Annotated in this window: 107 protein-coding genes and 1 riboswitch (2 of these 108 running past the window's edge); of the genes, 53 read left to right on the top strand and 54 right to left on the bottom strand. The window is 57.0% G+C overall.

What is annotated here, in order from left to right:
• On the bottom strand, positions 1–1,774 hold the 5' portion of the coding sequence (gene malP, locus KGA69_RS07995) for a maltodextrin phosphorylase (RefSeq protein ID WP_045394834.1). It extends 617 nt beyond the left edge of the window; the window shows 1,774 of its 2,391 coding nt (coding positions 1–1,774); it begins with the start codon at positions 1,772–1,774; its stop codon lies off the left edge, out of view.
• 621 nt (positions 1,775–2,395) lie between these two features.
• Here malP and malT point away from each other — a divergent pair.
• Positions 2,396–5,101: an HTH-type transcriptional regulator MalT gene (gene malT, locus KGA69_RS07990; protein ID WP_045394833.1), complete on the top strand. Its 2,706-nt coding sequence runs from the start codon at positions 2,396–2,398 to the stop codon at positions 5,099–5,101.
• Positions 5,102–5,107: 6 nt separating this feature from the next.
• Here the strand turns inward: malT and KGA69_RS07985 are convergent, their stop codons facing one another.
• From KGA69_RS07985 to glpE, 3 genes are read right to left on the bottom strand one after another with little or no spacing between them, the layout of a single operon-like run.
• The gene (locus KGA69_RS07985; RefSeq protein WP_015369351.1) at positions 5,108–5,866 is read right to left on the bottom strand and encodes a DeoR/GlpR family transcriptional regulator; all 759 of its coding nucleotides are present in this window, start codon (positions 5,864–5,866) and stop codon (positions 5,108–5,110) included.
• Between the two features lie 19 nt (positions 5,867–5,885).
• Entirely contained in the window at positions 5,886–6,716 is an 831-nt protein-coding gene (gene glpG, locus KGA69_RS07980; RefSeq protein ID WP_015703685.1) for a rhomboid family intramembrane serine protease GlpG, read from the bottom strand.
• A 52-nt stretch (positions 6,717–6,768) separates the two neighbouring features.
• Positions 6,769–7,098, bottom strand: coding sequence for a thiosulfate sulfurtransferase GlpE (gene glpE, locus KGA69_RS07975; RefSeq protein WP_015369349.1), 330 nt, complete (start codon positions 7,096–7,098; stop codon positions 6,769–6,771).
• A gap of 206 nt (positions 7,099–7,304) precedes the next feature.
• Between glpE and glpD the strand changes: the two genes are divergently transcribed.
• On the top strand, positions 7,305–8,813 hold the full coding sequence (gene glpD / locus KGA69_RS07970) for a glycerol-3-phosphate dehydrogenase (RefSeq protein WP_213292976.1): 1,509 nt from the start codon (positions 7,305–7,307) through the stop codon (positions 8,811–8,813).
• A 344-nt stretch (positions 8,814–9,157) separates the two neighbouring features.
• Here the strand turns inward: glpD and KGA69_RS07965 are convergent, their stop codons facing one another.
• The 13 genes from KGA69_RS07965 to KGA69_RS07905 form a co-directional block, all read right to left on the bottom strand.
• Positions 9,158–9,457, bottom strand: a complete 300-nt coding sequence (locus KGA69_RS07965; RefSeq protein WP_045394831.1) for a helix-turn-helix domain-containing protein — start codon at positions 9,455–9,457, stop codon at positions 9,158–9,160.
• Entirely contained in the window at positions 9,457–9,804 is a 348-nt protein-coding gene (locus KGA69_RS07960) for a type II toxin-antitoxin system RelE/ParE family toxin (protein ID WP_213292974.1), read from the bottom strand. The genes KGA69_RS07965 and KGA69_RS07960 overlap by 1 nt, the downstream gene beginning before the upstream one ends.
• A 217-nt stretch (positions 9,805–10,021) precedes the next feature.
• Positions 10,022–12,469 carry a glycogen phosphorylase gene (gene glgP, locus KGA69_RS07955; protein WP_047047942.1) on the bottom strand — a complete coding sequence of 816 codons (2,448 nt, stop codon included), beginning with the start codon at positions 12,467–12,469 and terminating at the stop codon, positions 10,022–10,024.
• A gap of 17 nt (positions 12,470–12,486) precedes the next feature.
• Positions 12,487–13,920, bottom strand: a complete 1,434-nt coding sequence (gene glgA / locus KGA69_RS07950) for a glycogen synthase GlgA (RefSeq protein WP_045394829.1) — start codon at positions 13,918–13,920, stop codon at positions 12,487–12,489.
• Entirely contained in the window at positions 13,920–15,215 is a 1,296-nt protein-coding gene (glgC, locus tag KGA69_RS07945; RefSeq protein ID WP_015703688.1) for a glucose-1-phosphate adenylyltransferase, read from the bottom strand. Before glgC ends, glgA begins: the two co-directional genes overlap by 1 nt.
• 68 nt (positions 15,216–15,283) lie before the next feature.
• On the bottom strand, positions 15,284–17,260 hold the full coding sequence (gene glgX / locus KGA69_RS07940) for a glycogen debranching protein GlgX (protein ID WP_213292972.1): 1,977 nt from the start codon (positions 17,258–17,260) through the stop codon (positions 15,284–15,286).
• Positions 17,260–19,443 carry a 1,4-alpha-glucan branching enzyme gene (glgB, locus tag KGA69_RS07935; protein WP_032706494.1) on the bottom strand — a complete coding sequence of 728 codons (2,184 nt, stop codon included), beginning with the start codon at positions 19,441–19,443 and terminating at the stop codon, positions 17,260–17,262. Before glgB ends, glgX begins: the two co-directional genes overlap by 1 nt.
• A 237-nt stretch (positions 19,444–19,680) precedes the next feature.
• A complete protein-coding gene (gene asd, locus KGA69_RS07930; RefSeq protein WP_015369342.1) occupies positions 19,681–20,787 on the bottom strand; it encodes an aspartate-semialdehyde dehydrogenase in 1,107 nt (368 codons plus the stop codon).
• A gap of 474 nt (positions 20,788–21,261) precedes the next feature.
• Positions 21,262–22,602: a gluconate transporter gene (gene gntU, locus KGA69_RS07925; protein WP_015369340.1), complete on the bottom strand. Its 1,341-nt coding sequence runs from the start codon at positions 22,600–22,602 to the stop codon at positions 21,262–21,264.
• On the bottom strand, positions 22,602–23,132 hold the full coding sequence (gene gntK / locus KGA69_RS07920) for a gluconokinase (protein ID WP_015369339.1): 531 nt from the start codon (positions 23,130–23,132) through the stop codon (positions 22,602–22,604). Before gntK ends, gntU begins: the two co-directional genes overlap by 1 nt.
• A gap of 193 nt (positions 23,133–23,325) precedes the next feature.
• Complete coding sequence (gntR, locus tag KGA69_RS07915; RefSeq protein WP_015369338.1) at positions 23,326–24,321, bottom strand: gluconate operon transcriptional repressor GntR; 996 nt, start codon at positions 24,319–24,321, stop codon at positions 23,326–23,328.
• A 294-nt stretch (positions 24,322–24,615) separates the two neighbouring features.
• Entirely contained in the window at positions 24,616–25,311 is a 696-nt protein-coding gene (locus tag KGA69_RS07910; protein WP_045394827.1) for a pirin family protein, read from the bottom strand.
• 121 nt (positions 25,312–25,432) lie between these two features.
• Complete coding sequence (locus KGA69_RS07905; protein WP_045394887.1) at positions 25,433–26,470, bottom strand: oxidoreductase; 1,038 nt, start codon at positions 26,468–26,470, stop codon at positions 25,433–25,435.
• 265 nt (positions 26,471–26,735) lie between these two features.
• Here KGA69_RS07905 and KGA69_RS07900 point away from each other — a divergent pair, with 265 nt between their 5' ends.
• Together KGA69_RS07900 and yhhY are read left to right on the top strand one after the other, a co-directional pair.
• Positions 26,736–27,383 (top strand): bactofilin family protein, encoded by a 648-nt coding sequence (locus KGA69_RS07900; RefSeq protein WP_045394826.1) that lies wholly within the window; start codon positions 26,736–26,738, stop codon positions 27,381–27,383.
• A 228-nt stretch (positions 27,384–27,611) separates the two neighbouring features.
• Positions 27,612–28,100, top strand: a complete 489-nt coding sequence (gene yhhY, locus KGA69_RS07895) for an N-acetyltransferase (RefSeq protein WP_045394825.1) — start codon at positions 27,612–27,614, stop codon at positions 28,098–28,100.
• A gap of 86 nt (positions 28,101–28,186) precedes the next feature.
• Here yhhY and ggt read toward each other — a convergent pair whose 3' ends face one another.
• On the bottom strand, positions 28,187–29,932 hold the full coding sequence (gene ggt / locus KGA69_RS07890) for a gamma-glutamyltransferase (RefSeq protein WP_032713162.1): 1,746 nt from the start codon (positions 29,930–29,932) through the stop codon (positions 28,187–28,189).
• Between the two features lie 124 nt (positions 29,933–30,056).
• Between ggt and KGA69_RS07885 the strand changes: the two genes are divergently transcribed.
• Positions 30,057–30,377 carry a DUF2756 family protein gene (locus KGA69_RS07885; RefSeq protein WP_045375783.1) on the top strand — a complete coding sequence of 107 codons (321 nt, stop codon included), beginning with the start codon at positions 30,057–30,059 and terminating at the stop codon, positions 30,375–30,377.
• A gap of 23 nt (positions 30,378–30,400) precedes the next feature.
• On the opposite strand, the gene ugpQ is transcribed toward KGA69_RS07885, so the two are convergent.
• The 10 genes from ugpQ to livK form a co-directional block, all read right to left on the bottom strand.
• Complete coding sequence (ugpQ, locus tag KGA69_RS07880; protein WP_020077771.1) at positions 30,401–31,141, bottom strand: glycerophosphodiester phosphodiesterase; 741 nt, start codon at positions 31,139–31,141, stop codon at positions 30,401–30,403.
• On the bottom strand, positions 31,138–32,208 hold the full coding sequence (locus tag KGA69_RS07875) for a sn-glycerol-3-phosphate import ATP-binding protein UgpC (RefSeq protein ID WP_032709316.1): 1,071 nt from the start codon (positions 32,206–32,208) through the stop codon (positions 31,138–31,140). The genes ugpQ and KGA69_RS07875 overlap by 4 nt, the downstream gene beginning before the upstream one ends.
• A gap of 1 nt (position 32,209) precedes the next feature.
• Positions 32,210–33,055: a sn-glycerol-3-phosphate ABC transporter permease UgpE gene (gene ugpE, locus KGA69_RS07870; protein WP_015369329.1), complete on the bottom strand. Its 846-nt coding sequence runs from the start codon at positions 33,053–33,055 to the stop codon at positions 32,210–32,212.
• Complete coding sequence (ugpA, locus tag KGA69_RS07865; RefSeq protein ID WP_015369328.1) at positions 33,052–33,939, bottom strand: sn-glycerol-3-phosphate ABC transporter permease UgpA; 888 nt, start codon at positions 33,937–33,939, stop codon at positions 33,052–33,054. The genes ugpE and ugpA overlap by 4 nt, the downstream gene beginning before the upstream one ends.
• Positions 33,940–34,045: 106 nt before the next feature.
• A complete protein-coding gene (gene ugpB, locus KGA69_RS07860; RefSeq protein ID WP_045394824.1) occupies positions 34,046–35,362 on the bottom strand; it encodes a sn-glycerol-3-phosphate ABC transporter substrate-binding protein UgpB in 1,317 nt (438 codons plus the stop codon).
• 271 nt (positions 35,363–35,633) lie between these two features.
• On the bottom strand, positions 35,634–36,347 hold the full coding sequence (gene livF / locus KGA69_RS07855) for a high-affinity branched-chain amino acid ABC transporter ATP-binding protein LivF (protein ID WP_086538103.1): 714 nt from the start codon (positions 36,345–36,347) through the stop codon (positions 35,634–35,636).
• A gap of 17 nt (positions 36,348–36,364) precedes the next feature.
• Entirely contained in the window at positions 36,365–37,132 is a 768-nt protein-coding gene (gene livG, locus KGA69_RS07850) for a high-affinity branched-chain amino acid ABC transporter ATP-binding protein LivG (RefSeq protein WP_213292970.1), read from the bottom strand.
• A complete protein-coding gene (gene livM / locus KGA69_RS07845; protein ID WP_049061451.1) occupies positions 37,129–38,406 on the bottom strand; it encodes a branched chain amino acid ABC transporter permease LivM in 1,278 nt (425 codons plus the stop codon). Before livM ends, livG begins: the two co-directional genes overlap by 4 nt.
• Complete coding sequence (gene livH / locus KGA69_RS07840; protein ID WP_015369323.1) at positions 38,403–39,329, bottom strand: high-affinity branched-chain amino acid ABC transporter permease LivH; 927 nt, start codon at positions 39,327–39,329, stop codon at positions 38,403–38,405. The genes livM and livH overlap by 4 nt, the downstream gene beginning before the upstream one ends.
• 53 nt (positions 39,330–39,382) lie before the next feature.
• Entirely contained in the window at positions 39,383–40,492 is a 1,110-nt protein-coding gene (gene livK, locus KGA69_RS07835; RefSeq protein ID WP_045394819.1) for a high-affinity branched-chain amino acid ABC transporter substrate-binding protein LivK, read from the bottom strand.
• Positions 40,493–40,914: 422 nt separating this feature from the next.
• On the opposite strand from livK, the gene panM reads away from it, so the two are divergent.
• Positions 40,915–41,298: an aspartate 1-decarboxylase autocleavage activator PanM gene (gene panM / locus KGA69_RS07830; RefSeq protein WP_213292968.1), complete on the top strand. Its 384-nt coding sequence runs from the start codon at positions 40,915–40,917 to the stop codon at positions 41,296–41,298.
• A gap of 395 nt (positions 41,299–41,693) precedes the next feature.
• Here panM and livJ read toward each other — a convergent pair whose 3' ends face one another.
• The 5 genes from livJ to ftsY form a co-directional block, all read right to left on the bottom strand.
• Complete coding sequence (gene livJ, locus KGA69_RS07825; RefSeq protein ID WP_015369319.1) at positions 41,694–42,797, bottom strand: branched chain amino acid ABC transporter substrate-binding protein LivJ; 1,104 nt, start codon at positions 42,795–42,797, stop codon at positions 41,694–41,696.
• A 324-nt stretch (positions 42,798–43,121) separates the two neighbouring features.
• A complete protein-coding gene (gene rpoH / locus KGA69_RS07820; protein ID WP_002920815.1) occupies positions 43,122–43,976 on the bottom strand; it encodes an RNA polymerase sigma factor RpoH in 855 nt (284 codons plus the stop codon).
• A gap of 255 nt (positions 43,977–44,231) precedes the next feature.
• Positions 44,232–45,287, bottom strand: a complete 1,056-nt coding sequence (ftsX, locus tag KGA69_RS07815; protein ID WP_015369318.1) for a permease-like cell division protein FtsX — start codon at positions 45,285–45,287, stop codon at positions 44,232–44,234.
• Positions 45,280–45,948 (bottom strand): cell division ATP-binding protein FtsE, encoded by a 669-nt coding sequence (gene ftsE, locus KGA69_RS07810; RefSeq protein ID WP_015369317.1) that lies wholly within the window; start codon positions 45,946–45,948, stop codon positions 45,280–45,282. Before ftsE ends, ftsX begins: the two co-directional genes overlap by 8 nt.
• A 2-nt stretch (positions 45,949–45,950) precedes the next feature.
• Positions 45,951–47,501 (bottom strand): signal recognition particle-docking protein FtsY, encoded by a 1,551-nt coding sequence (ftsY, locus tag KGA69_RS07805; protein WP_049060312.1) that lies wholly within the window; start codon positions 47,499–47,501, stop codon positions 45,951–45,953.
• 193 nt (positions 47,502–47,694) lie between these two features.
• Here ftsY and rsmD point away from each other — a divergent pair, with 193 nt between their 5' ends.
• Both rsmD and KGA69_RS07795 read left to right on the top strand, forming a co-directional pair.
• Positions 47,695–48,291, top strand: a complete 597-nt coding sequence (gene rsmD, locus KGA69_RS07800) for a 16S rRNA (guanine(966)-N(2))-methyltransferase (RefSeq protein WP_015703709.1) — start codon at positions 47,695–47,697, stop codon at positions 48,289–48,291.
• The gene (locus KGA69_RS07795) at positions 48,281–48,559 is read left to right on the top strand and encodes a DUF1145 family protein (RefSeq protein WP_015369314.1); all 279 of its coding nucleotides are present in this window, start codon (positions 48,281–48,283) and stop codon (positions 48,557–48,559) included. The genes rsmD and KGA69_RS07795 overlap by 11 nt, the downstream gene beginning before the upstream one ends.
• A gap of 15 nt (positions 48,560–48,574) precedes the next feature.
• On the opposite strand, the gene KGA69_RS07790 is transcribed toward KGA69_RS07795, so the two are convergent.
• On the bottom strand, positions 48,575–48,934 hold the full coding sequence (locus KGA69_RS07790) for a DUF2500 domain-containing protein (protein ID WP_020077761.1): 360 nt from the start codon (positions 48,932–48,934) through the stop codon (positions 48,575–48,577).
• 141 nt (positions 48,935–49,075) lie between these two features.
• Here KGA69_RS07790 and KGA69_RS07785 point away from each other — a divergent pair, with 141 nt between their 5' ends.
• On the top strand, positions 49,076–49,702 hold the full coding sequence (locus KGA69_RS07785) for a lysoplasmalogenase (protein ID WP_015369312.1): 627 nt from the start codon (positions 49,076–49,078) through the stop codon (positions 49,700–49,702).
• Positions 49,703–49,780: 78 nt separating this feature from the next.
• Positions 49,781–51,988 (top strand): Zn(II)/Cd(II)/Pb(II) translocating P-type ATPase ZntA, encoded by a 2,208-nt coding sequence (gene zntA, locus KGA69_RS07780; RefSeq protein WP_213292966.1) that lies wholly within the window; start codon positions 49,781–49,783, stop codon positions 51,986–51,988.
• 806 nt (positions 51,989–52,794) lie between these two features.
• Here zntA and tusA read toward each other — a convergent pair.
• Positions 52,795–53,040 carry a sulfurtransferase TusA gene (gene tusA, locus KGA69_RS07775; protein WP_015703711.1) on the bottom strand — a complete coding sequence of 82 codons (246 nt, stop codon included), beginning with the start codon at positions 53,038–53,040 and terminating at the stop codon, positions 52,795–52,797.
• A 207-nt stretch (positions 53,041–53,247) separates the two neighbouring features.
• Between tusA and KGA69_RS07770 the strand changes: the two genes are divergently transcribed.
• Both KGA69_RS07770 and KGA69_RS07765 read left to right on the top strand, forming a co-directional pair.
• Entirely contained in the window at positions 53,248–53,913 is a 666-nt protein-coding gene (locus KGA69_RS07770; protein ID WP_045375765.1) for a 7-cyano-7-deazaguanine/7-aminomethyl-7-deazaguanine transporter, read from the top strand.
• Between the two features lie 73 nt (positions 53,914–53,986).
• Positions 53,987–54,544 carry a DcrB family lipoprotein gene (locus KGA69_RS07765; protein WP_045397026.1) on the top strand — a complete coding sequence of 186 codons (558 nt, stop codon included), beginning with the start codon at positions 53,987–53,989 and terminating at the stop codon, positions 54,542–54,544.
• A gap of 2 nt (positions 54,545–54,546) precedes the next feature.
• Here KGA69_RS07765 and KGA69_RS07760 read toward each other — a convergent pair whose 3' ends face one another.
• The gene (locus tag KGA69_RS07760) at positions 54,547–55,767 is read right to left on the bottom strand and encodes an MFS transporter (protein WP_213292965.1); all 1,221 of its coding nucleotides are present in this window, start codon (positions 55,765–55,767) and stop codon (positions 54,547–54,549) included.
• A 383-nt stretch (positions 55,768–56,150) separates the two neighbouring features.
• On the opposite strand from KGA69_RS07760, the gene KGA69_RS07755 reads away from it, so the two are divergent.
• The 19 genes from KGA69_RS07755 to acpT all read left to right on the top strand — a co-directional run bounded on the left by KGA69_RS07755 (position 56,151) and on the right by acpT (position 71,765).
• Complete coding sequence (locus KGA69_RS07755) at positions 56,151–56,546, top strand: lipoprotein (RefSeq protein ID WP_045397034.1); 396 nt, start codon at positions 56,151–56,153, stop codon at positions 56,544–56,546.
• A gap of 62 nt (positions 56,547–56,608) precedes the next feature.
• Entirely contained in the window at positions 56,609–57,670 is a 1,062-nt protein-coding gene (locus KGA69_RS07750; protein ID WP_045397037.1) for a methyltransferase, read from the top strand.
• Between the two features lie 20 nt (positions 57,671–57,690).
• Positions 57,691–58,413 carry a beta-ketoacyl synthase chain length factor gene (locus KGA69_RS07745; RefSeq protein ID WP_045397042.1) on the top strand — a complete coding sequence of 241 codons (723 nt, stop codon included), beginning with the start codon at positions 57,691–57,693 and terminating at the stop codon, positions 58,411–58,413.
• The gene (locus KGA69_RS07740) at positions 58,410–59,225 is read left to right on the top strand and encodes a lysophospholipid acyltransferase family protein (RefSeq protein WP_411710448.1); all 816 of its coding nucleotides are present in this window, start codon (positions 58,410–58,412) and stop codon (positions 59,223–59,225) included. The genes KGA69_RS07745 and KGA69_RS07740 overlap by 4 nt, the downstream gene beginning before the upstream one ends.
• The gene (locus KGA69_RS07735; protein ID WP_045397051.1) at positions 59,206–59,463 is read left to right on the top strand and encodes a phosphopantetheine-binding protein; all 258 of its coding nucleotides are present in this window, start codon (positions 59,206–59,208) and stop codon (positions 59,461–59,463) included. Before KGA69_RS07740 ends, KGA69_RS07735 begins: the two co-directional genes overlap by 20 nt.
• A gap of 11 nt (positions 59,464–59,474) precedes the next feature.
• Entirely contained in the window at positions 59,475–59,726 is a 252-nt protein-coding gene (locus tag KGA69_RS07730; RefSeq protein ID WP_047047899.1) for an acyl carrier protein, read from the top strand.
• Between the two features lie 6 nt (positions 59,727–59,732).
• The gene (locus tag KGA69_RS07725; protein WP_045397056.1) at positions 59,733–60,314 is read left to right on the top strand and encodes a COG4648 family protein; all 582 of its coding nucleotides are present in this window, start codon (positions 59,733–59,735) and stop codon (positions 60,312–60,314) included.
• A complete protein-coding gene (locus KGA69_RS07720; protein WP_213292961.1) occupies positions 60,311–61,660 on the top strand; it encodes a class I adenylate-forming enzyme family protein in 1,350 nt (449 codons plus the stop codon). Before KGA69_RS07725 ends, KGA69_RS07720 begins: the two co-directional genes overlap by 4 nt.
• Positions 61,647–62,000, top strand: a complete 354-nt coding sequence (locus tag KGA69_RS07715; protein WP_045397064.1) for an ApeI family dehydratase — start codon at positions 61,647–61,649, stop codon at positions 61,998–62,000. Before KGA69_RS07720 ends, KGA69_RS07715 begins: the two co-directional genes overlap by 14 nt.
• Positions 61,991–63,682: a glycosyltransferase family 2 protein gene (locus tag KGA69_RS07710; protein ID WP_213292959.1), complete on the top strand. Its 1,692-nt coding sequence runs from the start codon at positions 61,991–61,993 to the stop codon at positions 63,680–63,682. The genes KGA69_RS07715 and KGA69_RS07710 overlap by 10 nt, the downstream gene beginning before the upstream one ends.
• Before the next feature lie 3 nt (positions 63,683–63,685).
• Positions 63,686–64,108 (top strand): acyl-CoA thioesterase, encoded by a 423-nt coding sequence (locus KGA69_RS07705; RefSeq protein ID WP_047047887.1) that lies wholly within the window; start codon positions 63,686–63,688, stop codon positions 64,106–64,108.
• Complete coding sequence (locus KGA69_RS07700; RefSeq protein WP_045397076.1) at positions 64,105–64,710, top strand: outer membrane lipoprotein carrier protein LolA; 606 nt, start codon at positions 64,105–64,107, stop codon at positions 64,708–64,710. The genes KGA69_RS07705 and KGA69_RS07700 overlap by 4 nt, the downstream gene beginning before the upstream one ends.
• Positions 64,679–66,997, top strand: a complete 2,319-nt coding sequence (locus KGA69_RS07695) for an MMPL family transporter (protein WP_213292957.1) — start codon at positions 64,679–64,681, stop codon at positions 66,995–66,997. The genes KGA69_RS07700 and KGA69_RS07695 overlap by 32 nt, the downstream gene beginning before the upstream one ends.
• On the top strand, positions 66,994–67,578 hold the full coding sequence (locus tag KGA69_RS07690) for a DUF3261 domain-containing protein (protein WP_045397082.1): 585 nt from the start codon (positions 66,994–66,996) through the stop codon (positions 67,576–67,578). Before KGA69_RS07695 ends, KGA69_RS07690 begins: the two co-directional genes overlap by 4 nt.
• Before the next feature lies 1 nt (position 67,579).
• Complete coding sequence (locus KGA69_RS07685) at positions 67,580–68,746, top strand: beta-ketoacyl-[acyl-carrier-protein] synthase family protein (protein WP_045397085.1); 1,167 nt, start codon at positions 67,580–67,582, stop codon at positions 68,744–68,746.
• Positions 68,746–69,222 (top strand): hotdog family protein, encoded by a 477-nt coding sequence (locus tag KGA69_RS07680; protein WP_045397087.1) that lies wholly within the window; start codon positions 68,746–68,748, stop codon positions 69,220–69,222. Before KGA69_RS07685 ends, KGA69_RS07680 begins: the two co-directional genes overlap by 1 nt.
• Positions 69,219–69,950, top strand: a complete 732-nt coding sequence (locus KGA69_RS07675; RefSeq protein ID WP_045397090.1) for a 3-ketoacyl-ACP reductase FabG2 — start codon at positions 69,219–69,221, stop codon at positions 69,948–69,950. The genes KGA69_RS07680 and KGA69_RS07675 overlap by 4 nt, the downstream gene beginning before the upstream one ends.
• Complete coding sequence (locus KGA69_RS07670) at positions 69,947–71,176, top strand: beta-ketoacyl-ACP synthase (protein ID WP_045397092.1); 1,230 nt, start codon at positions 69,947–69,949, stop codon at positions 71,174–71,176. The genes KGA69_RS07675 and KGA69_RS07670 overlap by 4 nt, the downstream gene beginning before the upstream one ends.
• Position 71,177: 1 nt before the next feature.
• Positions 71,178–71,765, top strand: coding sequence for a 4'-phosphopantetheinyl transferase AcpT (acpT, locus tag KGA69_RS07665; RefSeq protein WP_045397096.1), 588 nt, complete (start codon positions 71,178–71,180; stop codon positions 71,763–71,765).
• Here acpT and arnF read toward each other — a convergent pair.
• The 8 genes from arnF to KGA69_RS07625 all read right to left on the bottom strand — a co-directional run bounded on the left by arnF (position 71,749) and on the right by KGA69_RS07625 (position 80,024).
• On the bottom strand, positions 71,749–72,132 hold the full coding sequence (arnF, locus tag KGA69_RS07660; protein ID WP_045397099.1) for a 4-amino-4-deoxy-L-arabinose-phosphoundecaprenol flippase subunit ArnF: 384 nt from the start codon (positions 72,130–72,132) through the stop codon (positions 71,749–71,751). The genes acpT and arnF overlap by 17 nt on opposite strands.
• The gene (gene arnE, locus KGA69_RS07655) at positions 72,132–72,470 is read right to left on the bottom strand and encodes a 4-amino-4-deoxy-L-arabinose-phosphoundecaprenol flippase subunit ArnE (protein WP_045397101.1); all 339 of its coding nucleotides are present in this window, start codon (positions 72,468–72,470) and stop codon (positions 72,132–72,134) included. Before arnE ends, arnF begins: the two co-directional genes overlap by 1 nt.
• Positions 72,467–74,122: a lipid IV(A) 4-amino-4-deoxy-L-arabinosyltransferase gene (gene arnT / locus KGA69_RS07650; protein ID WP_045397104.1), complete on the bottom strand. Its 1,656-nt coding sequence runs from the start codon at positions 74,120–74,122 to the stop codon at positions 72,467–72,469. The genes arnE and arnT overlap by 4 nt, the downstream gene beginning before the upstream one ends.
• The gene (arnD, locus tag KGA69_RS07645) at positions 74,119–75,021 is read right to left on the bottom strand and encodes a 4-deoxy-4-formamido-L-arabinose-phosphoundecaprenol deformylase (protein ID WP_045397107.1); all 903 of its coding nucleotides are present in this window, start codon (positions 75,019–75,021) and stop codon (positions 74,119–74,121) included. The genes arnT and arnD overlap by 4 nt, the downstream gene beginning before the upstream one ends.
• Complete coding sequence (gene arnA, locus KGA69_RS07640) at positions 75,018–77,003, bottom strand: bifunctional UDP-4-amino-4-deoxy-L-arabinose formyltransferase/UDP-glucuronic acid oxidase ArnA (RefSeq protein WP_045397111.1); 1,986 nt, start codon at positions 77,001–77,003, stop codon at positions 75,018–75,020. Before arnA ends, arnD begins: the two co-directional genes overlap by 4 nt.
• On the bottom strand, positions 77,000–77,983 hold the full coding sequence (gene arnC / locus KGA69_RS07635; protein WP_045397114.1) for an undecaprenyl-phosphate 4-deoxy-4-formamido-L-arabinose transferase: 984 nt from the start codon (positions 77,981–77,983) through the stop codon (positions 77,000–77,002). The genes arnA and arnC overlap by 4 nt, the downstream gene beginning before the upstream one ends.
• Position 77,984: 1 nt before the next feature.
• The gene (arnB, locus tag KGA69_RS07630) at positions 77,985–79,124 is read right to left on the bottom strand and encodes a UDP-4-amino-4-deoxy-L-arabinose aminotransferase (protein ID WP_045397116.1); all 1,140 of its coding nucleotides are present in this window, start codon (positions 79,122–79,124) and stop codon (positions 77,985–77,987) included.
• Positions 79,125–79,517: 393 nt separating this feature from the next.
• On the bottom strand, positions 79,518–80,024 hold the full coding sequence (locus KGA69_RS07625) for a phenolic acid decarboxylase (RefSeq protein ID WP_026612202.1): 507 nt from the start codon (positions 80,022–80,024) through the stop codon (positions 79,518–79,520).
• Positions 80,025–80,121: 97 nt separating this feature from the next.
• On the opposite strand from KGA69_RS07625, the gene KGA69_RS07620 reads away from it, so the two are divergent.
• From KGA69_RS07620 to nikR, 7 genes are all read left to right on the top strand, one after another.
• Positions 80,122–80,982, top strand: a complete 861-nt coding sequence (locus KGA69_RS07620) for a LysR family transcriptional regulator (protein ID WP_049059225.1) — start codon at positions 80,122–80,124, stop codon at positions 80,980–80,982.
• A gap of 117 nt (positions 80,983–81,099) precedes the next feature.
• A complete protein-coding gene (gene nikA, locus KGA69_RS07615) occupies positions 81,100–82,668 on the top strand; it encodes a nickel ABC transporter substrate-binding protein (RefSeq protein WP_213292955.1) in 1,569 nt (522 codons plus the stop codon).
• Positions 82,668–83,612, top strand: coding sequence for a nickel ABC transporter permease subunit NikB (nikB, locus tag KGA69_RS07610; RefSeq protein ID WP_213293133.1), 945 nt, complete (start codon positions 82,668–82,670; stop codon positions 83,610–83,612). Before nikA ends, nikB begins: the two co-directional genes overlap by 1 nt.
• Positions 83,609–84,442, top strand: coding sequence for a nickel ABC transporter permease subunit NikC (gene nikC, locus KGA69_RS07605; RefSeq protein ID WP_213292953.1), 834 nt, complete (start codon positions 83,609–83,611; stop codon positions 84,440–84,442). Before nikB ends, nikC begins: the two co-directional genes overlap by 4 nt.
• Entirely contained in the window at positions 84,442–85,206 is a 765-nt protein-coding gene (gene nikD / locus KGA69_RS07600) for a nickel import ATP-binding protein NikD (RefSeq protein ID WP_045397129.1), read from the top strand. Before nikC ends, nikD begins: the two co-directional genes overlap by 1 nt.
• Positions 85,203–85,994 carry a nickel import ATP-binding protein NikE gene (gene nikE / locus KGA69_RS07595; protein WP_213292951.1) on the top strand — a complete coding sequence of 264 codons (792 nt, stop codon included), beginning with the start codon at positions 85,203–85,205 and terminating at the stop codon, positions 85,992–85,994. The genes nikD and nikE overlap by 4 nt, the downstream gene beginning before the upstream one ends.
• Positions 85,982–86,383: a nickel-responsive transcriptional regulator NikR gene (nikR, locus tag KGA69_RS07590; protein ID WP_049059221.1), complete on the top strand. Its 402-nt coding sequence runs from the start codon at positions 85,982–85,984 to the stop codon at positions 86,381–86,383. The genes nikE and nikR overlap by 13 nt, the downstream gene beginning before the upstream one ends.
• A 27-nt stretch (positions 86,384–86,410) precedes the next feature.
• On the opposite strand, the gene KGA69_RS07585 is transcribed toward nikR, so the two are convergent.
• On the bottom strand, positions 86,411–86,770 hold the full coding sequence (locus KGA69_RS07585) for a type II toxin-antitoxin system HicB family antitoxin (protein ID WP_015703740.1): 360 nt from the start codon (positions 86,768–86,770) through the stop codon (positions 86,411–86,413).
• A gap of 168 nt (positions 86,771–86,938) precedes the next feature.
• Positions 86,939–87,120, top strand: a riboswitch (M-box (ykoK) riboswitch).
• 56 nt (positions 87,121–87,176) lie between these two features.
• Here KGA69_RS07585 and KGA69_RS07580 point away from each other — a divergent pair.
• Positions 87,177–88,190, top strand: coding sequence for a magnesium transporter (locus KGA69_RS07580; protein ID WP_045397141.1), 1,014 nt, complete (start codon positions 87,177–87,179; stop codon positions 88,188–88,190).
• A gap of 39 nt (positions 88,191–88,229) precedes the next feature.
• Here KGA69_RS07580 and KGA69_RS07575 read toward each other — a convergent pair whose 3' ends face one another.
• Positions 88,230–89,423 carry a BaiN/RdsA family NAD(P)/FAD-dependent oxidoreductase gene (locus tag KGA69_RS07575; RefSeq protein ID WP_047047843.1) on the bottom strand — a complete coding sequence of 398 codons (1,194 nt, stop codon included), beginning with the start codon at positions 89,421–89,423 and terminating at the stop codon, positions 88,230–88,232.
• Between the two features lie 230 nt (positions 89,424–89,653).
• Here KGA69_RS07575 and pitA point away from each other — a divergent pair, with 230 nt between their 5' ends.
• Complete coding sequence (pitA, locus tag KGA69_RS07570; protein ID WP_045397146.1) at positions 89,654–91,150, top strand: inorganic phosphate transporter PitA; 1,497 nt, start codon at positions 89,654–89,656, stop codon at positions 91,148–91,150.
• A gap of 66 nt (positions 91,151–91,216) precedes the next feature.
• Here the strand turns inward: pitA and uspB are convergent, their stop codons facing one another.
• Positions 91,217–91,552, bottom strand: a complete 336-nt coding sequence (gene uspB / locus KGA69_RS07565; protein WP_015703743.1) for a universal stress protein UspB — start codon at positions 91,550–91,552, stop codon at positions 91,217–91,219.
• 384 nt (positions 91,553–91,936) lie between these two features.
• On the opposite strand from uspB, the gene uspA reads away from it, so the two are divergent.
• From uspA to KGA69_RS07550, 3 genes are all read left to right on the top strand, one after another.
• The gene (gene uspA / locus KGA69_RS07560) at positions 91,937–92,374 is read left to right on the top strand and encodes a universal stress protein UspA (RefSeq protein WP_004145166.1); all 438 of its coding nucleotides are present in this window, start codon (positions 91,937–91,939) and stop codon (positions 92,372–92,374) included.
• Positions 92,375–92,665: 291 nt separating this feature from the next.
• Positions 92,666–94,114: a dipeptide/tripeptide permease DtpB gene (dtpB, locus tag KGA69_RS07555; RefSeq protein WP_239517927.1), complete on the top strand. Its 1,449-nt coding sequence runs from the start codon at positions 92,666–92,668 to the stop codon at positions 94,112–94,114.
• Between the two features lie 282 nt (positions 94,115–94,396).
• Positions 94,397–94,780: a hypothetical protein gene (locus tag KGA69_RS07550; RefSeq protein WP_045397151.1), complete on the top strand. Its 384-nt coding sequence runs from the start codon at positions 94,397–94,399 to the stop codon at positions 94,778–94,780.
• Between the two features lie 545 nt (positions 94,781–95,325).
• Here KGA69_RS07550 and rsmJ read toward each other — a convergent pair.
• Together rsmJ and prlC are read right to left on the bottom strand one after the other, a co-directional pair.
• Positions 95,326–96,078 (bottom strand): 16S rRNA (guanine(1516)-N(2))-methyltransferase RsmJ, encoded by a 753-nt coding sequence (gene rsmJ, locus KGA69_RS07545; protein WP_045397154.1) that lies wholly within the window; start codon positions 96,076–96,078, stop codon positions 95,326–95,328.
• A gap of 7 nt (positions 96,079–96,085) precedes the next feature.
• On the bottom strand, positions 96,086–98,128 hold the full coding sequence (gene prlC / locus KGA69_RS07540) for an oligopeptidase A (RefSeq protein ID WP_045397157.1): 2,043 nt from the start codon (positions 98,126–98,128) through the stop codon (positions 96,086–96,088).
• Positions 98,129–98,304: 176 nt separating this feature from the next.
• Between prlC and KGA69_RS07535 the strand changes: the two genes are divergently transcribed.
• Both KGA69_RS07535 and gorA read left to right on the top strand, forming a co-directional pair.
• Positions 98,305–99,147: a 23S rRNA (adenine(2030)-N(6))-methyltransferase RlmJ gene (locus KGA69_RS07535; protein WP_015703746.1), complete on the top strand. Its 843-nt coding sequence runs from the start codon at positions 98,305–98,307 to the stop codon at positions 99,145–99,147.
• 72 nt (positions 99,148–99,219) lie between these two features.
• A complete protein-coding gene (gene gorA / locus KGA69_RS07530) occupies positions 99,220–100,572 on the top strand; it encodes a glutathione-disulfide reductase (RefSeq protein ID WP_047040394.1) in 1,353 nt (450 codons plus the stop codon).
• 32 nt (positions 100,573–100,604) lie between these two features.
• On the opposite strand, the gene KGA69_RS07525 is transcribed toward gorA, so the two are convergent.
• Together KGA69_RS07525 and KGA69_RS07520 are read right to left on the bottom strand one after the other, a co-directional pair.
• Positions 100,605–101,699, bottom strand: coding sequence for a serine hydrolase domain-containing protein (locus KGA69_RS07525; protein WP_047047836.1), 1,095 nt, complete (start codon positions 101,697–101,699; stop codon positions 100,605–100,607).
• Positions 101,700–101,892: 193 nt separating this feature from the next.
• Positions 101,893–102,516, bottom strand: a complete 624-nt coding sequence (locus tag KGA69_RS07520) for a glutathione S-transferase family protein (protein ID WP_045397164.1) — start codon at positions 102,514–102,516, stop codon at positions 101,893–101,895.
• Between the two features lie 99 nt (positions 102,517–102,615).
• Between KGA69_RS07520 and KGA69_RS07515 the strand changes: the two genes are divergently transcribed.
• The 4 genes from KGA69_RS07515 to KGA69_RS07500 all read left to right on the top strand — a co-directional run bounded on the left by KGA69_RS07515 (position 102,616) and on the right by KGA69_RS07500 (position 106,782).
• Entirely contained in the window at positions 102,616–103,764 is a 1,149-nt protein-coding gene (locus KGA69_RS07515) for an iron-containing alcohol dehydrogenase (RefSeq protein WP_213292949.1), read from the top strand.
• Positions 103,765–104,034: 270 nt separating this feature from the next.
• A complete protein-coding gene (locus KGA69_RS07510) occupies positions 104,035–105,693 on the top strand; it encodes an alpha,alpha-trehalase (protein WP_047078846.1) in 1,659 nt (552 codons plus the stop codon).
• A gap of 63 nt (positions 105,694–105,756) precedes the next feature.
• Entirely contained in the window at positions 105,757–106,284 is a 528-nt protein-coding gene (locus KGA69_RS07505) for a GNAT family N-acetyltransferase (RefSeq protein ID WP_213292947.1), read from the top strand.
• A 75-nt stretch (positions 106,285–106,359) separates the two neighbouring features.
• Positions 106,360–106,782, top strand: coding sequence for a glycoside hydrolase family protein (locus KGA69_RS07500; protein WP_213292945.1), 423 nt, complete (start codon positions 106,360–106,362; stop codon positions 106,780–106,782).
• On the opposite strand, the gene KGA69_RS07495 is transcribed toward KGA69_RS07500, so the two are convergent.
• Both KGA69_RS07495 and KGA69_RS07490 read right to left on the bottom strand, forming a co-directional pair.
• The gene (locus KGA69_RS07495) at positions 106,779–107,387 is read right to left on the bottom strand and encodes a helix-turn-helix transcriptional regulator (RefSeq protein ID WP_015703753.1); all 609 of its coding nucleotides are present in this window, start codon (positions 107,385–107,387) and stop codon (positions 106,779–106,781) included. The genes KGA69_RS07500 and KGA69_RS07495 overlap by 4 nt on opposite strands.
• A 359-nt stretch (positions 107,388–107,746) precedes the next feature.
• Positions 107,747–108,505: an SDR family NAD(P)-dependent oxidoreductase gene (locus KGA69_RS07490; protein ID WP_213292944.1), complete on the bottom strand. Its 759-nt coding sequence runs from the start codon at positions 108,503–108,505 to the stop codon at positions 107,747–107,749.
• A gap of 118 nt (positions 108,506–108,623) precedes the next feature.
• Here KGA69_RS07490 and KGA69_RS07485 point away from each other — a divergent pair, with 118 nt between their 5' ends.
• The 3 genes from KGA69_RS07485 to KGA69_RS07475 all read left to right on the top strand — a co-directional run bounded on the left by KGA69_RS07485 (position 108,624) and on the right by KGA69_RS07475 (position 112,256).
• Entirely contained in the window at positions 108,624–109,523 is a 900-nt protein-coding gene (locus KGA69_RS07485; protein ID WP_045413427.1) for a LysR family transcriptional regulator, read from the top strand.
• 107 nt (positions 109,524–109,630) lie between these two features.
• The gene (gene yhjD / locus KGA69_RS07480; protein ID WP_045397187.1) at positions 109,631–110,662 is read left to right on the top strand and encodes an inner membrane protein YhjD; all 1,032 of its coding nucleotides are present in this window, start codon (positions 109,631–109,633) and stop codon (positions 110,660–110,662) included.
• Between the two features lie 271 nt (positions 110,663–110,933).
• A complete protein-coding gene (locus KGA69_RS07475; protein WP_045397190.1) occupies positions 110,934–112,256 on the top strand; it encodes an MFS transporter in 1,323 nt (440 codons plus the stop codon).
• 49 nt (positions 112,257–112,305) lie between these two features.
• Here the strand turns inward: KGA69_RS07475 and KGA69_RS07470 are convergent, their stop codons facing one another.
• The gene (locus tag KGA69_RS07470) at positions 112,306–114,357 is read right to left on the bottom strand and encodes an AsmA family protein (protein ID WP_213292942.1); all 2,052 of its coding nucleotides are present in this window, start codon (positions 114,355–114,357) and stop codon (positions 112,306–112,308) included.
• Between the two features lie 194 nt (positions 114,358–114,551).
• On the opposite strand from KGA69_RS07470, the gene KGA69_RS07465 reads away from it, so the two are divergent.
• A protein-coding gene (locus KGA69_RS07465) for a 2-dehydro-3-deoxygluconokinase (RefSeq protein ID WP_045397203.1) crosses the window boundary here: on the top strand, positions 114,552–115,108 show its 5' portion. It continues 373 nt past the right edge of the window; only the first 557 of its 930 coding nucleotides appear in the window; the start codon lies at positions 114,552–114,554; its stop codon lies off the right edge, out of view.

Genomic DNA, 115,108 nt, shown 5'->3' with positions numbered 1-115,108 from the left:
CCTTGTTGATCGCCAGAATAATATTCTTCGCCAGGTAGTAGCCCGGCGCGGCTTTGGCGCCAAACAGGAAGACGCGCGGTACGCGGTCGGCCTGCGGGTTTTCGCGGATCTCTTTATACTGCGCCAGAATATTCAGCAGGTTGAGGTGCTGGCGTTTGTACTCGTGCAGACGCTTAATCTGGATATCGAAAATCGCCTGCGGGTTGATGTCGATACCGGTACGCCGCTTCACGAACTCAGCGAGACGCACTTTATTCGCCTGCTTAATGTCGCGATAAACCTGACGGAATTTGGCATCGTCGGCGTACTTCTCCAGCTTGATCAGCTGGTCGAGATCGTTGGCCCACTCTTTCTTCAGCGTCTTATCGAGCAGGGCAGCGAGCGCCGGATTACACTGTTTAATCCAGCGACGCGGCGTAATGCCGTTGGTCACGTTATGGAATTTGTTCGGCCACAGCTGGTGATATTCCGGGAACAGATCCTTCACCACCAGATCGGAGTGCAGCGCCGCGACGCCGTTGACCGCAAAGCCGCTCACCACGCACATGTTGGCCATGCGAACCTGTTTATCATGGACCACCGCCAGCTTCGCCCACACCTGCTTATCGCCCGGCCAGGTTTTCTCCACCAGCAGTTTAAATCTGTCGTTAATCTCTTTGATTATCTGCATATGACGCGGCAGCAGCGCCTTCACCAGCTTCTCATCCCAGCACTCCAGCGCTTCCGGCATCAGGGTATGGTTGGTGTAAGCGAAGGTTTTGCTGGTGATGGCCCACGCATCGTCCCAGCTCATCTGGTGCTCATCAATCAGCACGCGCAGCAGTTCCGGGATGGCGATGGTCGGGTGGGTGTCGTTCAACTGGATCACTTCATAATCCGCCAGCTGATGCAGCTTGCGGCCAGCCAGATGGTGGCGACGCAGAATGTCCGCCACCGAGCAGGCGCACTGGAAGTACTGCTGCATCAGGCGCAGTTTTTTCCCCGCCAGGTGGTTGTCATTCGGATACAGCACCTTGGTCAATTTTTCGGCGTCGATACCCTGTTGCTCCGCGCGCAGGAAATCGCCGTCGTTGAATTTGGTCAGGTTGAACGGATGGGCATGTTTCGCCTGCCACAGGCGCAGCGGTTGCGCGACGTTATTGCGATAGCCAAGCACCGGTAAATCCCAGGCTTCGCCGGTAATCACGAAAGCCGGTTGCCATTCGCCGCTTTTGCTGACTTTACCGCCGATGCCCACCTGCACATCCAGCGCTTCGTTGTGGCGGAACCACGGATAGCTGCCGCGTCCCCAGTCATCCGGCGCTTCCATCTGCTGGCCGTCAGCGAAGGATTGACGGAACAGACCGTATTGGTAGTTCAGGCCGTAACCGGTCGCCGACTGGCCAACGGTGGCCATAGAATCCAGGAAGCAGGCCGCCAGACGGCCCAGGCCGCCGTTGCCCAGCGCCGGATCGGTCTCTTCTTCCAGCAGGTCGGTCAGCTGAATGTCATACGCCTTCAGCGTCTCGCTCACTCCTTCATACCAGCCCAGGTTGAGCAGGTTATTACCGGTCAGGCGACCGATCAGGAACTCCATCGAAATGTAGTTAACGTGGCGCTGTCCTTTAACGGCTTCCGCCGCCGGTTGCGCCGCCAAAAGCTCCGCCAGCGCGCCGCTGACCGCGCGCCACCACTGGCGTTGAGTCATCTCTGCGGCTGACGATAAACCGAAACGCTGCCACTGACGCGTCAGTGCAGCCTGAAACTGAGCCTGGTTAAAAGAAGTCTGTGACATAAGAAATCCTGGTCCTTTACTAAAACGTTAGCCTTAGTGTGCCGACCTCCTGATGCCGCTGCCTCCTCCCGAGGGGGATTAGACAGGGAGGAGTAGCGGGGATGAGCGAAAATTGTGATCGCGGCCACTTTAACGTTAGCTCGTCGTCGGGAATTCGCCGCCTTATTGCGCGTGTAGAACAATAATTTCGCCAGCGCGACGAACGGCAAATTTGTTACAGCGCAATTCATATCGCCAGGCAAAATTCGCTCGTACCATTATCGTGAAATAAAAAACAAACAACTGACAGAATAAAAAGATGCCATGACAAAAATACGTGAAATAGATTAACCCTAAGAATCCACTGACGATAATTTAATAAAAACAATCAACTACGAAAAACACTGTGTAAAGTAATTTCGTCCCGGACGAAACCGTCGTAAACCGAGGCATGGCGCGTACTGGTACCGGTTTAAAGCTAATTAAAAACCGAAGCGAGAAATTGTGACCGAGAGCAAATTCAAGAGCATCAATTTTGGACATAACTTGCAATAACTTTCATTATCGCCGACCTTAGGAGTCATTAATTACGAAGCGCAAAAAAAATCCCCATCCCTTTCTTGCACAGCGAAAAAGTGAACTATGTTGATTCCGTCAAAATTAAGTCGTCCATCCCGTCTTGAACACACTGTGGTTCGCGAACGGTTGCTGGCGAAACTTTCCGGCGCGAACAATTATCGTCTCGCGTTGGTGACCAGCCCGGCAGGTTACGGCAAAACCACGCTCGTTTCGCAGTGGGCTTCGGGTAAGCATGACCTTGGCTGGTTTTCGCTCGATGAAGGCGATAATCAACAAGAGCGCTTCGCCAGCTATCTGATTGCGGCGATTCAACAGGCGACAGGCGGCCACTGCGCCGCCAGCGAAGCCATGGTGCAAAAGCGCCAGTACGCCAGCCTGCCGTCGCTGTTTGCGCAGCTGTTTATTGAGCTTGCCGACTGGCAGCGTCCGCTGTACCTGGTCATTGATGATTATCACCTGATTACCAATCCGGTGATCCACGACGCCATGCGCTTCTTCTTGCGCCATCAGCCAGAGACCATGACGCTGGTAGTGCTGTCGCGCAACCTGCCGCAGTTGGGGATCGCCAATCTGCGGGTGCGCGAGCAGTTACTGGAAATCGGCAGCCAACAGCTGGCTTTTACTCATCAGGAGGCGAAACAGTTCTTTGACTGCCGCCTCGCCTCCCCCATTGAAGCCGATGACAGCAGTCGCCTGTGCGATGACGTCGCCGGCTGGGCCACCGCCCTGCAGCTCATCGCCCTCTCCGCCCGGCAGAAAAACACCTCAGCCCAGCACTCCGCCCGTCGTCTCGCCGGGATTAACGCCAGCCACCTTTCCGACTATCTGGTCGATGAAGTGCTGGATAACGTCGATGCCCGTACCCGCAGCTTCTTGTTAAAAAGCTCGCTGCTGCGCTCGATGAATGACGCGCTTATCGTCCGCGTCACCGGCGAAGAGAACGGCCAGATGCAGCTGGAAGAGATCGAACGTCAGGGGCTGTTCCTGCACCGAATGGATGACTCCGGCGAGTGGTTCCGCTATCACCCGCTATTCGGCAACTTCCTGCGCCAGCGCTGTCAGTGGGAAATGGCCACCGAGCTACCGGAAATTCACCGCGCCGCCGCCGAAGCGTGGATGGCGCAGGGATTCCCCACCGAAGCCATCCATCATGCGCTTGCCGCTGGCGATGCCGCCATGCTGCGCGATATTTTGCTCAACCACGCCTGGGGCATGTTCAACCACAGCGAGCTGGGTCTGCTGGAACAATCGCTGGCGGCGCTGCCGTGGTCGAACCTGCTGGAAAACCCACGGCTGATCCTGCTGCAGGCCTGGCTGATGCAGAGCCAGCATCGCTATAGCGAAGTGAATACCCTGCTGGCACGCGCCGAGCAGGAGATGGATGTCGAAATGGACACCGCGATGCACGGCGATTTCAACGCCCTGCGCGCGCAGGTCGCTATCAACGCCGGCGATCAGGACGAAGCCGAACGTCTGGCAATGGTGGCGCTGGATGAACTGCCGCTGGCGAGCTATTACAGCCGCATCGTCGCCACTTCCGTTCACGGCGAAGTACTGCACTGCAAAGGCCACCTGAGTAAATCGCTGGCGGTGATGCAGCAAACAGAACAGATGGCTCGCCGTCATGACGTCTGGCACTACGCCCTGTGGAGCATGATCCAGCAGAGCGAGATTCTGTTTGCCCAGGGCTTCCTGCAGGCGGCATGGGAGATTCAGGATAAAGCTTTCCAGCTTATCCGCGATCAGCATCTTGAACAGCTGCCGATGCATGAATTCCTGTTGCGCATCCGCGCGCAGCTGCTGTGGGCATGGGCGCGTCTTGATGAAGCAGAAGAGAGCGCCCGCAGCGGCATCGCGGTGCTGGCAAACTACCAGCCGCAACAGCAGCTGCAGTGCCTGGCGCTGATGGTGCAGTGCTCGCTGGCGCGCGGCGATCTCGATAACGCCCGCAGCTTATTAAACCGACTGGAGAATCTGCTGGGCAACGGCCACTATCACAGCGACTGGGTTTCCAACGCCGACAAAGTACGGGTGATCTACTGGCAGATGACCGGCGATAAAACCGCAGCGGCCAACTGGCTGCGCCAGACGCCGAAACCTGAATTCGCTAATAACCACTTCCTGCAAAGCCAGTGGCGCAACATTGCCCGCGCGCAGATCCTGCTCGGTGATTTTGATTCCGCCGAAATGGTGCTGGAAGAGTTAAATGAAAACGCCCGCTCGCTGCGGCTGATGAGCGATATCAACCGTAACCTGCTGCTGTTGAACCAGCTGTACTGGCAGGCGGATCGCAAGGGTGAGGCGCAAAAAGTGTTAATGGAAGCCTTAACCCTCGCTAACCGCACCGGCTTTATTAACCACTTCGTGATTGAAGGGGAAGCCATGGCCCAGCAGCTGCGCCAGCTGATTCAACTGAATACGCTGCCGGAGCTTGAGCAGCACCGCGCGCAGCGCATCCTGCGCGATATTAACCAGCATCATCGGCATAAATTCGCCCACTTTGACGAGAGCTTCGTCGAACGGCTGTTAAACCACCCGGAAGTGCCGGAGCTTATCCGCACCAGCCCGCTGACCCAGCGCGAGTGGCAGGTGTTAGGGTTAATCTATTCCGGTTACAGCAACGAGCAGATCGCCGGCGAACTGGATGTCGCGGCCACCACGATTAAAACGCATATTCGCAATCTGTATCAGAAACTGGGCGTCGCGCACCGCCAGGATGCCGTTCAGCATGCCCAGCGGTTGCTCAAAATGATGGGATACGGCGTATAACGCCGTTTAGCACAGCTCCAACTGCAGGTTGTTGTCTTTAATCACCTTCAGCACGCCTGCGGGCGGCATGATATCGGTATAAACCGCATCGACCATACTAATGCTGCCCATGTTCACCATCGCATTACGCCCAAACTTCGAGTGATCCACCACCAGCATCACGTGGCGCGAGTTTTCGATAATCGCCCGCTTGGTGCGCACTTCATGGTAATCAAACTCCAGCAGCGAACCGTCGCTATCAATACCGCTAATACCGAGAATGCCGAAGTCGAGGCGGAACTGGGAGATAAAATCGAGCGTCGCTTCGCCGATGATCCCGCCGTCGCGGCTGCGTAGCTCGCCGCCGGCAAGGATAATGCGAAAATCATCTTTCACCATCAGCGTATTTGCGACGTTGAGATTGTTGGTCACAATCCGCAGGTCATTATGGTCGAGCAACGCGTGGGCCACCGCTTCCGGCGTTGTGCCGATATCGATAAACAGGGTTGCGCCGTCGGGGATTTCGCTCGCCACTTTCCGCGCGATACGCTCTTTTTCCGCCGTCTGGGTCGCTTTCCTGTCGTGCCACGAGGTGTTGACCGAGCTGGAAGGCATCGCCGCGCCGCCGTGGTGGCGCAGGATCATTTTTTGTTCCGCTAAATCATTCAGGTCGCGACGAATAGTCTGCGGGCTGACGGCAAACTGCTCCACCAGTTCTTCGGTACTGACGTATCCCTGTTTTTTTACCAGCTCGATAATCGCGTCATGACGTTGTGTTTGTTTCATGAAATATCCCTGGGAATCTCTACGTTCGTTTTCGCACATTTAGCGTATCGACAAACGCCATCGCCAGCCCGACTGCCAGGCCCGCCACGTGCGCGCCATTGGCGATCGACATGCCGAAAACATCAAACCATCCTGCCACTAACCACACTAAAGAGAAGAGGATCAGACCACGCTGCAGATAAATACCGCTCTGCGGGTCGCGCTCGCCGCGCAGCCAGACATAGCCCATTAATGCATAGACTACCCCCGACAAACCGCCGAACCACGGGCCGCTAACCTGATGCTGGACGAATCCGCTCAGCAGAGCGCTGATAATGGTAATCACCACCAGCTTACCGCTACCGATGCGCTTCTCCACCGCACCGCCGAGGTACCACCACCATAGCAGGTTAAACAGAATATGCATCAGCGAGAAGTGCATGAAAGCGTGGGTAAGATAGCGCCAGGCTTCGAATTTCAGCGAAGGATCGTAAGGCCAGGCAAGCCAGATCATCATCGTCTGATCGCCCAGAACGTTTTGCAGTATGAAGACCAGGATACAGGCCAGCAAAATCGCCCACGTAAACGGCCCGGCGTTGTTACGCAGGGTAGCTAAAAACGGGAAGCGTTGATAATGCAATCCGCTATTGGTATGCCCCGATTGCCAGCTGGCGGCGAGATAGCGCGGGTCGGCCGGGTTTTCGAGAAAACGGGCCAGCTCGGCCTGCACCCGCGCGGCCTGGCTTTCATCTGCCAGCCAGACATCGCTCTGCGTGTGCTGTTGGATAGTCAGGATGACCCCCTGCGTCGCCATATAGTCGACAAACGCCTGGGCCACGCGCGGGTTGGCAAAAGAGGTAATCATTAACATACAGCGGATCGCTTATTCCACACAAAGGGGGCTAGTATATACCGTACCGCGCTTATAGCGAGCCGTGCGCGACTTCCGCCGGGAAATGACGATGCCAGGCGTCAAAACCGCCATCGACGCTGTAGACGTTCTCGAAGCCCTGCTGCAGCAGATACTGCGCGGCGCCTTTACTGCTGTTGCCGTGGTAGCACATCACCATCACCGGCGTCTCAAAATCGTTATCGCGCATAAAAGCGCCCAGGGTATCGTTGGTCAGATGAAACGCGCCCGGCGTGTGCCCCATGGCATAGCTTTGCGGGTCACGGATATCGACCAGCACCGCCTTCTGCTGATGCAGTTTCTGATGCGCTTCTTCTACATTGATACATTCAAATTGTTCCATGATTCTCTTCTCTATTGCACTTCATGACGGGCGGTGACCGACCCTGATTTTACCCGCTAGTGTACCGTCAGGCGGTAAATAAACGCCAATATGTTACATGCATCACTCTGAAATGTTTTTTTGATGTTACCAAAAGCGCGTTTGTTTGCTATAGTGAGCGATATCGAACATTTATGAGCTTAAACGAAAGCGAACGAGGTGCGAGCGTGGAAATCAAAGATCTGATTGTGATAGGCGGAGGCATCAACGGTGCCGGTATCGCGGCAGACGCCGCCGGGCGCGGTTTATCCGTGCTGATGCTGGAAGCGAGAGACCTTGCCTGCGCCACCTCAAGCGCCAGCTCGAAACTGATTCACGGCGGCCTGCGCTATCTGGAACACTACGAATTCCGCCTGGTCAGCGAAGCGCTGGCGGAGCGCGAGGTGTTATTAAAAATGGCACCGCATTTGGCCTTTCCGATGCGCTTCCGCTTACCGCATCGCCCGCATCTGCGCCCGGCGTGGATGATTCGTATCGGTCTGTTTTTATACGATCACCTCGGCAAACGCACCAGCCTGCCGGGCTCGACCGGTTTGCGCTTTGGCGCGGAATCGGTACTTAAGCCGGAAATCGTGCGCGGTTTCGAATATTCCGACTGCTGGGTCGACGATGCGCGTCTGGTTCTTGCCAACGCCCAGATGGTGGTACGTAAAGGCGGCGAAGTTCGCACCCGCACCCGCGCTATCTCGGCAAAACGCGAAAACGGCCTGTGGGTGGTGGAAGCGGAAGATATCGATAGCGGCGAAATATTCACCTGGCACGCGCGCGGTCTGGTTAACGCTACCGGCCCGTGGGTGAAACATTTCTTCGACGAAGGCATGCATCTGCGCTCGCCGTATGGCATTCGCCTGATCAAAGGCAGCCATATCGTGGTGCCGCGCGTGCACACCCAGAAGCAGGCCTATATCCTGCAAAACGAAGATAAACGTATCGTGTTTGTTATCCCGTGGATGGATGAGTTCTCGATTATCGGCACCACCGACGTCGAGTACAACGGCGATCCGAAAGAGGTGGCGATCGATGATAAAGAGATCAACTACCTGCTGAACGTCTACAACGCGCACTTTAAAAAGACGCTGTCGCGCGACGATATCGTCTGGACTTACTCCGGCGTGCGTCCGCTGTGCGACGATGAATCCGACTCACCGCAGGCGATTACCCGCGACTATACGCTCGATATTCACGATGAGAACGGTCAGGCGCCGCTGCTGTCGGTATTCGGCGGCAAGCTCACCACCTACCGTAAACTGGCGGAACATGCGCTGGAAAAACTGACGCCGTATTATCAGGGGATTGGCCCGGCGTGGACCAAAACCGCCGTTCTGCCCGGCGGCGATATCGGCGGCGACCGCGACGACTATGCGGCGAAACTGCGCCGTCGCTTCGCGTTTATCAGCGAATCAATGGCCCGCCACTACGCCCGCACCTACGGCAGCAACAGCGAGTGGATCCTTGGCGAAGCGACTTCGCTTGCCGATCTGGGAGAAGATTTTGGCCACGAGTTTTATGAAGCCGAGCTGAAGTACCTGGTCGAACACGAGTGGGTTCGCAGCCTGGATGACGCTATCTGGCGCCGTACCAAACAGGGGATGTGGCTGAATGCCGAGCAGCAGGCGCGTATCAGCGAGTGGCTGGCGCAACATACGGGAAAGTCTGAACTGTCGTTAGCGTCCTGACATACCCCGGGCGGCGGCTGACGCCTGGCCCGGGCTACATCACAGCGCAAATCTGTAGCCCCGCGAGCGGGGCAATAACCGCGGGTAAAGCGCCGCTTTTGCGCCGGATAGCGGCTGCGCCTTATCCGGCCTACGGACAGTGCCAAGGTGAGCTTAAGATCTCTATCTTGTACCCATGGCCACTAAAACCACCGGTGTTGGTGGCCTCAAAATCGCTGAGACGTTCCCGGAAGACTGGGAGCGCAATGTGCTCTGAATTAACACAAAACACACGTTTTCCCGAACCAAAACAGTTGCCAACCGATAACCGTATCTACGGCTTGCGCCTGACCCGGGTTACCGATTCACAAATTAAACGAGACTTTTTTTCCAGTCGGCAACGTGACATTTATACTTAGTTCCCCACCCAAGGCCGCAATGTAGCGCTTTAGGGTAGAAAGCCTCGGGTCGTTATCAGCCTGTTCCATTTTAGCAATCGTTGGCTGCTTAACCCCCATAGCCGCAGCCATCTCCGTTTGTGAAATTTGTAACTCTTCGCGAAGCAAGTTTAAAGCGACAGACTGGCGTATCTCTGCCGCTTTCGCTGCAATACGCTGCTGGCTTTCAGGACTCTGTTTCGCCATGAGTTCTTTTAGCGTGCCCATTATCGCTCCTTAGTCAGGTGCTGGCTGAATTCTCTATCAGCCAGGGTAATCATCTCTTTGTAAAAACGTTTCTCATTCATGCCATCCTTATTGCCCGCACATATAACGATAGCTTTCCGAAGAGGATCAAAAGCAAAAAAGGCGCGGACTGGGAGCCCATGATGCTGAACCCGAAGTTCTTTCATATTCTGAAACTTTGAACCTTTTACCGTATCAACATACGGACGCCCAAGCTGCGGACCAAACTCAGACAGGATGAGCATCGTGGCCAACATATCCTCTTTTAAAGCTCTGCTTTGTAATTCGAACCAGGTATCAAACGTATCCGTCGTTTCTACATCCCACATAGACGATCCCTCATAGCCTAAAGGCTATCATCAACATTATAGCTATTAGGCTATGAACGTAAACTATTTGAGCATTTATCGTACTGCTGACAAATTCACGTCAATAGTATATTCCCGCAATAGCCTGAATCCCTCCCGGCACTTTTCCGAATAAAACGTTCGCTACACAAACAGAAACGGGGCCAGTTTTGGCCCCGTTTTGCTGATGCTTAACCGATTACAAACGAACCGGGTCGATATGCCAGATATGTTTGGCGTACTCCTGGATCGTGCGGTCGGATGAGAAATAGCCCATGTTGGCGATGTTCATCATCGCTTTATTGGCCCACTCCTCCGGATGGCGGTATAGCTCGTCCACCTTATCCTGGCAATCAACGTAGCTGCGGTAGTCCGCCAGTACCTGATAGTGGTCGCCGAAGTTGATCAGTGAATCCAGCAGGTCGCGGTAGCGGCCAGGCTCCGACGGGCTGAACAGGCCGGTGCCAATCTGCGTCAACGCCTGATGCAGCTCCTCATCCTGCTCATAGTAGTCGCGCGGTTTATAGCCGTTACTGCGCAGGGCTTCCACCTGTTCCGCGGTATTACCGAAGATAAAGATATTGTCCTCGCCGACGTGCTCCAGCATCTCGACGTTAGCGCCATCCAGCGTACCAATGGTCAGTGCGCCGTTGAGCGCAAACTTCATATTACTGGTACCGGACGCTTCCGTTCCCGCCAGCGAGATCTGCTCGGAGAGATCCGCCGCCGGGATAATCAGCTGCGCCAGGCTCACGCTGTAGTTGGGGATAAACACCACTTTCAGCTTATCGCCAATCTGCGGATCGTTGTTCACCACCGCCGCCACATCGTTGATCAGATGAATAATATGCTTCGCCATATAGTAGGCCGACGCGGCCTTACCGGCGAAGATATTCACTCGCGGCACCCACTCCGCCTGAGGATCGGCTTTGATCCGGTTGTAGCGGGTGATGACGTGCAGGATATTCATCAGCTGGCGTTTATATTCGTGGATGCGTTTGATCTGCACATCAAACAGCGCCTTAGGATTGACCACCACGTTCAACTGCTGGGCGATATAGTTCGCCAGCCGCTGCTTATTCTCAAGCTTGGCGCGGCGCACCGCCTGGTTCACCGTCGGGTAATCAATATGCTGTAGCAGATCGCTCAACTGGCTTAAGTCGGTGCGCCAGGTGTGGCCGATATTCTCATCCAGCACCTGCGACAGCGGCGGGTTTGCCAACGCCAGCCAGCGCCGCGGCGTAACGCCGTTGGTGACGTTGGTAAAGCGCATCGGGAAAATCTTCGCAAACTCGGCAAACAGCGACTCGACCATTAAGCGCGAATGCAGCTCGGATACGCCGTTGACTTTATGGCTGACCACGACCGCCAGCCATGCCATACGCACCCGACGCCCATTCGATTCATCAATGATGGAGGTACGGCTGAGCAGCGCGGTATCGTTGGGATACTGCTCCTGCAGCGTCTTGAGGAAGTAATCGTTAATCTCGAAGATAATCTGCAGATGGCGCGGCAGGATTTTCCCCAGCATATCGACCGGCCAGGTCTCCAGCGCTTCGCTCATCAACGTATGGTTGGTATAGGAGAAGACCTGGCAGGTCACCTCGAAGGCTTCATCCCAGCTAAATTTGTGCTCATCGATCAGCAAACGCATCAGCTCAGGAATCGACAACACCGGGTGGGTATCATTGAGGTGAATGGCGATTTTCGCCGCCAGATTGTCGTAGGTGCGGTGCAGCTGGTAGTGGCGGCTGAGGATATCCTGTACCGTCGCCGAGACCAGGAAATACTCCTGACGCAGGCGCAGCTCGCGCCCGGAATAGGTGGAATCGTCCGGATAAAGTACCCGCGAAACGTTCTCGGAGTGGTTCTTATCTTCCACCGCCGCGAAGTAGTCGCCCTGGTTGAATTTACCGAGGTTGATTTCGCTACTGGCCTGCGCGCTCCACAACCGCAGGGTGTTGGTGGCATCGGTATCGAAACCGGGGATAATCTGATCGTAGGCTTCGGCGATAATCTCTTCGGTCTCTATCCAGCGGGTATTTTTTCCTTCCTGCTGCACGCGGCCGCCGAAACGCACTTTATAGCGCGTATTGTGCCGTTCGAACTCCCACGGGTTGCCGTACTCCAGCCAGTAATCCGGCGACTCTTTCTGTCGTCCGTCGACGATGTTCTGCTTGAACATCCCATAGTCGTAGCGGATTCCGTAGCCGCGGCCCGGCAGACCCAGCGTCGCCAGCGAATCGAGGAAGCAGGCGGCCAGGCGCCCTAAACCGCCGTTGCCTAAACCGGGGTCGTTTTCTTCATCAATAAGCTCTTCCAGATCGAGCCCCATATCGGCCAGCGCATTATTCACATCTTCATAAATCCCTAACGACAACAGCGCGTTAGAGAGGGTGCGGCCGATCAAAAACTCCATCGACAGATAGTAAACCTGCCGCACTTCCTGCGACAGCTGGGCGCGGTTTGAACGCAGCCAGCGCTCGACCATGCGGTCGCGAACGGCGAACAGGGTGGCGTTCAGCCATTCGTGTTTGTTGGCGATCGCCGGATCTTTGCCGATGATAAACATCAGCTTATACGCGATAGAATGCTTTAACGCCTCAACGCTCAGCGTGGGTGATGCATAACTAAAGGGTGCATTCATAGCCATAGCTCCTGTGGTTACATCAAGCGTTGATAGAGTTCACGATAGGATTTCGCCGCCACCTGCCAGCTAAAGTCCATATTCATCGCCTGACGCTGAACGTAGCGCCACAGCGATGGCCGCGACCACAACACAAAGGTGCGCCGGATGGCCCGCAGCAACGACACCGCGTTACTGTCCTCAAAGACAAAGCCGCTGGCGACGCCGTCGGCGAGGTTTTCCAGCGAACAGTCGGCCACGGTATCGGCGAGACCGCCGGTGCGGCGCACCAGCGGCAGAGTGCCGTATTTCAGGCCATACAGCTGAGTCAGACCGCACGGTTCAAAGCGGCTGGGAACCAGAATCACATCGGCGCCGCCCATGATGCGGTGCGAAAACGCCTCGTGATAGCCAATCTGCACGCCGACCTGGCCCGGATGTTCGGCGGCGGCGGCGAGGAAGCCCTCCTGCAGGACCGGATCGCCGGCGCCCAACAGCGCCAGTTGCCCGCCCTGCTCCAGCAGGCCCGGCAGTGCCTCCAGCACCAGATCCAGCCCTTTTTGGCTGGTCAGGCGGCTCACCACGGCGAACAGCGGCGCTTTGTCATCCACCTTCAGCCCCATGGCGATTTGCAGCTGCCGTTTATTCTCGGCTTTCTCCTCCAGGCAGTCGCGGTCATAGCGCGCCGCCAGCAGCAGATCGCTTTGCGGATTCCAGATACCATCATCGACGCCGTTAAGGATGCCGGACAAGCGGCCCTCGTGCTGGCGCTGGCGCAGCAGCCCTTCCATGCCGTAGGCATATTGCGGTTCGGTGATTTCCCGCGCGTAGGTTGGGCTCACCGCCGTGATATGGTCGGCATAATACAGCCCGGCTTTGAGGAACGAGATCTGACCGTTAAATTCGAGGCCGTGCATGTTATAGAACGACCACGGCAGCTCTATCTCATTCATATGCCAGGAGTAAAACATCCCCTGGTAGGCGAGATTGTGCACCGTAAACACCGATTTCGCCGGACGCCCACGCGCCGCCAGGTAGGCCGGCGTCAGGCCCGCATGCCAGTCATGGGCGTGTACCACCTCCGGGCGCCAGAATGGATCCAGCCCGCAGGCCATTTCGCTACCTACCCAGCCAAGCAGCGCAAAGCGCAGCACGTTATCGGTATAGGCGTTCATGTTGGCGTCGTGATACGGGCTCCCCGGGCGATCGTAGAGATGCGGAGCGTCGATCAGATAGATACCGACGCCGTTAAAATGGCCGAACAGCAGGGTGATGCGCCCGGCAAAGGTATCCCGACGGGTGACGACCTGCGCGTCGGTAATCCCGCGGCGGATATCCGGATACCCCGGCAGCAGCACGCGGGTATCCACGCCGTCTGCGATCTGCGCCGCAGGCAGCGCGCCGATAACGTCAGCCAGACCGCCGGTTTTTAACAACGGGAACATCTCTGAACATACGTGTAAAACCTGCATTATCGCTCCTGTTTGTGCCCCAGTTTCCGCAGCATGTCGCGCGTAACCAGCACGATCCCTTCTTCTGAACGATAGAAGCGGCTGGCATCTTCTTCCGCATTCTCCCCAATGACCATCCCTTCCGGGATGACGCAGGCGCGATCTATCACGCAGCGGCGCAGGCGGCACGAGCGCCCGACCCAGACATCCGGCAATAAGACTGCCGAATCAATGTTACAAAACGAATTCACCCGCACCCGCGGGAACAGCACCGACTGCACCACCACCGAGCCCGAGATAATGCAGCCGCCGGAAACCAGCGAGTTCAGCGTCATGCCGTGACTGCCGGAGCGGTCCTGCACGAACTTCGCCGGCGGCAGCGATTCCATATGGGTACGGATAGGCCAGTGCTGGTCGTACATATCCAGCTCCGGCGTCACCGAGGCCAGGTCGAGGTTGGCCTTCCAGTAGGCCTCCAGCGTCCCGACATCGCGCCAGTACGGCTCGGCTTGCGGGTCGGACTGCACGCAGGAGAGCGGGAAAGGATGTGCATAAGCCATGCCAGCTTCGGTAATTTTCGGGATGATATCTTTGCCGAAGTCGTGGCTGGAGTTTTCGTCGAGATCGTCGGCGGCCAGCAGTTCATAAAGGTAATCCGCATCAAAGACATAGATGCCCATACTGGCAAGCGAGCGGGTAGCGTCGTTCGGCATCGCCGGCGGGTTGGCCGGTTTCTCGACGAACTCGATGATCTTCTCGCTTTCGTCGACCGCCATCACGCCAAAGGCGGATGCTTCTTCGATGGGCACCGGCATACAGGCGACGGTGCAGCGCGCGCCTTTTTCGACATGGTCGATCAGCATGCGCGAGTAGTCTTGTTTGTAGATGTGGTCGCCGGCGAGGATCACCACATATTCGGCTTTATAGCGACGAATAATGTCGAGGTTCTGAGTCACCGCATCGGCCGTACCGCGATACCAGTTTTCACCGTGTACCCGCTGCTGCGCCGGCAGCAGATCGACAAACTCATTCATCTCTTCGCTGAAGAAAGACCAGCCGCGCTGGATATGCTGCACCAGGGTGTGCGACTGATACTGGGTAATCACGCCGATGCGGCGAATACCTGAGTTAAGACAGTTAGATAACGCGAAGTCGATAATACGGAACTTACCGCCAAAGTGGACGGCAGGCTTCGCGCGCTTAATGGTTAAATCCTTAAGCCGGGTACCACGCCCGCCAGCAAGGATCAGCGCCACCGATTTGAGAGGAAGTTGACGCGCCAGCATCAACGGATCGTTCTTTTCAAGCCCAACCATGATTAACTCCTTTTGATTCCCCTGCTTCACGGCCCATTCATCATGAACGCGCCGAAAACCCCCAGGGACTATGACCTTTGAAATACGCAAACTCCGTGCGCGGGCCCATGCCAGACAGCCATGATGACCGGATTATCCTCTCCGGCGAATGGAGGAACGGCGCGCCATTCCCCCGCGGGTAAAACCATATCCGCCACCTCAGCGGTGGCATTCAGCGCGATCAGCCAGCGATCGGATAACAGGATTTGCAGCCGCGCGGCGCCATGCTGCCACTCGTCGGCGTTTAACGGTTCTCCGCACTGATTGAGCCAGCTCACATTGCCGTCATGCTCCTGCCACCACTGATTACGGGTTAACGCCGGAATGCGCCGACGCAGGTGGATAAGCGCGGCGACAAACGCGGTTAACCCGTGATTTGCCCGCCGCCAGTCCAGCCAGGTCAAAGCATTGTCCTGACAGTACGCATTATTGTTGCCGTGCTGGCTATGGCCATGCTCATCGCCCGCCAGCAGCATCGGCGTTCCTTGCGACAGCAGCAGCGTGGTCAAGAGCGCATGTACGCTATCGCGCCGCCGCTCAATCACGGCAAGATTGGCTTCTAATCCCTCTATACCATGATTGTTGCTGTAGTTATTGTTAGTCCCATCGCGATTCTCTTCGCCGTTCGCCTGATTGTGTTTCTGATTGAAACAAACACAATCACGTAGGGTGAATCCATCATGCGCCGTGATCAGATTGATCGTCGCCGCAGGCCGTTTGCCATCGCGGGCAAAGAGATCGCTGGAGGCGGCGAAGCGCTGGGCGAAGTCACCCAACGATACGTTTTGTTGCAGCCAGAAACGGCGCGCGGTATCGCGAAAATGGTCGTTCCATTCGGCAAACAGCGGCGGGAAGTTCCCCACCTGATAACCGCCCTGGCCAATATCCCAGGGTTCGGCAATCAGCTTGATCGCCGACAATACCGGGTCGCGGCGAATGGCCTCAAACAGCGGCGCGTCCTGACGAAATTCCGGCGTGCGCCCCATCACCGACGCCAGATCGAAGCGAAAGCCGTCAACGTGGCACTCATCAACCCAAAAGCGCAGGCACTGCAGGGCATACTCCACCACGCCGGGATGACTGAGGTTGAGCGTGTTACCGCAGCCGGTCCAGTTGTGATAATCGCCGTCGTCCCTGATCCAATAATAGCTGCGGTTATCGATACCGCGCAGGGAGATGGTCGGCCCTTCAAGATCGATTTCCGCGCTATGGTTCAGCACGATATCGAGGATCACCTCGATGCCCGCCGCGTGCAGCGCTTTCACCGCATCGCGGAACTCATCGAGCGCCCGCTGCGGCTGGCTGGCGTAGCGCGGCTCCAGCGCAAACAGCGCCAGCGGGTTATAGCCCCAGTAGTTGCTCAGCCCCATCCGCTGCAGGCGAGGTTCGCTGGCGAACTGCGCTACCGGCATTAGCTCCAGCGCGGTAATACCCAGGCGGCGGAAATAGTCGATCATCAGCGGGTGGCCCAGCGCCTGATAGGTGCCGCGGATGGCCTCCGGCAGCTCCGGATGCAGACAGGTCAACCCTTTGACGTGGGCTTCATAAATGACCGTTTCGCCCCACGGCGTGCGCGGCGGTTTATCGCCGAGCCAGTCGTAATGCAGATCGACTACCTGCGACTTTGGCGCAATGGCTGCGCTATCGCGGGCATCCGGTTCATGCATCCCGCCATGTAAACGCTCGTCGTCCAGCAGTTCGCCCGCCACCTGATGCGCGCAGGGGTCGAGCAGCAGCTTGGCCGGATTGAAGCGATGCCCCTGCGCCGGATCCCACGGCCCGTGCACCCGATAACCGTAGCGTAGCCCCGGACGCGCATCGGCCAGCCAGCCGTGCCAGATGTCGCCGCTGCGCGCCGGTAGGTCGTAGCGCCGCTCGTTGCCCTGCTGGTCGAACACGCAGAGTTCCACCCGCTCAGCGTGGGCGGAAAACAGGGTGAAGTTCACCCCTTTGCCGTCATAGCTGGCGCCCAAAGGCGTCGGTTTTCCCGCGGCAAGCGTCGTCATCAGGCCTCCCGTACCAGCCAGATGGTCGCCAGCGGCGGCAGGGTAATCGACAACGAATGCTGACGACCGTGACTGGCGACGGACTCGCTCTCAACCACTCCGCCATTTCCGGCGTTACTACCGTGATAATGCATCGAGTCGGTATTCAGCTCCTCGCGCCAGCGTCCCGGCTGGTTGATGCCGAAACGGTAGTTGTGCCGCGGCACCGGCGTGAAGTTGCTGGCGACGATAATCTCATTGCCGGCTTTATCGCGGCGCACAAAGATAAATACCGAACGCTCATGATCGTCGACCACCAGCCATTCGAAGCCGTAGGGATCGAAATCAAGTTCATGCAACGCTTTATGGTGGCGGTAGGTATGGTTCAGGTCGCGCACCAGCCGCTGGACGCCGTGGTGCCAGTTGTCGCCGCCCTCCAGCAGATGCCAGTCGAGACTGGCGTCGTGGTTCCACTCGCGGCCCTGGGCGAATTCATTGCCCATAAACAGCAGCTTTTTGCCCGGGAAGGCGAACAGCCAGCCGTAATAGGCGCGCAGGTTGGCAAAGCGCTGCCATGCGTCGCCCGGCATGCGGTCGAGAATCGATTTTTTGCCGTGCACCACTTCATCGTGGGAGAGCGGCAGCACGAAGTTCTCGGTGTAGTTGTAGAGCATGCCGAAGGTCATTTTGTCGTGATGGTAGCGACGATGGACTGGATCGAGTTTCATATAATCCAGCGTGTCGTGCATCCAGCCGAGATTCCATTTGAACCAGAAGCCGAGGCCGCCGTCGGCGGGCGGACGCGTCACGCCGGCAAAATCGGTGGACTCTTCCGCCATCGTTACCGCCCCTGGCGTCTGCTCGCCGAGAATACGGTTGGTGTTACGCAGAAACTCGATCGCTTCGAGATTTTCCCGCCCGCCGTATTCGTTGGGGATCCACTCGCCCGCTTTACGGCTATAGTCGCGGTAGATCATCGACGCTACCGCGTCGACGCGCAGCGCGTCAATGCCGAAGCGCTCGATCCAGTACAGCGCGTTACCTACCAGGTAATTGCTGACTTCGCGGCGGCCGTAGTTATAGATAAGCGTATTCCAGTCCTGGTGGTAACCTTCGCGCGGATCGCTGTGTTCATACAGCGAGGTGCCGTCAAATGAGGCCAGCGCAAAGTCATCCGCCGGGAAATGACCCGGAACCCAATCGAGGATCACGTTAAGGCCCGCGGCGTGGGCGGCATCGATGAAATAGCGGAAATCTTCACGGGTACCGAAGCGGCGTGTCGGCGCATAGAGGCCGGTCGGCTGGTAGCCCCAGCTGCCGTCGAACGGGTGTTCGTTCACCGGCAGCAGTTCGAGATGGGTGAAGCCCATCCATTTTGCGTAAGGCACCAGTTGGTCCGCCAGTTCGCGGTAGCTTAGCCAGAAGTTATTGTCGGTATGGCGGCGCCAGGACCCGAGGTGCACTTCATAGATAGAGATCGGCGCATCAAACTGGTTCGCGGCTTTGCGCGCCGCCGGCTGCTCGACTTTGGGCGGCAAATCGCAGATAAGCGACGCGCTTTCCGGGCGCATCTGCGACTCGAAGGCGTAAGGATCGGCTTTGACCCGTAGATTGCCATGAGCATCGATCAGCTCGAATTTATACAGCTGGCCATTAAGCGCGCCGGGAATGAAGAGTTCCCAGATACCGGACTCTTTGCGCAGGCGCATCGGATGGCGTCGGCCATCCCAGTAGTTAAATTGCCCCACCACCGAGACCCGGCGGGCGTTTGGCGCCCAAACCGAAAAGCGCGTACCGGTGACGCCATCCATGGTGTCGGCGTGCGCGCCCAGAGTTTCGTAAGGGCGCAGGTGCGTCCCCTCGGACAACAGCCAGGCATCAACATCCTGCAGCAGCGGGCCGAAACGGTAAGGGTCGTCAATCAGGTTTTGCTGTCCGTGCCAGGTGACGGCCAGCTGGTAGCGAAAAGCGTTTTTACGCCGCGGCAGGAGGCCGCTAAAGAATCCGCGCGAGTCGAGGCATTCGAGTTTGCCGACTTTACGCCCGGTTTTCGGTTCAATAACCCACACTTCGGTGGCATCTGGTAATAATGCGCGAACTTCCAGCCCCGCCTCGGTGCGGTGCATGCCAAGCACGGAAAAGGGATCCGCGAAATGACCTGCAATAAGCGCATTAATCACGTCTCTATCGATTCGATTCGACATGCTTTCATCCTGTTGTAAGTGTCGCCCTTTCCTGTACCCGGCGACTTTTTTGACCTGAACGGCGCAGCACCAACGTGCATCCTCCTGCTCCGTCCCACCTTCAGGTAAGGAACTCCTTACTTAAAGCATAGCCAAGGCTGCGTTACCTCCGTGGGGAAAAATCCAACATCCGCGTTTACTCCTTGTATTACGCAAAAAAAAGGGGTGTATCCACACCCCTTATCGTTTGTCCTGCGTTTACGCCAGCTGTCGTAGCATGCGGCGCAACGGTTCGGCGGCGCCCCACAGCAGCTGGTCGCCGACGGTAAAGGCCGACAGGTACTCAGGACCCATGTTCAGTTTACGCAGGCGCCCTACCGGGGTGGTCAGGGTGCCGGTCACCGCGGCTGGGGTCAGCTCGCGCATGGTGATGTCGCGATCGTTTGGCACCACTTTGGCCCACGGGTTATGCGCGGCCAGCAGTTCCTCAACGGTCGGGATAGAAACATCTTTCTTCAGCTTGATGGTAAACGCCTGGCTGTGGCAGCGCAGCGCGCCGACGCGCACGCACAGACCATCGACCGGGATCGGCGACGCGGTGGCGAGAATTTTGTTCGTCTCCGCCTGGCCTTTCCACTCTTCGCGGCTCTGGCCGTTATCAAGCTGTTTGTCGATCCATGGGATCAGGCTGCCCGCTAGCGGCACGCCAAAGTTATCGACCGGCAGATCGCCGCTGCGGGTCAGCGACGTCACTTTGCGCTCGATATCGAGAATCGCGGACGCCGGGTTCGCCAGCTCGCTCGCCACGTGGCCATGCAGTTGGCCCATCTGGCTCAGCAGTTCGCGCATATGGCGCGCGCCGCCGCCGGAAGCCGCCTGGTAGGTCGCCACGCTGACCCACTCCACCAGGTCATGGGCAAACAGGCCGCCGAGGGACATCAGCATCAGGCTCACCGTACAGTTACCGCCGACGAAGGTTTTAATGCCGTTATTCAGGCCAGCGGTAATCACATCCTGGTTAACCGGGTCGAGAATAATGATCGCATCGTCTTTCATGCGCAGCGAAGACGCCGCGTCAATCCAGTACCCCTGCCAGCCGCTTTCGCGCAGCTTCGGGTAAATCTCGTTGGTGTAATCGCCGCCCTGGCAGGTAACAATAATGTCCAGCGCCTTCAGCGCTTCGAGATCGAATGCATCCTGAAGCGTACCCCCGGTACTGCCGCCGAATGACGGCGCGGGCTGACCCAGCTGAGAGGTGGAGAAGAAAACAGGGCGAATGGCGTCGAAATCACGCTCTTCCACCATGCGTTGCATGAGAACAGAGCCGACCATTCCACGCCAACCGATAAAACCAACATTTTTCATAACGTATTCCTGCGAGGTGTGTGCTGTTAGTGCCAGGCCAGTTTCCAACTGGGATGTCCTTCACATTACAAAATGCAGCTAAAGTCGCAAGTGAAATTAATCAATGATTGCGCGCCAATCAGAAAAGCAACTTATCCCGCACTCCGCCTACCGTCGCTGGTAGTCATAAAAAGCGTAAAGATTATCGGGCAAATAACCCGCGTAATGGAATATTTTCCGTCGCTATTTTATTGATCCTGATTATGGATTCAGCGCGAAAAATATCGCTTTCACGCTTGCGAAAAAAAACGGACAAAGCCTTGCGCCGCAAGGCCTGACGAGCAATACGATCATTGTCGTAGAGCTGATATTTACGGCAAAAGGAAGTGGAAAAGAGGGGAAAAAAACGTGTTACCGAAGAGAATCCAGGGTAAGCGGTATTACCCTGGTTTTTCCCCCGGATACCGTGGTGGTGTCCGGGGAAATTATTTTTACTTAGCTCAGCAGCTGGAAAGCAATCATCCCGACAATGGCGCCGGTGGTGCCAAGGATGGTTTCCATCATCGTCCAGGTTTTCAGCGTCTGCGCTTCGCTGGCGCCGGTGAACTTACCGAACAGCCAGAAGCCGGCATCGTTGACGTGACTTACCACAATCGAACCACCCGCGATACAGATGGAGAGAGCCGCCATTTGCGCGCCGCTGTAGTTCAGTTGCTCAATGACCGGCATCACCAGGCCGACCGCCGTCAGGCACGCCACGGTCGCGGAGCCCTGAATAATACGCACGGCAGCCGCCAGCACGAAGCAGGTAATCGCAATCGGCAGACCCAGGCCAGTCAGCGCTTCGCCGAGCGCCGGGCCGACGCCGGAGTCCACCAGCACCTGCTTGAAGACGCCGCCTGCGCCAATCACCAGCAGAATAATCCCCGCCGGCTGCAGCGCCGCGCCGCAGATCTCCATCACGCGATCTTTCGCCATCCCCTGACGTACCGCCAGGCCGTAAATCGCTACCAGGCAGGCAACCAGAATCGCGGTGAATGGGTGGCCGATAAACTCGAACCATTCATAGGCGGTGGATCCCACCGGCACAAAGCGCGCGGCGATGGTTTTCAGGCCGACCAGCACCAGCGGCAGCAGGATCAGCGAGAGGCTAAAGCCGAAGGACGGCATTTTACCTTCGCCGAGATGCGGTTCGCTGATATCGTCAGGAATATGCAGCTCAACGTAGCGGCTGATGAAGTTGCCCCATAGCGGACCGGCGATAATCATCCCCGGAATAGCGGCGCAGAGGCCAATCAGGATCATCCAGCCGAAATCGGCGTGCATCTGCGAAGCCAGCAGCATCGGCGCAGGCCCCGGCAGCAGGAATGCCGCGGCGGCGGCTACGCCGGCGAACAGCGGGATCACCAGCTTCACAAGGTTAGTGCCGGTATGGCGCGCCATGGAAAACGCGACGCTAATCAGCAGCACGATCGCCACTTCAAAGAACAACGGCAGCGCGCAGATAAGACCGGCAAGACCAATCGCATAGTGCGCGCGGTTATGGCCGAAGGACTTCAGCATTTTCACCGCAATCTGGTCGACCGCGCCGGTTTCATGCAAAATTTTACCGAACATCGCGCCCAGCGCGACGACTATCGCCAGGAAGCCCAGCGTGCCGCCCATCCCTTTTTCCATCGTCGCCGCGATTTTATCCAGCGGCATACCGGAAAAGAGACCTGCGCCAATAGAAACCACCATCAAAGCCACGAAGGCGTGCATACGCGCCTTCATGACTAAAAACAGCAGCAGCAATACCGAGCCGACTGCTGTTAAAACAAGCGTTAAAGTACTCACTAGTTACTGCCTTTGTTAATCACCTCAATGGTGCTGGCGACCACGCCTTCCAGTGACTGGTCGATATCGACGATAAGCACATCGCTTTCGTCAGCGCCTGGTTCCTGCAGTGTTTCAAACTGCGTCACCAACATTTGGGTTTTGAAGAAGTGCCCTTTACGCGCCTTCAGACGGCTTTCAATCACATCGAAGTCGCCTTTCAGGTAGATAAAGGAGAGGTTCGGGTTGCCTTTGCGCAGAATGTCGCGGTAGCTTTTTTTCAGCGCCGAGCAGACGATCAGCGAAACTTTGTTGGTACGCTGCATGGCAAATGCCGCGTCATTCAACGCCTGCAGCCACGGGGTGCGGTCATCGTCGTTCAGCGGCTCGCCGGAAGCCATCTTGGTGATGTTGCTGCGCGGATGCAGAAAATCGCCATCGAGAAACGCGGCTTTCAGTTGATGCGCCACTTCGCTGGCGACGGCGGATTTACCACTGCCGGAAACGCCCATCAGGACATAGACGTGGTGATCATGGTTAGTCGTGCTCAAAGCGTCCTCCCACTGGACTGGTACGCCGCGCCGGGGCTGACTGATACAGCGCGAAAGCGGCGTACTGGTTAATGATTACGGGCGAGTGTTACGGGTAACTGTTATCGGTAACATTGTCATGCCGGACCCTGGGAGAAGCAATAACCATTCGTGCCAGATGTGAATATGTGTGATCTACTTCAAACTTGTCGGTTTAAATAGATCCACCCGGTGACAATGTGAAACCTAAATCTAACATCTTAGGGGTAATCGTCTCACCACGGATGCGCGCCAGCAGACGCTCGGCGCCGATGCGGCCCATGCGCTCGCGCGGGGTCAGTACGCTGGCGAGACGCGGCTCCATCACCTGACCGATATCGTGACCGTGGAAACCGGCTATCGCCATGTCGTCCGGGATTTTCAGCCCCAGACGCTGGCACTCGAACGCCGCGCCGACCGCGAGGTCATCGTTGGTACAGAAGATACCGTCGAGCTGCGGATATTCGCGGCGCGCCTGACGCATCAGCTCAATCCCCGACGAGTAAGAAGAAGATTGCTCCACCATCACGCTGTAGGGCGTCATGCCGGCATCGAGCATCGCCTGCTCGTACCCCTTCTGTTTGATGATAGTACGTTCATCAAGACGCGCGCCGAGATAAGCAACGTGGCGGTGGCCGCGGGCGATAATCGCCGCCGTCATCTGCCGCGCCGCTTCGAAGTTATCGAAACCGACGGCAATGTCGAGGCACGGCGACTGGCTGTCCATCAGCTCAACCACCGGGATCCCGGCCACTTCAATCATTTTCAACGTGCGCGGCGTGTGGGTACGTTCGGTGAGGATCAGGCCGTCAATATTCCAGGAGAGCATCGATTCGAGACGCTTCTCTTCCATCTCCGGCTTATAGCCGTAGTGCGCCAGCATGGTTTGATAACCGAAGGCGTCGGTGACGCTTTCGATGCCGCGCAGCACTTCCGAGAAGACCTGGTTGGTTAACGATGGCAGCAGCACGCCGATGGCGCGGCTGGTGGCGTTGGAGAGAATATCAGGAGCACGATTGGGAATATAACCCAGCTCATCGAGTGCAACGGCAATCTTGCCACGCAGGGCCTCAGAAACCTGTTCCGGGTTACGTAAATAGCGACTGACCGTCATTTTGGTCACGCCGACAAGATCGGCTACATCCTGAAGTACGGGTCTTTTCTTTTTCATCGTCCTGACTGTGATCGGCTGGAAAACATTTTCTCAGTTTATCACGGACAAAGCGCAACCTTCCCGGAGAAAAAAGGGCCAAAAGATTTATTTAGAGTTAATACGCAAAATCATTCAAGTTGCATTGAGGCGGCAACGCACGACAAATTCGCAGTAACGAATTTGAACAGCCAAAGGCTGCCTTCGGTGAGGGACAGGGATGTCCCTCATTTAATCCCCGGAAGCGTACAAAGGGTACGCGACCGGGGTGAGTGAGGAGAGCCAACAAAAATGCGGCTTGAAGGATGACGCGTATCAAACCGGCGGCAGATCGAACAGCAATATTTCGCTATCGCTGTCGGCGTGAACCGAAATCGCCTGCTCGTCCCAAATCGCCAGACCATCGCTGGTGGTGGCTTTGGTGCCGTTAATCGTCACTTCGCCTTTCACTACCTGGATCCACACGCGACGTTCCGCGGCAATCTGGTGAACCGACTGCTCATCTTTCAGCAGCGCCCAGCGATACAGCTCCATATCCTGGTACACTTTCAGCGAACCCTCGCGCGCATCTGGCGACAGCACCAGCTGTTTGCCCTGCGCGGCATCAAAGCGGCGCTGCTCGTAGCGCGGCGTAATGCCGGTTTCTTCTGGAATAATCCAGATCTGATACAAACGCAGGCGGTCGGTGCTGCTCGGGTTGTACTCAGAGTGACGCACGCCGGTACCCGCGCTCATGATCTGGAACTCGCCGGCCGGAACCTGCTCTTTGTTACCCATGCTGTCCTGGTGCTCAACCGCCCCTTCCAGCACATAAGTCAGGATTTCCATGTCTTTGTGCGGATGGGTGCCAAACCCCTGGCCGGCGTCGATTACGTCATCATTAATCACGCGCAGCGCGGAGAAACCCATAAAGTTCGGGTCGTAGTAGTTGGCGAAAGAGAAAGTATGCCAGGAATCCAGCCAGCCATGGTTAGCGTGGCCACGTTCGTTAGCTTTGCGTAAGTAGATCATGTTGCACCCCCGTATGTTTTCGATGGAGTAAGTGTGGACCCATTCCGCCGGCGATCATAGAGGGTGAAAATTGACTCCTCTGTTCAAAAAATATGAACAAGCGGCGAGGAGCCAGCGTTTCTTATTTCGCGAGGGTAATGGTGGCCGGAGAAGGCTGTTCAAAGCCGCGCTGCAGAATCTCCATATTGGTGAGAACTTCAGATTCCTTGACGTAATTCGGCTGGCCGTTAACGAGGGTGTCATACAGCGCGTCATACACTCGTCCGTAGTCGCCGGTTTCCAGCGGCACCTCTTCACGTACCGCCACGCCCGCCTCGTTGATGTAGACCAGTTGCCCCACGCTGTCATCGGCGCCGAACCCCGCATCGCCCGGCATAATGTTGGCCTTCAGGCTGGTCTCCTGCTGGTCAATACCGTATTTCACAAACGAGCCTTTATGCCCATGAACGATAAATTTCGGGTAGTCAATCTGCACCAGGTGGCTGGTTTTGACGATCGCTTTCAGGTCGCCATAAAACAGTTGAGCTTCAAACGTGTCATCGGGATTGGCTTTATTACGTAGTGAGCGCAGATCGTAGGCAACATGATCCGGGCGACCAAACAGCGAAATGATCTGATCCATGGTATGTACGCCGAGACCGTAGAAATCGCCACTTTGCGGTCCCCCCTGGATGGTTTCCGCCACCGGTCGGTAGTTATCAAAATGACTTTCAATTTCCACCAGTTCGCCGAGCTTCCCGCTTTCAATCACCTTTTTGGTGGTCAGGAAACAGGAATCGAAGCGGCGGTTCTGGTAAGGCGTCACCGTCAACCCTTTGCTTTTCGCCAGCGCGAACAGGGTCTTCGCCTCTGCAAGCGTCGGGGTGAAGGGTTTTTCAACCAGTACGTTTTTCCCGGCTTCCAGCGCCCGCTTCGCGTATTCGAAGTGGCTATCAGCATGGGTGCAGACCACTACCAGCTTGACCTGCGGGTCATTCAGCACTTCATCGAGGTCGCTGGTGAAGTGGATATGGGAATACGCCGGCGCCTGTTCTTCCGGCCTGGCGCTGCGGCGATAAATATGCGCGACGTGCCAGCTGTCTTTGCGATGCAGGACGTAAGGAAGATGGTAGCGGGTCGTGCTTTTACCAAAGCCAATAAATGCGCAGTGCAGAATCATAACGCTGTCCTTAGTTGATGTGCTGCCTTTAACCATAGCGCAAGCAGGCGGCTCACTTCATCCTCCTTTTCCTCTGAGCAGGAAAATTCACCGGCAAAATATTTCGGTTATCACTCATACGTAATTTTTAATAAGAGATTGATTAATAAGTCATTAAAACGCTATTTTTCAACAGAAAGTCTTGATTCCAATGACGAAACTGCGGATAAGTGAAGGGCAAAACCAGGACGTTGCTAAAGACTAACGGAGTAGCCAGCCGCTGCTGATGGAAAAAAAGTATCTCGCCATAAACTGCGCCATTTTTTTCTGGCTTCTCGCCCTGATCGCCTGGTTTAGCGATGAGACCGCGCTGGCGCGCCTGGCGGCCGCCTGCACCCTCTTCGCTTTCCTTACTCATACCCAACGGGAAAAAATTAACGCTATGTTTATGAAGAAAAATAAAACCGAAGCGCAGGCTGCTGAAGTCGCTGCGCCAACCGTGGCGGCAACAGAACCGGAAACGGCAAGCGTCAAAAAACAGGAAACCACCGTGATCGCCAGCGGGGTGCATTTTGTCGGCAATATCGTCGCCTGCGGTCATGTCTATATCCATGGCCAGGTCACCGGCAACATTGAGGCCAAAGAACATCTGATTAAGGTGATGCGCGAGGGTCACGTGGAGGGCAATATAAGCTGCCGGGAGCTGATCGTCGACGGCAAGGTACACGGCCAGTGCCGTGGCGATAGCATCGCTATTGAGGAACATGGCAACCTCGACGGCACCCTTGCCTATCGCACGCTGGCGATTAAAAAGGGAGGCCTGTTTACCGGCAGCGCGGAGGTATTGGCCACCGCGGAGAGCAAAAATAAAAACAATATCGTCGGCCTGATCGCAGAAGAAGCGGTGAAATCCGCCAAATCGCAACACGCCTGAATTGACGCAAAAAAAAAAGCCAGCACCCGGCTGGCTAAAGTAATACTGGAAGCAATGTGAGCAATGTCGTGCTTTCAGGCTTTCCGCACGGGTCCCCCTGAATGCAGGACAATAATAATCATTCTCATTCGCACTTGTCTACATTTTTTTTGCAAATAATGCGTGTTGACTCAAACGCCGTAGTCAGTGATGTTTAATGGGACTTTTCACCTGAATGAGGAACAAGGAATGAGTGACATCGTGATACGCCATGCTGAACCGAAAGATGTTGACGCGATTCGTCAAATTCACGCCCAGCCGGAGGTGTATCACAACACGCTACAGGTTCCTCATCCATCCGAGCATATGTGGCGGGAGCGGCTAACCGATACTCCCGGCGTGAAGCAGCTGGTGGCCTGTATCGATGGGCAAGTCGTCGGCCATTTAAGCATTGCCGTCGTCCAACGCCCCCGCCGTAGCCACGTCGCCGATTTTGGTATCAGCGTAGATTCGCGTTGGCATAACCGAGGCGTCGCCAGCGCCCTGATGCGCACCATGATTGATATGTGCGACAACTGGCTGCGGGTCGATCGCATCGAACTCACCGTCTTTGCCGATAACGCCCCGGCGGTCGCGGTGTATAAGAAGTACGGCTTTGAGATCGAAGGCACCGCCAAGGGTTACGCATTGCGCAACGGCGAGTATGTGGATGCGTATTATATGGCGAGAATGAAGTAGCGTGTTGCCGGGTGGCGGCTTCGCCTTACCCGGCCTACGTTCGCACAATTGTAGGCCCGGTAAGCGCAGCGCCACCGGGCAACACCTTAATACCCCGCGGTCAAATCTCCGGGCGAACGCGGATCGGAAGCGCCATACAGCGTGCCGTCCGGCCCCACCATAATGCTCTGGGTACTACCCATCGCCTCTTTCAGCGCAACTTTCTGCCCTTTCGCTTCCAGCAATTTCACGGTATCCGGGCTAAAACCTTTCTCCACCCGCAGCTCGTCCGGCAGCCACTGGTGGTGGAAGCGCGGCGCGTTGGTGGCTTCCGCGACGTTCATCCCGAAATCAATGGTGTTGACCACCATTTGCAGCACGGTGGTAATAATACGGCTACCGCCCGGGCTACCGGTCACCAGCCAGGTTTTCCCGTCTTTCACCACAATCGTCGGCGACATCGACGACAGAGGGCGCTTTTTCGGCCCTACCGCATTGGCGTCGCCGCCAACTAAACCATAAACGTTAGGCACGCCGGGCTTCGCCGAGAAATCATCCATCTGGTTGTTGAGTATAATTCCGGAGTCGCCGGCTACGATGCCGGTGCCAAAGGTGGTATTCAACGTATAGGTGACCGCCACCGCATTGCCGTCTTTATCGACCACCGAGAAGTGGGTGGTCTGGTTGCTTTCATACGGCGCCAGCTTGCCTGGACGGATCTGGCTGGAAGGCTTCGCCTTGTTTACGTCAATCTCGGCGGCTATCGCTTTGGCGTAAGCCTTGCTGGTCAACGCCTGCCACGGCACTTTGACGAAGTCAGGATCGCCGAGATATTCAGAACGGTCGGCGTAGGCGTGTTTCTCCGCTTCCGCCATTACCTGCATGGCGTCGGCGCTGCCAAAGCCATATTTCTGCATATCGAAGTTTTCGAGGATATTGAGGATCTGCACGATGTGGATCCCGCCGGAGGACGGCGGCGGCATGGAGTAGACCTCATAGCCGCGATATTCACCGCTAATCGGCGTACGCTCCACGGCCTTGTAGTTGGCGAGGTCGGCTTTGGTGATAAGCCCGCCGTGTTTTTTCATCTCGCCGGCAATCTGGTCGGCGATAGCCCCTTTATAGAAGGCGTCCGGGCCGTGCTCGGCAATCAGCTCCAGGCTTTTCCCCAGATTCTTTTGCACCAGCCGGTCGCCTTTTTTCAGCGGCTCGCCGTTCTTCCAGAAGATCGCTTTGCTGTTTTCATGCTGCGGGATCACTTCGCTGCCGTAGGTTTTTAAATCGTCAGCCAGCGCATCATTAACGATAAACCCCTCTTCCGCCAGCTTAATTGCCGGGCGGATCACTTTGTTTAGCGGCATGGTGCCGTATTTTTCCAGCGCGAGTGAGAAACCCGCGACGCTGCCTGGCGTGCCGGAAGCGAGATGCGAAGTCAGCGATTTTTTACTGTCAGGATTGCCATGTTCATCAAGGAACATATCGCGGGTGGCCTGTTCCGGGGCCATCTCGCGGAAATCGATCGCCGTGGTTTTACCGTCTTTAGTACGCAGCATCATAAACCCGCCGCCGCCGATATTACCGGCCTGCGGATGCGTGACCGCCAGCGCGTAGCCGACAGCCACCGCTGCATCGACGGCGTTGCCGCCCTGACGCAGAATATCTACGCCGACGCGGGTCGCCAGCGCATCCACCGAGGCCACCATCCCCTGCTGGGCGCGCACCGGGTGAAACACATCTTCCTCAACGCCATACGAGACCGGCGGCGGGGGCGGCGGATTGGCGGCGACGGTAAAGCTGCCCCCCGCCAGTAACGCTGCGATGACCACCTGACGCCATATTGTTGTTTTTATCATTGTCTTACTCCTGAAAGGTAGGTTTTATATCCCGGCTTAAGCCTGGTTGATAACTCCTAAAAAATCATTGTTATGGCGAATTCGAGGTACACTTAAGTGATCCCACGCACGGGAGGAGAAAACAATGAAAGCGATTTTATTCCTGGCGGCGCTGATGCCGCTCGGCGTTTTAGCACAGCCGATCAACATCGATAACAACCCTAACCAGCCGGGTTATGTGGTGCCCAGCCAGCAGCGTATGCAAAATGAGATGAAGGTGCAGCAACAGCAGCAGCAAAGCATGTTGAAGCAGAATCTGAACAACCAGACCCGCACGCAGCAGCAGCATTTGCAAAATCAGCTGCAGACCAATCAGCAGCGCGCGGCGCAGGGCGGCAATCTCAATTCGCAGCCGCAGGTACTGCCGAACAACAACGGCGGAATGCTGCGGCAGACTAACCCGTAAAGATCGTCTGCCGCAAATCAGTCTTAAGGCTGGAAATTCGGCCCGATGACGTCAATAGCATCGGTGCAGATGCAATCTACGCCCCAGCGCAGCAGCTCGGCGGCGCGCTGGGGTTTATTGACCGTATACACCAGAATATGCAGGCCGGCCTGTTTCAGGCTCGCCACCCGCGCCGCATCCAGCAGCTTGTGATTGAGATGAATTGAGACGCAGCCCAGCCGGGCGGTCAATTCGCGCCAGTCATCGCGCCACTCATCCAGAAGCAGCCCGCGCGGCAGCTCGGGCGCGGCTTCCTGCGCCGCTTCCAGCGCATCAATTTCAAAGGATGAGAGCAGCGGCGCGGTCATATCGGCCCACAGATCGCGCGCGGCCAGCGCCACCACTTTTCCGGTCTGCGGCCCCTGCCCGGTAGTCGGCTTAATTTCGATATTCGCCATCATGCCGTGACGGCGGCAGCGCTCCGCCACCTGGGAGAGCAGCGGCAGCGGTTCGCCCTTAAACTCGCGGCTGTACCAGCTGCCGGCATCGACCTTCAGCAGATCGTCCCACGCCAGCTCGCCCGCCACGCCCCAGCCATTGCTCGTGCGTTCGAGATTATCGTCATGCAGCAGAAAGATCTGCCCGTCCTTCGACAGCTTGGCGTCAAATTCAATCATCGTGTGCCCGTAGCGGGCGCCGACGTCGATAGCCGCCAGGGTGTTCTCCGGCGCCAGTTTACCGCCGCCGCGATGGGCGACGATGCGGGGATAAGGCCAGTTACTCATGCGCGTTGTCCTGTTTCACCATCAAAGAGGTGCAGATGTTCCAATGGCAGATGCAGCCATAGCGTACTGCCGCCCGCCGGGCGCTGCTGATGCGGCAATCTGACCACCAGCTTCTGCTCGCCCCAGCGCCCGTGGGCGAGGTTATCGGCACCTAAAATTTCCAGCGTATCCATCAGCAGCGGGATGCCGCCTTGCGCCTGCGAGCTTAAAATAAAGTGCTCCGGGCGAATACCGAGAGTCATTTTACGCCCGGCGTGGCGCCGATGCTCGTGATTCATCGGCAGCTGTATGCCGCCTTCCAGCTCAAAGCGGCCGCCGTCATCGCTCACCCGCCCCTCCAGTAGATTCATGGCCGGGCTGCCGATAAAGCTCGCCACAAAGCGGCTGGCTGGCTTTTCATACACCTCAACCGGCGTGCCGATCTGCTCGGCAATGCCTTTATTCATCACCATCACCCGCTGGGCGAGGGTCATCGCTTCGACCTGATCGTGGGTGACATACAGCGAAGTCGTTTTCAGGCGCCGATGCAGCTGCTGCAGTTCCAGACGCATCTGCACGCGCAGCTTGGCGTCGAGGTTTGACAACGGTTCGTCGAACAGGAAAACCGCCGGGTCACGCACGATAGCGCGGCCCATCGCCACGCGCTGGCGCTGACCGCCGGACAGTTCCCGCGGGCGGCGCTTGAGCAGGCCATCCAGCTCAAGAATACGCGCCGCCTCCTGCACGCGCTCGGCGATCAATCCCTTACCCATGCCGCGAATCTTCAGCCCCCACGCCATGTTCTCTTCCACGCTCATATGCGGATAAAGCGCATAGTTCTGGAACACCATCGCGATGCCGCGATCTTTCGGCTCCATCTCGGTCACCCGTTTACGGTCAATCCAGATATCGCCGCTGGTCACCCGTTCAAGTCCGGCGACCATCCGCAGCAGCGTTGATTTCCCGCAGCCTGACGGGCCGACCATAACGATAAACTCCCCGTCCGCCACGTCCAGCGTCAGCGGTTGAATCACCTGGGTTTTGCCATCCCAGCTTTTGCTTACTGCCTGTAGTTTTAAACCAGCCATTTTATTTCTCACTATCGACCAGGCCGCGCACAAACGCGCGCTGCATGGCTAAAACGATGACGACCGGCGGGATCAGGGTCAGCAGCATCGCCGCCATCACCTGATTCCACTGGGTAGTACCTTCGCCGGTGGCGATCATGCCTTTAATACCGGCGACGGCGGTGCCAAGATTCACATCCTGAATAATCAGCAACGGCCACAGATACTGGTTCCAGCCGTAGATAAAGGTGATAACGAACAGCGCGGCGAGGTTGGTTTTCGACAGCGGCAGCACGATGTCGCGGAAGAAGCGCATCGGCGAAGCGCCATCGATACGCGCCGCTTCAATCAGCTCGTCCGGCAGGGTCATAAAGAACTGGCGGAACAAGAAGGTGGCGGTAGCCGAAGCCATTAACGGCAGCGTTAACCCGGCATAACTGTCGAGCATTTTGAGGTTGGCGATCACTTCCACCGTCGGGAAAATACGCACCTCGACCGGCAGCATCAGGGTGATAAAGATCATCCAGAAGAACAGGTTACGCAGCGGAAAGCGGAACCACACGATGGCGAACGCCGAAAGCATCGACACCACGATTTTGCCGACCGTAATGGCGAACGCCATGATGAAGCTGTTGAGCATCATCAGCCAGAACGGCGCGCTGTTGACGCCGACGCCGTTCACCCAGATGGTCTTCATGTTCTCCAGCAGATGCCCGCCGGGGATCAGCGTCATCGGCGTTTCAAATACCGATTTGTTATCCAGCGTCGCCGCCACGAAGGCGACGTACAGCGGGAATAAAATGACGGCAATGCCCAGAATCAGCATGGTGTGGCTGAAAATCGTCAGCCCGCGACGGTTCTCAATCATTGGTAACGCACCTTACTTTCAACGTAACGGAACTGCACCACCGTCAGGATAATGACGAGGAACATCAGCACCACCGACTGCGCGGCGGAAGCGGAAAGATCGAGCCCGGCGAAACCTTCGCGATAAATTTTGTAGATTAGGGTGGTGGTCGCCTGCACCGGGCCGCCGGCGGTGGCGGCATCGATCACCGGGAAGGTATCGAAGAAGGCGTAAACCAGGTTGACCACCAGCAGGAAGAAGCTCACCGGCGCAATCAGCGGCAGCGCCAGCTTGAAGAAGCGGCGAATCGGCCCGGCGCCGTCGATGGCGGCGGCCTCAACCAGCGAACGCGGGATCGACTGCAGCGCGGCGAAGAAGAACAGGAAGTTGTAGCTTATCTGCTTCCAGACCGAGGCGAAGACCACCAGGAACATCGCCTGGCCGCTGTTTTGCGCGTGGTTCCAGTCGTAACCCAATTCGCCAAGAAAATGCGTGATCAGCCCGCGTCCGGGATTGAAGAGGAAGATCCACAGCACCGCCGCGACAGCGGGGGCCACGGCATACGGCAGCAGCATCAGCGTTTGATAAAAGCGGCTGCCGCGCACCACATAGTCGACCAGCGCGGCAAAAAACAGCGAAATAAGCAGGCCGCTGACGGTTACCAGGGTGCTGAATTTTATGGTCGTCCAGAACGAGTCCAGATAGTACGGGTCGTGGAACAGCGTGACGAAGTTATCCAGGCCGACAAACTGGCTGGAAAGGCCAAACGGATCGACGCTCTGCAGCGAGTACCACAGCGCTTCGCCCGCGGGCCAGATAAAGAAAATCAGCGTGATAATCAGCTGCGGCGCGACCAGCACATAGGGCAGCCAGCGCGAGCGGAATACCGGACGGGATGATGACATTGAGATTTGGTTCCTGAACAATGCCGGGTGGCGGCTACGCCTTACCCGGCCTACATAGGGCACATCGTAGGCCCGGTAAGCGCAGCGCCACCGGGCAAGTTACAGATTACGATTTGGTGGCTTGCTCGAAACGGCGCAGCAGTTGATTCCCGCGCTGAACGGCGGAGTCCAGCGCCTGTTGCGGGGTTTTCTTGCCGGTCCACACGCTCTCCAGCTCTTCATCGACGATGGTGCGAATTTGCGGCATGTTGCCCAGGCGCAGGCCTTTGGTGAACGGCAACGGCGGCTTATTCAGCATCTGGCGGGTGGCGATATCAGCGCCCGGGTTCTTATCATAGAAGCCCTGCTGGCGCGTCAGATCGTAGGCCGCGGTGGTAATCGGCAGATAGCCGGTTTTCTGGTGCCACTCGGCGGCGTTTTCCGGTTTGGTCAGGAAGTCGAGGAACTTCGCCACGCCGGTGTAGGTCTCTTTGTCCTTGCCCTGCATCACCCACAGGCTGGCCCCGCCGATAATGGCGTTCTGCGGCGCGCCTTTAACATCGGCGTCGTAAGGCATCATGCCGACGCCGTAGTTGAATTTCGCGTACTGACGAATATCCGCCAGCGAGCCGGATGACGCGGTAGTGATCGCGCAGTCGCCGTTATAGAACTTCTCGGTGGATTCATCCTTACGCCCGAAATAGCTGAAATCGCCCTTCTTGTTCATCTCTTCGAGCAGGGCGATATGTTTCACCTGCTCCGGCTTGTTGAACTCAAGCACCGCGTCGGTGCCGTCAAAACCGTTATTTTTCGTGGCGACCGGCAGGCCGTGCCAGGCGCTGAAGTTTTCAATCTGGATCCAGCCCTGCCAGCCGCTGGCGTAGCCGCACTTCATCCCGGACGCTTTCAGCTTCGCGGTGTAGGCCGCCAGATCCTGCCAGGTTTTCGGCGGCTGCTCAGGGTCTAAGCCCGCTTTCTTGAAGGCGTCTTTGTTGTAGTACAGCACCGGCGTGGAGCTGTTAAACGGCTGGGAGAGCAGATGACCGGTTTTTGAATCGGTGTAATAACCGGACACCGTCGGCACGAACTGCGATTCATCGAACTTAATACCCGCATCGCTAAAGACCTGGTATACCGGCTTAATGGCTTTTGACGCCATCATGGTGGCGGTACCAACTTCATACACCTGCAGAATCGCCGGCGCGTTGCCGGTACGGAAGGCAGCGATACCGGCGCTCAGGCTCTGTTCGTAGTTGCCTTTGTACACCGGAACAATTTTGTAATCAGGATTGGCCGCGTTGAAACGTTGCGCCAGAGAATCAACTTCTTTACCTAGCTCCCCTTCCATTGAATGCCAGAAAGGGATGGTGGTTACTGCCAGTGCCTGACCAGCAAATGCCAGGCTCAGCGCCAGTCCTAAAGCTGTATGTCGTAACGATATCATCGGTTATCTCTCTTGTTGTTCCGGATGCGCGATTTCACGCGTTTTATGTTCGCGGGGTAACATGACATGTTCGAATTACAGAAAAATAACTTTTTTATTACAAAAAAAAGATAGTAACGGGTCAGAGAGATGACAAGCCGATGAAAGGATGGGGGAAGTAAAGTGGGAGCTGAGACACGGATAATATTTGTGCGATCGGCTCCCGGGGTCGGCGCAAGCGCCTCGCCCGGGCTACAAACCGGCGAAGCGAACGACGCCGGGTTACGATGAACTAACCGCCGAGATAGGCGCTGCGCACCGCCTCGTTGGCTAACAGCGCATCGCCGGTATCCTCAAGCACCACGTGACCGTTTTCAAGTACGTAGCCTCGATCGGCCAGCTTCAGCGCCTGGTTGGCGTTCTGCTCAACCAGGAAGATAGTCATCCCCTGTTCACGCAGCTGCTCGATGGTGTCGAAAATCTGCTGAATGATAATCGGCGCCAGCCCTAATGAAGGCTCATCAAGCAGCAGCAGGCGCGGCTGGCTCATCAGAGCGCGACCGATCGCCAGCATCTGCTGCTCGCCGCCGGACATGGTGCCGGCGCGCTGAATACGGCGTTCATGCAGACGCGGGAACAACTCATACACCCATTTGATGCGGGTATGAAACTGGTCGCGGTCGGCAAAAAAACCGCCCATCGCCAGGTTCTCTTCCACCGTCATGCGCGAAAAGACGCGTCGCCCTTCCGGCACGATCGCCACCGCTTCACGCATGATTTTCGCCGTCTGCCAGTCGGTAATATCCTTACCGTCAAAGACAATGCGCCCGCTGGAGGCCCGCGGATCGCCGCACAGCGTGCCGAGCAGGGTAGTTTTCCCCGCGCCGTTAGCGCCGATAAGCGTGACGATCTCACCCTGTTTGATATGCAGGCTGACGTTGTGCAGCGCCTGAATCTTGCCGTAGTGGGCGCTGACATTGTCAAAAGTTAACATCGCTTTTTCCATCTTATGCGTCACCACCATTATGCTTCACCTAAATAGGCGCGGATCACGTCCGGGTTATTACGAATCTCTTCCGGCGTCCCGTTGGCCAGCGGCGTCCCCTGATTCACGACGTAGATGCGATCGGAAATGCCCATCACCAGCTTCATATCATGTTCGATAAGCAGGATGGTGGTGTTGTGATGGCTACGCAGCTCGGCGATAAGCTCATCCAGCTCTTTGGTCTCTTTCGGGTTAAGCCCCGCCGCCGGTTCATCAAGCATCAGGATCTCCGGCTGCGTCACCATACAGCGGGCGATCTCCAGCCGGCGCTGGTCGCCGTAGGCCAGGTTACTGGCCTGGCGGTTGGCGTGCTCCAGCAGGCCGATACGCTCAAGCCAGGTGGCGGCCCGATCCAGCGCTTCGCTCTGCGCGCGACGGAAGGCCGGCGTTTTCAGCAGGCCGGAGAAGACGCCGGTTTTCAGTTGTTGATGCTGCGCCACCAGCAGGTTTTCAATCACCGTCATTTCGCGGAACAGACGCACGTGCTGGAAGGTTCGCACCACCCCCATCCGCGCAATCTGCTGGCCCGGCAGCCCTTCCAGGTGCTGGTCGCGCAGCATAATGGTGCCGCCGGTAGGTTTATAGAAACCGGTCAGGCAGTTAAAAACGGTGGTCTTACCCGCGCCGTTCGGGCCGATTAAGGAAACGATTTCCTGCGGACGTAGATCAAGGGAGACGTTATTGACCGCCAGCAGGCCGCCAAAACGCATCATCAGGCCGTTCACGGATAATATTGGCTGACTCATGCCTGCTCTCCTTTCGCCTGACCGTTTTTCAGCTTCAGCTGCGGGCGCGTCATCGGCAACAGCCCCTGCGGACGCCAGATCATCATCAGCACCATCAACCCACCGAGCATTAACATGCTGTATTCGTTGAAATCACGCATCAGCTCGCGCGATACCACCAGCAGAATAGCCGCCAGGATCACCGCAAACTGCGAGCCCATCCCACCCAGCACGACGATCGCCAGCACAAAGGCCGACTCGGCGAAGGTAAAGGACTCCGGGCTCACGAAGCCCTGGCGCGCGGCGAACAGCGTGCCGGCGAAGCCGGCAAATGCGGCGCTGATAGTAAAGGCGGTCAGCTTGATGCGCGTCGGGCTCAGGCCCAGAGAACGGCAGGCGATTTCATCTTCACGCAGCGCTTCCCATGCCCGCCCAAGCGGCATCCGCAGCAGACGATTAATAACGAACAGGCTGAGCACCACCAGCAGCAACGCCACCAGATAGAGGAAAATCACCCGGTCGCTGGGATCGTACTTCATGCCAAAGAAGTTGCTGAAGGTATCCCAGCCGCCTTCGCGGGCAGTACGGCTAAATTCAAGACCAAAGAAGGTTGGTTTCGGGATCTGGCTGATACCGTTCGGCCCGCCGGTGATCTCGGTATTGTTGAGCAGCAGAATGCGCACGATCTCGCCGAAGCCTAAGGTCACAATCGCCAGGTAGTCGCCGCGCAGACGCAGCACCGGGAAGCCAAGCAGGAAGCCGGCCGCCGCGGAGACCAGGCCGGCCAGCGGCAGGCAGGTCCAGAAACCGAGACCGTAATAGTGATTAAGCAGCGCAAAGGTATAGGCGCCGATGGCGTAAAACCCGCCGTAGCCCAATACCAGCAGACCGGAAAGCCCAACCACCACGTTCAACCCGAGACCAAGGATGATATAAATCATCGTCAGAGTCGCAATATCCACCGTGCCGCGCGACACCATAAACGGCCAGGCCACGGCAATCACCAGCAGGGCTATCAGGAACAGCTTCTGCTTGACCGTCGACCCGTCAATCGCCGGCATAATAAATTTCGGCCCGGAGACGTTCTTAACCGCTTTCTGGAACAGCGGGCGCAGCAGCTGGAAGAAAAAGACCACCGCAGTGCCGATGAAGATCCACTGCCAACGAATATCGGCGGCGGTGTCGACCACCAGTTTGGTGCCATTCAGCTCCAGCTGAACGCCCATAAAGACGCCCGCCAGAACAAAGAACATCGCGGCGGAAAGCAGCGCCATCGCAATTTGCATCGGTTTCATACTTTTTCTACCTCCGGGCGGCCCAGAATGCCGGTCGGCATCACTAACAGCACCAGAATCAGCAGCGCGAAGGAGACGACGTCCTTATATTCGGTGCTGAGATAGGCAGAAGAGAGCGCCTCGGCGATACCCAGAATCAGGCCGCCGATCATCGCGCCAGGGATACTACCGATACCGCCGAGCACAGCCGCGGTAAAGGCCTTCATCCCGGCCATAAAGCCGATGTAGGGATTAATAACGCCGTAGAACTGCCCCAGCAGGACGCCAGCGACCGCCGCCATCGCCGCGCCAATGACGAAGGTCAGCGCAATAACGCGGTCGGTATTGATGCCCAGCAGGCTCGCCATTTTCAGATCTTCCGCACAGGCGCGACAGGCGCGGCCCATTCGCGAATAGCGAATAAACAGCGTCAGCGCCAGCATGGCAATAAAGGTGACCACCCAGATCACCAGCTGCATGGTAGTGATAGTGGCGGAGAAATTATCGCTGTGGCCGACAATCCACTGGCCGTTAAAGAGACTCGGCAGCGCGACATCGCGCGAACCTTCGGTCAGGCTGACGAAGTTCTGCAGGAATATCGACATCCCGATGGCGGAAATCAGCGCGATCAGGCGCTTGGAGCTGCGAACTGGCCGATAGGCCACGCGCTCGATACTCCAGCCGTAGGCGCTGGCGATAATGATAGCGCCGATAAAGCCTGCGGCGACCAGCAGCCAGCCGGTATCGATACCCAGCATCATCAGGGCGGCGATAATCATGAACGAGACGTAGCTGCCGATCATGTAGACCTCGCCGTGGGCGAAGTTAATCATGCCGATAATGCCGTACACCATCGTATAGCCGATGGCGATCAGCGCATAGGTACTGCCCAGCGTGACGCCGTTAAACATCTGCTGCAGAAAATAGAGAAACTGCTCGGACATAAGGTAACCTTTTTCATGCCGCCCGCGCGGTGCGGGCGGTGGGATAACGCGTCTTACTTAGCGACGGTGGATGAACCATCCGCGTGCCACTGGAAGACACCAAATTCAAATCCCTTCAGATCGCCTTTTTCATCCCATTTCAGCGGCCCAATCACGGTCTTCGCGCCGTGAGCTTTCAAATCTTTAATTAAATCCAGCGGCTGCTGGCTGCCGGTTCTGTCCATCGCCTGCGCCAGCGACTGAACGGCGGCATAGGTGATCCAGACGTACGGGCCGCTCGGATCTTTTTTATCCGCTTTCAGCGCATCAACAATAGCGCTGTTGGCCGGATCCTGGTCATAGCGTTTTGGCATCGTCACCAGCATACCTTCCGCCGCCGCGCCGGCGATGTTGGACAGCGAGGCGTTACCGACGCCTTCCGGCCCCATAAACTGCGTTTTCAGGCCGACGGAGCGCGCCTGGCGCAGCATCTGCCCCATTTCCGGGTAGTAGCCGCCGTAGTAGACGAAGTCGATGTTCTCTTTCTTCAGGCGCGCCAGCAGCGCGGAGAAGTCTTTCTCACCGGCGGTGATGCCATCAAAGAAGACGATATTGGCGCCGGCTTTCTTCAGGTTGTCCTGCACGGAACGCGCCAGCCCTTCGCCGTACTGCTGCTTGTCATGAATAATCGCAATACGCTGCGGCTTCACGTGTTCGAGGATATATTTCGCGGCGGTCGGCCCCTGGGAAGAGTCAAGCCCGGCGGTACGCATGATGTACTGGTAGCCACGCTGGGTCAGCTCAGGATTGGTCGCCCCGGGGGAGATCATCAGGATACCTTCGTCTTCATAGATATCCGAAGCCGGCTGGGTAGAAGAGGAACACAGGTGACCAATAACGTACTGAATGCCGTCATTGACGATTTTGTTAGCGACCGCGACCGCCTGTTTCGGGTCGCAGGCGTCGTCATACTCAACGCCAACCAGTTTGTCGCCTTTAATGCCGCCGCTGGCGTTAATGTCTTTAATCGCCTGGCGCGCGCCGTTGAATTCCATATCGCCCCACTGGGCAACCGGGCCAGACATCGCGCCGACGACGGCGACTTTAATATCCTTTGCCATCGCCGCGTGGGAAATCGCTAATGCAACGACTCCCGCGACGATCGTTTTCGCGTTCCTTTTCATGCTTCAGAACCCCGTTCGTGATGTGGTGTAAATGTTTTGTATTTTTATGGTTAAAAAGCATTCTGTGCTTTTATTAAACAACGCCATTTTTACCATGAACTTTAATGGTTTAGCGCAGTTTTTTACCTGAATTATGATTAAAATCTCTATTTTTCAGGTGATTAAGAAAAGATAATATTCTGGTTTAAGGCGAAGATAAACAAAAAAAAGTCCAGTTCACAGCATAAAATAACGGCATATAAGGCGGAATAAAACGCTACATATCAGGTTAAAATTCTGCTTATTTTTCGATCCATAATGTATTGCGCTACCCCCACGCAACCAGGAAAACGAATCCCCTAATGAATGAGTGCAAAACAGCGCCCCGCCAAACAAGAAATTTGAGTACACTGTCGCATCTGTTTTGACTGGAACTGCCGCGTATGAAGCTCACCATTATCCGTTTACAGCACTTCAGCGATCAGGATCGCATTGATTTAGGCAAAATCTGGCCGTCGCAGGATTCTGCGGCGCTGATGCTGGATGAAAACCATCGTATTTACGCCGCCCGCTTTAACGAACGTCTGCTCGGCGCCGTACGCGTTACCCTGCGCGGCGTCGAAGGCGAGCTCAGCGATCTGTGCGTGCGTGAAGTCACCCGCCGCCGCGGCGTGGGGCAATATTTAGTGGAAGAGACGTTAAGCGATAACCCGAATATCAATAGCTGGCGCGTTGCCGATAGGGGGGTGGAAGACCGCGGCGTGATGGCGGCATTTATGCAGGCGCTCGGTTTCAGCGCCCAGCAGAATGGTTGGGAAAAGCATTAGGCCGTAGCCCTAATAAACGCAGCGTGACCAAGGAAGAACCCGGCGGCGCTTCGCTTAGCCGGGCTACCTGCAAATTGTAGCCCCGGTAAGCGCAGCGCAACCGGGGTCAGACAACGCATCTACGGCGTGAAAGGCTCCTCCACATTTAACCCAGCATTTCGCGTCGCAGCAAGGCGTCAAGACCCGAAATCCCCGGGAGCTTACATCAGTAAGTGACCGGGGTTGAGGGCCGCAGACAATGCATCTGCGGCGTGAAAGGCTCCCCCACATTTAACCCAGCATTTCGCGTTGCAGCAAGGCGTCAAGACCCGAAATCCCCGGGAGCTTACATCAGTAAGTGACCGGGGTTGAGGGCCGCAGACAACGCATCTGCGGCGTGAAAGGCGCCGGTTAAATTATTTGGCGTCGGTCGCTGTACCGTTAGCATGCCAGGTAAACACGCCAAACTCGAACCCTTTCAGGTCGCCTTTCTCATCCCACGACAGCGGCCCCATAACGGTATCCACCTTCGCCCCTTTCAGGTATTTCGCGATTTCCGCCGGATCCTCGGACTGATTTAACCCCGCCTGCAGCGACTGCAGCGCCGCATAGGTGGTCCACACGAAGGCGCCGCTCGGATCCTGTTTCTTCGCTTTGATAGCATCCACAATCGGTTTGTTCGCCGGAACCTGATCGTAGTTTTTCGGTTTGGTGACCAGCAGGCCTTCTGCCGACTCGCCGGCGATATTAGACAGGGAAACGTTAGCCACGCCTTCCGGACCCATAAACTGGGTTTTCAGGCCGGCAGCCCGTGCCTGGCGCAGGATCTGCCCCATTTCCGGGTGATAACCGCCGTAGTAGACGAAGTCGATATTTTCTTTCTTAAGGCGCGCCACCAGGGTAGAGAAATCTTTCTCACCGGCGGTGATACCGTCAAAGAACACCACGTTGGCGCCGCCTTTCTTCAGGTTTTCCTGAACCGAGCGCGCCAGCCCTTCGCCATATTGCTGTTTGTCATGAACGACGGCAATGCGCTGCGGCTTCACCGTGCCGAGAATATATTTCGCCGCCGTCGGCCCCTGATCGGAGTCGAGACCGGTGGTGCGCAGAATCAGCTTATAGCCGCGCGCCGTCAGTTCCGGCGCGGTTGCCGCCGGGGTAATCATCAGGATGCCTTCATCTTCATAGATGTCAGACGCCGGCTGAGTGGATGAGGAACACAGGTGACCGATAACGTATTTAATGCCGTCATTCACCACTTTGTTCGCAACCGCCACCGCTTGTTTCGGGTCGCAGGCATCGTCATATTTTACGATCTGCAATTTATTGCCTTTGATACCGCCCTTGGCGTTGATATCAGCTACCGCCTGCTCCGCGCCGGTAAATTCCTGGTCGCCATACTGGGCAACCGGGCCGGACATCGCTCCCACGACGGCAATTTTAATGTCTTCCGCCAGCGCGGAACCGCTCATAATTAAAGCAATACATCCTGCCAGTAACGCTTTACCCTTCATATTCATCCTGAGGCTCCCCATTATTATGGTTTTTGCATTTGTTGTGATGTTGTTTGTTAGCGCATTATTCTGATTTTTAGTCCATACCAAGAATAGTATGGCTGTATTTGGGTCTGCCGCCTGCGCTTTTGCAGCACACTATGCCAAAACATACCCCATTTTTCAGAATTTGAAACAACAATTTGCAGGAGATGTAAAAGTTATGTGACTGAAGTAAAACGTCGCGGCAATTCGCGCGGAGAGGGGAAACGGGTATGACGGGGATATAAAACAAAAAGCCCCCGCTGAAACAGCAGAGGCTCAATTCACTACGGCGCTGAAAGACGAAGATTAGGCTTCGATAGCGGCGCGCAGTTTTTTCATCGCGTTCTTTTCCAGCTGACGAACACGTTCAGCCGAGACGCCATAACGATCCGCCAGCTCCTGCAGCGTGGACTTGTTGTCCTCGTCCAGCCAGCGAGCGCGGATGATGTCCTGGCTACGCTCGTCCAGGCCCTGCATCGCGTCAGTCAGTTTATTAGCAGCCTGCTCTTCCCAGTTATCGTCTTCGATGCCGTCGGCAAAGTTAGACGTTTTGTCCTGCAGATAGAGCACCGGCGCCATCGGCTGGCTGTCGGATTCGTCATCGGACGACATATCAAAGGTCATGTCCTGCGCTGCCATACGTGATTCCATCTCACGCACGTCTTTGCTCGACACACCCAGCTCGCGGGCAACCATCTCTACTTCGTCCTGGTTAAACCAGCCCAGACGCTGCTTGGTTTTACGCAGGTTGAAGAACAGCTTACGCTGCGCTTTGGTGGTTGCGACTTTAACGATACGCCAGTTACGCAGCACGTATTCGTGGATTTCCGCTTTAATCCAGTGCACGGCGAAGGAAACCAGTCGCACACCCACTTCCGGGTTGAAACGACGTACGGCTTTCATCAGACCGATGTTGCCTTCCTGAATCAGGTCCGCCTGCGGCAGGCCATAGCCCGAGTAGTTACGAGCAATATGAACAACAAAGCGCAGGTGAGACAGAATCAGCTTTTTCGCTGCTTCCAGATCGCCCTGGTAATGCAGCTTTTCAGCAAGCTCCCGCTCTTCATCAGCCGATAACATCGGCCAAGTGTTAGCGGCCCGGATGTACGATTCCAGGTTACCAACGGGGGCTAAAGCTAAAGTTTGCATTTCTTTGGTCATTCAAATCCTCTCAATCGATAGTGTCTGACATGATCTTGTCCCCATCAGGCAACAAACATGCCAGCATTTATGAGCAACGAGAATATCACCCACAGTAGTATCAGACAGTGATTTTATCCACAAGTTCCATGCAACGTTGTGAGTAAATTACGCACAAAATGTGACATGGAGATGAAAGATTAGGGAAGAGGCGAACAGGGACTCTTTCCCTGCAGAGAGATATTCAGTGCAGGGAAAGATTATACCAGAAAATTTTTAGTCGGGGGTAAAGTGACGTAAATGTTGCACCGTCGCCAGCCAGGCTGCGACCCAGCCAATCATCGAGCAGACGATTAGCATCAGCAAACACTCATCGAAGCCTAAACCGCTGAGTTCGAATTTGGTGCCGAACACTTTCGCCACTTCGGTCACCGCCGAGGAGAGGCGCATCACCAGAATCTCCGACAGGATCAGCGACAAAAACGCCCCGGCGAAACCCAGCAGCGCGCCGCCATAAAGGAACGGACGCAGGATGAAACCGTCGGTAGCGCCGATCAGCTTCTGGACGTTAATGGTATCGCGACGGGCGAAGATGCTCAGGCGCACGCTGTTGCCAATCACCAGGAACACCGCGGCAATCATCAGCACGCCGATCATCGCCGACACCCGGCCAACCAGACCGGTCAGCGACGCCAGGCGCGCAAACCAGCTATCGTCCATACGCACTTCGTCGACCCCCTGAATACGGGAGACGCGATCGCGCAGGGTGTTAAGCGAATCGGTATTCTGGAAATCGAGCTTCGGCACCACAATCGCTACCGCCGGCAGCGGGTTCTCTTCCAGCATATCCAGCGCGCCGCCGAACCCGGACCAGTTGCGGAACTCGCCCAGCGCCTCATCGCGCGACAGATAATTTACCTTCTCAACGCCCTGCTCCGCCTGCAGCTGGCCAACCACCCGCGCCGCCGCATCGTCATCCAGCGTTTTTTCCAGGTAGACGGTGATCTGCGGTGACGGATAATACTGCGACGCCGCGCTATTGACGTTTTTGTAGACCATATAGCAGACGCTCGGCAGCGTCAGCGAAATGGCGATTACCATGATGGTGAGGAAGGTCGCCAGCGGCGTGCTTTTTAAATCCTGTAACGCGCCGTGCCAGGCGTAGCGCACCTGCTCGTTAAAGACGTTACTCTTCCGCGATGCCGGGTTCGGCGCCGCTTTTGGCCGTTTTGGCGCATTGCGTCCGCCGTTGCCGCCGCCCGTGGCGTTACGGAGACGATCGAACTTGCTGCCGAACTGGCGAATCTGGTTCACTGCGTCGCGCTTATTCACCCCGATGGCCTCCATGCATATGACCGTCGCTCAGCGTCAGGACGCGGTACGGACGGCTGGAAATAAGCCCCAGGTCGTGCGTCGCCATCAGTACCGTTACACCTACGCGGTTAAACTCTTCAAACAGACGTAAAATCCCTTCCGAGAGCGCCTCATCGAGGTTACCGGTCGGTTCATCCGCCAGCAGCACCGCCGGCTTGTTGACCACCGCGCGGGCAATGCCCACGCGCTGTTGCTCACCGCCGGAGAGTTGGATGGGGAAATTTTTCGCTTTGTCCAGCAGCCCGACTTTATCCAGCGCTGCGGATACGCGACGGCGAATATCATCGCCGCTGGCGCCGGCGATAATCAGCGGGATCGCCACATTATCGAACACGGTGCGATCCATCAGCAGGTGGTGGTCCTGGAAAATCATGCCGATTTGGCGGCGCAGGAACGGCACCTCGCGGCTCTTCAGGCGGCTGATATCATGGCCGCTGAACAGAATTTTCCCGGCGCTCGGCCGTTCGATACCACAGATAAGCTTCAGCAAGGTACTTTTCCCCGCGCCGGAATGGCCGGTCAGGAACGCCATCTCGCCCTGCTGCAGGTGGAACGTCACCCCCTGCAGCGCTTGTCTCCCACCGAGATAGGCTTTGCTGACTTGTTCAAAGCGAATCATTCTTAATCCTCTCGGGCAAAAAGTGCCTCAATAAAGTCGCCCGCATTAAACGGACGCAGATCTTCAATACGTTCGCCGACGCCAATATAGCGAATCGGAATACTGAACTGGTCAGCCACTGAGAAGATAACCCCGCCCTTCGCGGTTCCGTCAAGCTTAGTCAACGTAATGCCGGTCAGCCCCACCGCTTCGTGGAACAGTTTGGCCTGGCTTATCGCGTTCTGCCCGGTGCTGGCGTCGATGGTCAGCATGACTTCATGCGGCGCGTCGACATCCAGTTTCTTCATTACGCGGACAATCTTCTTCAGTTCTTCCATCAGGTGCGATTTATTCTGCAGACGACCCGCGGTATCGGCAATCAGCACATCAATATTGCGCGCTTTCGCCGCCTGAATGGCGTCAAAAATAACCGAGGCTGAATCAGCGCCGGTATGCTGGGCAATCACCGGGATCTCGTTACGCTGGCCCCAGACCTGCAGCTGTTCCACCGCCGCCGCGCGGAAGGTATCCCCCGCCGCCAGCATCACTGATTTACCCTGCTGCTCGAACTGACGCGCCAGCTTACCGATGGTGGTGGTTTTACCCACGCCATTAACGCCGACCATCAGAATAACAAATGGCGTTTTCCCTTCAACATTCAGCGGTTCCTCAACTTTCGTCAGGATCTCGCTCATCTCTTCTTTCAGCAGACCGTATAACGCCTCGGCGTCGCGCAGCTGCTTACGGCTGGCCCCCTCGGTAAGATTGGTAATAATCTTACGCGTGGTTTCCACCCCAACGTCGGCAATCAGCAGCTGTTCTTCCAGCTCTTCAAACAGATCGTCGTCGATTTTTTTACCGCGGAACAGGCTGATAAACCCGGAACCCAGATTCTGTTTGGTTTTCACCAGGCTGCGTTTTAAGCGGGCGAAGAAACCTTCTTTAGTCGGTTTTTCCTGCTCCTGCTGCGGCGCTTCCTGAGTTTCCGCGTCTTCTTCCGCCAGCTCTTCCGGCGCCTCTTCGACGTCTTGCGCCGCCAGCGCCTGCGCTTCAAGCTCTTCATCGCTTAATTCGGCTTCAGACTCTTCCGGGAGGACCTCATCTTCGATGACTTCAGGCTCCGCGACGATAACCTCTTCCGGCGTCTGTTCAGCGACCGCTTCGGCGATAACCGGCTCGGCAATCACCTCTTCAACCAGCGGTTCAGCGACTTTTTCTTCTACCGCAGGAACAACCGGCTCTTCTTCAACTGCGGTCTCTGGGACAGAAATTTCTTCCGCCACTGGCGATTCAGCCACGTTTTCTTGCGAAACGGCTTCGGTCGCCACCGGATGCGGCAGTTCGCTCTCAACAACTTGTTCGGTAACTTCTACGACCTCGGCAGCAAAGGCCTCCGGGTCTTCTTTTACCGTTTCCGCCGCGGGTACGGTTTCCGCAGGCGTTTCCGCCGCCGGAGTCTGTTCCGCAACCTCTTGTTGTTCTTCTACTTTTTGTTCTGTTTCGCTTTCCTGAGCCTGTTCTTTTTGCCCAAAGCCCAGCCAGGAAAAGAAGCCACGTTTTTTCTCTTTTGCCATTTGCGACCACACTCCTCGCTGTTTATTCATGGCGCAGCTTCGATACAACCGATTCAGAAGCTGAAAAAATGATGAAATTAGTTGGATAGTCTATCACTTAACTTAACTCGCATCACCGCCCCCGGATTAAGGTTTCGTCAATGGTCTTCGATCGTTAGAATAGCAGGCTGGAAGTTGAGACTTGAGCAAAGAGATGAAGAAACCAAATCACGCAGGCAGCGGCCAGATCCGCATTATTGGCGGACAGTGGCGGGGCCGTAAATTACCGGTGCCGGAGAGCCCGGGTCTGCGCCCGACCACCGACCGGGTTCGGGAAACGCTTTTTAACTGGCTGGCGCCGTCGATGGTCGACGCCCACTGCCTTGACTGCTTCGCCGGCAGCGGCGCGCTGGGGCTGGAAGCGCTATCACGCTATGCCGCCAGCACCACGCTACTGGAAATGGAGCGCGGCGTCGCGCAGCAGCTACAAAAAAATCTCGCGACGCTGAAAGCCAGCAACGGCAAGGTGGTCAACACCAACACGCTGGCGTTTCTCAGCCAGCCGGGCACGCCGCACCACATTGTCTTCGTCGATCCCCCCTTCCGCAAAGGGCTGCTGGAAGAAACGCTCAGCCTGCTGGAAAAAAACCACTGGCTCGCTGATGAAGCGCTGATTTATGTCGAGAGCGAAGTAGAAAACGGACTACCGCCGGTTCCGGCAAACTGGCAGCTGTATCGCGAAAAAGTCGCCGGACAGGTCGCCTACCGCCTGTATCAACGCGAGGCACAAGGAGAAAACCATGCTGATTAATTTAGGCCGCCTGCTGATGCTATGCGTTTGGGCGTTTTTGCTGTTGAACCTGTTTCAACCTTTCCCAAAACCGCTGAATATCTTCGTTAACGTGGCGCTGATTTTTATGATTCTGATGCATGGCCTGCAGCTGACGCTGTTGAAAGCGACGCAAACGAAAGATGCGCCGCCGCTGAGCCGTTTTGAGCAGATTCGTATTTTCATCTTCGGCGTATTTGAACTGGTGGCCTGGCAGAAAAAGCTGAAGGCCACGCTGAAGAAGAAGTAACGGTTAATCGAGGGCTCAGTTATCGGCAACAAAGTCGACGAATTTAGAGCCCTTATAGCTCAGCATTCCCCGGTCGCCAACGCTCAGCGCGTGGTATTGCGGCGCATCAAGGCGGAACACCACTTCCAGTCCGCCATTTTCCGGGCGGAAGCTCGCTTCATAACGCATCTCGCTTCCGGCTGGCGTCACCGTCTGCTGGCGCGAGCGACGATCGTTAATCACCTTTTCCCGCTTATTGCTGACCACCACCCGCTTCTGCAGCAGCGGCGCGGCGTCGTTATCCATTTTCTCCCGGCGCTGCTGCACGTAGCGAAACGAGGCCGCCACCACAATCACCGCGACCACCAGCACAAAAAATAGCGGAACTTTACTCATTTGCGTACCCATAAGAATTATCAGGAATAAGGATAACGCGCATTGAATAACGTTGTCATCTTCTGGCCCAAACCACTACACTGAGATCCGGTACCGTAAGCGTAATCGCTTATTTAATGATAACAGATACAGGGACTTACTATGCTTTGGTCGTTTATTGCTGTCTGTTTCTCCGCATGGCTGTACGTCGATGCGTCCTATCGTGGGCCAGCCTGGCAGCGCTGGGTCTTTAAACCGGTCACCCTGCTTCTGTTGCTGCTGTTAGCCTGGCAGGCGCCGATGTTCAACGCCATTAGCTACCTGGTGCTGGCGGGCCTGTGCGCTTCGCTGCTCGGCGATGCGTTAACCCTGCTGCCGCGCCAGCGGGTGATGTACGCGGTCGGCGCATTCTTCCTCTCTCATCTGCTGTATACGATCTGGTTCGCCAGCCAGATGACGCTATCGTTCTTCTGGCCGCTGCCGCTGGTCCTGTTGGTGCTCGGCGCGCTGCTGCTGGCGATTATCTGGACGCGTCTGGAAGAGATGCGCATGCCGGTATTAACCTTTATCGGTATGACGCTGGTGATGGTGTGGCTGGCGGGCGAACTGTGGTTCGTGCGGCCGACCGATACCGCGCTCTCCGGATTCCTTGGCGCCGCTTCGCTGCTGTTGGGTAACGCCGTCTGGCTGATTAGCCACTATCGCCGTCGCTTCCGCGCCGATAACGCCATTTCCGCGGCCTTCTACTTTGCCGGGCACTTCCTGATCGTTCGCGCGCTATATCTGTAATTTACTGCTTGACTCTGGAGTCGACTCCAGAGTGTATCCTGCGGGTAATGAGAAAATTATCATTACCCGGAGGGTGCCATGTCGACACCAGAATCTCAGGACAAAAAAGTCCCCCAGTTCTCGTCATTCAAATTTACCCCGGCGACAGAGCCCGCTGAAAGCTGCTGTACCGATCGCGCCTGCGCCGGGGAAACCGCCGCCGCTGAACAGCCGCTCAACGGCGCCCGTTATAGCTGGCAGGTAGACGGCATGGACTGCGCGGCCTGCGCCCGTAAGGTGGAAACCGCCGTGCGCCAAATCGACGGCGTCAGCCAGGTGCAAGTGCTGTTCGCCACCGAGAAGCTGCTGGTCAATGCCGAAAGCGATATCCGTTCGCAGGTCGAAAACGCGGTACGCGCCGCGGGTTATACCCTGCGCGATGCTGACGCGCCGCAGGAAGAGAAACCGCAACGTTCATGGCTGCAGGAAAACCTGGCGTTATTGAGTCTGGTAGTGATGATGGCGCTCAGCTGGGGGCTCGAGCAGTTTAACCACCCGTTCGGCAAGCTGGCGTTTGTCGCCACTACCCTCGTCGGCCTGTGGCCGGTTGCCCGCCAGGCGCTGCGGTTGATTAAAAGCGGCAGCTGGTTTGCCATTGAAACGCTGATGAGCGTTGCCGCTATCGGCGCGTTGTTTATCGGCGCCACCGCCGAAGCGGCAATGGTTCTGCTGCTGTTTCTGATCGGCGAACGGCTTGAAGGCTGGGCCGCCAGCCGCGCGCGCCAAGGCGTGAGCGCCCTGATGGCGCTCAAACCTGATACCGCCGTTCGCCTGCGCAACGGCGAGCGTGAGACCGTCGCCCAACGTGACCTTCGCCCCGGCGATGTGATTGAGGTCGCCGCCGGCGGGCGTCTGCCGGCCGATGGCGAGCTGCTATCGCCGTTTGCCAGTTTTGACGAAAGCGCGCTGACCGGCGAATCGGTACCGGTGGAGCGTAAAGCCGGCGAGCGCGTAGCCGCCGGCGCCACCAGCGTCGATCGCCTGGTACAGTTGACCGTTATCTCCGAACCGGGCGATAGCGCCATTGACCGGATCCTCAAACTGATTGAAGAAGCCGAGGAGCGCCGGGCGCCGATTGAGCGCTTCATCGATCGCTTCAGCCGGATCTACACCCCGGCCATTATGGTGGTCGCCCTGCTGGTTGCCATCGTACCGCCGCTGTTCTTCGCCAGCGCCTGGCTGCCGTGGATCTATAAAGGCTTAACGCTGCTGTTAATCGGCTGCCCTTGCGCGCTGGTCATCTCTACCCCGGCGGCGATTACCTCCGGTCTGGCGGTCGCCGCGCGGCGCGGGGCGCTGATTAAAGGCGGCGCGGCGCTGGAACAATTGGGCCAGGTGCGCCAGGTGGCGTTCGATAAAACCGGTACTCTGACCATCGGCCAACCGCAGGTCACCCGCGTTATCGCCGCCGCCAACGTTGATGAAAACGGCCTGCTGGCGCTGGCGGCAGCGGTTGAACAAGGCTCCAGCCACCCGCTGGCGCAGGCTATCATCCGCGAAGCGCAGCAGCGTAAGCTGACTATTCCCGTTGCGCACAACCAGCGGGCGCTGGCCGGTTCCGGGATAGAGGCCGAGGTCAACGGCAGCCGCATCTTAATCTGCGCGGCCAGTAAGGCTGCATCTGCTGAGCATGAGGCGCAGATCCAGCAACTGGAGAGCGCCGGACAGACGGTGGTGCTGGTGATGCGCGATGATACGCTGCTCGGCATTCTGGCGCTGCGCGATACCCTGCGCGACGATGCGCGTCAGGCGGTGGATGAGCTGCATCAATTGGGTGTGCAAGGAGTGATTCTTACCGGGGATAACCCGCGCGCTGCGGCGGCTATCGCCAATGAACTGGGTCTGGAGTTCCGCGCCGGATTGCTGCCGGCAGACAAAGTGCAAGCGGTGATGGCGCTTAACGCCAATGCGCCGCTGGCTATGGTCGGCGACGGTATCAACGATGCCCCGGCGATGAAAGCGGCAACCATCGGTATTGCGATGGGCAGCGGCACCGATGTAGCGCTGGAGACCGCCGACGCGGCGCTAACCCATAACCGCCTCACCGGCCTGGCGCAGATGATTTCGCTGGCTCGCGCCACCCATGCCAATATTCGCCAGAATATCGCCATCGCTTTAGGGTTGAAGGGGATTTTCCTCGTCACGACCCTTCTCGGCCTGACCGGGTTGTGGCTGGCGGTGCTGGCGGATACCGGCGCGACGGTGCTGGTAACGGCTAACGCACTGCGGTTATTGCGTAAAAAGTAATGTTGAAGCGATATTCCCTGCTCGCACTGCACCTGGCAGGGCTACGGTTGCGGACCGTAGGGTAGCCCGGATAAGGCGCAACGCGCCGCCATCCGGGGGGATTCCCTGCTCGCGCTGCGCTTAGCAGGGCTACGGTTCCAGCCTTTGGGTAGCCCGGATAAGGCGCAACGCGCCGCCATCCGGGGATATTCCCTGCTCGCGCTACGCTTAGCAGGACTACGATTCCAGGTCTTTGGGTAGCCCGGATAAGGCGCAACGCGCCGCCATCCGGGGATATTCCCTGCTCGCGCTACGCTTAGCAGGGCTACGGTTCCGGAGCGTTGGGTAGCCCGGATAAGGCGCAACGCGCCGCCATCCGGGGGTATTCCCTGCTCACGCTGCGCTTAGCAGGGCTACGATTCCAGACCATTGAGTAGCCCGGATAAGGCGCAACGCGCCGCTATCCGGGGATATTCCCTGCTCGCGCTGCGCTTAGCAGGGCTACGATTCCAGGCCTTTGGGTAGCCCGGATAAGGCGCAACACGCCGCTATCCGGGGATATGCCCTGCTCGCGCTACGCTTAGCAGGGCTACGGTTCCAGGCCTTTGGGTAGCCCGGATAAGGCGCAACGCGCCGCCATCCGGGGGTATTCACTGCTCGCGCTGCGCTTGAGAGGGCTACGGTTCCAGACCGTCGGGTAGCCCGGATAAGGCGCAACGCGCCGCCATCCGGGGATATTCCCTGCTCGCGCTGCGCTTGAGAGAGCTACGGTTGCGGACCGTTGGGTAGCCCGGATAAGGCGCAAGGCGCCGCCATCCGGGATGGGCTCAGTGGCTTTTACGGATCAGATAACGGTACGGCAGGGCTTCGGTTTCCTGCGCCACCAGTTCATGCTCCATAAAGAGGCAAAAACCGGGGATATCGCGGGTGGTGGCCGGGTCGTCGGCAATAATCAGCAGGGTCTCGCCCACCGGCATGGTGCGTACGGTTTTACGCACCATCATCACCGGCTCCGGGCAGCGGAGCCCCAGGGCGTCCAGCGTATGGTCAGGACTGGAGAAAAGTTCGCTCATTTTTATCTCACTTCAACAAAACGGCCCTAGTTTACCCCCACTTCGCCAGTACGCAAGCCAGGTTAACGTTTGCGCGAAAAACAACCATTGCATTACGCTCGCAACGCAGTATCATGCAGCCGTTTTTAATTGGGTTCCCTCACCCCAACGTTCCGCTCCCGATTCCTTCATTGATGTGAAGCATGACGGGCATAAAAAGGTCACAATATGAATCCCTTTACTACCGTACAGCGTAAGAAAGCGCTCGTCTGGCTTTCGCTATTTCATCTGCTGGTGATCACCTCCAGCAACTATCTGGTCCAGCTGCCGATCTCCATTTTTGGTTTTCATACCACCTGGGGCGCGTTCAGTTTTCCCTTTATTTTTCTCGCCACCGATCTGACGGTACGCATTTTTGGCGCCCCGCTGGCGCGACGCATCATCTTCGCGGTGATGATCCCGGCGCTGATTATTTCCTATGGCATTTCGGCGCTGTTTTACATGGGCGAGTGGCAGGGCTTTGCCGCGCTGGGCACCTTTAATCTGTTCGTTGCCCGTATCGCCGCCGCCAGCTTTATGGCCTATGCGCTGGGGCAAATTCTCGATGTCCACGTCTTCAACCGCCTGCGTCAGAATCGCCGCTGGTGGCTGGCGCCGACCGCGTCGACCCTGTTTGGCAACGTCAGCGATACCCTGGCTTTCTTCTTCATCGCCTTCTGGCGCAGCCCGGATCCGTTTATGGCCGCCCACTGGGGGGAAATCGCCACCGTCGACTACTGCTTTAAAGTGCTCATCAGCATCGTCTTCTTCCTGCCGATGTACGGCGTGCTGTTGAATATGCTGTTGAAAAGACTGGCGGATAAATCTGATTTGTCGGCATTGCAGCCAGGTTAAAGGTACTCGCTAACGGTTGTGATAAGATAACCGGATGAGCCGTTAATGGCCGTTTATCGAAAGGAAGATGTCAATGCGCAATTTGGTTAAATATGTCGGTATTGGCCTGCTGGTTATGGGGCTTGCGGCCTGTGATAACAGCGATTCAAAAGCGCCGACCGTCGGGGCAGCAGCAGAGAGCAACACCAGCGGCCAGGCGATTAGCCTGCTGGATGGTAAACTGAGCTTCACCCTGCCTGCGGGTATGGCAGATCAGAGCGGTAAGCTCGGTACCCAGGCCAACAATATGCACGTCTATTCCGACGCCACCGGCCAGAAAGCGGTGATCGTGATTGTTGGCGACAGCACTAATGAAGATCTGGCGGTGCTGTCCAAACGTCTGGAAGATCAGCAGCGCAGCCGCGACCCGCAGCTGCAGGTTGTGTCTAACAAATCTATTGAGATTAAAGGGCACACCTTACAGCAACTGGACAGCATCATCTCCGCCAAGGGGCAGACCGCATGGTCTTCCGTGCTGCTCGGTAAGGTCGATGACAAACTGCTGACCCTGCAGGTCACACTGCCAGCGGACAACCAGCAGCAGGCGCAAACCGAAGCGGAAAGCATCGTCAACACGCTGGTCATTAACTAATTTTATTGCCCTGATGCAGCGGCCTCCGGTTCAACGACCGGGGGCCGTTTTTTTAACCGCCAGCCCAGCAGTAGCGCGGCCATCACCAGCCCTGCCGCCGCCAGATAAATCGTCGGTATCCCGGTCCACGCCATCAAAAGCCCGGCCAGCGGCCCGGTTATCCCCAACGACAAATCCATAAAGACGGTATAGGTCGCCAGCGCCGAGCCCTGATTGTGCTGCGGCACGGATTTAACCGCCACCACACCCAGCGCCGGGAAGACCAGCGAGAACCCCGCGCCGGTGAGGAAAGTCCCGACTTTCGCCATCAGCGGCGTCTGTGCAAAGCCCACCAGCAGCAGGCCAATAACCTCCACGCTAAAACAGAGCATCGCCACGTTCAGGCCGCCTAAGCGGTTAATGCCGTTGGGAAAAAGCAGCCGCGTGCCGACAAACGCGCAGCTGAACAGCGTTAACGCAAAGGCCGCGCCGTCCCAGCCTTTCGCGTCATAAAACAGGGTAATAAAGGTCGCGATAACCCCGAAGCCGGCAGAAGCCAACGCCAGCGCCATGCCGTAAGGCCAAACCCGGCCGAGCACCGCACGAAATGACATCGCTTTCCCTTTCGTTGCCTTCACCGCCGTTCGCGGTAGCGCGCAAATGATAGCCACCAGAGCAACCGACATAATGACCATCGCCAGGCCGCTGAGGCCAATGTATGAATAGCACAGCACGCCCAGCGGCGCGCCCATCGCCATCGCGCCGTAGGTCACAATGCCGTTCCACGAAATCACCCGCCCGATATGCAGCGAGCCGACAACGCCTACGCCCCATAGCGTCGACCCCGTGCCGGCGAAGCTCTGGCCAATGCCGAGGATCGCTCGTCCCAGACATAACAGCAGCAGACTCAGCAGCGGCCAACCGCTACTCCAGGCTGCCAGCAGGTAGCTCAAGCCGCTCAGAAAACAGCCGCACAGGCCGAAAACGACAATCTTTTTCGGCCCTAGCTGGTCGGCATAGCGCCCGGCGTGCGGTCGGCTCAGCAGCGTGGCGAAATACTGCAGGCTAATCACCAGCCCGGCCCAGAAGGCGCTAAATCCCATCACATCGTGAACGTAGCCCGGCAAAACCGCCAACGGCAGGCCGATAGTGAGATAGCTGGCAAAGTTGAAAATAACGACGGAGACAATCCGCAGATTGAGGCGCAATCCACTGAGCACGGGTTCGGCGACGGGTTCAGGCATCGGGGTCCACCAAATTGATACGACACGCTTCACTATTACCACGGTGTGTACAGAAAAGCAGCCCTTTATCTGCAATATTACCCTGCCAATAATTAAACGGCGATTTGCAATTTAAAAGTCGTAAAATTAAGACATAACTTACCGATGATATTCATTGATTAAGCAGAGTTAATTTACTTATACTTCGCCCCGCAGCGTACCTGCGCCGTCGTTTTATCCTTAAATCAGCATTCCTATAACATTAGGATATTTATCTGTCACATTTTTAAAGTAAAGCAAATTTAATAAACAACCTGAATAAAAAACACGACATCACGACGACATTATTATTTTTGCCATTGACCTAAGTATTTTCTCAACCAATATATTGATAGGGAGTATTCATGAAAAAGGTTATTCACTGGATTGTTGCCGCCACGGTTGTCGGCGCGCTGGCGGGTTGCGCGCGCACCGCGCCGATCGAACAGGTACAAACTACGGTTAGCGCGGGTCATACTGAAGCTCAGGTCAAAAGCGCTATTCTCCAGGCTGGTGTCCAGCGTGAATGGATTATGTCCGATGCAGGCCCTGGCGTTATCAAAGGACATTTACAAAACCGGGCCCACTCCGCGGATATTAAAATCAACTACTCTGCAACAGGTTATTCTATTAATTACGTGAGTAGCCTTAACCTGATGGCTTCCGGCGGAAAGATTCATAGAAACTATAATCGCTGGGTGCACAATCTCGATAAAGATATTCAGGTCGCCCTCGCCGCTAATACGGCGTTGCAGAAGTAAACTCCCCAACGGGCCAGTATTGGCCCGTTTCCCTCACATTGATATAAAAGGTTGTGCCGAACGTGTATCAACAGGACTCTCTTAGCGCGCTGGATGCCATCACGGAAGCGCAACGCATCGCTTTCGCCCCCATGCTCTTTCAAACCGCGTTATGTCTGCGTAACTCAGGTATCCTCGGTTATCTCGATCGGCAAGGTAAACGCGGCGCGACCCTTGAAGCAATTAGCGAAAATTGTGAGGGAAATGAATATGCTGTAGGCGTTTTGCTGGATATGGGATTAAGCGGTCGTATTGTTACCTATAAAGAAGAACGCTATTACCTCGCTAAAGTGGGACATTTCTTACTCCATGATACGATGACCCGTGTAAATATGGATTTTACTCAGGACGTTTGTTATCAGGGATTATTCTTTCTGGAAAATGCGTTACAGGAAGGTAAACCATCTGGTTTAAAAGTTTTTGGTGAGTGGCCAACAATTTACCCGGCATTATCGCAACTTCCGCAAGCGGCGCGTAAAAGCTGGTTTGCTTTCGATCATTACTATTCCGACGGTGCGTTCAGCGCCGCGCTGCCACATGTATTCGCCAGTCGGCCCGCAACCCTGTACGATGTCGGCGGAAATACCGGTAAGTGGGCGCTGCGCTGCTGTGAGTATGATGAAAATATCGCGATTACGTTATTAGATTTGCCACAACAAATTGCGCTGGCCCGCGAAAATATAGAAAATGCGGGCCTTACCCATCGCATTGACTGTCATGCTGTGGATATGCTGAGTGACGCCCCCTTACCAGGAGAGGCGGATATCTGGTGGATGAGCCAGTTCCTTGACTGTTTTTCCCCGGAACAAATTATCACCCTACTCAGTAACGTCGCGCAGGTCATGAAACCCGGCGCGCGCCTGTGTATTCTGGAGCTGTTCTGGGATGCGCAGAAGTTTGAAGCAGCATCATTTAGTCTGAATGCGTCTTCGCTCTACTTTACCTGTATGGCCAACGGCAACAGTCGTTTCTACAGCGTAGAGAAGTTTTATCGCTATCTGGAAATGGCGGGTTTCCGGGTAGAACAACGCCACGATAATTTAGGCGTTGGGCATACCTTGTTGATATGTCAGAAGAATAATTGATTTTTCGCGGACGCGTGTAGATGACATTTGCATTTAACATAGTTGATTGGCAGGCCTTCGCGCCTGGAGTCAGTGACACCAAGCAGTGGCAACGGTGGTCACAGCATTTGCACGCCATCGATCCAACCGCGGCGCCGGCCAAACTTAGCGAATTACCGATGATGACCGCCCGTCGACTCAGTTCAGGCAGCAGGCTGGCCGTGGAGTGCGGGCTGGCGATGCTGCGCCGCCATGAGATCGACGCCGTTCTCTATACCAGCCGTCACGGCGAACTCGAGCGCAACTATCGCATCCTGCACGCCCTGGCGCTGGAGCAGGCGCTCTCGCCTACCGATTTCGCCCTATCGGTACATAACTCCGCCGTCGGCAATCTGACGATTGCAGCGAAAAAGCCCATTGCATCGTCATCGCTTTCCGCTGGGCGCGATACTTTCCAACAGGGTTTATATGAAGTGATGGCTCTACTACAGGCGGGCTATCAGCGCGTCTTGATGGTGGATTTCGATGGTTTTCTGCCAGAATTTTATCACTCGCAGCTACCACCGGCGATGCCAACCTGGCCCTACGCGGTGGCGTGGGTCATTGAAGCGGGAAGCCAATGGCGCTGCAAAGCGCAACGTCATGACGCAGTCGAAGAGAGCACGCTGCCGCAAAGCCTGTTGTTTTTACAGTATTATTTGCAGAATGCGCGCGCATTCACGCTGCCCGGCGAACGCGTGCAATGGCAGTGGAGCTGTTCATGAACACTCTTCTGTGTCGCCTTAATCGGCTCTGGCGCGCGGCGATGACCGGTTTTTGTTTCGCGCTGTTTGGCCTTGGCGGGCTGCTGCTCTCTGTTGTTTGGTTCAATCTATTGCTGATTCTGGTGCGCGATAAGGCCCGCCGTCGCCGCATCGCACGGCGCAGTATTTCGCTCAGTTTCCGCTGTTTTCTCAGCGTGGTGAAAGGCGTCGGCGTACTCGATTACCAGATTGAAGGGCGCGATATTTTACGTCAGGAGCGCGGTTGCCTGGTGGTCGCCAACCATCCCAGCCTTATCGACTACGTTATGCTGGCCTCGGTGATGCCGGAGACCGACTGCCTGGTGAAAAGCGCGTTGCTGAAAAACCCATTTGTCAGCGGCGTGATCCGCGCGGCGGATTATTTGATTAACGATCGCGCCGATGCCCTGCTCCCGGCCAGCCGGCAGCGCTTACAGCAGGGCGATACCATTTTGATTTTCCCGGAAGGAACCCGAACGGTGCCGGGAGAAAAAATGCAGCTGCAGCGCGGCGCGGCCAATATCGCCGTGCGCTGCGGCAGCGACTTGCGCATCGTCATCATCCGCTGCACCGAGCATATGCTGGGTAAACAGAGCAAATGGTACGACGCGCCGCAAACGAAGCCGTTATTTACCGTCGAAGTCGGAGAACGGCTGCGAATAGACCAGTTTTACGAGGCAAATAAACAAGAACCGGCGCTGGCCGCACGGCAGTTAAACCGGCATATTTTGCTTAAATTAGAATCAGGCACTACACCTGAAACAGGAATTAATGATGCAAGCGCTTTATCTTGAAATTAAGAATCTGATAATCAGTACATTGAACCTGGACGAGTTGTCCGCTGATGATATCGACACCGATGCCGCCCTGTTTGGCGATGGCCTGGGTCTGGACTCCATCGATGCGCTGGAGCTGGGCCTGGCGGTGAAAAATCAGTACGGCGTGGTGCTGTCGGCTGAGAGCGAAGAGATGCGTCAGCACTTCTTCTCCGTCGCCACGCTGGCATCATTTATTCAAGCGCAGCGTGCCTGAGGAGAACCGTCATGACCGAACAACAAGCCATTTACGAAGAAGTCTCCTCGCTGCTGGTGAAGGTATTTGAAATCGATCCGCAGGATATTAAGCCTGAGGCCCGCCTGTACGAAGATCTCGAACTGGACAGTATCGACGCCATCGACATGATCGTCCATCTGCAAAAGAAAATCGGCAAGAAAATCAAGCCAGAAGAGTTTAAAACCGTACGCACCGTGCAGGATGTCGTCGATGCGGTAGAACACTTACTGAAAGAAGCGTAATTCACCGTGTCGGGCATACGCTCGCTGCCGGTCGTTCCGTTAATGACAGGGGTATTGCTGCTGGCCTGGCCGTTCTTAGTCTGGTTTGGCCTCGCGCATAACAGTCTGCAATGGCTACTACCGTTAATGGCGCTGCTGCTGTTTTTACGCTTTCGCCAGACCCGGCGACAGGCGGGACCACTGAGCGTGGTTACTCAGGTCGTAGCGGCAGCCGGCATGACGCTGTGCATTGCCAGCTATCTGCTAAAAACCCATCAGCTGCTGCTGTTTTATCCGGTAGTAGTAAATAGCGTCATGCTGGCAGTGTTTGGCGGTTCGCTGTGGTCAAGCATGCCGATAGTCGAGCGCCTGGCGCGGCTGCGGGAACCGGTTCTTCCCGAGCGCGCCGTGCGTTACACCCGCCGGGTTACCCAAATCTGGTGCGCCTTTTTCATCCTCAACGGCGGCGTTGCGCTGTTTACTGCGCTATACGGCGATATGTCCCTGTGGACGGCGTGGAACGGCATGATTTCCTATCTTCTGATGGGAACTCTGATGGCCGGCGAGTGGCTGACCCGCCAGCAGATGATTAAACGAGATAAACCATGAAGCAGCCCCTTATGCTGGCCCAGTGGCTCAGCACAGCGCGTCCGTCGGACACGCTGATTGCGTGGCAGGAAGAACACCGCTGGACGCTGGCGCATCTGCGCTACGATGTCGCCCAGCTGCTTGCCTGTTTGCAGCAACAGCAAGGCGAACGCTGGGCGCTCTGTTTTGATAACAGCTATCTGTTTCTGGTCGCCCTGCTGGCCACGCTGCATGCTGGAAAAACGCCTGTGCTTCCCGGCCACAGTCGCGCGTCGTTATTAAACGAACAGCGGACGCTTTTCGACGGCATATTGAGCGATAAGGCGCTGGCGTGGCGCGGGCCGTTACAGGTTGTGCATTCCGCCATGACGACCGCCCCCCACGAATACGCATTCCCGGCAATCGACGATGACGCCGATATTGAGCTTTTTACCTCCGGTTCTACCGGTGAACCGAAGCGAATTAGTAAGCCCGTCAAGAGTCTCGACCGCGAGGCGGCGCTGTTAGCCGCGCACTATGCCGGACGCCTGGCAGACAGCCGGGTAGTGGCATCGGTCGCGCCACAGCATTTATATGGCCTGACTTTCCGCCTGTTCCTGCCCATGGCGCTAGGTTTGCCGCTCCACGCGGCGATGATTGAGTACGCCGAGCAGTTAACGGCATTGAACCCTGACTATCGCTATCTTTTTATCAGCAGTCCGGCTTTCCTCAAACGTCTCGATCGCCAGTTGCCCCCGCCACCGGTCGCGATGATTTTGTCCGCCGGCGGCAAGCTTCTGTGGCAGGATGCGGTGCAAACCGCCAGTTGGTTTGCTGTCTGGCCGGATGAAATTTACGGCAGCACGGAAAGCGGAGTTATCGCCTGCCGCCAGCGCCTGCAGGATGATACGCCGTGGCAGCCGTTCCCCGGCATTCGCTTTCAGCCGCAGGGCAACACAATTCGTCTATTTTCGCCGCTTATCGCCGACGATAACGGCCTGGTTATCGATGATATTTTGCATTTCAATGAAAGCGGTCAATTCCAGCTGGCAGGTCGTCGCGACCGGGTGGTGAAAATTGAAGAGAAACGCATTTCACTAAGCGAAGTGGAACATCGATTACTGGAACTGGATGGCATTCTTGATGCCGCCGCCCTGCCTATTACCCGCGGCAGTCGCCAGAGCGTTGGCGCGTTGTTAGTTCTGCACCCAGACGTCCGTCGCCGCTGGGGAAAAAGTCAGGAATTACAGTGGCGAAAAGCGCTGCGCGCCTTGCTGGAGCCTGTGGCCATCCCTCGCTACTGGCGGGTGATTGACGAGATCCCCGTTAACAGCATGAACAAGCGTGTCTACGCGCAATTACAGGAGTTATTTCATGAAGCCCCATGAAATTGAGCGCCGTCAGCCACAAGCCGATCGGGTTGAAATCGTACTCTCTCTCGACCCGGCTCTATTCTGGTTTCGCGGCCATTTTGCCGTGCAGCCGCTGCTCCCCGGCGTCGCGCAGATGGACTGGGCGATGCATTACGCCACCATGCTGCTGGCCCCCGGCTGGCGTTTTCACAGCGTTCAGAATGTGAAGTTTCAGTCGCCGCTATTGCCGGACACGACCGTTACGCTCGCCCTCAACTGGCAGGAGGCGCGCCAGACTCTGACGTTTAGCTATCTGCGCCACGACGGCGAAGCGCGACACACCGCCAGCAGCGGGAAAATTCGCTTATGCCGCTAGATTTCTCTCCCTGCGTTCTGATCCCCTGCTATAACCACGGCGCAATGATGCCGCGGGTGCTGGCGCGCCTGCAGCCCTTTGGCCTGCCGTGCATCGTGGTGGACGACGGCAGCGATACCAGTACGCGGCAGCAGCTGGAGCGGCTGGCGGCGGAAACCGCCAGCCTGACCCTAATCCGCTTACCACAGAACGCGGGCAAAGGCGCAGCGGTGATCCGTGGGCTACAGGCCGCGGCGGAAGCCGGGTTCAGCCATGCGGTGCAGGTCGATGCCGATGGTCAGCACGCCATTGAAGATATTCCGCAACTTCTGGCGCTGGCGCAGACGCATCCTGAAGCGCTGATTTCCGGGCAGCCGATTTACGACAACTCTATCCCGCGTTCGCGCCTGTACGGGCGCTGGATAACCCACGTCTGGGTATGGATTGAAACGCTGTCGCTGCAGTTGAAAGACAGCATGTGCGGCTTTCGCGTCTATCCGATAACGCCAACGCTACGGCTGGCGCAGCGCGTGACGCTCGGCCAGCGTATGGATTTCGATACCGAAGTGATGGTGCGCCTCTACTGGCAGGGGAATACCAGCTACTTTGTTCCGACCCGCGTGACCTATCCACCGGACGGTTTGTCGCATTTTGATGCCTTCAAAGATAACTGCCGCATCTCGCTGATGCACACGCGTCTGTTCCTCGGCATGCTGCCGCGGATGCCGTCGCTGCTGTTTCGCCGCGCCTCGCCGCACTGGGCGCGCCAGCAGGAGGTAAAAGGATTATGGGGAATGCGCCTGATGCTGCTGGTGTGGCGGCTGCTGGGGCGCAAGGCGTTCACGCTGCTGCTTTATCCGGTAGTCGGCGTGTACTGGCTGACGGCAGCGACGGCGCGCCGCGCGTCGCAACAATGGATCACCCGCGCGCGCGAACAGCTCGCCGCGCGCCAGATGCCGATACCGCCAACCCTGACCAGCTACCGGCACTTCCTGCGCTTTGGCGAGGCGATGCTGGATAAAATCGCCAGCTGGCGCGGCGAGCTACAGTTTGGTCGCGACGTGGTCTTTGCCGCAGGCGCCGAGGAGACGCTGAATATCAGCGATCCGCGAGGAAAACTACTGCTGGCCTCGCATCTCGGCGATGTCGAGGCCTGCCGCGCGCTGGCGCAACTGCAGGGCAGCAAAACCATCAACGCCCTGGTATTCAGCGAAAACGCGCAACGTTTTAAACAAATTATGGCGGAGATGGCGCCTCAGGCCGGACTCAACCTGATGCCGGTGACCGATATCGGCCCGGAAACCGCCATGCTGTTGCAAGAAAAGCTGGATCGCGGCGAATGGATCGCTATTGTCGGCGACCGTATTGCGGTTAACCCGCAGCGCGGCGGCGAATGGCGTGTCTGCTGGAGCCGTTTTATGGGACAAGACGCCCCCTTCCCGCAGGGGCCGTTCATTCTCGCGGCTATTTTGCGCTGCCCGGTGAATTTGATTTTCGCTCTCCGCCAGCAGGACAAACTGCGCATTTACTGCGAGCCGTTCGCCGATCCGCTGCTGCTGCCGCGCGCCGATCGCCAACAGGCGCTCCAGCAATGCATCGACCGCTACGCCGAACGGCTGGAACACTACGCGCTGCAGTCGCCGCTCGACTGGTTTAACTTTTTCGATTTCTGGCGTTTGCCGGATCCCAAAGATAAGGAGTAAAGGGTGCTTAACGATCCCCGTTTTACTGCTGAAGTAGAGCTGACTATCCCGTTTCATGACATCGATATGATGGGCGTCGTGTGGCATGGCAACTATTTTCGCTACTTCGAAATTGCCCGTGAGGCGCTGCTTAACCAGTTCAACTATGGCTACCGGCAGATGAAAGCCTCGGGTTATTTGTGGCCGGTGGTGGATACCCGCGTGAAATACCGCGACGTCATTACCTTCGAACAGCGTATTCGCGTACGTGCGCGGATAGAAGAGTTTGAGAACCGCTTGCGCATCGGCTACGAAATTTTTGATGCCGTCAGCGGCAAGCGCACCACCACCGGATACACCATCCAGGTCGCGGTAGATGAAAATAGCCGCGAGATGTGTTTCGTCAGCCCGGATATCCTGTTTGAACGCATGGGGGTCACGCCATGAGATTACTGCTGCTGTTAGGGCTGTTTATCAGCCCGCTGGTCAGCGCCCTGACGCTTGATACCCTACAACAACGGTTCACCGAACAGCCGGTGGTACGCGCCCATTTCGATCAAGTTCGCACGATTAAGGATCTGCCGCAGCCGCTGCGATCCCAGGGGAAGATGTTGATCGCCCGCGACAAGGGATTGCTGTGGGATCAAACCTCGCCGTTCCCAATGCAGCTGTTGCTGGATGACAAACGGATGGTGCAGGCGATTAACGGCCAGCCGCCGCAGACTATCACCGCCGAAAACAACCCGCAGATGTTCCAGTTCAACCATTTACTGCGCGCGCTGTTCCAGGCGGATCGTAAAGTCCTGGAAGAAAACTTCCGCGTGGAATTTGCCGATAAAGGCAACGGCCAGTGGACGCTGCGCCTGACGCCCATCACTACGCCGCTGGATAAGATTTTTGCCCGCATCGATTTAGCCGGAAAAACCTATCTGGAGCATATTCAGCTCAACGACAAACAGGGCGATCGCACCGATATTACGCTTTCCCAACATCAACTGACGCCAGCGCAACTGACCGATGACGAACGCCAACGCTTTGCCGCCCAGTAAACGCCCTGCGCTGTTATGGGCCGTCGTCTGCCTGATCCTGGCGGGCGCGCTGCTGTCGCTGCTGCCGCAGGCCCGGCTTAACAGCAGCGTACTGGCTATGCTGCCGAAACAGACGCTTGGCGCGATCCCGCCCAGCCTGAACGACGGTTTTATGCAGCGGCTGGACCGCCAGCTGGTGTGGCTGGTCAGCCCCGGTAAACAGGCCGATCCGCAGGCGGCCCGCGACTGGCTGCAGCGGCTGCAACAATCGCAGGCGTTGGCCGAGGTAAAAGGCCCAATGGATGCCGATAGCCAGCAGGCCTGGGGCGCGTTTTTCTGGCAACATCGCAACGGTTTAATTGACCCCGCTACCCGCGCGCGCCTGCAAAACGGCGGCGAAGCGCAGGCGCAATGGATCCTCACGCAGCTCTATTCGGCATTTTCCGGCGTCAGCGGCAAAGAACTGCAAAACGATCCGCTGATGCTGATGCGCGGTTCGCAGCTGGCGATGGCGAAAGGCGGCCAGCGGATGCAGCTGCAGGACGGCTGGCTGGTGACCAAAGACGCCCAGGGCAATGTATGGTATCTGTTGCATGGCGAACTGGCGGGATCGTCATTCGATATGCAGCAGACGCACCGGCTGGTCACGACCCTCGGCGAGCTGGAGAAGGAGTGGAAAACGCGGTATCCGCAGGCGCAGCTATTGTCACGCGGCACCGTGTTCTATAGCGATTACGCCAGCCAGCAGGCGAAGCACGATATTTCTACGCTCGGCGCGGCGACGCTGTTCGGCGTGATCCTGCTGATCGTCGCAACGTTTCGCTCGCTCCGCCCGCTGTTGCTATGTCTGCTCTCTATCACGATCGGCGCGCTGGCCGGCACCGTCGTCACGCTGCTGCTATTTGGCGAGCTGCATCTGATGACCCTGGTGATGAGCATGAGCATCATCGGCATCTCCGCCGACTATACGCTCTATTATCTGACCGAACGGATGGTGCATGGCGCGGAATTAACCCCGTGGCAGAGTCTCGCCAAAGTGCGTCATGCGCTGCTGCTGGCGCTGCTCACCACCGTCGTGGCGTATCTGATTATGATGCTGGCCCCCTTCCCGGCGATTCGCCAGATGGCGCTCTTCGCGGCGGTCGGCCTGAGCGCCTCATGCCTGACGGTGATTTTCTGGCATCCATGGCTGTGCCGCGGGCTCCCCGTGCGCCCGGTACCGGCAATGCTGCTACTGTTACGCTGGCTCGCCGCCTGGCGGCGCAATAAAAAGCTGTCCATCGGCCTCCCCGTTGCGCTGGCGCTGTTGTCGCTGGCGGGACTCGTGACGCTGCGGGTGGATGATGATATTTCGCAGCTCCAGGCGCTGCCGCAGGATATTCTGGCTCAGGAAAAAGCGATTACCGCGCTCACCGGACAAAGCGTCGACCAGAAGTGGTTTGTGGTGTACGGCGAATCCGCCCAGCAAACGCTGGAACGCCTGGAAGCATTTATGCCCGCGCTGGCTAAGGCGCAAACCGACGGTATACTCGGCGGATATCGCGCCATTCCGCTGAATTCGCTCGCCCGACAGCAGCAGGATCTTACCCTGCTGCAACGCGCCGCGCCCGTCGTCGGCCAGGCGCTAAGTCACGCCGGGCTGGCAAAAGTTAATCCCGATCTCAACCCGATGCCGGTAACGGTCGACGACTGGCTTGCCAGCCCGGCCAGCGAAGGCTGGCGGCTGCTATGGCTGACGTTGCCGGATGGCGAAAGCGGCGTACTGGTCCCGGTGAGCGGCGTGAAAGACAGCGCGGCGCTAAAGGCGCTCAGCGCAAAGCAGGCTGGCGTTGCGTGGGTCGATCGTAAAAGCGATTTCGACCAGCTTTTCGCGCTCTACCGCCATATTTTAACCGGACTGTTGTGCGTTGCGCTGGCGGTGATTGCCTGCGGCGCCGTTCTCCGCCTTGGCTGGCGCAAAGGGCTAATAAGCCTGGTGCCGTCGGTACTGTCGCTGGGCTGCGGGCTGGCGGCGCTGGCGCTTAGCGGCCACCCGGTTAACCTGTTCTCCTTGCTGGCGCTGGTGCTGGTACTGGGCATCGGCATTAACTACACGCTGTTTTTCAGCAACCCGCGCGGCACGCCGCTGACATCGCTGCTGGCGGTCACGCTGGCGATGATGACCACCTTATTAACGCTTGGCATGCTGGTCTTTAGCGCCACTCAGGCCATTAGCAGTTTTGGCATTGTTCTGGTGAGCGGCATTTTCACCGCTTTCCTGCTTTCGCCGCTGGCGATGCCGACCAAAAAAGAGAAAAAAAGACGATGATAAGACCATCATTCTGGCGCGCCTTCGCGCTACTCGCCGCCTTAGTACTGGCCGGCTGCAGCCATTCGCAGCCGGAGTCGCAAGGCCGCCCGCAGGCATGGCTTGAGCCGGGTACGCGCGTCACGTTGCCGCCGCCTGGTATCTCGCCGGCTATCAGCTCGCAACAGTTGCTCACCGGCAGCTTCAGCGGCCAAACCCAATCGCTGCTGGTCATGCTCAATGCCGATGATAAAAAGCTCACGCTGGCGGGCCTGTCGTCCGTCGGTATCCGTCTGTTTCTTGTGACCTACGATGAAAAAGGGCTGCGCGCTGAACAGTCAATCGTGGTTCCGCAACTGCCGCCAGCCAGCCAGGTGCTGGCCGATGTCATGCTCAGCCATTGGCCGGTTAGCGCATGGCTGCCGCAGTTGCCGAAAGGCTGGACGCTAACCGACCGCGGCGACAAACGCGAACTGCGTAACGCGCGCGGGAAGCTGGTCACGGAAATCACCTATATCAACCGCAAAGGCAAGCGCGTGCCGATTAGCATCGAACAGCACGTCTTTAAATACCACATCACCATTCAATACCTGGGTGACTGAGATGATCTACATTTCTGCCGTCGGCATGATTAACGCGCTGGGTCGCGATAATGATGAAGTCGCCGCCAATCTGGCTCGCGGTATCGCGCCCGGCATGCGCCCGCGCGAGGGGTGGCTACAGGGACATCCGCAGGCGGTTTTCGCGGGCGTGGACGGCGAATTACCCGCCATTCCCGATACCTTTAGCGCCCATCGTTCGCGCAATAATCAACTGCTGCTGGCGGCGCTGGCGCAAATTCAGCCGCAGGTGGATGACGCTATCGCCCAATACGGGCGTGAGCGCGTTGCCGTAGTGCTTGGCACCAGCACCTCGGGGCTCGACGAAGGTGACGCGCACGTCACGTTGACCCTTAGCGGCGCGGAAAGCGCGGCCTGGCAATATCCGCAGCAGGAGCTGGGAGACCCGTCGCGTTTTCTCAGCCACTGGCTGGCGCTGGATGGCCCGGCATTTACGCTATCAACCGCCTGCTCCTCCAGCGCCAGAGCCATTATCAGCGGACGCCGACTGATTGAAGCCGGGCTGGCGGATGTGGCGATTGTCGGCGGCGCGGATACCCTCAGCCGAATGCCGATCAACGGCTTTCACAGCCTGGAGTCGCTCTCCACGACTCAGTGCCAGCCGTTTGGCCGCGATCGCTGCGGCATCACTATCGGCGAAGGGGCGGCGCTGATGCTGCTGACCCGCGAGCCGCAGCCTATCGCGCTGCTGGGTATCGGCGAGTCCAGCGACGCCTGGCATATTTCCGCCCCGCATCCTGAGGGAGAAGGGGCAATTCGCGCTATCCAGCAGGCGCTGGACGATGCGGGCATCGCCCCTGAACAGGTGGGCTATATCAACCTGCACGGCACCGCCACGCCGCTGAACGATCGGATAGAGTCTCACGTCGTCAACGCGCTATTTGGCGAGCAGGTGCCATGCAGCTCCACCAAACATCTGACCGGGCATACGCTGGGCGCGGCGGGGATCACCGAAGCCGCCATCGGCATGCTGATCCTGCAACGCAATCTGCTGCTGCCGGCGCAGGACTTCAGCCAGTCGCCGCGCGACGCGACCCTTCCGCCGTGCGGGATTATCGAACGTCCCCTACCGTTGCCGCGGCCGATTATCCTGTCGAACTCGTTTGCCTTTGGCGGTAATAACGCCAGCATTCTGCTCGGGAGCATTTAATGAGCCACTACTTATCGCCCGGCGCTTATCTACCGCACAAGCCGCCAATGCTGCTGCTGGAAGAGGTCGTCAATGTCACCGACGAAACCGCTACCTGCCGGGTCACGGTCTCGACCCATGGCGTCCTGGCGCCGTTTATTGATGCCGAGGGCAATCTCCCCGGCTGGTTCGCCCTGGAACTCATGGCGCAAACCGTTGGCGTCTGGTCCGGATGGCACCGCCAACAACAGGGGCAAACGTCCATCTCACTAGGCATGGTGCTTGGCGCGCGCGAGTTAGTCTGCGCGGCAGGATACCTGCCGGGCGGCAAGGCGCTGTCCATCACCGTAAAGCTGTTAATGCAGGACGAGCGTTTCGGCAGCTTCGAATGTGCCATTACGGCAGACGATGAAGAACTGGCAAGCGGACGGGTCAATACTTTCCAGCCGACGCCAACAGAACTTAACACCCTATTTCAACAAGGAGCGTCAGAATGAGTCGTTCAGTTTTGGTCACCGGCGCCAGTAAAGGCATCGGTCGCGCTATCGCCCGTCAGCTGGCGGCGGATGGCTTTGTGGTCGGTATCCACTTTCATCGCGATGCGTCGGGCGCACAGCAAACGCTGGAGGCGATTACCGCCGCTGGCGGCTCGGGTCGTCTGCTGAGCTTTGATGTCGCCAACCGCGCGCAGTGTCGCGACGTGCTTGAGCAGGATATGGCCGAACACGGCGCATGGTACGGCATTATCAGCAACGCCGGCATCGCCCGCGACGGCGCTTTCCCGGCGCTCGGCGAAGAGGACTGGGACGCGGTGATCCACACCAACCTCGACAGTTTCTATAACGTCATTCATCCCTGCATCATGCCGATGATTAGCGCGCGCCAGGGCGGGCGTATCATCACGCTCTCGTCCGTATCCGGCGTCATGGGCAACCGGGGTCAGGTCAACTATAGCGCCGCGAAGGCGGGGATCATCGGCGCCACCAAAGCGCTGGCCATTGAACTGGCGAAGCGCAAAATCACCGTCAACTGCATCGCCCCGGGGCTTATCGACACCGGGATGATCGAAATGGAAGAGACTGCGCTAAAAGAGGCGATGTCGATGATCCCGATGAAACGCATGGGACAGGCGGACGAGGTGGCAGGGCTTGCCAGTTATTTAATGTCGGATATTGCGGGATATGTCACCCGACAGGTCATTTCAATCAATGGAGGGATGTTATGACACGTCGTGTGGTCATTACCGGGATGGGCGGCATCACCGCCTTTGGCGACAACTGGCAGGATGTTTCGGCGGGGCTGCAGCGTTATAAAAACGCCGTGCGCGCCATGCCGGAGTGGCGTATTTACGAGGGTCTGCATACGCTACTGGGCGCGCCAATCGATGATTTCACCCTACCGGCCCACTATACCCGTAAGCGTATTCGCGCGATGGGCCGCGTGTCGCTACTTTCTACCCGCGCCACTGAACTGGCGCTCGAGCAGGCCGGGCTTATCGATGATGCCGTGCTGAGCAACGGCGAAACCGGCATCGCTTACGGCTCGTCAACCGGCAGTACCGGCCCGGTGAGCGAGTTCGCCACTATGTTGACGGAAAAGCACACCAACAATATTACCGGCACCACCTACGTGCAGATGATGCCCCACACCACCGCCGTTAATACCGGGCTGTTTTTCGGCCTGCGCGGCCGCGTTATTCCAACGTCAAGCGCCTGTACCTCCGGTAGCCAGGCGATCGGTTACGCCTGGGAAGCGATTCGTCACGGCTATCAAACGGTGATGGTCGCCGGCGGCGCGGAAGAGCTATGCCCGTCGGAAGCCGCGGTATTCGACACCCTGTTCGCCACCAGCCAGCGTAATGAACAGCCCGACCTCACCCCCGCCCCGTTCGATGAACAGCGCGATGGGCTGGTGATCGGCGAAGGCGCCGGTACTCTCATACTGGAAGAGCTGGAACACGCCAAAGCGCGCGGCGCGACTATCTACGGTGAAATCATCGGCTTCGCCACCAACTGCGATGCCGCGCATATCACCCAACCGCAGCGTGAAACCATGCAGATCTGCATGGAACAATCGTTAAAAATGGCGGGCTTAAGCGCCCGGGATATTGGCTACATTTCGGCCCACGGCACCGCAACCGATCGCGGCGATGTCGCCGAAAGCCAGGCGACGGCGGCGATTTACGGCGACAGCGTGCCGATCTCCTCGCTGAAAAGCTATTTCGGCCATACCCTTGGCGCCTGCGGGGCGCTGGAGGCGTGGATGAGTCTGCAGATGATGCGCGAGGGCTGGTTCGCGCCTACGCTGAATCTGCATAATCCGGATGCTAACTGCGGCAATCTTGACTACATCATGGGCGAATCGCGCAAGATTGATTGTGAATTCCTGCAGAGCAACAACTTCGCCTTCGGCGGCATTAACACCTCAATCATTATTCAGCGCTGGCCGTAAGATGTATCAGCTTATCCTCGGCCACATCTCAACCCTTAGCGCCCTGCCGCTGCCGCCTGTGCTGATGGCGCAGGCGCCGGACGGCCCGCGGCGGGCCAGCTGGCTTGCCGGGCGCGCGCTGCTGGCGCATGCGACTACCCCGCTAATGGATATTCAGTATGGCGAAGAGGGTAAACCGGCTTTCCCGCCCGGTAGCGGGCGGTGGTTTAACCTTAGCCACAGCGGCGACCATATTGCTCTGCTGTTGAGCGATGAAGGCGAGGTTGGCTGCGACATTGAAGTGATTCGCCCGCGCAACGGCTGGCAGCGGCTGGCTAACGCCCTGTTCAGCGAAGGCGAGCACCAGGAACTGGAGCGTGAACCGCCGGAGCGGCGGTTAGTCGCCTTCTGGCGTATCTGGACGCGCAAAGAGGCCCTGGTGAAACAGCGCGGCGGCAGCGCCTGGCAGATGGCCTCTGTTGACAGCGCCTTTCACGGCGCGCTGTCATTAAGCCAGATTCAGTATGAAGGGTTAAGTATTGCGCTCTGTACGCCAACGCCGTTTAAGCTGACGGCGGCGCACATTCAATGTTTTAACGGCGCGGCTTAACCGGCCAGAAGATAGTCAGCACGCCGGCGATAATAATCAGCACGCCCAGCAGCGATTGCCAGTAAAACGGTTCATGCCAGCCGGGCAGCCAGATGGCGGCGGCCCACACCAGAATGTAGCTCAGGCTTAGCAGCGCGTAAGCTTTGGCCAGCGGTAAGCGGTGTAGCGCGAAATACCAGCAGACCATCGACAGCAGATAGCCAACCAGGCCGAAACCCAGGCTGAAGGTACCGGTGCGAAAATGCAGCAGATGATTGAGGAAGGTCAGGATATCGGTCAACGGCGGCAGTTCGACCATCGCGCTGCGCAACAGCAGCTGTGCGCCGCTGACCAGGCCAACGCTCAATAACGCCCAGATTAAGCCCATCAGACGCTACTCCCCAGAACGGCGATACCGACGACGATCAGTCCGACGCCAAGCCAGTGGCGGCGCGCCACCGGCTCGCGCCAGATGCCCCATGCCGCCAGCGTCACCCAGACAAAATTGAGGCTCAGCATCGGATAGGCAATACCGACCGGGATTGCCTGCAATACCCCCAGCCACAGCAGCATACCGCCGCCGAGCGCCAGCAGGGCTAATCCCAACCAGACCAGGATATGCCGCCCGCGCCGTCCGCTACGGGACGGCCGGGTTGCCTGCTTCTGGCACAACTGACCGGCGCAGCTAAGCAGGCTGGCGAGTACCAGACAGAACCAGACACTCATTGCGGCAGATACTGAATAAATACCACGCGCCCCAGCACGTAGGAGTTATCAGGTTTCGGTAACGCCAGTTCGTTCATCGTTTCACCTTTATCCATCAGCAGCACCAGAGAGATGGGTCCCTGCTGGCGGTGCGCCGCCAGCCAATCAGCAAATTCGTGAGTCGCCAGGAATTTGCTCTGCGCATCCGGCCAGCCGAGGCCATATTTTAGCTCCCCCTGCTTGTCATACAGGATGATGTCATCACGCTTGAGCTCCCACGCCAGCCCCGCGCCGATACCGACACTGTTGGTCAGTACATAGCGGCTTGGCGCCAACGATTCACTCACGATATCCACCAGGAACTGCGGCTGTTTACTGTCAATAACCCGATCCGGAATAGCGAAGCCCACCAGCAGCGCCAGCCCCAGCGGGCAGATGGCGGCCAGCGTCCAGCGACGACCGTTGTCCTTGATTGCCAACCAGCCCATTAGCGCCCATACGGCAAAGGCGATCGCCGCCAGCAGACATTTATACAGCTCGATCTTCGTCCACACCGGTTTATGCATGACGCCCCACGGTGAGACCACCAGCACCGCGACCAGGCCGAGCAGACCAAAACCGAGGTTGATCATGCCGTTGATGCGCAGCGCTTTCGCCCCCGCCTTCGCGGCATCCAGCGCGTAGCGGGCCATCAAAATCGACAGCGGCATAAAGCACGGCAGAATGTAGGTCGGCAGTTTTCCCTTGGCGATGCTGAAGAACAGGAACGGCATCGCCACCCAGCCTAGCAGATACAGCGCGCCGCGGGCATCATCGCGTTCGCTCCAGCCGCGCTTGAGCGCGCCCGGCAGCAGCGCCAGCCACGGCAGGCTGCCGGCTATCAGGAACGGAATGTAGTACCAGAAGGGCGCTTTATGCTGCGCGTCTTTCTCGGCGAAACGCTGGATATGTTCGACCCAGAAGAAATAGCGCCAGAAATCCGGTTCGCGATTAGCGATAGCCAATCCCCACGGCAGCACCACCAACGTACAGACCACCACCGCTAGCCAACCGTAGGTTAGCACCTCGCGCCAGCGCTTACGCGCAATCACCCACGGCAGCACGCCAATCACCGGTACCGCCAGCGCCAGGAAGCCCTTGGTCATCACCCCCATACCGCAGGCGAAGCCCAGCAGGACATAACCTAAAATCTTACCGCCGCGGCTCTGCGCCTGGGAGGCACCCCAGAAGCTGCACATCGCCAGCGCCAGCCACATGGTGATCATCGGATCCAGCACCGCGTAGGTTCCGATACCGTATACCAGTAGCGCGGTCAGGAAGATAATGGGCGACAGAATCGCCACGCGTTTATCGCGGAAAATACGCCACGCCAGCCACGCCACCAGCAACGCGCTGACGGTAATGGCGAAGACCGAACCGAAACGCACGCCAAAGTTATTATGGCCGAACAGCCACTGGCCGATACTGTTAATCCAGTAACCGGCAATTGGCTTTTCAAAGTAACGCAAGCCCAGAAGATGAGGCACCACCCAGTCGCCGGAGGCCAGCATTTCACGGCTGATCTCGGCATAACGGGTTTCATCAGGCTGCCACAGCAAACGGAAATTCAGCGGCAATAAGTAATACAGCGCAAAGAGTACAACCAGAGAGACGCCATAACGAATGCTTTTCATACACCCGAGCCCAGTAATTGTTCACGTCCAAGCCAACCTTCCCGGCCAGCCAGTTCACCACGGACCACTTTGCCTGACGGCAGCTCGCTAAAGTCAGCGGGCAACAGCTGGCTCAGTGGGCAAAATTGTATTTCTTCTTCCTCCGCCATGGCCAGCAGCGCATCGAACTGGTCGGCGTAGGCAATGCCTTCCACTTCGGCGTGGATGGTATAGACCGGCGTTCCCTTGTCGCGATGGATGCAGTCCAGCAGATAGCGGTTAAAGCCAGCGCTATCTACGGCGCTACCGACCACTTCATCCCAGGTGGGAAGCGTCACCGGGATTTGTACGGTGCCGGAGGCCCCGCCGCCAAGCTGCGGCAGGAATGGCCGCGTGCCGCGACAATCGCTGTTGTAGAGGAAATCGAAGGATTCTTTCGCTTTTACCACCCGCTGGTCGGCACGCCAGCCGGCGACGGCTGAGCAGGTTACCGGGCGACCGATAATGCGTTCCAGTTCGAGCAGACCGCGTTCCACTTCCAGCGTCAGACGTTCCTGCGGCCACACGCCGCTCCATGCCTGCCAGCTGTAGTGGTCCCAGGCATGCAGACCCACTTCATGGATCTGCGCGGCGGCGCGAATAACCTCTTCGTTACCCGCGCCAATCCTGCGCCCCGGCCACGCGGTACCGGCCAGCAGAATATCCCAGCCGTACAGCGACGCCGCGTTAGAGCGCAGCATTTTCCACAGAAACTTCGGTTTTACCAGGCGCCATAAATGGCGCCCCATATTGTCCGGCCCGACGCTGAAAAAGAAGCTTGCCTGAATTCCATGCTTGCCCAGCAGGGCCAGCAGCCGCGGTACGCCATCACGCGTCCCGCGAAAGGTATCGACATCTATGCGTAAGCCGACTTGTTTCATGAGTTTTTATCGTCCGTGAGCTCAACGGTGCGCAGGAAGAAGTCCAGAGTATGCTCAACGGTCTCTTCCATCTCGACGGTCGGTTCCCAGTTCAGGCAGCGTTTTGCGTTACGAATGCTCGGCTTACGATGCTCAACGTCCTGGTAGCCTTTACCGTAGTAATCGCTGCTTTCCACTTCACGGAAACCGGCGAACGGCGGGAAGCGATCGCGCAGCGGGTGGCGCTCGAAGCAGGCAAGCAGCATTTCCGCCAGCTCTTTGATGCTCGCTTCGTTTTCCGGGTTACCGATGTTGATGATCTGACCATCGCAGCGACCGTCTTTGTTCTCAATGATGCGGAACAGCGCTTCGATACCGTCGCTGATATCGGTGAAGCAGCGCTTCTGCTTGCCGCCTTCGATAAGCTTAATCGGCGAACCTTCCACCAGATTAAGGATCAGCTGAGTGATGGCGCGGGAGCTACCGATGCGCGCGGCATTAAGGTTATCCAGACGCGGTCCCATCCAGTTGAACGGACGGAACAAGGTGAACTTGAGGCCGCTCTTATCGCCATAGGCCCAGATCACGCGGTCCAGCAGCTGTTTAGAAACCGAGTAGATCCAACGCTGTTTGTTGATCGGCCCGACCACCAGATTGGAGGTATCTTCGTCGAAGTTTTTGTCGGTGCACATGCCGTACACTTCCGAGGTCGACGGGAAGATGATGCGCTTATTGTATTTCACGCAGTCGCGGATAATTTTCAGGTTCTCTTCGAAATCCAGCTCGAACACGCGCAGCGGGTTACGGGTGTATTCGATAGGCGTGGCGATCGCGACCAGCGGCAGTACCACGTCACATTTCTTAATGTGGTATTCGATCCACTCGGAGTGGATACTGATATCGCCTTCCACGAAGTGGAAACGCGGGTTATCGAGGAAACGGCTGATGGCGTCAGAGCCGATATCCAGGCCGTAAATCTCATAGTTGTCGTCCTGCAACAGACGTTCGGTCAGATGGTTACCGATAAAGCCGTTGACGCCGAGAATCAGCACGCGGGTACGGCGCTTAATCGCCACCACCGGTTTGCTGCTCAGCAACGCGCTGGTCACCAGCCCCAGCGCCTGCGCCAGTTGGGTACCCTGCATATAAACGCCGCGTTCGGTCTGGCCGGTGACAATTTCCAGCGCCCCCTGCTGACAGGCGACCACCAGCGGCGCGACAGAGATCACGGTGCCGGGCTTGGCTGCCGGCAGGTCGGCGCGCACGCGGGATTTCCAGACGATAAATTTGTTCGCGCCGGCATAGGCGAAAGCGCCCGGCCACGGATCGGACACCGCGCGCACCAGATTGTGCAGAGTCTGCGCCGGTTTGTCCCAATCGAGACGCCCATCTTCCGGGGTACGACGGCCAACGTAGGTCGCCTGGCTGTGGTCCTGCGCGCGTTCCTGAGTCTTACCCTCACGGATAGCCGGCAGCGCCTGGCCCAGCAGATCGGAGGCGGCGGCGCACAGTTTACGGTGCAGCGCCAGCGCCGCTTCATCCGGACCGATAGCCACAGCTTGTTGGGCGACGATATCGCCCGCGTCGGCGCGGTTAACCATTCGATGCAGGGTTACGCCGGTTTCACTTTCGCCGTTGACCAGCACCCAGTTCAGCGGCGCGCGACCGCGGTATTTCGGCAGCAGAGAACCATGCAGGTTGAAAGCCCCCTTCGGCGCGATATTCAGGATCTCATCGCACAGCAGGTTGCGGTAGTAGAACGAGAACAGCACATCCGGCTTCATCTCGCGAATACGTTCAATCCACAGCGGATGGTTAACATCTTCCGGCGCCCATACCGGAATACCTTGCTCGGCGGCAATACGGGCAACGGAACCAAAGAAATGGTTTTCGCCAGGGTTATCCGGATGGGTAAAAATAGCGGCGATTTCATAACCGGCATCCAGCAGTGACTGAATACCTGCGCAACCCATATCGTGATAAGCGAAGACTACTGCTTTCATGAACGATCTTCCTCTTGAGACGCCGTTTCCGGCTGACGAACAACACGTTGAATAAAGTAACGGGGACGGGCGCGGACATCGTTATAGATGCGGCCGATATACTCCCCGAGCAGGCCCATACCGACAAACTGGGCGCCGATAAACATGAACAGCACGGCGAAGAGCATGAACACCCCTTCCGCCGCCCACTGTGGACCGAAGGCCAGACGCAGCACCACCAGCAGCAGGCCGAAGGCGAAGCCCAACAGGGCTATCACGCTGCCGAAAATGCTCAGTAAACGCAGCGGGGTGGTGGTCAGACAGGTCACCAGGTCATACATCAGGTTAATCAGACGCATGAAGCTGTATTTGGAGTCGCCGAATTCGCGCTCGGCGTGCATCACCGGGATCTCGACCGCCCGGCGGGCGAAAGTATTCGCCAGAATCGGGATAAAGGTGCTGCGCTCATGGCAGTTGAGCATGGCGTCGATGATATGGCGGCGATAGGCGCGCAACATGCAGCCGTAATCGCCCATGGCTTTACCGGTGGTACGCTGGATCAGGCGGTTAATCATCTTCGAGGCAGATTTACGGAAGATGCTGTCCTGACGGTTCTGGCGCACGGTACCGACCACGTCGTAGCCTTCATCGGCTTTTTCCACCAGCCGCGGGATCTCTTCCGGCGGGTTTTGCAGGTCGGCATCAAGGGTGATGATCAGATCGCCGGTGACATGGCTGAAACCGGCCATAATCGCCGAGTGCTGGCCGTAGTTACGGTTCAACAGCACCGCCACCACGTGGCTGCCTTCGGCTTCGGCGGCCTCGGTCAGCATGCGCGCGGAATCGTCGCTGCTGCCGTCGTCGATCAGCAGAATTTCATATTGGCGCCCTAGCGTCGCACAGGCGGCGTCGGTACGACGCAGCAGCTCCGGCAGACTATCCTGTTCGTTATAAACCGGAATAACCACCGAGACTTTTTTTACGGGAGGATAAGTAAGCATATCAACGTCCTGACAACTGATGTAGCGCGGTAATGACGCGGGTGACATCGTCGTCGGTCATATCCGGGAACAGCGGGATGGAACAAATGCGCGCGCTGTTCCATTCGGTATTCGGTAACGAAACTTCAGGAAAACGCTCGCGGTAATACTTTTGCGTATGGGCCGCGCGAAAGTGCAGACCGGTGCCTATGCCCATGGCTTTGAGTTTTTCCATCAGGGCATCGCGGCTGATGCCGCAGGCCGCTTCATCAACGCGGATAATAAACAGGTGCCAGGCGTGCTGGTGATCCCATGCCGGAACGGTCAGCGGCTTAAACGGGGTATCCGCCAGCTCGCGCAGGTAGCGCTGGGCGATTGCAGCGCGACGTTGATTCGCCTGCGCCAGCTTATCCAACTGCACCAGCGCCAGCGCGGCGTTGATATCGGCCAGATTGTATTTGAAGCCGGGGGTAATCACTTCCGCCTGCGGCGCGCGGCCGTGGGTCTGGCGGTCGTAGGCGTCTACACCCAGGCCGTGGAATTTGAGGCTGCGGATGCGGGAAGCCAGCTCGTCATCATCGGTGACGATAAGCCCCCCTTCGGCGCAGGTCATATTTTTGATCGCGTGGAACGAGAAAATCGCGGTGCCGCGCCAGCCGACGTGGCGGCCCTTATAGTGCGTTCCCGCGGCATGCGCGGCATCTTCGATAACCGGAATACCGTGGCGCTCGCCAACGGCGCGGATCGCATCGATATCCGCAGGCGCGCCCGCGTAGTGGACGGGAATAATCGCTTTCGTCCGCGAGGTGATCGCCGCTTCCACCGCCTCGGGGGTAATCATCAGATTGTCGTGATCGACATCGATCATCACCGGCGTAGCGCCCAGCAGACAGATCATATTCAGCGTCGACACCCAGGTTTGCGAAGGGGTGATCACTTCGTCGCCAGGGCCAATGCCCATCGCCATTAGCGTGACGTGCATACCGCCGGTAGCGGAGCTGACGGCGATGGCGTGGCGGTTGCCGGTCAGTTGGCAAAATGCCTCTTCCAGCGCCTGGTTTTTAGGACCGGTAGTAATCCATCCTGATTGCAAAACTTCACGCAGCGCAGCCAGCTCTGCGTCGCCCATCGACGGGCGCGAAAACGGCAGAAATTCGCTCATCTTTTTCCTGTTCTATTAATAACCCACTAAAAAAGGGGGCCGGTAGAAAGAAATATCCTGCGCCAGCGGACTTAAACAAAATGAAAATGAAGTCGGTTCACCGCCACATTTCATTCCAGGGTATTTCGACGGTTATAAATCTAGTCGCTGTTGCTTAGGATAATATTAAGAAATTAATATTTTTCGCGAGAATAGTAATATCTCATTTAGAATCAGATAGATAGTATTTTCTTATGACAGGAATCAGCAGCAAAAAGCCCCAGTTTCATAGAGAAAACTGGGGCTTAACGGGTAAAAGTAAACGAATCGTCAACCAGCCCGCAATAAATTTTTATTTACGTTTTAATCTATCGGTAAAAATTAGCGTTAGATCACAGAATTATTTCTGCTGTATTACAAATTTGCAGGAAAATCTGCGGGTAATTCATTAGCCGGGCAATTAATTACATCGTTATTATCCGCGCCGCAATCGCGAACAAAGGTGATAGTCGCGAATTCATCAATCACTTCGGTCGGATAGGCCGGGCCGGCGTCACGATAGGCGTTCATTAACGGAATATGATCGTTCTGGAAGCAGACGGTTTTTTCCGGGTTATTCATGATCCAGCGGGGGAAGAATATAGTGCCGTGGAACAGTTTGTCGCCCAGGTTGACGATCAGGCTGACGTCGGTACCGGTTGGTTCGGTCCAGGAAATTTTATAAATGCTTTCGCCTACCCGCACGATGTACGCATGCTGGTCTTTCACCCAACGGTTGGCAACGATGCCGCTGTGAATACGATAGTCCAGAGTGGTGCCATTTTTAACGTAAATTTCGTAGTTCCAGCCGTTGTCGTAGGTATAAACCAGATGTTTACCGATAAAGCCGCTGAGGTCATGTTTGTCGAAAGTGCTCATTATTTATTCTCCTCTGTTTCGTTGAGGTAAGAATACGGCTTTAAAAATTGAATGAATAACGCTATGTTTGGATGAAAATAATCTAATTTTTAGATGAATCATGCACAAGACCACGCTGGAACAATGGGCGCTATTGGAAAAAGTGATTGAGCTGGGCAGCTTTGCCAAAGCCGCGGAAGAGACCAACCGCAGCCAGTCTTCCGTGAGCTATAACCTGGCGCTGCTGCAGGAACGTTTAGGAGTGGCGCTGCTGGCGCCGTCCGGACGGCGAGCGGTGCTGACGCCCGCTGGCGAACTGCTGCTCAATCAGGTGAAACCGTTACTGAAGGCCTTTTCGTGGGTTGAGACCCACGCCGCGACGCTGCGCAACGGCGTACGCACCCGTCTGGATCTGGTCGTCGACAGCATTTTCCCCCGCCAGCGGCTGTTCGCCATTCTGCGTCAGTTTCAGCAACGCTACCCGCAAACTCAGGTTCGGCTGACCGAAGTGCTGGAAAACGTCGATGAGGCAAGCGCCGCCCGCAGCGAGGCCGACGTGATGGTCTTAACGCGTCGCCAGGATATTACCGGACGCGGCGAATGGCTGATGAATATCGACTTTATCGCGGTCGCCCATCGCGACCATCCGCTGTCGCAATCGGATGAATTGCTTGACGACAACGCGCTGGCCCCCTGGCCGCTGATCCGCATTGCCGACCGTAGCGGCGACGCCTCATCCACCCGCGATGCCTGGACCTTTTCTACTATTGATGCCGCTATAGATGCGGTGCTGTATCAGGTGGGATTCGGCTGGTTGCCGGAGGAGCGGATACGCGCACACCTGGAACAGGGCGTGCTGAAAGCGCTGCCGCTGAGCCATGGCGCCCGCCGCGCCACGCCGCTGCATTTGATAGTCAAGCGGGATCTGGCGCCGCTCGATGAACAGGTCACCACCCTGCTGGATTTGTTCAGACAATCGTAATCATATGCTACATATGATTTTGTTATGGTTTTCTCCCAACATATTGATCCAGGTTACTCCTTAAGTATGACAAATTATTAAAATCGTCATACTTTTCGTTCCTTCTGGATGTAAACCTTGTCTATTTTCCGCACCACCTTGCTGGCGCTCTGCGCCTGCATTCCTCTGCTCGCGCCCGCCGCCATGCATGAAATCGCCATCGCCTGGCCGGTTAACGTCGGTCCTCTCAATCCACATCTGTATACGCCGAACCAAATGTTCGCCCAAAGTATGGTGTATGAGCCGCTAGTCAAATATCAGGCTAATGGCCGGGTTACCCCCTGGCTGGCTACCCGCTGGATCCACTCAGCCGATGGTAAAATCTGGCGTTTCACCCTACGTGATGATGTCTACTTCTCCAACGGCGAACCTTTTAACGCCCAGGCCGCGGTGGCCAATTTTCAGGCGGTGCTGGCCAACCGCCAGCGGCACGCCTGGCTGGAGTTGACCAATCAGATAACGGACGTTCAAGCGCTCAGCGATAACGAACTACAAATCACCCTGAAAAGCGCCTACTACCCGTTCCTGCAGGAACTCGCCCTTCCCCGCCCGTTTCGTTTTATCGCCCCCTCGCAGTTTGTTGACGGTAGTACCCAGCGAGGCATCAAGGCGCCCATCGGCACCGGTCCGTGGATGCTGGCCAGCTCGCAGCTTAATCAGCAGGATGTACTGGTACGCAACCCGCGCTACTGGGGCAAAAAACCGGCGCTTGAGAAAGTCACCGTGAAAGTTATCCCTGATGCTACCAGCCGGGCGGTCGCCTTTGAAACCGGTGAAGTTGATCTGCTGTATGGTGATGAAGGGCTATTGCCGCTGGATACGTTCGCCCGTTTTCGCCAGCAGGACGCGTACCGCACGCGTCTTTCCGCCCCGACGCAAACCGTGATGCTGGCGCTCAATACGCTGCAAGCGCCAACGAATGAACTGGCGGTACGCGAGGCGCTTAACTATGCCGTCAATAAACAGGCGCTCATTGACGGCGTGCTGTACGGCACTCAGCAGGTCGCCGATACGCTTTTCGCGCCCTCGGTACCTTACGCGCCGGATAACCTGCTGGCGCGCCGCTTCAATCCGGATAAGGCCCGTACGCTACTGGAAAACGCCGGCTGGACGCTAACGCCCGGCAAGGATATTCGTGAAAAAGACGGGCGCCCGTTGCGACTTGAACTGGCTTTTATCAGCACCGATGCGCTGGCTAAGTCGATGGCGGAAATCATCCAGGCCGACCTGCGCCAGGTAGGTATCGATGTCGGGCTGGTCGGCGAAGAGGAGAGCAGTATCTATGCCCGCCAGCACGATGGCCGCTTCACGATGATCTTCAACCATACCTGGGGAGCGCCATTCGACCCGCACGCGTTTATGAGTTCGATGCGCGTCCCTTCGCACGCCGACTATCAGGCGCAGCGTGGCCTGCCGGATAAGGCAATCATTGATCAAGAGATAGGAGAGGTCCTGACCACCACCGACGAGAGCCGCCGTCGCGAACTGTATCGCGATATCCTCACCCGTCTGCACAACGAAGCGGTCTATCTGCCGATAAGCTACGTCTCGCTGATGTCCGTCGCCCGCAAAACGCTGGGCGAAGTGCCCTTCGCGCCGGTGACCACCGATCTGCCGTTAGAGCTGATTACGCCGGTGGCACCATGATGCTGAAATATCTTCTTCGCCGCCTGCTCCCGCTGCCGTTGATGCTGCTTGCCGCCTCGGCGATCATCTTCCTGTTGTTACGTCTTGGCGCCGGCGACCCGGCGCTGGACTATCTGCGTCTCTCCAACGTGCCACCCACCAGCGAAATGATTGCCGCTACCCGCGAGCAGCTCGGGCTCAATCAGCCGCTGGCGCGGCAGTATCTACACTGGCTGTGGCGCGCGCTACATCTCGATTTCGGCGTCTCCTACGCCAGCCAGCGCCCGGTGCTGGACGACCTGCTGCATTTTCTGCCGGCGACGCTGCAACTCACCGGCGCGGCGCTGGTGATTATTCTGCTGACCTCGCTGCCGCTGGGGATCTGGGCCGCGCGCCATCGCGACCGCTTACCCGATTTCGCCGTACGTTTGATTGCCTTTCTCGGCGTCTCAATGCCCAACTTCTGGCTGGCCTTTTTGCTGGTAATGTTCTTTTCCGTCCATCTGCGCTGGCTACCGGCGATGGGCTACGGCGGCTGGCGACATCTGCTGCTGCCGGCGTTTTCCATCGCCCTGATGTCGCTGGCGATCAATGCCCGTCTGCTGCGCGCCAGCATGCTGGAAGTGTCCAGCCAGCGCCACGTGGTCTGGGCGCGTCTGCGCGGGCTGAGCGAAGGTCAGATTGAGCGGCGGCACGTGCTGCGTAACGCGACCTTGCCGGTGGTGACGGCACTGGGTATGCACATCGGCGAGCTGATTGGCGGCACGATGATCATCGAAAATATCTTCGCCTGGCCCGGCGTCGGTCGCTATGCGGTTTCCGCGATTTTCAATCGCGACTACCCGGTGATCCAATGCTTTACCCTGATGATGGTGGCAGTGTTCGTGCTGGCCAATCTGGCGGTCGACCTGCTTAACGCCGCGCTCGATCCGCGCCTGCGCCGCCATGAGGAGGCCGTCGTATGACGCTGTTCGCGACCTTCCGCTGGCCGGTAAAACTGGCGCTACTCATTATTGCGCTGCTGGCGGCAATCGCCATGAGCAGCGGCTGGTGGCTGCCCTATGACCCGGCGGCCATCGATCTCCATCAACGTCTGCTCTCTCCAGGCGACGCCCACTGGCTCGGCACCGATCATCTCGGCCGGGATATTTTCTCGCGCCTGCTGGCCGCCACCCGCGTCTCGCTGGGCGCGGTGATGGCCTGCCTACTGCTGGTGCTGCTGATAGGCCTTACGGTCGGCGGCAGCGCCGGGATGGTGGGCGGCCGCGTCGATCGCGGCCTGATGCGCCTGGCCGAGCTATTTATGACCTTCCCGACCTCAATACTTTCGTTCTTTATGGTCGGCGTACTCGGTACCGGTCTTAGCAACGTGATTATCGCCATTGCGCTGTCGCACTGGGCCTGGTACGCAAGGATGGTGCGTAACCTGGTGGTCTCTCTGCGCCAGCGCGAGTTTATTCTCGCCGCGCGCCTGAGCGGCGCGGGACATTGGCCGTTGTTCCGTGACCATCTGGCCAGTGCGGTGCTCCCTTCGCTGCTGGTGCTCGCCTCGCTGGATATCGGTCATATGATGCTCCACGTAGCCGGGATGTCGTTCCTCGGCCTCGGCGTCAGCGCGCCAACGGCGGAATGGGGGGTGATGATCAACGACGCCCGCCAGTACATCTGGACGCAGCCGCTGCAAATGGTCTGGCCCGGACTGGCGCTGTTTATCAGCGTGATGGCTTTTAATCTGGTGGGCGACGCGCTGCGCGATCGTCTCGATCCTCAGCTGATCGCGGAGCATAACCACTGATGCCGCAAAAGATCCAACTGGAACAACTTTCGCTCGTCGCCGACCGTCCGCTGGTCAGCGACGTTTCCCTTACCCTGCGCCGCGGTCAGGTGCTGGCGCTGCTCGGCAGTAGCGGCAGCGGTAAATCGCTGACCTGCGCCGCCACGCTCGGTATTTTACCGCCCGGCGTCAGGCAAACCGCGGGCCGGGTGCTGCTCGATGGTATCCCGGTGTACGGCGAACAGCTGCGCGGCGCGACCATCGCCACCATTATGCAAAATCCGCGCAGCGCCTTTAATCCGCTGCACACCATGGCGGCGCATGCGCGGGAGACCTGTCGGGCGACAGGTTACGAAGTCAATAACGCCGCCCTGCTGGCAACGATGGAAGAAGTGGGGCTGGAAAATCCGCTCTCGCTACTTAAGCGCTACCCCTTCGAGATGAGCGGCGGCATGCTGCAGCGGATGATGGTGGCCCTGGCCCTGCTCAGCCGCGCGCCGTTTATTATCGCCGACGAGCCGACCACCGACCTTGATGCCGTCGCCCAGGCGCGCATTCTCGACCTGCTGGCGGATATCGTCGCCAACCGCGGACAGGGGCTGCTGCTGGTGACCCATGATATGGGCGTTGTCGCCCGGCTGGCGCATGACGTGGCGGTGATGGAAAACGGTCGTATTGTTGAACGCTGCGACGTTAACACGCTATTTAGCGCCCCGCAGCACTCGCTCAGCCAGCGCCTGCTGGCCGCTCATCTGGCGCTGTATGGCCTGGAGAAAACACCATGAATTTACTCAGCGTAAACGCAGTGAGCCACGATTACCCCCATCATGGCCCGGTATTGCGCGATATCCAGTTCGACATCGCCTCCGGTGAAACGATGGCGCTGCTCGGGCGCAGCGGCTGCGGCAAAAGTACCCTGGCGCGGATGCTGGTCGGTCTCGAAACGCCGCGGTATGGCGAGGTCGCCTGGCGCGGCGCGTCGCTGACCTCCCTGAAGGGGGAGGCGATCGGCGCCTTTCGCCGCGATATTCAGCTGGTGTTTCAGGATGCCATTAGCGCGGTGAATCCGCGCAAAACGGTGCGCGAGATTATCAACGAGCCGCTGCGGCACCTGTTTAGTTTATCGCACGATGAGCGTACGCAGCGGGTGGAGGAGATGCTGCTGGCGGTTGACCTCGCCCCGGCGCTGCTCGACAAGCGTCCGGCGCAGCTCAGCGGCGGACAGCTGCAGCGCGTGTGCCTGGCGCGGGCGCTGGTGGTCCGGCCGCAGCTATTAATTCTCGACGAAGCGGTATCGAATCTCGATCTGATGCTTCAGGCGGAAATTATCGCCCTGCTCAAACGCCTGCAGGCGCAGTTCGCCACCGCCTGCCTGTTCATCACCCACGACCTGCGGCTGGTGGAGCGTTTTTGCCAGCGGGTGCTGGTGATGGAGAGCGGACGTATCGTCGAAACGGCAACGGTTAGTCTGCCGCTGCGCCTTACATCCGCTGCCGGACAGGCGCTACAGCGCGCGGTGCTCCCGCCCTTTCCCCACACTCTGCTTAACGAGGCCATGCCATGCAGCGCGTAACCCTGACTCTGGATGATGACCTGCTGGCCGCGCTCGACGCGCACAGCGCCCACCGCGGCTATCACAACCGCTCAGAAGCGGTGCGCGATATTCTGCGTGACGCGCTCCACCACAATCCGCTGCAACAGGCGGCGCAGCGCGGCTATGCGGTCCTGTCGTACGTGTATGAGCATGAAAAACGCGAACTGGCGAGCCGGCTGGTCGCCTCTTCGCATCAGCATCACGATCTCTCGGTCGCCACGTTACATGTCCACATCAATCATGATGACTGTCTGGAGATCGCGGTGCTGAAAGGCAACATGGACGAAGTACAGCATTTTGCCGACGAGGTGATTGCCCAGCGCGGCGTGCGGCATGGGCATTTGCAGTGTTTAGCGGATGATAATTAAAACGATGGCAATTTGATGCAGACTGTTTTAAGCCTGTTTGAGACGTTCATTGAGCGTCTCAAGGATCCAGGTATTTACGGAAACCTGCTCCTCTGCAGCGGCGGAGCTAAGACGCTCGCCAAATGATTCAGGATAGCGCAATGTGAAGGTTTTCAGCTTTTCCGGCTGAGCGTAAGGCTCGATGCCCGCTTCACGACAATCAGCAAGATATTCCTGTAATGATATCTCGCCCTCCTGTTGTAACCCTTGAATGCTATCGGAAACAAAATCGCAATATCCTGATAATCCCAGGAACTTACCGCGGAATGCATTGAGTTCAGGCACGTAGTTGATAACAGCAGGCTGCCCGGCAATCTCCATTGAATTTGGCGTTTTAGGTTTGATCATGGTTTTACCCCTCCTTGCCGCATGAGTTCACCTACTGAAATCATTTTTCTGATAGCACAATGTGAAGTCAACTTCTTACCAGGCAAACTTTGTTTATCAACAGTTGATAAACCACATAAACTATACGCTTTGTGAATTATCCCTGTTCGCCAATAATGGCGCCTCATTTAACGATCTCGTTATGGCGAGGCTCCTGCATAAATACAAGTTACCGCCCTGTTGGTATCGAGAGAGACCACTCAGGGAAATACAGGCTTCCATCGAATCAAGGTGTTGCCAAGGTAACTTCTGGCGGTCATAACCGTTCAGATACGTTATGCAGTGCTAAAACCAGGACGTAGGGATCTGCCTGCGCTAACCCTGTCTTGTTCGCCCCTATGAGTGATTTTTTATAGGGATTTTAATCATGTCTTCCATTCAACTCTGCGCCGCGCATCAGGCGACCTCTGGCTTCGACGGCGATGCGATCGCCCAGTACATGCGTACCGATTTTATTACGTTGCAGGAACATTTCAGCGTCCATGAGGCGCGTGAACACTTTATCTCGCAGCTCGCCAGCGACGATATCCCCGGCCAGGTATTTGTCGTCGCCGGTAACAAGCTGCGCGGCAGCTTATCAGTCAAAAAACTATTGCAGGAGGTAGAGGTAGGCCAGTCTATTCGCTACCTGATGGACAGCTGTCTGTTCCGCGTTAAACCCGACGATGAGCGCCCTCAGGTCATTGCCGAACTCACCGAGCGCGGCCTCGATCTGGTGCCGGTTGTCGATAAAGGCGAGCTGGTCGGCTGCCTGATGGAAAAGGAGATAGCCCATCTGCTGGAGGATGACGTCACCGAAGACGCCCAGCTGCAAGGGGCGACGCTACCGCTGGAAAAACCGTATCTGGAAATCAGTCCGTGGACGCTGTGGAAGAAACGCTCGGTCTGGCTGCTACTGTTATTTGTTGCCGAAGCCTACACCAGCAGCGTGCTACAGCATTTTGAAGAGGCGCTGGAATCTGCCATCGCGCTGGCCTTCTTCATCCCGTTACTGATCGGCACCGGCGGCAACAGCGGAACTCAGATAACCTCAACGCTGGTGCGTTCGATGGCGTTGGGTGAAGTCCGCTTACGTGACATGGGACGGGTTATCCGCAAAGAGGTGTCGACCTCGTTTCTGATTGCCCTGACCCTGGGTCTGGCGGGCTGCCTGCGCGCCTGGATGATGGGGATTGGCATGGAAATCACGCTGATCGTCAGCCTGACGCTGGTCTGCATTACTCTGTGGAGCGCGGTGGTGTCTTCGGTTATTCCGATGTTGCTTAAGCGGATCGGTATCGACCCGGCGGTGGTTTCCGCGCCGTTTATCGCCACGCTGATTGATGGCACCGGGCTGATTATCTATTTCAAAATCGCCCAGTATTTTCTTGGGCTGAACTGATCGAAACAGCCCGGGCGCCAGGGTGCCCGGGCTCTCGGATTAAATTTCCGCCAATGCCTGCGCGCAGGCCCAGGCGCTTGACCACGCCCACTGGAAGTTATAGCCGCCGAGCCAACCGGTGACGTCCATCACTTCACCGATAAAGTAAAGCCCCGGCGCTTTGCGCGCCTCCATGGTGCGTGACGAAAGCTCGTTGGTATCCACGCCGCCGAGCGTCACTTCCGCAGTACGATAACCTTCAGTGCCGTTCGGCTGCACGCGCCACGCGGTTAGCGTCTCCACCAGTGCCTGCTGATCGCGAACGTTCAGTTGCTTCAGTGTCACATCAGGTATTTGCCCAAGCTGCTGTAAACATTCGACCAGCCGCTTCGGCAACTGCATCGCGAGGGTATTTTTCAGGCTTTGGTTCGGATGAGCGCCCCGCTGCTCGTTGAGGAACGCCTCAAGATCGCAGTCCGGCAGCAGGTTGACGGTGACAAACTCGCCGGGCTGCCAGTAGCTGGAAATCTGCAGCACCGCCGGGCCGGAAAGGCCGCGATGGGTAAACAGCAAATTTTCGCGGAACAGCGTACCGTTCTCGGCGGTAATGGTAGCAGGAACCGAAACGCCGGAAAGCACCTGCAGCTGTTCAAGCAGCGGTTTATGCAGGGTAAACGGCACCAGCCCGGCGCGGGTCGGCAATACCTTCAGGCCAAACTGCTCGGCTACCTTGTAGCCAAACGGCGACGCGCCGAGCCCCGGCATCGACAGGCCGCCGGAGGCGATCACCAGCTTCTTCGCCGCCAGCGTTTCACCGTTAACCTGTAGCCGGTAGCCTTGTTCATCGCGCTCGACGCTAAGAATTTCGCTGCGCAGACGGATCTGTACGCCGCCCTTTTCACATTCCGACAGCAGCAGATTGACGATTTGCTCCGCTGAATCATCACAAAACAGCTGGCCCAGCGTTTTCTCATGCCAGGCAATGCCATATTTACCGACCAGTTCTATAAAATCCCACTGGGTGTAGCGCGCCAGCGCAGATTTGCAAAAATGCGGGTTTTGGCTGAGATATGCCGCGGGTTCGACATACATGTTGGTAAAGTTGCAGCGTCCGCCGCCGGACATCAGGATTTTGCGCCCCGGCTTTTTGCCATTATCGAGCAGCAGCACCCGGCAGCCCAACTGCCCCGCCTGCGCCGCACAAAACATTCCCGCCGCACCGGCGCCGATCACAATGGCATCAAACCTTTCCACTCAACTTTCCTCATTCCCGAATTGTCGGGAATTGTAAATATTTCACTCTGGTCACACCAGCACGAAAAAAACAACATTCAGTTACGTCTTTGAAAGATATAGGATTACTCCCAACCGGGTAAAACCCAAACAGGAAGAAAATCAAAAAAAGTCTATATTTCACTTTGCCCGCGCCGCTAAAGTCACTGATAATGCGCCGCGTTCATGTCCTCAAAATGGCGTAACGTCCTATGCTACATTTATTTGCCGGTCTGGATTTACATACCGGACTATTATTATTGCTTGCTTTAGCTTTTGTACTGTTTTACGAAGCGATTAACGGTTTTCATGATACCGCAAACGCTGTTGCAACGGTGATCTACACTCGCGCAATGCGGTCGCAGCTTGCTGTTGCGATGGCGGCACTCTTCAACTTTTTCGGCGTTCTGCTGGGCGGTCTCAGCGTAGCCTATGCCATCGTGCATATGCTGCCAACGGACCTGCTGCTTAACATGGGTTCCGCACATGGCCTCGCCATGGTGTTCTCTATGCTGCTGGCGGCCATCATCTGGAACCTCGGAACCTGGTATTTTGGCCTCCCGGCCTCCAGTTCTCACACCCTGATTGGCGCCATCATCGGTATTGGTTTAACCAATGCGCTGATGACCGGTACTTCAGTGGTGGATGCGCTGAATATCCCGAAAGTCATCGGCATTTTTGCCTCGCTTATCGTCTCGCCGATCGTTGGCCTGGTGGTAGCGGGCGGCCTGATTTTCATTCTGCGTCGTTACTGGAGCGGTACCAAAAAACGTGCTCGTATCCACCTGACCCCAGCGGAACGCGAAAAGAAAGACGGTAAGAAAAAACCGCCGTTCTGGACCCGTATCGCGCTGATCCTGTCCGCTATTGGCGTGTCGTTCTCGCACGGCGCCAACGATGGGCAGAAAGGCATTGGTCTGGTCATGCTGGTACTGATTGGCGTCGCGCCGGCGGGCTTCGTGGTCAACATGAACGCGTCAGGTTACGAAATCACTCGTACCCGCGATGCGGTCAACAACGTGGAAACCTTCTTCCAACAGCGTCCTGAGCTGCTGAAGAAAGCCACCGGCGTTGATCAACTGGTTCCGTCGCCGGAGACCAACACCGCGGCCAACGGCGAGTTCCACTGCCATCCGGCGAACACCATCAATGCGCTTGACCGCGTGAAGACGATGCTCACCGGAACGGAAAGCTACGATTCGCTGTCAGTGGATCAGCGCGGCCAGCTGCGTCGTATTATGCTCTGCATCTCCGACACCACCGACAAAGTGGCCAAACTGCCGGATGTGAGCTCTGACGACCAGCGCCTGCTGAAGAAACTGAAAACCGATATGCTGAGCACCATCGAGTATGCGCCAATCTGGATCATTATGGCGGTCGCGCTGGCGCTGGGTATTGGTACCATGATCGGCTGGCGCCGCGTGGCGACCACTATCGGCGAGAAGATTGGTAAGAAGGGTATGACCTACGCGCAAGGTATGTCCGCACAGATGACCGCTGCGGTGTCTATCGGCCTTGCAAGCTACACCGGGATGCCTGTTTCTACCACCCACGTGCTCTCCTCCTCGGTTGCGGGGACGATGCTCGTTGATGGCGGCGGCCTGCAGAAGAAAACCGTCACCAGCATCCTGATGGCATGGGTTCTCACCCTGCCGGCAGCCATTTTGCTGTCAGGCGTGCTGTACTGGCTGGCTCTGAAGCTTATCTAAGCAGTAGTCATGCGAAAAATGGGTCAGGAAACTGGCCCATTTTTTTTGCCGTCTATTCAGCGCAGCTCAATGCCAGATAAGCAGCGCAATCATACTCACCAGCACCAGACCACATAGCGCGCTGGTCAGGATGAACTGCCGGCGAACACGCTCACAGCGACGAATAAACTCGTCATCATGATGATCGCGATATCGTTGGGCATAGATATACCAAACCAGCCGCATTTGTTTACTGGGCTGCCCATGCGAGGTGAAAAAACCTCCGCCATCAACATATTGATAGAGCAAGGGATCGCAACCACGTAGCACAACCAATAATGCACGCAACGATGAGAAGTAGCGTGCCATATTCACCACACAAACGATACACAGGGCCCAAAACAGCGCAACAGTGCTGATCATACTTCCTCCCCGGCGACCCATCCACGGAGATCCCTCCGGGACTACCGCTCCCCAATATCATCCAACCCACCGTACAGTAAAAGAGTGCGATACCGGTCACGTTTATTTATCCAACCGGCTCATTAAATAGTGTAGGAGATCAGTTAATTTTTTTACCACAAGGTTAATCGTTATCAATACGTAAGACGGAATAATTTGTTTAACTAAGGGTGAACCAGGTGCATTGACGGAGTGCGAGGGGCGCTATATTGTAGAAATTATCTTCTACAATTAAGTCCTTAAAGGCTTAGCCCCCCGCGAATCTAGCTTGCAGGACGCGGGCGAATCGGCAGCACAGGCTGTCTGGTCCAACGGTCATCGACAACTTATGGAAGGAGTAACACTATGGCTTACAAACACATTCTTATTGCAGTAGACCTATCACCGGAAAGCAAAGTGCTGGTAGAGAAAGCGGTTTCTATGGCGCGCCCCTACAATGCGAAAGTTTCCCTGATTCACGTGGATGTGAATTACTCCGACCTCTACACCGGTCTTATCGATGTCAATCTGGGCGACATGCAGAAACGCATCTCTGAAGAGACGCACCACGCGCTGACCGAGCTTTCCACTAACGCCGGCTACCCGATTACCGAAACCCTGAGCGGCAGCGGCGATCTTGGCCAGGTGCTGGTCGACGCGATCAAAAAATACGATATGGACCTGGTGGTCTGCGGTCACCATCAGGACTTCTGGAGCAAGCTGATGTCCTCCGCGCGTCAGTTGATCAACACCGTTCACGTTGATATGCTGATCGTACCGTTGCGCGACGAAGAAGACGAATAATCCGCTTCTCCTCGCCAGCCAACGCCCGCACCTGCGGGCGTTTTTGTTTTTATGCTGTATCCCGCCTGAAGCGCACCGACCACATCAGGATATCAATCCAGATAATTAATATCGGTTAGTGTGATCAACCATTTATCAGAAATAATATCTATATAATAATCTATACATTCAGCCAATGACCGCATCATGATGGGTCATCAGACTTTTTCGGCGCGTTTTGGCAGACGCGTTCATACTTTTTGGGATAGCACTAAAAGGCGAAGGAATATGAAAACAACTGCACCTACGGGCTTGCTGCAGCAACCCCGTCCGTTCTTCATGATCTTTTTTGTAGAGTTATGGGAGCGTTTTGGCTATTACGGCGTCCAGGGCATCCTGGCGGTGTTCTTTGTTAAACAGCTTGGTTTCTCTCAGGAACAGGCATTTATCACCTTTGGCGCCTTCGCGGCGCTGGTCTACGGCCTCATTTCCATTGGCGGCTATGTCGGTGACCATCTGCTGGGAACCAAACGCACGCTGGTGCTCGGCGCCGTCGTGCTGGCTATCGGCTACTTTATGACCGGCCTGTCGCTGCTCAAACCCGATCTTATCTTTATCGCGCTTGGCACGATCGCCGTCGGCAACGGTCTGTTTAAAGCCAATCCCGCGAGCCTACTGTCAAAATGCTATCCGCCTAAAGATGCCCGTCTCGACGGCGCCTTCACCCTGTTTTATATGTCGATTAACATCGGTTCGCTGCTGTCGCTGTCGCTGGCGCCGGTTATTGCCGATAAGTTTGGCTACGCGGTAACCTACAACCTGTGCGGCGCCGGGCTTATCGTCGCGTTGCTGGTCTACTTCGCCTGCCGCGGAATGGTGAAAGATATCGGTTCCACCCCGGATCACCAGCCGCTGAGTTTCCGTAATCTGCTGTACGTGCTGGTCGGCACCGTGGTGATGATTTTCCTCTGCGCCTGGCTGATGCATAACGTTAAAATCGCCAACCTGGTGCTGATTGTGCTGTCCATCGTGGTGACGATTTTCTTCTTCCGCGAAGCTTTTCGCCTCGATAAAACCGGCCGCAACAAGATGTTCGTCGCCTTCATCCTGATGCTCGAAGCGGTGGTGTTTTATATCCTGTACGCCCAGATGCCGACCTCGCTCAACTTCTTCGCCATCAATAACGTGCATCACGACATTCTCGGCATGACGATTAACCCGGTGAGTTTCCAGGCGTTGAATCCGTTCTGGGTGGTGGTCGCCAGCCCGGTACTGGCGGCTATCTACACCCGTCTTGGCAACAAAGGCAAAGACCTGACCATGCCGATGAAATTCACTCTCGGCATGTTCCTGTGCGCGCTGGGCTTTCTGACCGCCGCGGCGGCCGGGATGTGGTTTGCCGACCCGCAGGGACTGACCTCGCCGTGGTTTATCGTGCTGGTTTATCTGTTCCAGAGTCTCGGCGAACTGCTGATTAGCGCCCTGGGACTGGCGATGGTTGCCGCGCTGGTGCCGCAGCGGCTGATGGGCTTTATTCTGGGGATGTGGTTCCTGACTCAGGCCGCCGCGTTCCTGATGGGCGGCTATGTCGCGACCTTCACCGCGGTACCGGAAAATATAACCGACCCCCTGCAGACGCTACCGATCTACACCAACGTGTTCAGTAAAATTGGCCTCGTGACCCTGGCGGTGACGGTGGTGATGGCCTTTATGGTGCCGTGGCTGAACCGGATGATAAATACCCCAGCCAGCGCCGAGTAACCCGTTAGCCGCCCCGGCGACAACCGCCGGGGCGAGAATAAAAGGCGGCAACGGCCGCCATTATTTTAATCTAGAGAACAAATGAAAAGCTGGCTTTAATATATATTTATAATATGTCTGTAGTAGAGCAAGCATAATTCTCAGTTTTCTCCCCACCACACTTTTTCCCCGCCTTATTATGCTAGAGTACATTACAGCGCGTCAGGCCTCACCTCATAAAAATGGCAAACTACGTTCATATTTATACGTAATCATGCGGCGAATAATATAAAAGGAATTATTATGAATAATGGGTTTAAAAGGGATAACTTGCTCCAGATACTGAGCGAATTATTGCCAAATGAAACCATTGATGAACGGAAATATGTTCATGGTCTTATTCGTTCGAAGCCAGCGGTGCTGTACTTCGCCGATACACAAATAGTCCAGCTCAATCTTTCATTGTTTTATGATTACAAAGATAATTACCAGCGCATCCCTTATACTGATATACGCGAAATTAAAATGCGCAACGTTCTCTGGCGAAAGTTCGCGCTCATATATACCAATCCGATCGCGCCCATTGAAGTTGAAATGCCCGGCAAATGCCTCGGTTGCCCATGGCAGGCTGAAAACTTAAGCTATCTATTAGAGAATGATTTCTTTCAGAATAGTTGGCCTCATTAGGCCTTATTAAGTAGATACTGTTATCGGTTGGCAACTTTTTAAGGGTTTTTCCCGGACGCGGCGCGTTGCGCCTTCTCCGGGCTACCAAATCGCATCGTGCTGTAGCCCCGGTAAGCGGCAGCGCCACCGGGGGATTTTGAGATCGCCAGCACCAGTAGTGTCAGCCATCATGATTAATTACTTAAAGGCAGGCCGCACGGACCGTAGATACTATTATCGGTTGGCAACTTTTTTAGTCCGGGAAAAAGAGTTGTTTTTTATTATTTCAGAGCAGATTGCGCTCCCGATATTTCTTCTGCGTTATGTCTCTCATGGCGCAGGGAGCGCACAGAGGGCTCTGGCCGCCAACACCGGCAGTTTCAGTAGCCATGGGGACAAAGTAGAGATCTTAAGCTCGCAATGGCGCGGACCGTAAGTCGGGTAAGGCGTTAGCCGCCACCCGACAAAAAACGACACCGCGAGTAGCGAGCCCAGGTAAGGCGTAAGCCGTAGCCCGGATAAGGCGCGTTGCGCCGCTATCCGGGAGATACAATCACGGCGTAATATTACTCCGGCGTACCGGCATAAATATCAAACCGATGCCCTTTGGTCACCACCGCGTTCGGCGTGGCGACATCCGCCAGCGGCGGCGCATAATCCGGACGCTTCACCACCACTCGTTTGGTCGCCAGCTGTCGCGCCGGCGCCAGCAGGCCATCGGCGTCTAAATCCGGCCCTACCAGCGACTGAAATACCCGCATCTCTTTTTTGACCAGCGCGCTTTTCTGCTTATGGGGAAACATTGGATCCAGATACACCACCTGCGGGCGCGGGGTGATATCGGTCAGCGCATTCAGACTGGAAGCATGAATCAGCTGCAGGCGCTCCTGCAGCCAGCCGCCGATCTCCGCATCGGCATAGCCACGTTTCAAACCATCGTCGAGCAGCGCGGCGACCACCGGATTACGCTCCAGCATCCGCACGCGGCAGCCGACCGACGCCAGCACAAAGGCATCACGCCCCAGGCCGGCGGTGGCGTCGACAACATCCGGCAGATAATCGCCTTTAATACCCACCGCTTTGGCTACCGCTTCGCCGCGGCCGCCGCCAAACTTGCGCCGATGGGCCATCGCCCCGCCGACGAAATCGACAAAGATGCCGCCAAGTTTGGGCTCATCACGCTTGCGCAGTTCCAGATGCTCGGCCGTCAACACCAGCGCCATCGGATTCTCAGCATCATGCTCCAGCTCCCAACGGGTGGCCAAAACAGATAAGGCGCCGTCACCGGCGCCTGTTTCATCAATTAAGCAGATCTTCACGTAGCAATCAGCCTTTGATCCCGTAATGCTCAAGCATCGCGTCCAGCTGCGGCTCGCGCCCGCGGAAGCGTTTGAACAGCACCATCGGCTCTTCGGAACCGCCGCGGCTCAGGATATTGTCGAGGAATGACTGACCGGTTTCGCGGTTGAAAATCCCCTCTTCTTCGAAGCGCGAGAAGGCATCCGCCGCCAGCACGTCGGCCCACAGGTAGCTGTAGTAGCCCGCCGCGTAGCCGCCCGCAAAGATGTGGCTGAATGCATGCGGGAAGCGGCCCCAGGTTGGGCCAGGCACCACGGCGACCTGCTTTTTAATCTCGGCCAGCGTCTCGAGGATTTTCGCCCCCTGCTCCGGCGAGTATTCCGCGTGTAGACGGAAATCGAACAGACCGAACTCCAGTTGGCGCAGAATAAACATCGCCGCCTGGTAGTTTTTCGCCGCCAGCATTTTCTCCAGCAGTTCCTGCGGCAGCGGTTCACCGGTTTCGTAATGACCGGAGATAAAGGCCAGCGCTTCCGGCTCCCAACACCAGTTTTCCATAAACTGGCTCGGCAGCTCGACCGCATCCCACGGCACCCCGCTGATGCCGGAAACGCCAGCGGTATCAATGCGGGTCAGCATGTGGTGCAGACCATGGCCGAACTCGTGGAACAGGGTAATTACTTCATCGTGCGTGAACAGCGCCGGTTTGCCGTTTACCGGGCGGTTGAAGTTACAGGTCAGATAAGCGACCGGTTTTTGCAAGGAGCCATCCAGTTTACGCATCTGGCCGACGCAGTCGTCCATCCACGCCCCGCCGCGTTTATGTTCGCGAGCATACAGGTCGAGATAGAAGCTGCCGCGCAGCTCGTTATTTTCGTCATACAGCTCGAAGAAACGCACTTCCGGATGCCACACATCGACATCGGTACGCTCTTTGGCGGTGATGCCATAAATGCGCTTAACCACTTCAAACAGGCCGTTAACGGCTTTGTTTTCCGGGAAATACGGGCGCAGCTGCTCATCGCTGATGCTGTAGAGATGCTGTTTCTGTTTTTCGCTGTAGTAAGCGATATCCCACGGTTGCAGTTCATCGACGCCAAACTCGGCTTTGGCGAAAGCACGCAGCTGAGCTAGCTCTTTCTCGCCCTGAGGACGCGCGCGTTTTGCGAGGTCGGTCAGGAAATCGAGCACCTGCTGCGGGTTTTCGGCCATTTTGGTGGCCAGAGATTTAAAGGCGTAGCTGTCAAAGCCCAACAGTTGCGCCAGTTCGTGACGCAGCGCGAGGATCTCCGCCATCACCGGGCTGTTATCCCATTTACCAGCGTTCGGGCCCTGATCGGAGGCGCGGGTGGAATAGGCGCGATACATCTCTTCGCGCAGCGCCTGATTGTCGCAGTAGGTCATCACCGGCAGATAGCTCGGGATATCCAGCGTCAGCAGATACCCTTCCTGCTCTTTCGCCTGCGCCTGGGCCTGAGCGGCGGCCAGCGCGCTTTCCGGCATGCCAGCGAGATCGGCGACGTCGGTCACCAGCTTGTTCCAGCCCATGGTGGCATCAAGCACGTTGTTGCTGTACAGATTGCCAAGCTCAGAGAGGCGCGCGGCGATTTCGCCGTAGCGTTTCTGCGCTTCTGCCGGCAGGCCAATACCGGATAATTCGAAATCGCGCAGGGCGTTATCGACCGCTTTTTTCTGCGCGGTATTCAAGGTGGCGTAGTTATCGCCGTCGCGCAGATCGCGGTAGGCTTTATACAGGCCTTCATGCTGGCCGACCCAGGTGCTGTACTCGGAGAGCAGCGGCAGCGTCTGTTCGTAGGCTTCACGCAGTTCCGGGCTGTTTTTTACCGAATTCAAATGGCTGATTGGCGAGAAGATGCGTCCCAGCACATCGTCCACTTCCGCCAGCGGCTGGCAAAGATTTTCCCAGCTATACGGCGCGCCGTGCGCCACCGCGCTTTCCACCGCGGCCCGGCAATCATCCAGCGCTTTGGTGACCGCAGGGACCACGTGCTCTGGTTTAATCGCAGAAAAAGGCGGCAATGAAAAAGGCGTCAGTAATGGATTGGTCATATGCGCTGTCCTGTTGAAGAAGGTGAATGAAGCGCGCGTTCCGGCGCTTTTGCATGAGATCTAGAATGGGGGATAGTTGCGGGAATTTCAATGACAGGCGGTGCGACAGCGGCAATCCTGGGCGAACTGCGGTAAACTGTCGGTTAACTTGTTTACTTCCCGGAATCTCTGCATCCATGCTCAGTTATCGCCACAGCTTTCACGCAGGCAACCACGCCGACGTCCTTAAACACACCGTTCAGAGTTTGATCATTGAATCGCTGAAAGAGAAAGAAAAACCGTTTCTCTACCTGGACACCCACGCCGGTGCGGGCCGCTATCAGCTGAGCGGCGAGCACGCCGAACGTACTGGCGAATACCTTGAAGGCATCGCCCGTATCTGGCAGCAGGACGATCTGCCGACCGAGCTGGAGCCGTATATTTCGGTCGTCGAGCACTTCAACCGCAGCGGCCAGCTGCGTTACTACCCGGGTTCGCCGCTTATCGCGCGCCAGCTGCTGCGCGAGCAGGACAGCCTGCAGATGACCGAACTGCACCCGAGCGACTTCCCGCTGCTGCGCGCCGAGTTCCAGAAAGACAGCCGCGCGCGCGTCGACAAAGCCGATGGCTATCAGCAGCTGAAGGCCAAGCTGCCGCCGGTTTCCCGTCGCGGTCTGATTCTTATCGACCCGCCGTACGAAATTAAAACCGATTATCAGGCGGTGGTCACCGGGATTAACGAAGGTTATAAACGCTTCGCCACCGGCACCTACGCGCTGTGGTATCCGGTGGTGCTGCGCGCGCAAATCAAACGCATGATTAAAGATTTAGAAGCCACAGGTATTCGCAAAATTCTGCAAATCGAGCTGGCGGTGCGTCCGGACAGCGACCAGCGCGGCATGACCGCCTCCGGGATGATCGTCATCAACCCGCCGTGGAAGCTGGAACAGCAGATGAATAACGTGCTGCCGTGGCTGCACAGCAAACTGGTTCCAGCCGGTACCGGTCACGCGACCGTAAGTTGGATCGTACCGGAGTAATCGCAACCATCGGTGGAACCTTTTAAGCCTCGCGCTACAATCGCGGCAATTAACGATTAAGGACATATGGGCATGAGCAAACATTATGATTACCTCGCCATCGGCGGCGGCAGCGGCGGTATCGCCTCGATTAACCGTGCGGCGATGTACGGCCAGAAGTGCGCGCTGATTGAAGCCAAAGAGCTGGGCGGCACCTGCGTCAACGTCGGCTGCGTGCCGAAAAAAGTGATGTGGCATGCGGCGCAGATCCGCGAAGCGATTCATCTGTATGGCCCGGATTATGGTTTCGATACCACCATCAATCATTTCGACTGGGATAAGCTGGTCGCCAGCCGCAGCGCCTATATTGACCGTATTCATACCTCTTACGACAACGTACTGGGTAAGAATAACGTTGATGTTATCAAAGGGTTCGCGCGCTTTGTCGATGCCCACACCGTGGAAGTCAACGGCGAGACCATTACCGCCGATCATATCCTGATCGCCACCGGCGGCCGACCGAGCCATCCGAACATTCCGGGTGTGGAATACGGTATTGATTCCGACGGTTTCTTCGAACTGCCGGCGTTGCCGAAGCGCGTAGCGGTAGTCGGCGCGGGCTATATTGCCGTTGAACTGGCCGGCGTGATTAACGGCCTCGGCGCCGAAACCCACCTGTTCGTGCGTAAACACGCGCCGCTGCGTAGCTTCGATCCATTGATTGTTGAGACTCTGGTGGAAGTGATGAACGCCGAAGGCCCGCAGCTGCACACCAACGCAATTCCGAAGGCGGTAGTCAAGAATGCCGACGGCAGCCTGACTCTGGAGCTGGAAGATGGCCGCAGCCAGACCGTAGATTGCCTGATTTGGGCGATTGGCCGCGAACCGGCGACCGATAACTTCAACCTGGCGGCAACGGGCGTTAAAACCAACGATAAAGGCTACATCATCGTTGATAAGTTCCAGAACACCAACGTACCGGGCATCTACGCGGTGGGCGATAATACTGGCGCCGTCGAGCTGACGCCGGTCGCCGTGGCCGCAGGCCGTCGTCTGTCCGAACGCCTGTTTAACAACAAGCCGGAAGAGCACCTCGACTACAGCAATATCCCGACCGTAGTCTTCAGCCACCCGCCAATCGGCACCGTCGGCTTAACCGAGCCGCAGGCGCGCGAGCAGTACGGCGATGACGCCGTGAAGGTGTACAAATCGTCCTTCACCGCGATGTATACCGCCGTGACCTCTCACCGCCAGCCGTGCCGTATGAAGCTGGTCTGCGTCGGTCCGGAAGAAAAGATTGTCGGTATTCACGGTATCGGCTTCGGAATGGATGAGATGCTGCAGGGCTTTGCGGTAGCGCTGAAGATGGGCGCCACCAAAAAAGACTTCGACAACACTGTTGCCATTCACCCGACCGCAGCGGAAGAGTTTGTCACCATGCGTTAATCCGCACAGCCCCGTCTCAGGACGGGGCTTCATTATTGCTCCGTCACCAGATTACGCAGGATCTGATGGCCGATGTAGTTACTCCAGTTAAAGCTGTTTTGCAGCACCACCACCGCATTCTGATTCGCTTTATCGAAGCCGATATAGCTTGAATAGCCGCCGATGTAACCCACCTGATAGGTCAATTGCTGCTGACCAAACGTATCGGTCACCCAGGCAATGTTCGCTGCTTCAATTTGCCGCGGATAATAATCGACGCTAACGTCCCTGAATGCCTTATCCAGCGCCGTCTGCCCCGTGGGCGCGAAGTGAGCGCGGGCATAATTAATCAGATCGCCGGCGTCGCTGTACAGACTCGCCGCGCCAACCATGTTATTGGTGAACTGCCAGTCCGGCGTCAGCGCGCCGCGCGGTTTAAATTTCGGCTGATCGCCTGCATGTCCCAGCGCCCGCCACGGGTATTCGCGCAGCGTTTGCGGCTGGAAGCTGGTATTCCCCATCGCCAACGGCCGGAAGATCATCCGTGAAGCCAGCGTCTCAATCGATTCGCCGGTTTGGTATTTGAGGATATATCCCAGTATCGCAAAACCAAGGTTGGAGTAGCCCGGCTCGCGTTCCTGCGGCGCATTGAAGTTGCTCAGATAGCTCAACACGCCATCGGCATCGAGCTCGTGATAGAAGTTTTCACCGTCGTTAAGATAGGCCAATAGATGCTCAAGCGACAGCATATTCATCGGCTGACGCGGCAGCCCGGAGGTATGGGTGACCAGCTGCAGCAAGGTTATCTTACGGGCATCTTCGCTCAGCGCCGTACCCGGCGGCAGCAGAGTTTGTAAGGTGTCGTTCCAGTGCAAACGCCCCTTGTTAACCAGCATCGTCACCACTTCAGCGGTTACGCCTTTACTTAACGAGCCGAGGGCAAAAAGCGTTTGCGGGGTTATCGGGTAGCGCTGCTTATCATCCGTCACGCCGAAGCAGTGAAATTCAGCCGGACCGTTGTGATGAATAACCGCCACCACCACGCCGCTAACCTGCTTTTCACGCATGTAATGGCTGACGAAAGCGTCGATGGAAAGCCGCTGCCCATCATTCCCCACCAGGCTGGTTTCATTGCTGGGCGGACTCATTTGCGACAGCGTGCCGGAACAGCCTGAAACCAACAGTAATGCCAATAGCACAAGGCCTAACCGCCTGTTCAAACTTCACCTACCTGCCGCGCATTTTGGGATGAGATAAAAAATAGACGCGGATCGTAGCGGTATTACTCCGCCAGCGCAAAGCGAATACGCTGAAAAATAAATAAGCTCCAGGCTTAGGACGCTACGCCACGCCGTTATTGCCATGGCGCATAAATGCCGGACGCTGGTTAAGGGCCATATACCAGCGTTCGACGTTTGCCATCTCCGGGTGGGCGAACGGCGTCATTTTCCAGCGGTGCACCGAAAGTCCCAGCACGATATCCGCCAGCGTAAACGTCTCGCCGGTCAGCCACGCGCCGGTGCGCTGTAGCTGGTTGTCGACAATCTGTACGCAGCGCGTCCACGCGGCGATACTCTCTTTAATCGCCGCGGGGTCCTGGAAACGCGGGTCTTTACGCACCAGTCCCGTGAAAGCGTAGCGCCAGGCGCTATTAAACTCCGTCGCCTGCCAGTCCATCCAGTGCTCTACCTGCGCCGCGGCACGTAACGCCGAGGGTAGCAAATCCTCACGTCCGGCCTTACGCGCCAGATAGCGGCAGATGCTGTTCGACTCCCAAAGGACAAAATCGTCATCCATCAGCACCGGCACTAACGCATTCGGATTGAGCGCCAAAAATTCCGGCGTATCAAGCGGGCTATAGCCGCTGCCATAATCTTCCTGCTGATACTCGATCCCCGCCTCTTCGCAGGTCCAGAGGACTTTACGCACGTTAATAGACGAGCGTTTACCCAAGATTCTTATCATCGTCAGCAACCCTTTTTCGTAATATGGCAGACATGAAGCTTGCCGGATAATGTGTATAGTGGATTGCAGAATAATTATCCACTACAGGTACTCTTACACATGGTCACTCCCTTCAACATTTTAACGCCGGGCAATATCCGCTTTGGCCGCGGGCAGGCCCGCAGCGCCGCGCCGTGGCTGGCGCAATATGATGCCCCGGTGCTGCTGGTTCACGGCGCGACCAAAAGCCGCGCCCAATTTTTATTGAGTGAACTGACCGCATTGCATCTTCAGGTCAGCACGTTTGCTATCGCCAATGAACCCACGCTGGACGATATAGAACGCGGCGTACGGCTGGCGCGCAAGCGCGGCGTCGGCGCGGTGGTCAGCCTTGGCGGCGGCGCGGTCATTGATGCCGGTAAAGCCATTGCCGCGCTGGTCCCGGCAAGCGGGCCTGCCATCGACTATCTGGAAGTCGTCGGAACGGGGAGAATACTGGAAGCCAGCCCGCTACCGTTTGCCGCTATTCCCACAACGTCCGGCACCGGCGCGGAGGTCACTAAAAACGCGGTCATCAACGTCCCGCAGCAGCAGCGCAAAGTCAGCCTGCGTGACGACCGCATGCTGCCGCAGCTGGCGATTGTCGATCCGGCGTTAACGGATAACGCCCCCCGCGCCGTCACCCTCGGCTCCGGCCTTGATGCCTTAACTCAGGTTATCGAACCCTGGCTGTGCACCCGGGCGACGCCCTTCACCGATGCTCTGTGCCGGGAGGCGATCCCCCGCGGCATCGCCGCGTTAAAAACGCTGATGGAAAAAGAGTGTGCCGACAGCCGCGACGAGCTGGCCTGGGTCAGCCTGTGCGGCGGGCTGGCGCTGGCCAACGCCGGGCTGGGCGTGGTTCACGGTCTTGCGGGGCCGCTTGGCGGGCTAAGCGATGCCTCCCACGGCGCGCTCTGCGGCTGCCTGCTGCCCTTTGGGCTGGAACTCAATGAGTCGCAGGTAACCAATCTGGCGCTGCGCCAGCGTTTCCTCGACGTGCGCCAGTGGATCGCCGCCGGGCTTGGCGTCTCGCCGGATGACGCCTGGCAAAGCCTGCGCGAATGGAGCCAGCGCTCGGGGCTCGGCAATTTACGCGACCTCGGCGTGTCGCGCGAAGCGCTGGAACCCGCCGCGCTGGCGGCCAGTAGTTCATCGTCGATGAAAGCCAATCCGGTCACGCTGGATTCAGAGCAACTGCTGGAGATGCTGGAAGCCGCCTGGGAGTAAATGAGCCAACCGCCTGCGTTTACCCGGGGCGGTTCAAATTTTGTTGCATAATGAATGCTCCGAATTTCGTTTTCGCGCATTCACGATACCGGTAAATATTCACCCTTTAATTTCAAAGACCTGCTCTACTTCCCTGTCGTTTTTATGCACTGAAAAGCGTGACCTGACGCACAGTTTGTCTTCCGCAGACCGAAGCGAGTGTCTACGCTTATTAGAGAGCCCGGGCATGCCCGGCCCCTAAACTCACGCTATCCGGAGGCCTGTATCGCTATGTTCAGCCAGAAACTACGCAACGTTGATGACGACGAGTTGAGGATCGAAAACGATCCGTGCTACGAAGCCGATCCGTATGAGTTAAAACTGGATGAAATGTTCGACGCCGAACCGGAGCCGGAGATCATCGAAGGGCTACCGGCGTCCGACGCGCTGACCCCCGCCGACCGCTATCTCGAGTTGTTTACCAACGTCCAAAAGTCGCGCATTTTTCTTGATAGTAAAACCTTTCCCGACTGCGCGCCGAAACACGATCCGCTGGATATCCTGATGCACTATCGACGGGTTAAGCGTACGCCGGAGTTCGATTTGCGTCAGTTTGTGGAAGACAACTTCTGGCTGCCGGATAACCGCGCCGATGATTACACTTCTGATCCGAAACTGACGCTAAAAGAGCATATCGATAAGCTCTGGCCAGTCCTCACACGTGAACCGCAGGATCATATTCCGTGGTCGTCGCTGCTGGCGCTACCGCAGTCATATATCGTCCCCGGCGGGCGGTTTAGCGAAACCTACTACTGGGATTCCTACTTCACCATGCTGGGGCTGGCGGAAAGCGGCCGTGAAGATTTGCTCAAATGTATGGCCGACAACTTCGCCTGGATGATTGAAACCTACGGCCACATTCCCAACGGCAATCGCACCTACTATCTCAGCCGCTCCCAGCCGCCGGTGTTCGCCCTGATGGTTGAGCTGTTTGAGGAAGATGGCGTTCGCGGCGCGCGCCGCTATCTTGACCATCTCAAATTAGAGCACGCCTTCTGGATGGACGGCGCGGAATCGCTGATCCCTAACCAGGCCTACCGTCACGTGGTGCGTATGCCTGATGGTTCGCTGCTTAACCGCTACTGGGACGACCGCGATACGCCGCGCGATGAATCCTGGCGAGAAGATGTAGAAACGGCAAAACATTCCGGCCGCCCGCCGAACGAGGTCTATCGTGACCTGCGCGCCGGCGCGGCTTCCGGCTGGGACTACTCCAGCCGCTGGCTGCGCGATATCACCCGGCTGGCGAGTATCCGCACCACCCAGTTTATTCCCATCGACCTCAACGCTTTTCTGTTTAAGCTGGAAAATACTATCGCCAACCTTTCCGGCCTGAAGGGCGATCGCGAAGCTGAAGCCGAATTTCGCCGTAAAGCTAACGCACGCCGGGAGGCGGTGACCCGCTATCTGTGGGATGAAGAGTGCGGCTGTTTTCGCGATTACGACTGGCGCCGTGAGCAGTTGGCCTTGTTCTCCGCCGCCAGTATCGTCACGCTATATGTCGGGATGGCGACTCACGCCCAGGCCGAACGGCTGGCGGATGCCGTACGCGCGCGTCTGCTCACCCCTGGCGGCATCATGGCGACGGAATATGAAAGCGGAGAACAGTGGGATAAACCCAACGGCTGGGCGCCGCTGCAGTGGATGGCGGTACAGGGATTCAAAATGTACGGCCACGACCCGCTCGGCGATGAAATCGCCCAGAGCTGGCTGCAGACGGTGAATCAATTTTATCTCAAACACCACAAGCTGATTGAGAAATATCATATCGCCAGCGGCGTCCCACATGAGGGCGGCGGCGGGGAGTATCCGCTGCAGGATGGCTTCGGCTGGACCAACGGCGTGGTACGGCGACTCATCAGCCTGTACGGCGAGCCGAGGTCTTCATGAGGCACTTTCCGTCGGCATGCTGTGCTGCTAAGGTTTTATTTTCCCCTTGCCAGAGCCGACAACATGCCCGAACTGCTTACGCCGCGGCTGCGCTGCTCGCCGCTGCAGCTTGACGACTGGTCTTTTTTTCTCAGCCTGCAACAGGATCCGCAAGTGATGCTCTATGTCGCGGATAACCGGCCCATCGCCGATATCCGCGCCGCGTTTGATACGCGCCTGCCGGCCTGGTCGCCTAAGGCCGCGCACTGGTTATGTCTGGTGGTTCGCGATCGGCAAAGCCATACATCCCTCGGCCTGACCGGCTATTGCCACCACGATGATGATATTGCCGAAGTGGGCTTTCTCTTCGCCCCACAGGCGCAGGGCCAGGGCTACGGATATGAATCACTGCGGGCGCTATGTGATTACGCGTTTTCTACAGGCGGCATCCGTCGCCTGACCGCCAGCGTCACCGCCGGGAACCAGGCCTCGAAACAACTGCTGCTAAAAACAGGATTTATTCAGGAAGGAGAGCTACGCGAGAGCTACTGGCTACATGGCCGTTGGCACAATGACTGGCTGTTTGGCCTGATGCGCCACGATTACCAATAAGGCCCTGGGCCATCCGGCGAATGGGGGCGACCCCGCTTTTCCTCTACACTGCCGCCAACCACAGAGGAAAAGATCATGACCGTCACCACGTTAAGCCTGCCGGGGCTGCGTTTTATCCAGCAGACGCAAGGGCTGGCGCTACTGCCGTATCAGGACAAATTTGGGCAATGGCGGGTCGGCTACGGCCACGCTATCGGTGAAGATGAGAAAGAGACGCCCATCACCGCCGAACTGGCGATGATGCTATTGACGCTAGACCTGCTGCGGTGCCAACAGATATTACAGCGAAGGTTAGTCGTGGAACTGACTCAGCCGCAGTGCGATGCCCTGCTGGCGCTGGTATTCAGTTTAGATGGCAGCGCCCAACCGGAGTTGGAGGCTATTTTGCGTTCACTTAACAACCACAACATAACGCAGGCGCTGGCGATATGGCGGAAAATTGACCGCGATAACACCTTCCGCCTGCAGGAGTGCGAGTGGTTTTCTCAGACCAGTTAATTTTCACCGACGCTATTAAATGCCATCGCCGCCTGGGTCCGATTTTTCACATCCAGCCGCCGATATAACGACTCAAGATGCGCTTTCACGGTCCCGGCGCTGATATTTAACGTACGGCTAATTTCCTTATTAGAGCTGCCTTCCGCCAGCAGTTTTAAAATTTCCTGCTGGCGACGACTTAAATGCACAGCGTGTTTCCCGCGCTCCGCCGAAGTCATTAACCAGGTGCCAGGCAGACACATCATACCCAACATGATGCTATTAATGATCTGGGCAAACATATCGGCGCTATCCTCACGTTGGGCAATGGCGCGCACGTTCCACGCCAGCGCTCGTTGCAGCCAGCTTTTATTATCATCCGAAACCACTAATAATACTTTGGCATGCGGAAAACGCTGCTGCTTCTCCTGGAGCAACCAGCAACAAAATTCACTATTCAGGTCGCCATCAAGGATAAGAAGCGCCTGCGGATGAGCCGTGAGCAGTTGCCACAGCTGTTCTGCCTGACAGGTGCTATGAATATTAATTTCAGGAATACGTTGTTGTAAGCCGACCTTCATTCCATGAATAAATATTGACTGCCTGTCAAACATGATTACTTGCATGGACTGCTCTCCATCGAAAAAATACCCCTTAAAAAGTGGGGGAAGGGTAATATCAGCCGACAAAAATAAGAACTCGCCGTATGACCTAAGCCATTTTACCGATGGAGTAGATGATATAAATATCATGAAGATGAATAGTTACACGCCAGCGCGGAACGATTACCCATTCATAATATTTATTACATTTGATGTAAGGAATTCCTTAATTAAACGGACAGCTAAGCGGAAAATAATATTATTTCCGCCAGTGTAATCCACTCGCGAAAAATCAGCGATATGCATGAGGAAAAAGAGTGTTACGGAATAATAAAACGCACAATATGGTGACGCCCTGCGCCATTATGCGCAGGGCGTTCTCATTACAAAAACATGCCGCCGGAAACCTCAATGCGCTGAGCGTTCATCCAGCCAAGCTCGTCGCTCAGCAACGCGGCGATAGCATCGCCGATATCATCCGGCAGACCGACGCGTCCCAGCGCCGTCTGGGCGGCAATATGCTGGTTAAGCTGGGCATTATCACGCACCGCACCGCCGCCAAAGTCGGTTTCAATTGCCCCGGGAGCGATAATATTGACCGATACCCCGCGCGCACCGAGTTCTTTGGCCTGATAACGGGTTAATACCTCCATCGCGCCTTTCATCGCCGCATAAGCGGAATAGCCCGGTAGCGCAAAACGCGCCAGCCCGCTGGAGACGTTCAGAATGCGCCCGCCATCTTTAATCAAAGGCAGCAGCTGCTGGGTAAGGAAGAACGGTCCCTTAAAGTGGATGCTCATCAGCTCGTCAAACTGCGCTTCGCTGGTCTCGCTAAACGGCGAGGTCAACCCGATGCCGGCATTGTTCAATAAATAATCGAAGCTATCGCGCTGCCACTTCTCCTTCAGACATTGCGTCAACTGTTGCGCAAAGCCAGCAAAACTGGCGCTATCACCGACGTTCAGCGGTAATGCTGCGGCTTTCGCGCCTGTTTGCTCAATTTCGCCCACCACTTCCAGCGCCGCCTGCTGGTTACTGTGGTAGGTCAGAATAATATCGGTTCCCTTGGCCGCCAGCTTCAGCGCCGCGTTTTTTCCCAGACCGCGGCTGCCGCCGGTCACTAAAGCGATACGTTGTGTCATCAGAAACCTCTTCGTCATTACGTGTGTGTGAATAAAGAGCTTATTAGCAGACGCAGTAACAATAAATGGGCTAAATTACGTTTTACTGTTTCAGTATTAACAACAATAGGCAGTAAGTATGGATAAAATTCACGCAATGCAACTCTTCATCCGCGTCGCGGAGCTGGAGAGCTTCTCTCGCGCCGCCGATACCCTTGGGTTGCCCAAAGGTAGCGTATCGCGACAGATCCAGGCACTGGAAAGCCATCTTGGCGCCCGCCTGCTCCACCGCACCACCCGCCGGGTGCAGCTGACTCAGGACGGCATGGTCTATTACGAACGCGCCAAAGACCTGTTAAGCAATCTCGAAGAGCTGGATGGTATGTTTCAGGGCGATCCGTCGAGCATCAGTGGCCGCCTGCGTGTCGATATGCCGATCAGCGTCGCCAAAAAACTGGTTATCCCGAAACTTCCCGCGTTTTTACAACAGTATCCCGGTATTGAAGTCGAACTGAGCAGTAGTGACCGGCTGGTCGATGTGGTGCGCGAAGGTTTCGACTGCGTGATCCGGGTGGGTACGCTTAAAGACTCGGGACTCATCGCCCGCCCGCTCGGCAAGCTCACGCAAATTAACTGTGCCAGTCCACATTATCTGGCGCGCTTCGGCTACCCGGAAAGCCTCGACGATCTGGCGGATCATGCCCTGATCCACTATGCCAGCAACTTCGGCGCGCGGCAGTCAGGCTTTGAAGTCGTCAGCGATGGCGCCGTGCGCTGGGTGAAAACCGGCGGCGTGTTGACCGTCAATAGCACCGAAACCTACCAGGCCGCCTGTCAGGCCGGGCTCGGCATTATTCAGGTTCCGCGCATTGCGGTACGCGAACCGCTGCGTACCGGCGAGCTGGTTGAGATCCTGCCGCAGTACCGCGCCGAACCGATGCCGGTGTCGATTATCTATCCACATCGGCGTAATCTCTCCCGCCGCGTACATCTCTTTATGGAGTGGCTGGGCGGATTGATGAAAGGTTATGTCGATTAATCGGCGCGGGTCGTCAACACCCGTCGGGCCGATGGGCGCCTGCAAGATGCGTCGTTTAAGGTATACTTTTGGCTGAATATCGCTGTAAAGAAAGGAAGAAATCACTTATGACGCCGGAAAACGACGATCGCCAGCCGCCACAGGAAACGGACCAGCTGCCGGAGAAAAACAAAAGTACGCTCGCCGCCATCAACGATTCCGCCGTTGGGCAGAAAGCTAACCAGGCGCTGAAAACGGTCACCGGAACAGCGGCGAAAGTCCAACGAAATCCGGTGATAGCCCACCTGCTGCGCGCCGCCGAGCGCTTCAATGACAGGCTTGGCAATCAGTTTGGCGCAGCCATTACCTACTTCTCATTCTTGTCGATGATTCCGATTCTGATGGTCTCGTTCGCCGCCGCCGGTTTCGTGCTGGCCTGGCATCCGACCCTGCTGCAGGACATCTTCGATAAAATTCTGCAGAACGTCAGCGACCCGACGCTGGCGGCAACGCTTAAAAACACCATCAACACCGCCGTGCAGCAGCGTACCGCCGTCGGGCTGGTCGGCCTGTTGGTCGCGCTCTACTCCGGTATTAACTGGATGGGCAACCTGCGTGAAGCGATTCGCGCCCAGTCACGCGACGTGTGGGAACGTACGCCGCAGGATCAGGAAAAAATCTGGGTAAAATACTTCCGCGACCTGATCTCGCTGATTGGCCTGCTGGTCGCGCTGGTGATCACCCTGTCGATTACCTCCGTCGCCGGATCCGCGCAGCAGATGATCATCTCCGCGCTGTACCTCGATTATATTGAATGGCTTAAACCCGCATGGCGCCTGATTGGTCTGGCGATTTCCATCTTCGCTAACTATCTGCTGTTTTTCTGGATCTTCTGGCGATTGCCGCGCCACCGTCCACGCCGCAAAGCGCTGTTCCGCGGTACGCTAATTGCGGCGATTGGCTTTGAGATTATCAAAATCGTGATGACCTGGACGCTGCCGGCGCTGGTGAAATCCCCATCCGGCGCCGCCTTTGGTTCGGTACTGGGGCTGATGGCCTTCTTCTACTTCTTCGCCCGTCTGACCCTCTTCTGCGCCGCGTGGATTGCGACCGCAGAGTATAAAGACGATAAGCGGATGCCGGGGAAAACCCACGATTAAAGTCATTATCGGGCTGAATAAAGACGCAAAATTCAGCCCGACCTATCATTTCAGCAGATAAATCCAGTGCGTAACTTTTATTTAACCTAAAACTGGTTTTATTCTCTAATATTTTAATTATGTGAAGCATTTCATAGAAGATATTTTCTCAGGGCGAAAATTATCCGCTTTTTGCCTGTTTTTTGCGCAATGGCGAGTTTTGTTACAGATTGAAATGTCTCTTTTGCTGTGGCTATATGGCTTTTCGTTCGCTCAAAAATAAGAAAGATCTATGCAAGCCACAGCCACTACTATCGACAACGCGCAAGACGCCACGCCGGTTAACTCGCGTAATAAAGTCGTCGTCGCCTCGCTCATCGGCACCGCCATTGAGTTCTTCGACTTCTATATTTACGCCACCGCCGCGGTTATCGTCTTCCCCCATATCTTTTTCCCACAGGGTGATGCCGCCGCCGCGACGCTCCAGTCGCTGGCGACGTTCGCCATCGCCTTTGTCGCGCGCCCGATTGGCTCAGCGCTATTCGGCCACTTCGGCGACCGTGTAGGCCGGAAGGTCACACTCGTCGCCTCGCTGCTGACCATGGGGATATCCACCGTGGTCATCGGCCTGCTGCCGGGCTATGAAAGCATTGGCATTCTGGCGCCGATGCTGCTGGCGCTGGCGCGCTTTGGTCAGGGTCTCGGCCTGGGCGGCGAATGGGGCGGCGCGGCGCTGCTGGCGACGGAAAACGCTCCGCCGCGCAAACGCGCGCTATATGGCTCCTTCCCGCAACTGGGGGCGCCAATCGGCTTCTTCTTCGCCAACGGCACCTTCCTGCTGCTGTCGTGGCTGTTGAGCGACCAGCAGTTTATGGAATGGGGCTGGCGCGTGCCGTTCATCTTCTCTGCGGTACTGGTCATTATCGGTCTGTATGTTCGCGTGTCGCTGCATGAAACCCCGGTGTTCGCCAAAGTGGCGGCGGCGAAAAAACAGGTCAAAATCCCGCTGGGTACGCTGCTGACTAAGCACGTACGCGTGACCGTGCTCGGCACCTTCATCATGCTGGCGACCTATACCCTGTTCTATATCATGACCGTTTACTCCATGACCTTCAGTACCGCTGCCGCGCCGATTGGTTTAGGTTTGCCGCGTAACGAAGTGCTGTGGATGCTGATGATGGCGGTCATTGGTTTTGGCGTGATGGTGCCGGTGGCGGGCCTGCTGGCGGATGCCTTTGGCCGTCGTAAGAGCATGATCATCATCACCACGATGATTATTCTGTTCGCGCTGTTCGCCTTTAAACCGCTGCTCGGTTCCGGCAACCCGTTGCTGGTCTTCGCCTTCCTGCTGCTGGGCCTCAGCCTGATGGGGCTGACCTTCGGCCCGATGGGGGCGCTGCTGCCGGAGCTGTTCCCGACGGAAGTACGTTATACCGGCGCCTCTTTCTCCTATAACGTGTCGTCGATCCTTGGCGCGTCGGTCGCACCGTATATTGCCGCCTGGCTGCAGGGCAATTACGGCCTGCCGGCTGTCGGTATCTACCTGGCGGCGATGGCGGCGCTGACGCTTATCGCCCTGCTGTTGACCCACGAAACCCGCCATCAATCGCTGTAAGCTGCAGGCCCTGACGCCGTTGCCGTCAGGGCCATCACTCATCCCATCCTTACTTTTTCATCTGTGACAAAATCGTCCGGCACTGATTCGCCTCGCCTTCCGCCGGCGAGATCAGCGCCAGTAAAGCGGCCGCCGGCGTAACCAACGTCGCCAACGCTGCCGCCACCGCGCCGCGGGCAATCAGCGGCCCGGCTTTCACCCCGGCATCCGGCGATTTAAATGTGCCGCGCACGTACAGCGGCGAGCGCAGAGTAATCACCCGCAGGCCCTTACTTTCCGGGTCAACGGTCAGATCCAGCTGTTCAGAGGCAAAGCTGGCGGTGCCGGTCACGTTAATCAACGCGTTCTCGGTATCGAAGGCGAAAATTTGCGGTCGCGCCACGCCGTTGACCACATCGATATTAGCCGCCGCACAGTTCACCCGAACCTCCTCATCGCCGAAAATCTGCCCGATGATAAAATTACCGACGTTTAAGCCGAGAATTTCCATCAGGTTGCGGCTAATCAGACCATCATTCATCAGCAGCTTAAGGTTGCCGTTGCTGTTGCCAAGCAGCGCCGCCACCGAGTTACCGCTGCCGCGCAGTTGCACATCGCCGCTCATCTCACCGAGCGTTTTCTGCATCATCTCGACGTTCGGCATCAACGCCTTAAGCTTGAGCCGCCGCGCCTGCAGATTGGCCTCGCCCTGTAGCGGTTTTTTATCGCCCTGCAGATGCACGCTGCCGGCAATCGAACCGTTAGCCAGGCCAAAACGCACCGGCTGCAGGCGCAGGTCGCCGCGTTCAAGAATAATATGGGTCGCCAGGTCGCTGATGGGCAGAGTACCGCCGTGTTCGATTCGCCGCCCCTTGAAGCGCACATCGGCGTCCATCACCTGCCATTTATCCGTCTCAAAGCGATCGGCCGGCAGGACTTTCCCCGCCGGCTGTACGGCATCGCCCGCTTTACGTGATGAGGATTTCTTCGCCCCGCCGCCGGAATCAACGCCAATCAGCGGGCCGAGGTCCGCCAGCCGCAGCTGTTTAGACTCCAGATCGCCGGTGAGCTTCGGTCGCGGTTTGCCGGTAGTATAGGTCAACGAACCGTGGATATCGCTGTCGCCAATCCGGCCGTTAAAATCGCGATAGGCAAAACGCATGCCGTTTTTGTGCTTAAAGTCGGCGCGCAGGCGGCCATCGGTGGAAAAGGACGGCGTTTCCGGCAGCAGGACGCCGGTCAGATCGTAGAGGTCGCGCAGCGAGTCGCCGGCGAATTTCAGCCGCAGATCGAGCCCGCCGACGTTAAGCGGATCGCTGACTGTGCCGCTAAACGCAATCCGGGTGTTACCAGAGTGAAAATCCCCTTGTAGCGGGAACGGCGTACTATTGCTACGCAGCGCCAGCATGCCGCCAATTTTTCCGCTGCCGCTCAGCGGCTGGCCTTTGTAGCGCCCCTTCACCGACAGGCCAAAGATATAGTCGCCGGCTTTTTTCGCCTGCGCTTTGTCGCCCGCACCGGTAACTTCGCTAAACGGCAGCGCTTTGCCGAGCGGATCGACCACGATCGCGATATCGCTGCGGGTTACCTTATCGTCAATACCGATGTTGCCGCGATCGAAGAGAATATTATCAAGGCGGAAAGACCAGGCCGATGGCGGGTTGGCTTTTTCGGAGGACGGGTCCGCAGCTAATTTAAAGGTCCAGTTATTGGTGTTTTCCGTCAGCCTTATCAGCCGGACGTCAGGCTGTTCGAGCTTAATCCACGGCAAATAGACCGTTTTGCTCAGCAGCGCCAGCGGGGCCAGCGTCGCTTCCACGCGCGGCAGATGCACCATCGTCACTTGCGGAATGTCGGGCGGGTTGCCCAACACGATATCTTCGGCATGCACATGCGGCCACGGGATCCAGCTGCGCCAGCCGCGCTCCTCGGGCTGTCGCTCCCACACCACGCCAAGGTCGCCGCGAATGGCGAATGGCCGATTGAGTTCGGCGGAGACTTTCTGATTGATCGTCGGCTTGAGCCGGTTCCAGTCAAAGGTCGCCAACACGATGAAAAAAAGAACGATTAACAGCACAATCGTTCCCGAGATAATAGCAATCGTTTTACGGGTTCTGGTCATCCCCTCTCCGCTCCTTTTGCGTCTCGTCACTCCTCACTATAGTTGAAGAGCGGAGATTCATCCGCCAAATGCGCTTTTCGTCACATTTTGCGCGTCAGGTCAAAAAATAATGGAACGATGTTTTAATATGATTGACCCTGCCGGGTGCCCAGCGCAAACTACCGCTAATTTCGATTCAATTTCAGGTCAGCACTATGTCTAAGAAAATTGCCGTGATTGGCGAATGCATGATTGAACTGTCAGAGAAAAACGCGGCGGTGAATCGCGGTTTCGGTGGCGATACCTTAAACACATCGGTCTACATCGCGCGCCAGACCAGCGCGGATGCCCTTAGCGTGCACTACGTGACCGCGCTGGGCACCGACACCTTCAGCCAGCAGATGCTGGAATCCTGGCAGGGCGAGCAGGTAAAAACCGATCTGATTCAGCGCATGGCTGACCGTCTGCCTGGCCTCTACTACATTGAAACGGACGAGACCGGCGAGCGCACCTTCTACTACTGGCGCAACGAAGCGGCGGCCAAATTCTGGCTCGAAAGCGAGCGCGCGGACGCCATCTGTGAAGAGCTGGCGACCTTTGATTACCTCTATCTGAGCGGTATCAGCCTCGCCATCCTCAGCCCGTCCAGCCGGGAAAAGCTGCTCACGCTGCTGCGCGAATGCCGTGCTAACGGCGGGAAAGTGATTTTCGATAACAACTACCGTCCGCGCCTGTGGGCCAGCCAGCAAGAGACTCGCCAGGTGTACCAGCA

Origin of the sequence: Klebsiella sp. A52, from assembly GCF_018388785.1 — a bacterium.
Classification (GTDB): Bacteria; Pseudomonadota; Gammaproteobacteria; order Enterobacterales; family Enterobacteriaceae; genus Klebsiella; species Klebsiella aerogenes.
The sequence above is the reverse complement of the archived record's forward strand: the minus strand, read 5'-3'. Positions and strand labels throughout refer to the sequence as shown.

What these genes read in the sequence shown, in the direction of transcription:
- malT (WP_045394833.1), top strand. Translation starts at nt 2,396, where the DNA reads ATGTTGATTCCGTCAAAATTAAGTCGTCCATCCCGTCTTGAACACACT.
- KGA69_RS07985 (WP_015369351.1), bottom strand. Translation starts at nt 5,866, where the DNA reads ATGAAACAAACACAACGTCATGACGCGATTATCGAGCTGGTAAAAAAA.
- glpG (WP_015703685.1), bottom strand. Translation starts at nt 6,716, where the DNA reads ATGTTAATGATTACCTCTTTTGCCAACCCGCGCGTGGCCCAGGCGTTT.
- glpE (WP_015369349.1), bottom strand. Translation starts at nt 7,098, where the DNA reads ATGGAACAATTTGAATGTATCAATGTAGAAGAAGCGCATCAGAAACTG.
- KGA69_RS07965 (WP_045394831.1), bottom strand. Translation starts at nt 9,457, where the DNA reads ATGGGCACGCTAAAAGAACTCATGGCGAAACAGAGTCCTGAAAGCCAG.
- KGA69_RS07960 (WP_213292974.1), bottom strand. Translation starts at nt 9,804, where the DNA reads ATGTGGGATGTAGAAACGACGGATACGTTTGATACCTGGTTCGAATTA.
- glgP (WP_047047942.1), bottom strand. Translation starts at nt 12,469, where the DNA reads ATGAATGCACCCTTTAGTTATGCATCACCCACGCTGAGCGTTGAGGCG.
- glgA (WP_045394829.1), bottom strand. Translation starts at nt 13,920, where the DNA reads ATGCAGGTTTTACACGTATGTTCAGAGATGTTCCCGTTGTTAAAAACC.
- glgC (WP_015703688.1), bottom strand. Translation starts at nt 15,215, where the DNA reads ATGGTTGGGCTTGAAAAGAACGATCCGTTGATGCTGGCGCGTCAACTT.
- glgX (WP_213292972.1), bottom strand. Translation starts at nt 17,260, where the DNA reads ATGACGACGCTTGCCGCGGGAAAACCGACGCCTTTGGGCGCCAGCTAT.
- glgB (WP_032706494.1), bottom strand. Translation starts at nt 19,443, where the DNA reads ATGTCGAATCGAATCGATAGAGACGTGATTAATGCGCTTATTGCAGGT.
- asd (WP_015369342.1), bottom strand. Translation starts at nt 20,787, where the DNA reads ATGAAAAATGTTGGTTTTATCGGTTGGCGTGGAATGGTCGGCTCTGTT.
- gntR (WP_015369338.1), bottom strand. Translation starts at nt 24,321, where the DNA reads ATGAAAAAGAAAAGACCCGTACTTCAGGATGTAGCCGATCTTGTCGGC.
- KGA69_RS07910 (WP_045394827.1), bottom strand. Translation starts at nt 25,311, where the DNA reads ATGATCTACTTACGCAAAGCTAACGAACGTGGCCACGCTAACCATGGC.
- KGA69_RS07905 (WP_045394887.1), bottom strand. Translation starts at nt 26,470, where the DNA reads ATGATTCTGCACTGCGCATTTATTGGCTTTGGTAAAAGCACGACCCGC.
- KGA69_RS07900 (WP_045394826.1), top strand. Translation starts at nt 26,736, where the DNA reads ATGGAAAAAAAGTATCTCGCCATAAACTGCGCCATTTTTTTCTGGCTT.
- yhhY (WP_045394825.1), top strand. Translation starts at nt 27,612, where the DNA reads ATGAGTGACATCGTGATACGCCATGCTGAACCGAAAGATGTTGACGCG.
- ggt (WP_032713162.1), bottom strand. Translation starts at nt 29,932, where the DNA reads ATGATAAAAACAACAATATGGCGTCAGGTGGTCATCGCAGCGTTACTG.
- KGA69_RS07885 (WP_045375783.1), top strand. Translation starts at nt 30,057, where the DNA reads ATGAAAGCGATTTTATTCCTGGCGGCGCTGATGCCGCTCGGCGTTTTA.
- ugpQ (WP_020077771.1), bottom strand. Translation starts at nt 31,141, where the DNA reads ATGAGTAACTGGCCTTATCCCCGCATCGTCGCCCATCGCGGCGGCGGT.
- KGA69_RS07875 (WP_032709316.1), bottom strand. Translation starts at nt 32,208, where the DNA reads ATGGCTGGTTTAAAACTACAGGCAGTAAGCAAAAGCTGGGATGGCAAA.
- ugpE (WP_015369329.1), bottom strand. Translation starts at nt 33,055, where the DNA reads ATGATTGAGAACCGTCGCGGGCTGACGATTTTCAGCCACACCATGCTG.
- ugpA (WP_015369328.1), bottom strand. Translation starts at nt 33,939, where the DNA reads ATGTCATCATCCCGTCCGGTATTCCGCTCGCGCTGGCTGCCCTATGTG.
- ugpB (WP_045394824.1), bottom strand. Translation starts at nt 35,362, where the DNA reads ATGATATCGTTACGACATACAGCTTTAGGACTGGCGCTGAGCCTGGCA.
- livF (WP_086538103.1), bottom strand. Translation starts at nt 36,347, where the DNA reads ATGGAAAAAGCGATGTTAACTTTTGACAATGTCAGCGCCCACTACGGC.
- livG (WP_213292970.1), bottom strand. Translation starts at nt 37,132, where the DNA reads ATGAGTCAGCCAATATTATCCGTGAACGGCCTGATGATGCGTTTTGGC.
- livM (WP_049061451.1), bottom strand. Translation starts at nt 38,406, where the DNA reads ATGAAACCGATGCAAATTGCGATGGCGCTGCTTTCCGCCGCGATGTTC.
- livH (WP_015369323.1), bottom strand. Translation starts at nt 39,329, where the DNA reads ATGTCCGAGCAGTTTCTCTATTTTCTGCAGCAGATGTTTAACGGCGTC.
- livK (WP_045394819.1), bottom strand. Translation starts at nt 40,492, where the DNA reads ATGAAAAGGAACGCGAAAACGATCGTCGCGGGAGTCGTTGCATTAGCG.
- panM (WP_213292968.1), top strand. Translation starts at nt 40,915, where the DNA reads ATGAAGCTCACCATTATCCGTTTACAGCACTTCAGCGATCAGGATCGC.
- livJ (WP_015369319.1), bottom strand. Translation starts at nt 42,797, where the DNA reads ATGAATATGAAGGGTAAAGCGTTACTGGCAGGATGTATTGCTTTAATT.
- rpoH (WP_002920815.1), bottom strand. Translation starts at nt 43,976, where the DNA reads ATGACCAAAGAAATGCAAACTTTAGCTTTAGCCCCCGTTGGTAACCTG.
- ftsE (WP_015369317.1), bottom strand. Translation starts at nt 45,948, where the DNA reads ATGATTCGCTTTGAACAAGTCAGCAAAGCCTATCTCGGTGGGAGACAA.
- ftsY (WP_049060312.1), bottom strand. Translation starts at nt 47,501, where the DNA reads ATGGCAAAAGAGAAAAAACGTGGCTTCTTTTCCTGGCTGGGCTTTGGG.
- rsmD (WP_015703709.1), top strand. Translation starts at nt 47,695, where the DNA reads ATGAAGAAACCAAATCACGCAGGCAGCGGCCAGATCCGCATTATTGGC.
- KGA69_RS07795 (WP_015369314.1), top strand. Translation starts at nt 48,281, where the DNA reads ATGCTGATTAATTTAGGCCGCCTGCTGATGCTATGCGTTTGGGCGTTT.
- KGA69_RS07790 (WP_020077761.1), bottom strand. Translation starts at nt 48,934, where the DNA reads ATGAGTAAAGTTCCGCTATTTTTTGTGCTGGTGGTCGCGGTGATTGTG.
- KGA69_RS07785 (WP_015369312.1), top strand. Translation starts at nt 49,076, where the DNA reads ATGCTTTGGTCGTTTATTGCTGTCTGTTTCTCCGCATGGCTGTACGTC.
- zntA (WP_213292966.1), top strand. Translation starts at nt 49,781, where the DNA reads ATGTCGACACCAGAATCTCAGGACAAAAAAGTCCCCCAGTTCTCGTCA.
- tusA (WP_015703711.1), bottom strand. Translation starts at nt 53,040, where the DNA reads ATGAGCGAACTTTTCTCCAGTCCTGACCATACGCTGGACGCCCTGGGG.
- KGA69_RS07770 (WP_045375765.1), top strand. Translation starts at nt 53,248, where the DNA reads ATGAATCCCTTTACTACCGTACAGCGTAAGAAAGCGCTCGTCTGGCTT.
- KGA69_RS07765 (WP_045397026.1), top strand. Translation starts at nt 53,987, where the DNA reads ATGCGCAATTTGGTTAAATATGTCGGTATTGGCCTGCTGGTTATGGGG.
- KGA69_RS07760 (WP_213292965.1), bottom strand. Translation starts at nt 55,767, where the DNA reads ATGCCTGAACCCGTCGCCGAACCCGTGCTCAGTGGATTGCGCCTCAAT.
- KGA69_RS07755 (WP_045397034.1), top strand. Translation starts at nt 56,151, where the DNA reads ATGAAAAAGGTTATTCACTGGATTGTTGCCGCCACGGTTGTCGGCGCG.
- KGA69_RS07745 (WP_045397042.1), top strand. Translation starts at nt 57,691, where the DNA reads ATGACATTTGCATTTAACATAGTTGATTGGCAGGCCTTCGCGCCTGGA.
- KGA69_RS07740 (WP_411710448.1), top strand. Translation starts at nt 58,410, where the DNA reads ATGAACACTCTTCTGTGTCGCCTTAATCGGCTCTGGCGCGCGGCGATG.
- KGA69_RS07735 (WP_045397051.1), top strand. Translation starts at nt 59,206, where the DNA reads ATGCAAGCGCTTTATCTTGAAATTAAGAATCTGATAATCAGTACATTG.
- KGA69_RS07730 (WP_047047899.1), top strand. Translation starts at nt 59,475, where the DNA reads ATGACCGAACAACAAGCCATTTACGAAGAAGTCTCCTCGCTGCTGGTG.
- KGA69_RS07720 (WP_213292961.1), top strand. Translation starts at nt 60,311, where the DNA reads ATGAAGCAGCCCCTTATGCTGGCCCAGTGGCTCAGCACAGCGCGTCCG.
- KGA69_RS07715 (WP_045397064.1), top strand. Translation starts at nt 61,647, where the DNA reads ATGAAGCCCCATGAAATTGAGCGCCGTCAGCCACAAGCCGATCGGGTT.
- KGA69_RS07710 (WP_213292959.1), top strand. Translation starts at nt 61,991, where the DNA reads ATGCCGCTAGATTTCTCTCCCTGCGTTCTGATCCCCTGCTATAACCAC.
- KGA69_RS07700 (WP_045397076.1), top strand. Translation starts at nt 64,105, where the DNA reads ATGAGATTACTGCTGCTGTTAGGGCTGTTTATCAGCCCGCTGGTCAGC.
- KGA69_RS07695 (WP_213292957.1), top strand. Translation starts at nt 64,679, where the DNA reads ATGACGAACGCCAACGCTTTGCCGCCCAGTAAACGCCCTGCGCTGTTA.
- KGA69_RS07690 (WP_045397082.1), top strand. Translation starts at nt 66,994, where the DNA reads ATGATAAGACCATCATTCTGGCGCGCCTTCGCGCTACTCGCCGCCTTA.
- KGA69_RS07685 (WP_045397085.1), top strand. Translation starts at nt 67,580, where the DNA reads ATGATCTACATTTCTGCCGTCGGCATGATTAACGCGCTGGGTCGCGAT.
- KGA69_RS07680 (WP_045397087.1), top strand. Translation starts at nt 68,746, where the DNA reads ATGAGCCACTACTTATCGCCCGGCGCTTATCTACCGCACAAGCCGCCA.
- KGA69_RS07675 (WP_045397090.1), top strand. Translation starts at nt 69,219, where the DNA reads ATGAGTCGTTCAGTTTTGGTCACCGGCGCCAGTAAAGGCATCGGTCGC.
- KGA69_RS07670 (WP_045397092.1), top strand. Translation starts at nt 69,947, where the DNA reads ATGACACGTCGTGTGGTCATTACCGGGATGGGCGGCATCACCGCCTTT.
- acpT (WP_045397096.1), top strand. Translation starts at nt 71,178, where the DNA reads ATGTATCAGCTTATCCTCGGCCACATCTCAACCCTTAGCGCCCTGCCG.
- arnF (WP_045397099.1), bottom strand. Translation starts at nt 72,132, where the DNA reads ATGGGCTTAATCTGGGCGTTATTGAGCGTTGGCCTGGTCAGCGGCGCA.
- arnE (WP_045397101.1), bottom strand. Translation starts at nt 72,470, where the DNA reads ATGAGTGTCTGGTTCTGTCTGGTACTCGCCAGCCTGCTTAGCTGCGCC.
- arnT (WP_045397104.1), bottom strand. Translation starts at nt 74,122, where the DNA reads ATGAAAAGCATTCGTTATGGCGTCTCTCTGGTTGTACTCTTTGCGCTG.
- arnD (WP_045397107.1), bottom strand. Translation starts at nt 75,021, where the DNA reads ATGAAACAAGTCGGCTTACGCATAGATGTCGATACCTTTCGCGGGACG.
- arnA (WP_045397111.1), bottom strand. Translation starts at nt 77,003, where the DNA reads ATGAAAGCAGTAGTCTTCGCTTATCACGATATGGGTTGCGCAGGTATT.
- arnC (WP_045397114.1), bottom strand. Translation starts at nt 77,983, where the DNA reads ATGCTTACTTATCCTCCCGTAAAAAAAGTCTCGGTGGTTATTCCGGTT.
- arnB (WP_045397116.1), bottom strand. Translation starts at nt 79,124, where the DNA reads ATGAGCGAATTTCTGCCGTTTTCGCGCCCGTCGATGGGCGACGCAGAG.
- KGA69_RS07620 (WP_049059225.1), top strand. Translation starts at nt 80,122, where the DNA reads ATGCACAAGACCACGCTGGAACAATGGGCGCTATTGGAAAAAGTGATT.
- nikB (WP_213293133.1), top strand. Translation starts at nt 82,668, where the DNA reads ATGCTGAAATATCTTCTTCGCCGCCTGCTCCCGCTGCCGTTGATGCTG.
- nikC (WP_213292953.1), top strand. Translation starts at nt 83,609, where the DNA reads ATGACGCTGTTCGCGACCTTCCGCTGGCCGGTAAAACTGGCGCTACTC.
- nikD (WP_045397129.1), top strand. Translation starts at nt 84,442, where the DNA reads ATGCCGCAAAAGATCCAACTGGAACAACTTTCGCTCGTCGCCGACCGT.
- nikE (WP_213292951.1), top strand. Translation starts at nt 85,203, where the DNA reads ATGAATTTACTCAGCGTAAACGCAGTGAGCCACGATTACCCCCATCAT.
- nikR (WP_049059221.1), top strand. Translation starts at nt 85,982, where the DNA reads ATGCAGCGCGTAACCCTGACTCTGGATGATGACCTGCTGGCCGCGCTC.
- KGA69_RS07585 (WP_015703740.1), bottom strand. Translation starts at nt 86,770, where the DNA reads ATGATCAAACCTAAAACGCCAAATTCAATGGAGATTGCCGGGCAGCCT.
- KGA69_RS07580 (WP_045397141.1), top strand. Translation starts at nt 87,177, where the DNA reads ATGTCTTCCATTCAACTCTGCGCCGCGCATCAGGCGACCTCTGGCTTC.
- pitA (WP_045397146.1), top strand. Translation starts at nt 89,654, where the DNA reads ATGCTACATTTATTTGCCGGTCTGGATTTACATACCGGACTATTATTA.
- uspB (WP_015703743.1), bottom strand. Translation starts at nt 91,552, where the DNA reads ATGATCAGCACTGTTGCGCTGTTTTGGGCCCTGTGTATCGTTTGTGTG.
- uspA (WP_004145166.1), top strand. Translation starts at nt 91,937, where the DNA reads ATGGCTTACAAACACATTCTTATTGCAGTAGACCTATCACCGGAAAGC.
- KGA69_RS07550 (WP_045397151.1), top strand. Translation starts at nt 94,397, where the DNA reads ATGAATAATGGGTTTAAAAGGGATAACTTGCTCCAGATACTGAGCGAA.
- prlC (WP_045397157.1), bottom strand. Translation starts at nt 98,128, where the DNA reads ATGACCAATCCATTACTGACGCCTTTTTCATTGCCGCCTTTTTCTGCG.
- KGA69_RS07535 (WP_015703746.1), top strand. Translation starts at nt 98,305, where the DNA reads ATGCTCAGTTATCGCCACAGCTTTCACGCAGGCAACCACGCCGACGTC.
- gorA (WP_047040394.1), top strand. Translation starts at nt 99,220, where the DNA reads ATGAGCAAACATTATGATTACCTCGCCATCGGCGGCGGCAGCGGCGGT.
- KGA69_RS07525 (WP_047047836.1), bottom strand. Translation starts at nt 101,699, where the DNA reads ATGAGTCCGCCCAGCAATGAAACCAGCCTGGTGGGGAATGATGGGCAG.
- KGA69_RS07520 (WP_045397164.1), bottom strand. Translation starts at nt 102,516, where the DNA reads ATGATAAGAATCTTGGGTAAACGCTCGTCTATTAACGTGCGTAAAGTC.
- KGA69_RS07515 (WP_213292949.1), top strand. Translation starts at nt 102,616, where the DNA reads ATGGTCACTCCCTTCAACATTTTAACGCCGGGCAATATCCGCTTTGGC.
- KGA69_RS07510 (WP_047078846.1), top strand. Translation starts at nt 104,035, where the DNA reads ATGTTCAGCCAGAAACTACGCAACGTTGATGACGACGAGTTGAGGATC.
- KGA69_RS07505 (WP_213292947.1), top strand. Translation starts at nt 105,757, where the DNA reads ATGCCCGAACTGCTTACGCCGCGGCTGCGCTGCTCGCCGCTGCAGCTT.
- KGA69_RS07500 (WP_213292945.1), top strand. Translation starts at nt 106,360, where the DNA reads ATGACCGTCACCACGTTAAGCCTGCCGGGGCTGCGTTTTATCCAGCAG.
- KGA69_RS07495 (WP_015703753.1), bottom strand. Translation starts at nt 107,387, where the DNA reads ATGCAAGTAATCATGTTTGACAGGCAGTCAATATTTATTCATGGAATG.
- KGA69_RS07490 (WP_213292944.1), bottom strand. Translation starts at nt 108,505, where the DNA reads ATGACACAACGTATCGCTTTAGTGACCGGCGGCAGCCGCGGTCTGGGA.
- KGA69_RS07485 (WP_045413427.1), top strand. Translation starts at nt 108,624, where the DNA reads ATGGATAAAATTCACGCAATGCAACTCTTCATCCGCGTCGCGGAGCTG.
- yhjD (WP_045397187.1), top strand. Translation starts at nt 109,631, where the DNA reads ATGACGCCGGAAAACGACGATCGCCAGCCGCCACAGGAAACGGACCAG.
- KGA69_RS07475 (WP_045397190.1), top strand. Translation starts at nt 110,934, where the DNA reads ATGCAAGCCACAGCCACTACTATCGACAACGCGCAAGACGCCACGCCG.
- KGA69_RS07470 (WP_213292942.1), bottom strand. Translation starts at nt 114,357, where the DNA reads ATGACCAGAACCCGTAAAACGATTGCTATTATCTCGGGAACGATTGTG.